Origin of the sequence: Microbacterium terrisoli (genome assembly GCF_030866805.1) — a bacterium.
GTDB lineage: Bacteria > Actinomycetota > Actinomycetes > Actinomycetales > Microbacteriaceae > Microbacterium > Microbacterium terrisoli.
This window is the reverse complement of sequence record NZ_CP133019.1, coordinates 1,548,594-1,660,851: the sequence shown is the minus strand read 5'-3', so window position 1 is coordinate 1,660,851 and position 112,258 is coordinate 1,548,594. Positions and strand designations below refer to the sequence as shown.

Genomic DNA, 112,258 nt, shown 5'->3' with positions numbered 1-112,258 from the left:
CAGGTCGGCAAGATCCGCACGGTAGGCCCTGATCGTCGCGGGGGCCAGTCGGCGCACATCCGACAGATACCGCGCGTACGCCTCGACTGCAGCGCTGATCCTCATCCCTCCAGCATGGCCGTCACCGCGTCCGGCGGCTCGCGGCGCGCCGCCATCGGAACCCGTCACCCTCCACCGCACCGGTCAACGCCAGCAACCCGAGTCGACTGCGGATCTCGTCGGGCGCCATGCCGCTGCGGCGGGCCAGGTCGTCCACATCACGCCATGCGCGACCGCTGAGCGCGTCTGCGAGTCGGGTGTCATCGCCGGTCCACGGGCCCGCGAGCATCCCGTCCTGGGCGTTGCCCATCCCCAGCAGCTCGGCCACTTCGTCCGCCGTCGTCACACACCGTGCGTCGAACTCCCGCAGCAGCCGGTGGCAGCCCGCCGACGACCCGCTGGTGACCGGCCCCGGCACCGCTGCGAGCGCACGCCCGAGGTCGGCGGCGTGCCCGGCGGTGTTCAGCGAGCCGCTCCGGGCACCGGCTTCGACGACGACAGTGGCCGACCCCAGAGCGGCGATCAGCCGATTGCGCTGCAGGAATCGCCACTTGGTGGGCGCGTTGCCGCACGGCAGTTCGCCGATCACGGCACCCGTGCGGGCGATCCGATCGATCAGGTCACTGTGGCCGGCGGGGTACGGACGGTCCACGCCTCCGGCAAGCAGCGCGACCGTCATGCCGCCGGCTGACAACGCGCCGCGGTGGGCGGCACCATCGATCCCGTATGCCGCACCGGAGACGACGGTGATCCCCCGCCCGGTCAGCGCCGCGGCGAACTCCGACGCGATCTGTTCGCCGTAGCCGCTGGCCGCGCGTGCGCCGACGATCGCCACCGCCGGATCCAGCTGCCGCAGCCGTGCGGGGTCCCCACGCACCCAGAGACACACGGGTGCGTGCGGTCCCAAGTCGTCCAGCGCCGACGGCCACACGTCGTCTTCAGGGCAGATGAGGTGGATGCCGGTGCCGGCCGCCGTCTCGAGGGCGAACGCGATCGCCTCGGCGACCAGTCGCGGTCGCCATCGTTCACGTCCCTGCTGCAGCTGCTCACGCGACACTCCGGCACCCGCAGCGCCGCCGGCGACCGACATGGCCACCTGCAGCGCATGCACCGGACCGAGGGTGGCGATCAGCGCACCGGCGACGCCGTCTCCGGGCTCGACCAGGCAGCTCCACACCGCACGGGCATATGCGCGCACCCGATGCACCTCGTCGCCTCGATCCGCGACCAGCAGCGGCCCCACCGACGCAGCCGCGTCATCCCTCCATCGAAAGGCGCTCATGACCGTACTCCCTTCTTCAGAAACAGCGCTCGACCGATCTCGTCCACGCCCAGTCGGTCGCGACCGGCCAGGTCGGCGATGCTCCACGCCACCCGCAAAATGCGCTCGTAGCTGCGCAGCGTGAGCGAGCCGCGGTGCAGCGCGGCATCCAACGACCGTCGCACGATCGGCTCCGGCGCGAGCGGGCCCAGCCGCAGCCATGAACCGGAGACCGCCGAGTTGAGCGTCCACGGTGTGTCGCGCAGCCGATATGCGGCGCGATCGCGTGCCGCGACGACCCGATCGCGTGCCTGAGCGGTCGTCACGCCGGCCGCCGCGCCCTCGTGATGGGCGACGAGCACCCGAGCCATCATGACCTCGATGTCGACCCGGTCCAGCAAGGGACCTGACAGCCGGCTGCGGTAGCGCCGGATCGCGATGGGCGGGCAGGTGCACACCGCCCCGCGCACGCCGTAGTTTCCGCACGGACACGGGTTGGTGGCCAGCACCAACTGGAATCGCGCCGGGAACGACGCGGTGAAGCCCGCCCGGTGGATCACGATCGATCCCGTCTCCAACGGCTGGCGCAGAGCATCCAGCGTGCCGGCGTGATACTCGCCTGCCTCATCCAAGAACAGGACGCCCTCGGTGGCGCGGGCGATGGCCCCGGGGCGGACGACCCGCGAGCCGCCGCCGACCAGGGCCGCAAGGCTCGCGCTGTGGTGCGGCGCCTCGAAGGGGGCGGTGCGGTCCAGCCGCAGCACGGGCTGCCCCGACAGGGAGCGTATGGATGCCGCCACCAATGCCGATTCGTCGTCCAGCGCGGGCAGGATGCCGGGCAGCCGCTGGGCGAGCATCGTCTTGCCGGCTCCCGGCGGTCCCGTCATCAGCAGATGATGGCCGCCGGCAGCGGCGATGATCAGCGCCTCCACCGCCTCGGGCTGCCCGATCACGTCAGCCAGTTCGTACGTGCGCGACTCTTCAGCTGCCGCCTCGGGTGCCGCCACCGGTTCGCAGTCGGGGCCGTCGGGCAGCTCGGCTCCGTGCAGCCGCGCCACATCGGTCAGGCTCACCGCCCCGGTCACTCTGACGCCTGCGACCAGTTCCGCTTCGGCGCGGTTGGCCCACGGCACCACGACATGCTCCACGCCGGCACGAGCGGCGGCGCGCACCGCGGGCAGCACGCCCGGCACCGGTCGCAATCGTCCGTCCAGTCCGAGCTCACCGATGTGCGCGGTCGTCGCTATCGACCCAGGATCCATCAGCCCATCGGTCGCCAGCGCGGCCATGGCGATGGCCAGGTCGAACCCCGAGCCCTGCTTGGGCAGGCTGGCCGGTGACAGGTTGACCGTGAGGCGCCGTTTGGGCAGCGTCAGGCCGCTGTTCTCGCTCGCGTTGCGCACGCGCTGCACGGCTTCGCCGAGCGCCTTGTCGGGCAGCCCGATGATCTGGAAGTCGGGGATCTGCCGGCTCTGATCGGCTTCGACCTCGACCAGCGTGCCGTCGAGCCCCGACAGCGCCACCGCCCACGTCCGCGTCACGACCATGACACGTCCTCGATGTGCTCCAGGCGCCCACGGGAGGGGTCTGCCCCGGTGATGCCGATCACGTCCAATCGACGCCCGCACCCGCGCGCCTGGTCGCGATGCTCGAGCTCCCACGCGTGCGCCAGGCGCCACAGGCGCGCGCGCTTTCGCGCATCCACCGCCTCGAGCGGGTCGCCGAAACCGTCACTGCGCCGGGTCTTCACCTCCACGAACACGAGCGAGTCCCCCGTGCGCGCCACGATGTCGATCTCGCCGTCGCTCGAGCGCCAATTGCGCTCGAGCACGCCGAAACCGCGGGCGATCAGGTGCGCAACCGCACGGTTCTCCCCCGCTCTGCCCAGGTCGTCTTTCGCTGCCATGAAGGCATCGTTTCGCGCACGGGCCGTCGGCCGAGCACACGATCGAGCGACGGGGGATGGATCACGCGGATCGGCCGATCAGGCCGTTCTGGGGAGGAGGCGCCGCAGCGTCAGGAGTCCAGCGACAGCTCTTCGGGCAGGTGCAGATCGCGCCGCTGCAGCTCTTCGACGTTGACGTCCTTGAACGTGAGCACCCGCACCGATTTCACGAATCGGTCGGCCCGATAGATGTCCCACACCCAGACATCCTTCATCGACAGTTCGAAGTAGAAATCGTGCTCGGTGTCGCGGCGGACGACATTGACCTCATTGGCCAGGTAGAACCGGCGCTCGGTCTCGATCACATATTGAAACTGCGAGACGACGTCACGGTACTCCTTGTACAGCGCCAGCTCGAGCTCGCGGTCATAGTCGTCGAAGTCGTCATCCATGGTGAGTCCATCCTAGGTCGCAGGCACGCCGATCCCGCCACCGCGACATCCACTCAGAACAGCGTCGGTGCGTCCGAGATGGCCCACGACGCGCGGTGGTACGGACTCAGCCCGACAGCACGGATCGCGGCCCGGTGCGCGGGGCTCGCGTAGCCCTTGTTGTGCGACCACTCGTAGGCGGGGTGCTCGGTGTGCAGCCCCACCATCAGTGCGTCGCGTGCGACCTTGGCCACGACCGAGGCGGCCGCCGCACTCGCACAGTCCCGGTCGGCTTTGATCTGGGTGCGCACCGGCAGCGTTCCCCCGCAGGCGGAGATGTAGTCGTAGTTGCCGTCCAGCAGCACCAGCGCTCCGTCGAAGGCGACAACCCCCCGCAGCTGCTCGATCGCCCGCAGTGCGGCCCGGCCCAGGGCGCGCATGATGCCGACCTCGTCGATCTCGGCAGCCGTGGACCAGCCCACCGCCGTGGCATCCACCCAGTCCGCCGCGCGCGCGGCGACCTCAGCGCGCCGCATCTCGGAAACGAGCTTCGAGTCGCGCAGTCCCTGCGGCACCCGCCTGCGCGACGTGCGCGGCCCGACCACCGCGGCCCCCACTGCCACCGGACCCGCCAGCGCCCCCCGCCCGACCTCGTCGCAGGCGATGATGACCGTATGCTCGCGCAGCAGACGCCGCTCGAGGGTCAGCCGGGGCTCGACGACGGTCATGGCGACGAGCTCGACGCCTTGGCAGCGGGCACTCCCGCGAACACCTCATGATGGAAGTCGATGAGGCCGAAGCGTGAGAACGGCCATGTGATCAAGAAGGCACGGCCGACCACATTGGCCTCCGGCACGAAGCCCTTGCCCGGCTGATCCTGGTTGTAGCGGGAATCGCGCGAATGGTCACGATTGTCACCGAGCACCCACAGCGAGCCCGCCGGCACGGTCACGTCGAACGGAACGACCTCGGGGACCGTCTCACCCGCCTGCAGGTCGAGGTAGGCGGACTCGTCGATGGGCACGCCGTTGACCGTGATGTGGCCGATCGCATCACAGCATGTGATGTGATCGCCGGGCAGCCCGATCACGCGCTTGATGAGATGGTCGTCGCTGTCGGGGGCCGACAGACCGACCAACGACAGCGTCCAGTCGACGGCTTCGACAATCCAGGAGCGGGACGGGTGCTCTGTCGCCGGCGGCAGCCAACCGCCCGGATCGCGGAAGACGATCACGTCGCCGCGCTGGTAGCCCGCGAACCGCGGGGTGATCTCGTCCACGAGGATGCGGTCGTTGATCTGCAGCGTGTTCTCCATCGACCCGGAGGGGATGTAGAACGAGCGGACCAGGAAGGTCTTGACCAGGAAGGAGACCAGAAGCGCGATGACGACGATCACGATGATGTCGCGCACGAACGCCCACGTGCCGCGACGCTTCGAGGCGCCCCTCGTCGGAAGCGCCGTCGCGGCTTTCTCGATCATCCGTGCCCCTCGTCGTTGCCCATACAGCGTCGCACATTCTCACCCCGGCAAACGACAACGCCCCGGGCCAAAGCCTCGGGGCGTGGTCGAACCGGATCAGCGGTCGCGCTTCTCCTTGATCTTGGCCTTCTTGCCGCGCAGGTTGCGCAGGTAGTACAGCTTCGCGCGGCGGACGTCGCCGCGGGTGACGACCTCGATGCGGTCGATCACCGGGCTGTGCACCGGGAAGGTGCGCTCCACGCCCACCTGGAAGCTGATCTTGCGCACCGTGAACGTCTCACGCACACCATCGCCGGAGCGACCCAGCACCACGCCCTGGAAGACCTGGATACGGGAGCGGCTGCCCTCGGTGATGTTCACGTGCACCTTGACGGTGTCACCGGGGAAGAAGTCGGGGATGTCGGAGCGGAGGGATGCCGCGTCGACGGCGTCGAGGATCTGCATGATCATGTCTCTCTGCGGCCGCCACAGGTCGACCGCGAAGTGAATGGGATAAGAGATTCGGTGCTCGCTGCGCGATCAGGACGATGCGCGGGCTCCCCTGAGGCAGAACCGGTGCGCGGGCACAAACAATCATTCTGCCATGGACAGCACCCCGCACCAAAACGTCACGGCGGTCTCCGCGCGCACGGCGCCCGATGTCAGTGCGCGGAGCGCCCGTCGCCGGGTCGGCCGACCTCGTTGACGACGATGACGTCGGCGTGCGCGCTGCCGCGCTGCCGGAGCGTCTCCTCATGCGGCACATCCGCAGGCCCGCTGCCCGGTGACAGCCGAGAGAACGACCCGCGTGCCTCGTTCCACAGCTGGGCGAGCGACGACCAGAACAGCGCGAGGAAGGCGATGATCGCGCCGACCAGAATCGGAGCGAACGCCGCCTGCAGGAACAGCCCGTACGCGATCACCAGCAGGTGCCAGACCGTGATCCAGAGCGCATCCCACCACGACACCGCACGGAAGGATCGCACCGTCGGCCGTGCGCGAATGAGCAGCGCGATGATCACCTCGCCCACCAGCACCGCCGGGGCTGCGAAGAAGATCACCCCCAGAAACGCCCATCCACCCGCGTTGAAGATCGCCCAGCCCACCACCAACCACACCGGCAGGACGATCGCCGCCGGCAGCAGCCAGGCGAACAAGCCGCGTCGCATCCACATGCTCAGATCGTACCTTCGCGGGATGTACGGCAGGCCGGCCGGTGGGCGAGCCGCGGGCGATTCACAGCGGGCGCCCCCGGCATCCGCGAGAATGGACACGACGAGAGGAACACGATGATCGAGTTGCGCACCCCTGCCGAGATCGAGCAGATGCGACCGGCAGGCCGATTCGTGGCAGAAGCCCTGGCCACGCTTCGCGACGACACGAAGGTCGGCACGAACCTGCTGACGATCGACAAGCGCGCTCACGAGTTGATCCGCAAAGCCGGCGCCGAATCGTGCTACATCGACTACGCTCCCTCGTTCGGCTCCGGCCCGTTCGGCAAGGTCATCTGCACGTCGGTCAACGACGCCGTGCTGCACGGGCTGCCCCACGACTACGCGCTGCGCGACGGCGACCTGGTCTCGCTGGACTTCGCGGTCTCGATCGACGGTTGGGTCGCCGACTCAGCGGTGTCGTTCGTGGTCGGCACCCCGCGCGACGAGGATCTCGCGCTGATCGAGACCACCGAGAAGGCACTGGATGCTGCGATCGCGGCGGCGACCGTCGGCAACCGCATCGGCGACCTGTCGGCGGCGATCGCCGCGGTCGCCCACGGCGACGGCTATGAGATCAACACCGACTTCGGCGGACACGGCGTCGGCCACATCATGCACGGCGACCCGCACGTGCCCAACGACGGCCGCGCCGGGCGCGGTTACCCACTGCGCGAGGGACTGGTCATCGCGATCGAGCCCTGGTTCCTGGCGACCACCGACGAGCTGATCACCGACGCCGACGGCTGGACCCTGCGCAGCGCCGACGGTTCTCGCGGCGCCCACTCCGAGCACACGATCGCGATCACCGCAGACGGCCCGATCGTCCTGACCGACCGCTCGCACATCGGCGCTTGATCCGGCTCGGACCGGCCTGCCGGCGCGAGGGCAATCCGCCGAGATGAGGACTCTCGGCGCCCGAAAGCCCTCGTCTCGGCTGAAAGTCCTTCCGTCGACCGCGCGCGGGTCAGGCGTCGTCGCCCGCAAGCAGGTCCGGGCGCCGCTCGCGCGTCCGGACGATCTGCTGCTCGCGGCGCCACTGCGCGATCGCACCGTGATTGCCGCTGAGCAGGATCGGCGGCACCTCACGGCCTCGCCACAGCGCCGGCTTCGTGTAGCTCGGGTATTCGAGCAGGCCGTCCTCGTGCGACTCCTCGATCAGGCTCTCGGGGTTGCCGACGACGCCGGGGATCAGCCGTCCGACCGCCTCGATCATCGCCATGACGGCGACTTCTCCCCCGTTGAGCACATAGTCGCCGAGGCTCACCAGCCGCACCTCGCCGCGGGTGTGGGCGTCGTCGAACACGCGCTCGTCGATGCCCTCGTAGCGGCCGCATCCGAACACGAGATGGTCGCGGGTGCTGAAGTCGCGCGCCATCGCCTGCGTGAACAGCTCGCCTGCCGGTGAAGGGAAGACGATGGTGGGGCGCTGCGTCTCGCCTTCGGCTCGCTCAGCGGCCGGATCGGCCGGGATCACGGCATCCAGCGCCTCGCCCCAGGGTTCGGGCTTCATGACCATGCCGGCGCCGCCGCCGTAGGGCGTGTCGTCGACCGTGCGATGCCGGTCGTGCGTCCAGTCGCGCAGATCGTGCACGCGTACGTCGAGCAGACCGCTGGCCCGGGCCCTGCCGAGCAGCGAGACCTCCAGCACGTCGAAGAACGCCGGAAAGATCGTGACGACGTCGATGCGCATCAGTCGTCCTGCGCGCCGGCCCCGCGCGGCGGGTCCTTCTCAGCCCGCGACGGCGCACCGGCCGCGGCATCCTCATCGTCGTCCGCAGGCACCTCCTCGAACAGTCCCGTCGGAGGGGTGACGATCACGCGTCGGGCCGCGACATCCACCACCGGCACGATGGCCTTCACGAACGGAACCAGCACTTCGCGATCGCCGTGCGTGACGATCAGCAGGTCCTGGGCGGGCAGGTGGTCGACGCGGGCGACACGTCCGACGACCTCTCCGTCGCGCACGACCTCCAGACCCACGAGCTGGTGGTCGTACCAGGCGTCGTCTTCTGCGGGCTGCGACGGGTCGGATTCGATCCACAGGATCGCCTTGACCAGCTCCTCGGCTGCGGTGCGGTCGTTCACGCCCTCGAGGAAGACCACGGGGTGCGAGTTCATCCACCGGAACTCGCGCACGGTCACCGACCTGCCGTGCCAGGGCGAGGACTCCGGCACCTGCAGAGTGAACGTCGCACCGGCGACGAAGCGCCCGTCCGGGTCGTCGGTGTACAGCTCGAGCTTCAATGCCCCCTTCAGCCCGTGCGCCTTCAGAAGGCGTCCCACCCGCAGCTGGGTGCCGACGGGTTTGGGCGTGCGCTTCTTCGCCGGCGCGACGGCTGCGCCCTCGTCCGGCTGATCCTGCGTCGTCATCTCAGTCGTCCGCGACATCGACGCGAACGCGTCGTCCGTCTGCGAGAGCGGAGATGACAGTACGCAGGGCTTTGGCGGTGCGACCGCCGCGCCCGATCACACGACCCCGGTCCTCCGGGTGCACGTGCACTTCGAGCACGTCGCCGCGAGGCGACGTCGACTCATCGATGCGCACTTCGTCGGGGTGATCCACGATCGCCTTGACGACGTGCTCGAGCGCGGCGGCCAGCACGAGGGTTACTCGGCGTCGGCCGCGGCAGCGGCCTCGGCGTCAGCTGCGGCGGGGGCTTCTGCCTTCTTGTCCGCCTTGGGCTTGATGACCGACTTCTTCGACGAGTCGACCTCGAACGCGGCCTTGGGCTCCTTGACCTTCACGGTCGACACGGCGTTCGCGTCGCCCTTGAACCTGCCCCAGTCACCCGTGAGCTTGAGGATGGCACGCACCTGCTCGGTCGGCTGCGCACCGACACCCAGCCAGTACTGCGCGCGCTCGGAGTCGACCTCGATGAACGAGGGCTCCTCGGTGGGGTGGTACTTTCCGATCTCTTCGATCACGCGGCCGTCGCGCTTGGTGCGCGAGTCGGCGACGACGATGCGGTAGTACGGGGCACGGATCTTGCCGAGCCGCTTGAGACGGATCTTGACAGCCACGATTCTCCTGAATGTGTATGGAAGCGATGAACCGGTCGCCTGGAGCGTGGGGTGCACACCCGGCGGGAAGCTCTGAGGTGGAAGCGCACGCCGGATAGAGGGTCGAGCGGCGTTCCAAACCTCAATTCTGCCAGATCCGAAGGGATGCCGCGAACCGAGCGGTCCGGAGGCGACATCCGCGGTCGACTTCGCGGTGTCATGGCCTCGGCGGCCTGCCGCGGTGCTACGTGATGCATTACCTCGTAGGATGTGGACATGCCCGGACTCGTCTCCTCCCTTCGGCTGATCGACGGCGATCAACTGCTGCGCCTCGTGTCCCTGCGCGAGGCCATCGATGCCATCGCATCGGTCGTGCGCGGCGGCTTCGACCCCTCCGACGACCCCGCGCGCTCCATCGTCGACGTGCCCACGGGCCAGCTCCTGCTGATGCCATCGGCGCTGCGAGGCGTCGTGGGTCAGAAGCTGGCAACGGTCTCCCCCGACGTGCCGGGTCGCACGGTGCCACGCATCCAGGCGCTCTACGTGGTCATCGACGCGGCGACGCTCACCCCTGTCGCGGTGCTGGACGGCACGACACTGACGACCCTGCGCACGCCGGCGGTCAGCGCCGCCGCAGCCGACGTGCTGGCGGACCCGGATGCCGCGACCGCGGTCATCTTCGGAACCGGGCCGCAGGGGGTGGCCCACGTGGGCGCCCTCGCCGCCATCCGCCCAATCCAGCACGTGCGCATGATCGGCCGCGACCCCGTACGCACCCGGCGCGCCTGTGCTGCCGCGCGCGAACTGGCACCCGATGCCGAAATCGTCCCCGGCACCATCGACGACCTCGCCGGCAGCGACCTGATCGTGTGCGCCACGACCGCCGGTGAGCCGCTGTTCGAAGCGGCCTCCGTCGGCGACCAGGCCACGGTGATCGCGGTCGGCTCGCACGACCCGGCACGCCGCGAACTGCCCGCGGCACTGCTGGGGCGGGCCCAGGTGGTCGTGGAGACCGCGCACGTCGCCCGCACCGAGGCCGGCGACGTCATCCTCGCCGTCGCCGACGGAGCGCTCGCGACCGATGAGGTGGTCGAGTTCCGCGAGGTGTTCGCCGAGGGCTTCGTCGCGGCCAGAGATCGGCCGCGCGTGATCAAGACCTGCGGCATGGGCTGGCAGGACCTCGCCGTCGCCCGGCTGGTCATGGACCGGCTCTGAGTTCGCACGACCGCACGACCGCACGACCAACACGATCATCACGTCTGAAGGAGGCCGCGATGCGGTGGAGCACCGAGGACTGGCACACCGCCGGCGAGCCGTTCCGCATCGTGGAGGGCGTTCCCACAGAGGGTGTCGATGTGGCCTCGCGGCGCGTGAACGCCCTGACGGGTCCCGCCGACGACGTGCGAAGATTCCTGTGCCTCGAGCCACGGGGCCACGACGACATGTACGGCGGATTCATCACTCCGCCCGATGACGACGGCGCCGACTTCGGAGTGCTGTTCTGGCACAAGGACGGCTTCTCGACCGCGTGCGGGCACGGCACCATCGCGCTGGGCGCGTGGGCCGTGCGCACGGGTCGAGTCTCACGGGTCGATGACGGCGAGGCGATCGTGACGATCGACGTGCCCAGCGGCCGTGTGCAGGCCCGGGTGCAACGATCGGGTGGACGCACGAGGTCGGTCGTGTTCCGCAATGTCGAATCGCGCGTGCTGGCCCGCGGCATCCTGCTGCCCACCAGCCGCGGCACCGTGTCGGTGGATCTCATCTTCGGCGGCGCGGTGTACGCGACGCTGCCGGCAGCGTCGGTCGGCCTGACCGTGCGCCCCGACGACACGGCGGAGCTGATCCGCATCGGGCGGGAGATCAAGTGGGCGCTGGACGAGCACCCGGCTGCCCGACTGGACGATGACCGACTGTCGGGCGTGTACGGCACGATCCTCGTGGACGATCTCGGACGCACCGAGACCGGACCCTGGCAGCGCAACGTCACGGTGTTCGCCGACGGCGAGGTCGATCGCAGTCCGTGCGGGTCGGGCACGGCCGCGCGGGTCGCGCTGCTGTCGGCGTCGGGACAGCTCGCCGACCACGAGCAGCTCACCCACGACTCCCTCATCGGCACGCGCTTCACGGCGCGCGTGGCCGCCCACACCGCGCACGGAGTGATTCCCGAGGTCACCGGGATGGCGCATCGGGTGGGTGCCAGCACTTTCGAACTGGACGAGGGCGATCCTCTGCCGCAGGGATTCAGCCTGCGCTGAGCGACGTTCCCGTTGCGATCAGATGGCGCCGGTCAGGCTCCCCCAACGCTGGGATGCACCCGCCGCACGTCGATGCTGAGGCACATCCCAGGGATTGTCGTCGCGCAGCGCCGGCGGCAGCAGCGACTGCGGGGCGTTCTGGTACGACACCCCGCGCAGAAAGCGCGTGATGGCCGCGGTGCCCACACTGGTCGCATCGGTTGTGGTGGCCGGGAACGGCCCGCCGTGCTGCATCGCCGAAGTCACCGACACACCGGTCGGCCATCCGCCGAACAGCACCCGTCCGCTCGTGGCCGCCAGCGCGTCCACCAGATCGCGGACGTCGCCGGCGTCGGCGTCGGTGGCGTGCAGGGTCGCGGTGAGGTTTCCCGGGAACAGGTCGCGGTGCACGTCCGGCAGAGCCGCAGCATCCGGGTACCGCACGATGATCGACAGCGGACCGAACGTCTCGTCCAGCAGCTCGTCGCGGTGCGCACGCAGCGTCTCGAGATCGACTTCGACGACGGTGGGCGTCGCGAAGCGCTGCCCGTTCTCCTCGCGCACCGTTCCTTCTGCGAGTACGCGCACTCCGGGGGCTCCCAGCACCGCATCGCGTCGCTGCGCATAGCCCCGGCCGATTCCGGGGTTCAGCAGCCGGTGGGCCTCGATGTCGGCGACCGCCGCCCTCACATCTCCGAGGTCTGCCCCCTGCGGCACGAACAGGAATCCGGGCTTGGTGCACAGCTGTCCGGCAGAGCCGGAGACCGAGGCGACGAACCCGCTGACCAGGTCGGCTTCGGATGCCGCGGCAGCTGCCGTCACATACACCGGGTTGACGCTGCCCAGCTCGCCGAAGAACGGGATCGGGCGCGGGCGGGCGGCGGCGATGTCGGCCAGCATCCGTCCCACGTGTGTCGATCCGGTGAACGCCCCGGCGCGGATGCGGTCGTCCTCGAGCAGATCCACGCCTGCCTGCTGGCCCTCCACGAGCTGGAACACTCCGTCGGGCATGCCGGCGTCGGCGAGGGCGGCAGCCACCACCGCTGCGGTGCGGCGCGAAAGCTCGGGGTGCCCCGAGTGAGCCTTGACGATCAACGGACACCCGGCCGCCAGCGCCGCAGCCGAGTCGCCGCCTGCAACCGAGAATGCGAACGGAAAGTTCGAGGCCGCGAAGTTCAGGACCGGCCCGACCGGTTCGAGCACGCGGCGAACGTCGGGCCGGGCCCCGATCGCGTAGTCGGGGTCGGCCTCGTCGATGCGCGCGTCGAGGTAGCCGCCGTCGACGACGACCTCGGCGAACAGCCGCAGCTGCCCCGAGGTGCGCCGCACTTCGCCGGTCAATCGCGCTTCAGACAGCCCGGTCTCGCCCATCGCGACGCAGATCAGGTCCGAGGCTGCGGCATCCAGCGCGTCGGCGACCGAGACCAGCGCAGCCGCTCGGCGGGCGGGCGCGACCGCCGCGTACGGTGCTGCAGCCTCGGCGGCTCGCTGTGCTATCGGGTCGATGTCGGTCATGCTGCTCCTTGCATCGGTGCGGGTCAGAACACGAAGCCTTCGGGGAAGGGATCCGTGTCGTCCAGGAAGTATTGTCCGAGCCCGGTCACCCACGCACGCCCGGTGAGGGTGGGGATGACGGCCGGAATGCCCGCCACGGCGGTCTCGCCCACCAGCCGCCCGGTGAACTCCGTGCCGATGAATGATTCGTTCACGAAGTCGGTGTGCAGGGCGAGCTGCCCGCGTGCGTGCAGCTCCGCCATGCGGGCGCTGGTTCCCGTGCCGCAGGGCGAGCGGTCGAACCACCCGGGGTGGATCGCCATCGCGTGCCGCGAACGCACAGCGTTGGACCCCGGCGCGATGAACTCGACGTGGTGCACGTGGTCGGTGCCGCCCACCACCGGGTGGTGCGGAGGTCGCTGCGTGTTGATGGCGTCCATGATCGCCAGGCCGCAGCGCAGGATGTCGTCTTGCCGGGCGCGATCGAACGGCAGCCCGACGTCGTCCAGGTCGACGAGCGCGTAGAAGTTGCCTCCGAACGCGATCGAGTACGGCACGGTGCCGTGACCGGGGACTTCGATCGTGGCATCCAGCCGCTCGACGAAACTGGGCACGTTCTCGATCGTCACGCGCCGTGCCCGGCCGTCCTCGACCTCGACGCGCGCGATGACCAGCCCCGCCGGGACGTCCAGTCGGATCTCGGTCACCGGCTCGGTGACGGCCACCATGCCTGTCTCCACGAGCACCGTCGCGACCCCGATCGTGCCGTGACCGCACATGGGCAGAAAGCCGCTGGCCTCGATGAAGACCACGCCCCAGTCGGCGTCCTCGCGCGCGGGCGGCTGCAGCAGGGCGCCCGACATCGACGCGTGTCCGCGAGGCTCGTTCATGAGCAGACCGCGCAACCCGTCGAGGTGCTCCATCGCGTACAGCCGGCGGTCGTTCATGGTCGCGCCGGGGATCGGGCCGACCCCGCCGGTGACCACGCGCGTCGGCATGCCCTCGGTGTGCGAGTCGACGGCCGAGATCACCCGGCGCGCACGCATCAGGCGACCGCCGCGGATCGTGCCGCGAGGGCCGCCAGAGCCCGCTCGGTGTCGGCGGTGACCTGTGCGCGCTGTTCGGCGGTCAGCGGGCCGCGCGGCGGACGGGTCGGCCCGCCGTACGAGTTGCCGCAGATGTCCATCGACAGCTTGATCGCCTGGACGAACTCGGTGCGCGAATCCCACCGGAAGACGGTGACCAGCTGCTCGTAGAGCGACTTCGCCTCCTGCCAGCGGCCGTCGGCGAGCAGGGTGTACAGCTCGACCGCCTCGCGCGGGAAAGCGTTCGGGTAGCCGGCGAACCAGCCGACCGCACCGTTGATCATCAGCTCGAGCAGCACGTCGTCGGCACCGGCGATGATGTCGATGTCGCACAGCTCTTTGATCTCATACACGCGGCGCACGTCGCCCGAGAACTCCTTGATCGCCACGACCTCGGGAATCTGCGCGATCTGGGCGACCAGCGCAGGCGTCAGGTCGACCTTCGTGTCGAACGGGTTGTTGTAGGCCATGATCGGCATGCCGACTTTCGCGACCTCTTCATAGTGTGCGAGCACTTCGCGCTCGTTCGCACGGTAGACGATCGGGGGCAGCAGCAGCACCCCGTCGGCGCCGTCCTCGGCCGCGTACTCGGCCCACTGCCGAGCCTGATGGCTGCCGATCCCGTGTGCGCCGGCGATCACGATGCCCCGTCCGTCCACCGCGTCGACGGCGACCTGGATGACCCTGCGGCGCTCGTCGTCGGTCAGTGACGAGTACTCGCCCAGAGAGCCGTTGGGGCCGACTCCGCGGCATCCGTTCGACATCAGGAAGTCGACGTGCTCTCCGAACTTGTCATAGTCCACGGCGAGGCCCGCCGGCGCGGCGGCGTCTTCTTTGAATGCGAGGGCGGTGGCGACGACGACGCCGCCCAGATCCATCGTGCGAGTGGTCATGGTGCTTCCATTCTGGTTGTCTTCGCCGGCAGCGAGCGGCCGTGGTCCTCAGTGCGGTCTCGGGTCAGCAGTGACGCCGGCCCGGCCCAAGTAATATGTAACATATTACCCCTCGGTGCGCGTGCTCACAAGTGGTCGATCGTCGGGGTCAGCCTGCGTCGACGCGTTCGGCGTGGACGGCTGCGAGTTCACCGACGCGCACCGATCCGAGCACCGGCCGCGCGTCGTAGCCGATCCGCACTCCCGTGAGCTCCTCGACGGTGCGTCCGCACGTCCGCCCTTGGCACGCCCCGAGGCCCGCGCGCGTGGCCAACCGCAGTCCGCGGCTCGATGCGCCTGCGTACTCGGCGATCTGAGCGCGGGTCACGGTCTCGCAGCGGCAGATGACGGTGTCGTCGTCGAGCCATGCCTTCCAGCCGGGTCGGATGTCGTGGGTCTTCAGTCGCTCGGCGAAGGCGTGCATACGGCGCCGCACGAGCCGCGCGGGTCGGATGCGGGCATCTGTCGGGTCGCCGCCCGCCGCCGCGAAGCCGGCGACCGCCCCCTCGGCCAGCGCCGCGTCGGCCCCGGCGATACCGGTGACCTCCCCCGCGGCATACACACCTGCAACGCTGGTGGCCTGCTGCTGGTCGACGGCCACGAATCGGTCGGGACGGATGTCACAGCCCGCCTGGATAGCCGCTTCCAACCGCGGGGTGAACCCGTGCCCGAGGGCGACGGCGTCGCACTCCACGAGGCGCTCGGTGCCCACAATGGGGCGCCAGTCACCGTCGATGCGTTGGATCGTGGCGGCCTCGACCCGACCGCGGCCGTGGATGCGGGTGACCGCACTGCCGGTGCGGTACGGCGTGCGACGGCGCACGAGGCCGGACACGTAGTCCCACAGCTCCGGTGCCTTCGCCGGCGCGCTGCCGGCCAGCCGCCACGGTGCGCGCGCCCAGCCGGCCACCAGAGCCGCCGCACGTGTCGCCTCGACGACCTCGACGACGCTGCCACCTGCCAGAGCGAGACTCGAGGCCACCGGGAGCAGGAACGGCCCGGCTCCTGCCACGACGGTGCGCCGCCCGATCGCCACGCCGTCGCGCTTGGCGATCGCCTGCGCAGCCCCCGCGGTGACGACACCGGGCAGCGTCCACCCGGGCACCGGCAGCGCACGGTCATGCGCGCCGGTGGCGATCACGAGCGCGTCGGCCTGGATCGTCAGCCCCTGCCGCGCAGCTGCGTCGGCGGGTCCCACCAGTGCGTGCACGCGGATGCCGGCGCCGGTTTCGATGCGCCACACGCTGGCCGACGAATGCACGACGACCCGCCCCGCCGATGCGGCCGTCCCTGCCGGGTCCAGCAGTGCGCGCAGCCGTTCGAACCGCGCCCACTGGTGCTGCATGCGCCGGTCGGTGAGCGTGTCGTGGTGGCGCCAGAACTGCCCGCCGATCCGCTCTGCTTCGTCCACGACGACCACGTCTGCGCCGGCGGCCAGCGCAGACTGCGCCGCGGCCAGTCCGGCCGGGCCCGCGCCCAGGATCGCCACAGTCGTCATCGCGACTCCTTCTCGACGACGTCGCCGTCGACGGCGGTGCGCTGGCAGGCGCGCACGCCCGCGACGCCGTTGACGGTGACCAGGCAGTCCTGACACACCCCGATGCCGCAGAACACTCCCCGCGGCGCGCCGGCAGCCGTACGCCAGCTGCGCTGCCCCGACGCCAGCAGCACGCCGGCGATCGTCTGCCCGTCCCGTCCGTGCAGTTCTTCGCCGTCGACCCGGATCATGACACTCATGCCGCCACCGCGAGCGTCGACCTGCTCGGCAGGAACGGCGTGGGATCGACGGGGGCGACGGTGCCCAGCACCGCGTGCGCGATGAGCAGGCCGGTGGCCGGCGCCAACCCGATGCCGGCTCCTTCGTGACCGGCCGCATGGAACAGTCCCGGGACCGCGGCATCCTCCCCGATCACCGGCAGATGATCGGGCGCATACGGACGGAAGCCGGCATAGGTGCGCAGCACCATCGTCTGGCTCAAGAACGGGAAGAGCCGCACGGCCTTGGCTGCGATCTCGGCCAGCGCCGGCAGCGTGTTGTCGGTCGAGAAGCCCACGCGCTCGCGGCTCGAGCCGATCAGCACCGTGCCGGCGGGCGTCGACTCGACCACGGTCGAGGTCTGCAGATCGGCGTCACCGGAGGCGACCGCTCCGACATAATCGGCGTCGTAGACCTTGTGGAAGATGCGCTGGGGCATGGGCGTGGTCACGATGATCGTCCCCCGTCGCGGCAGGATCGGCAGGTGCGCGCCGAGTCGCTGCGCCGCCTCGCCCGCCCAGGGACCCGCGCAGTTGACCACGGCGTCCGCCTCGATCTCGCCGCGGTCGGTGCGCACCGCCCGGATGCGACCGCGCGCGATGCGCACGCCGACCACCTCTTCGCGACGCAGGCCCGCGCCCAGCGCCACCGCGCGCGACATCATCGCCTGCGTGGCCAGACTCGGCTGCACCTGCGCATCATCGGGGTACCACACGCCGCAGGCCACCTCCGGCGAGAGCGACGGCTCGAACTCGCGCAGGCGCTGCGCGTCGACGACCTCTGCGTGCACGCCGATGCCGCGCTGCCCGGCGGCGAACGACAGCAGTCCGTCTTCCCCACCGGGGAAGGTCGCGACGACACCGCCTTTGGCATCGAACTCCGTCGTCGGCTGCCCGGGGCGCCGCTCGGCGTCCAGCCGCTGTGCCCACTCGCGCCAGACGCGGTTGGCCACGATCGCCAGCTGCGCTTCGGGGCCCGGCCCCTTGTCGGAGACGAGGATGTTGCCCTCGCAGCGACTCGAGGTCTCGCCTGCCACACCTGTCCGGTCCACGACCACGACGTCGGCACCGGCTTCGGTCAGGGCCAGTGCGCTGGCGGCGCCCACGGCACCGGCTCCGACCACGACGATCCGCATCTGCGCTCCTCTCTCCCCCGTTATCCCGCCGATCAGCCGCCGAGATACGCCTCGATGATGCGCGGGTCGCGCGCGAGCTCCACCGCCGGGCCCTCCGCCGTGGTCCGTCCCGTGTCCACCACATACGCTCGGTCGGCGATCTTCAACGCCGCACGCGCATTCTGCTCGACCAGGAGCACGGTGGTCCCCCGCTCGTTGACGGTCGAGATGATCTGCATCACCTGTTTGACCACGAGCGGGGCAAGGCCCATCGACGGCTCGTCCAGCAGCAGCAGCCTGGGCCCGGTGACCAGCGCACGTCCGATCGCGAGCATCTGCTGCTCGCCGCCGGACAGCGTGCCACCCTGCTGCTTGCGGCGCTCGGCCAGCCGCGGCATCAGCTGATAGACGTCGTCGATACGACCGGCGATCGCCTTCTGGTCCTTCACCGTGTGGCTGCCCAGAAGCAGGTTCTCGTGCACGGTCATCGTCGAGAAGATGCGACGCCCCTCCGGCACCTGCACAAGACCGGCCGACACGATCGTCCAGGGCTTGGCCGTGGCAAGGTCCAGTCCGTCCCAGCTCACCGTCCCGGCTTTGGGCCGCACCAGGCCCGAGAGCATGTTCATCGTCGTCGACTTGCCGGCACCGTTGTTGCCGAGCAGGCAGACGATCTCGCCCTCGTCGACGACGAAGCTCAGTTCGCGCAGCGCGTGCACACGTCCGTAATAGACGTCGACGCCCGCCACCTCCAGCCGGCTCATCGCGCCTCCTCCTCGTCGTCGTCGACGCCCAGATAGGCCTCGATCACCACCGGATCGTTCTTGATCTGGTCGGGCGTGCCGTCGGCGATCTCCTTGCCGTAGTTGAGCACGACGATGCGCTCGGCCAACTCCATGATCAGGCCCATGTCGTGCTCGATGAGCACGACCGCCACCCCCATCTGCTGGATGCGGCGGATCAGAGCCATGAGAGCCTGCTTCTCGCTGTAGTTCAGCCCCGCCGCCGGTTCGTCCAGCAGCAGCAGTCGAGGGCTGGTCGCCAGAGCTCGGGCGATCTCGACCCGACGCTGCTCGCCGTACGGCAGCTGCGTGACATACAGGTTCTCGTCGTTCTCGTATCCGACGAAATCGAGCCAGCCCTGCGCCTCGCGTGTGCACGCGGCCTCTGCCCGACGGTATCGGGGCAGATGCAGCAGGGTCGACCAGAAGCCCTCACGCAGATTCGCGTGCATCGCGGTCTTCACGTTCTCCAGCACGCTGAGTTCGCGGAACAGGCGCAGGTTCTGGAACGTGCGGGCCATTCCCCACTTGGTGACCCGCGAGGGCAGCACGCGATAGAAGCCGAAGCTCTGCAGCAGCGGCGCCAGCCTCATCGCACGCAGCGCATCGGGAACCGGTCGAACGATGCGCTTCCCGTCGAACACGACAGATCCCGACGTCGGCAGATAGAAGCCCGAGATGCAGTTGAAGGCGCTGGTCTTTCCCGCGCCGTTCGGTCCGATCACAGCGAGGATCTCGCCTTCGCGCACCTCGAAGCTCAGCCCGTCGACGGCCTTCACACCACCGAACTGCAGTCGCAGATCGGACACTTCCAGCAGGCTGCTCACGAGCGGTCTCCGTCCTGGTCGGGGCGGTCGGGGGCGTCATCCTCGATCAGCTCGGGATCATCGTGCGCGAACCGATCGGCGGCGGCATCCGTCTCGACCACCCGGATGGTGTCTGTCGGCGGCGGGGGCGCGGGCTTGCCGCGCTTGAGCCACGGCAGCACGGCGGTGGCGGGCCACAGCCCCGCGGGCCGGAACAGCATCGTGACCACCAGCAGCAGACCGAAGATGAGGTAGCGCCACTCCGAGAAGTCACGCAGCACCTCGGGCGCGAGCGAGACGAACAGTGCACCGATGATCACGCCCGGGGTGGATCCCATGCCGCCGAGGACCACGGCCATCAGGATCAGCACCGAATACAGGAACTGGAAGCTGTTCGGACTGATCGCCGACAGCTGCGTCGCCATGAGCTGACCGGCCAGTCCCGCCCATACCGCGCCGATGATGTAGGCGGAGATCTTGGCGATGTAGGTGTTGATCCCCATCGCCTCGGCCGCGTCCTCGTCGTCGCGAACCGCCTTCCATGCCCGACCGAGCTTGCCTTTGCCGAGTCGACCGGCACCGACGACGCCCACGACGATGACCACCAGCGCCACGAAGTAGTAGAAGACGACGTACGGAGGGAAGAAGATGCTCCCCACCGTGAATCCGTCGGCGAAACTCCAGCCGCCGAAGGTCCACGTCGGGATGCCGTGGATGCCGCTGGGCCCGCCGGTGACCTCCAGATTGTTCGCGGTGATGCGGATGATCTCACCGAAGCCGAGCGTCACGATCGCGAGATAGTCGCTGCGCAGGCGCAGGGTCGGAGCCCCGATGATGATGCCGGCCACGATGCAGGCCAGGACCGTCGCCGGCAGCGCCGCCCACATCGGCCATCCGAACGTGGTCGTGAAGATGCCTGAGACATACGCGCCGACGGCGAAGAACGCGATGTAGCCGAGATCGAGAAGGCCGGCGAAGCCGACCACGACGTTCAGCCCCATCGCGAGCATGATGTAGATCAGCGCGCTCGTGGCGATCGAGATCAGGTACCGCGACGAGTCCAGGAACGGCAGCACCGCAACCAGGATGATGGACAGCGTTCCCAGTGCGCGCAGGAATCCGGTCTGCGACGACAGGATGCCGCGCGGCGGCCGAGGACGTTCGAATTCGGGTGCCGGTGCCCGAAGGGTGACGTGCTTGAGCGCGGCGTCCAGCGTTGCCGACATGGTCACATCCTCTCAACGACCCGCGCACCGAGCAGGCCGGTGGGCTTGAAGGTCAGGAACAGGATGAGGAAGGCGAACGAGAACACGTCGCGCCATTCACCGCCGAACCATGCCGAGCCGAACGATTCGAGCATGCCGAGCACGAGTCCGCCCAGCATTGCTCCGTACAGGTTGCCGATTCCGCCGATCACGGCGGCGGTGAAGGCCTTCAGACCGATGATGAACCCCATCAGGAAGTCGATCGAGCCGTAGTACGCGCCGGCCATCACGCCGGCAGCACCTGCCAGGGCCGAGCCGATGAAGAAGACGACCGCGATCGTCCGGTTGACGTTGATCCCCATCAGCTGAGACCCCTGCGTGTCGAGGGCGATCGCGCGCATGGCGCGGCCGGCGCGGGTGCGCTCGACGACGTGCGCGAGCACGAGCATGAGAACCGCCGCGATGATCACCAGCGTGACCTGCGCCCCCGTGATGCGCATGCCGGCCAGCTCGAAGCCGTGCGAGGCGAAGCGGATCGGGAAGGCCTCCGGGTTCGCCCCGAACAGAGAGCGCACTCCGTACTCGAGCGTGAATGACACGCCGATGGCCGTGATCAGCACCGCCAGGCGCGGGCTCTTGCGCAGCGGGCGATACGCCACCCGCTCGATGCCGACCCCGATCAGGCCCGTGGTGACCATGGCCAGCAGCAGCATTACCAGCAGCAGCGGAATGGAGCTGGATCCTTCGATCCCGAACGAGTTCAGGGTGAAGAACGCGACGAACGCGCCCAGCATGTAGATGTCGCCGTGTGCGAAGTTCAGCAGCTTGATGATGCCGTACACCATGCTGTAGCCGAGCGCGACGAGGGCATAGAACGAGCCGACGATCAGGCCGTTCCACAGAAGTTGCATCATGGGCGGTGGCTCCGTTCCACGGCGCTCCGTCTCGACAGGGCGACCGGGCGCACACGCGCCGGTCGCCTCGTCGGGTCGGATCAGCCCTGCAGGTCGTCCGCCAGGACGAAGTTGCCCGTTGCCGGGTCGATCTTCACGATCACGAACCCGCCACTGGTGCGCGTGCCCTGATCGGTGAACGTCAGCGGCCCCGCGAACGTCTTGAAGTCCTTCAGCCCCTTCAGCCCCGCCACGACCTTGTCGAAGTCGGTGCCGCCGGCGTCCTTGATCGCCTGCGCGGCGACACGCACAGCGTCATAGGACTGCGTCGAATACGGGCCCGGCTCTGCACCGGCGAGCTTCTTGTAGTCGGCGATCCAGGTGTCGGCACCGGTGAGCATGTCAGGCGTCTGCGTGAACGTGCCCAGCACCTTGTCGGTGTACCCCTTGCCGGCGATCTGTGCGAACTTCGCGTCGACCGATCCGTCGCCGACGAGGAACTCGCCCTTGAACCCGGCGTCGGTGGCCTGACGCACGATCAGCCCGCCCTCTTGGTAGTAGCCGGTCCAATAGACCATCTCGGGCTGCTGCTTGGCCAACTGCGTGGCCACCGCCGAGTAGTCGCTCTCACCGGGGGTCACCGTCGAGGTGAACGGCACAGTCAGCCCTGCGGCCTTGGCCTGCTCTGCGAACGACTTGGCGAGGTCCACCGAGTAGGCGGTCGAGTCATCGACCGTGGCCACGCTCTTGATGCCCGTCTTCTGCGCGTACTTGACGGCTGCCTGCGCCTGCTGGGTGCCTGTTCCGTTGATGAGGAACACACCCGGCAGGCCCGCGTCGACGAGCTTGTTCGAGTTGGCGGCAGGGATGACCATCGGGATCTTCGCGGAATCGAAGATCGGCAGCGTCGGCAGCGTCGACCCCGAGCAGTATCCGCCGACCGAAACCGAGATCCCCTCGGTGACGAGCTTGTTCGCGGCAGCGACTGCGGTGGTCGCGTCACACGCGCCGTCTTCAACGACCAGTTCGAGCTTGCGCCCGTCGATCCCCCCGTCGGCGTTGAGCTCGTCGACGGCGAGCTGCGCACCGTTCTTCATGTAGTCGCCGAATGCGGATTCACTCCCCGAGAACGGCGCGATCATACCGAGTTTGATCGGGCCGGCGTCAGACGAGGCCTTGTCTCCCCCGCCTGCCAGACCTCCCGAGCAGCCCGCCGTGGCGAGCACAAGCGCTGCCGCGGCAGCGATCTGCAGAAGACGCATCCTGCGTCCGGAACCGTGTGGCATGAGAACACTCCTTGTCAGCGACATTGCATGACTGCGCAGTAGTACGTGACATATCACGCACCAACCGGAGCAATGTTACCCGACTGAGCGACCGCCACAAGTCGCCGGCATCACGATCGGGACACGATCACGCTTCTGGGCGTCCGCTCCACAGGCCCGTGATGTGGCCGATGTGCCGATGCATGAGCTGCTCGGCGTCTTCGCCGCGACCGGCGACCAGCAGCGCGATCAGCTCCGCATGCTCCAGCGACGTGGACACCAGCGCGTCGGACTCGGCGAGACTGACCAGCCCCACCAGTCGCGTCTGCTGTCGCAGCTCCCGCACCAGCCGCACCAGGTGCGTGTTGCCGGTCTGCTCCAGCAGCGTCAGGTGGAAGTCGGTGTCGGCGGCCAGATAGTCCTCGAAGCGCGCCTGTTCGGCGGCATCGACGATGCGATCCGCGAACACCATCAGCTGCTCGACAACCGGTTCGGACAAGTGCCCCGCCAACCATCGCATGGGCGGCGCCTCCAGCAGCACGCGCACCTCGCCGAGTGCTGCCAGTTCGTCTGGTGAGACCTCGGTGACGCGGAATCCGCGATTGCGGATCGGGGTGAGGAAGCCGCGACGGGCGAGATTGAGCATCGCCTCGCGCACGGGGGTCGCGCTCACGCCGAACTCGCCTGCCAGCGTCGGCACCGTCAGCACGGTGCCGGCTGCGAATTCGCCGGTCACGATCCGCGACGACAGCGTGCGCTCGACCTGCTCGCGCAGGCTCACCACCTCGAAGACACTGCTCGAGTTCACGACCATCGCCTCCTCGGATACCACGTGGTATGTGACATCTTATGGTGCGGGCCGCACACGGTCAGGTTCAGTGACGACCGAGCAGCTTCTGGATGTCGGCCATGTCGGTCTCGCTCGGCGGCTTCGCGCCCCCCAGACCGAATCCGGACCCGTTCGGCGCGGTCTCGGATGACGCTGCCAGACCGGAGTTCTCCGCCGCACGCTTGGCCGGGTTGCCCGAGCGCGAACCCTTCCTCTTCGGCTGCTTGCCGCGCTTGCTGGATGCACCGGGCTTCCCCATCGCCCCCATGCCGGGAATGTTGGGCACTCCCCCGCGTGCGACCGTCTTCATCATCTTCGCGGCCTGCTCGAAGCGCTGCACGAGCTGGTTGACGTCGGTGACGGTCATGCCCGCACCGCGCGCGATGCGCAGTCGGCGGGAGCCGTTCAGAATCTTGGTGTTGCGCCGCTCACCCGGAGTCATCGAACGGATGATGGCCTCGGTGCGGTCGATCTCGTGCTCGTCGAAGTCATCGAGCTGCTGCTTCATCTGGCCCATGCCCGGCAGCATGCCGAGCATCTTCTTCATCGAGCCCATCTTGCGCATCTGCTGCATCTGCTCGAGGAAGTCCTCGAGCGTGAACTGCTCGGTCGCCAGCTTCTCGGCGACCTTGCGCGCCTCGTCTTCGTCGAATGCCTGCTGCGCCTGCTCGATGAGAGTCAGGATGTCGCCGAGGTCGAGGATGCGGCTGGCCATGCGGTCGGGGTGGAAGGGCTCGACGTCTTCCAGTCCCTCGCCCGTGGAGGCGAAGATGATCGGCCGGCCAGTGACCTGCGCGACAGACAGTGCCGCGCCGCCGCGCGCATCGCCGTCGAGCTTGGAGAGCACCACTCCGGTGAAGTCGACACCCTCTTGGAACGCCTTGGCCGTGTTCACGGCATCCTGCCCGATCATCGCGTCGATGACGAACAGCACCTCATCGGGATCGGTGGCCTTGCGGATGTCGGCGGCCTGCTTCATGAGCTCGGCGTCCACGCCGAGCCGACCGGCGGTGTCGATGATGACCACGTCGTGCTGCGCGTGCCGAGCGTGCTCGACGCCGTCTCGCGAGACCTTCACGGGGTCGCCCACGCCGTTGCCCGGCTGCGGAGCATAGATCGCGGCCCCGGCGCGCTCGGCGACCACCTGCAGCTGATTCACCGCATTGGGGCGCTGCAGGTCGGCGGCCACCAGCAGGGGCGTGTGACCGTCCTTCTCGAGCATCTTGGCGAGCTTGCCCGCGAAGGTCGTCTTGCCCGAGCCCTGCAGGCCCGCGAGCATGATGACCGTCGGCGGGTTCTTCGCGAACTGCAGCCGGCGCTGCTGGCCCCCGAGGATCGCGACGAGCTCTTCGTTGACGATCTGCACGACCTGCTGGGCGGGGTTCAGCGCACGGCTGACCTCGTCCGAGAGGGCGCGCTCGCGCACCTTCGCCGTGAAGTCCTTGACGACGACCAGCGCCACGTCGGCGTCCAGCAGCGCGCGCCGGATCTCGCGGACGGTGCCGTCGACGTCGGCGGGCGAGAGCTTGCCCTTGGTGCGCAGATTGCGAAAGGTCTCGGTGAGCCGGTCCGAGAGCGTGCCGAAAGTAGCCATGATTCCCCGATTCTACGTGAGTGGATGCCGCGACCCGGGCCGCGTCCGCCGCCGGAGAATCGCCCCCGGCCGTCAGCCGTCGCGATTGACGTCATTTCGCGGCTGCAGCGGCAAGACGCGCCCACCGGATCTCAGGCCGGTCACGCCGGGGCGTCGGGTACGACGCTGTGCACGAGCGCGAGCGCCCGTTGCATGACCGGTGCCAACGGTGCACGCCCGGCGCCGTCGTGCGCCCAGGACCGCACCGCCGACAGCACCGCAGCCGCGTACGCCGCCGCGGCAATCTCGGCGCGCATCGCCTGCATGCCGTCCCGCTCGAGACGCCGGGCCACCGCCTGCGCGATCCGCGCGCGGCGCACAGACCCCTCTCGTGCGAGCTCATCCTCGATGCCCATGGCCTCGGCGTTGACGATCGCCAGCGCCAGACTGTCGGGGGCGAATCCGGCCAGGGCCTCGGCCAGGGCCTCGGGAACCGCACGCGCGCCGTCCAATCGCGCCACGGCATCCTCGAGTCGCCCGTCCAGACCGCTCCAGAGGATGTCGGCCTTGGATGAGAAGTAGTTGAAGAAGCTGGACCGGCTCACACCCGCACGCACGGCGATGTCGTTCACCGATGTGGCGGCGTAGCCGCGCTCGAGGAACAGCTCGCAGGCTGCTTCGGCAAGGGTGCTGCGCGACGACGCCCTCGGTCGGCCGGCCCGCATCTCACCCATGACCCCACCCTATGGGCTTGCCGCCATACGCGCGCCGATCACTGTCTGCGGTGCGCAGCGCGTATTGTTGGACGCTGTACATCAATACCTTCGGTGCAAAGGAACAGCATGCTCGAGATCTTGGACGCCGGGCTCGCACCCGCGTACGTGCCTTATGTCGACGGATGGGCGCTGCAGCGGCGCATCCACGCCGACGTCGTGGCCGGCACCCGCGGCGACACGATGATCGTGCTCGAGCATGAGCCGGTCTACACAGCCGGCAAGCGCACGCAGCCGCACGAGCGGCCGCAGGACGGCACACCGGTCATCGACGTCGACCGCGGCGGAAAGATCACGTGGCACGGCCCCGGCCAACTGGTCGGCTACCCGATCGTGCGACTGCCCGAGCCGATGGATGTCGTCGAGCACGTGCGTCGCATCGAGCGACTGCTCATCGCCGCGCTCGCCGAGCACGGGGTGGACGGCTACCAGGTCGCCGGGCGCAGCGGTGTCTGGGTGCGCCGGCCACTGTCCGAAGACAAGGTGGCAGCCATCGGCGTACGTGTCGAGAAGGGAGTGACGATGCACGGGTTCGCGATCAACTGCGACAACAGTCTCACCGGATTCGGAGGCATCATCCCGTGCGGGATCACCGATGCCGGGGTCACGACGGTCAGCGAGGTCGTGGGGCGGGACGTCTCCCCCGCCGACATCCTCGACAGCGTCGTGCGCACGTTCCAGGCCGAGTACGCGGGGGTCACGGCATGAGTGCGACACCCGAGGGGCGCAAGCTGCTGCGGCTGGAAGCACGCAACGCGCAGGTCCCCATCGAGCGCAAGCCGGAGTGGATCAAGACCAAGGCGAAGATGGGCCCGCAGTACACCGAGCTGCAGCAGCTCGTGAAGGCTGAGGACCTGCACACCGTCTGTCAGGAGGCCGGCTGCCCCAACATCTACGAGTGCTGGGAGGACCGCGAGGCGACCTTCCTCATCGGCGGCTCGCAGTGCACGCGTCGGTGCGCGTTCTGCCAGATCGGCACCGGCAAGCCCGCCTCCTACGACGTCGACGAGCCGCGGCGGGTGGCCGAGAGCGTGCAGCGCATGGGGTTGCGCTACGCGACTGTCACCAGCGTCGCCCGTGACGACCTGCCCGACACCGGCGCGTGGCTGAACGCAGAGACGGTGCGCCAGATCCACAAGAAGAACCCCCGCACCGGCGTGGAGATCCTGGCCAACGAGCACAACGGCGACCCGCGCTTTCTCGGGCAGATCTTCGACGCGCGCCCCGAGGTGTTCGCCCACAATCTCGAGACGGTGCCCCGGCTGTTCAAGACCATCCGTCCCGCCTTCCGCTATGAGCGCTCACTGGGCGTGCTGACCCAGGCGCGTGGGGCGGGCCTGATCACCAAGTCGAACCTGATCCTCGGCATGGGCGAAGAGCCCGACGAGGTGGTCCAGGCATTGCACGACCTGCACGATGCGGGATGCGACATCATCACGATCACGCAGTACCTGCGCCCCACGCCCCTGCACCACCCCATCGACCGATGGGTCAAGCCCGACGAGTTCATCGCGTTCAAGCAGGAGGCCGAGCGCATCGGATTCCTCGGCGTTCTGGCCGGGCCCCTGGTGCGCTCCTCGTACCGCGCCGGGCGGCTGTGGGCTCAGTCGATGATCTCGAAGGGACGCGACATCCCCGCTCATCTCGCGCACATCGCCGCCGACATGCACGTCGAGCGCGGCTTCAGGCAAGCCGTGTGACGGCGCCGAGCGACCGGGTCAGTCGGCGCTGGTGACCGACTGCACGTCGCCGTCGGTGTTGAGGTTGACCAGCAGCACGTCGTCGGTCTCGTCGGGGTCCAGCCCGTATTCGAGCACGGCGAACGGCTCGGTTCCGCCGTGCTCGTCGGCAAGGATCGTGAGGCTGATCAGTCTCAGCGACCGGATGATGTCGATGTGCGTGTCACCGGAGATGTCGACGAGGTAGTCCTCGAGGTCGTCGCCGAGCGACTCCTGCTGCTGCAGGATGAACTCGATCACTTCGCTCGTGCGGTCGTCGAGCTCGGAGACCATGGCGTTGCGCGAGGTGCGATCGATCGCCTCGAGGGAGGCGATCATGCCGGCCGCGACATCCAGCGCCGCCTGCGACACGTCGTCCTCGTCCGGGGCGGTCAGATCGACGGTCACCGCCTGGTCGCCCAGCTCCACCGTCTCCGACCAGAAGATCGAACCGTCTGGGCCGGATTCCAATAGTCCGAAATAGTCGTGTTCGATCGCCATGGTCTTATGCAAGCAGACTCGTCGCGGTTCCGGTAGAGCGCATACTCACTCGACCAGCGACGCCGCGAAGACGTGCGGTGTGAAGCCGGTCAGGTCGGCGATGTCTTCGCCCTGGCCGAGCAGCTTCACCGGGATGCCGGTGCGCTCCTGCACGGCGAGCACGAACCCGCCCTTGGCCGAGCCGTCGAGCTTGGTCAGAACCAGTCCGGTCACACCCGCATGCTCGAGGAACGCCTCGGCCTGCATGACGCCGTTCTGCCCGGTGGTGGCATCCAGCACCAGCAGCACCTCGCTGATCGGCGCCTGCTTCTCGATCACCCGCCGGATCTTGGTCAGCTCGTCCATCAGCCCGCCCTTGGTGTGCAGGCGACCGGCGGTGTCGACGATGACGATCTCAGTGCCGGTGCGCTTGGCGAACTCGATGGTCTGAAAGGCGACGGATGCCGGGTCCTGGCCCTCTTGCTGCGGTCGCACGATCGCGGCGCCCGCGCGGTCGGCCCACGTCGCGAGCTGGTCGACGGCGGCGGCGCGGAACGTGTCGGCCGCTCCCACGACGACAGAGCGCCCGTAGCGCTGCAGGAACTTCGCGAACTTGCCGATGGTCGTGGTCTTGCCGACGCCGTTCACGCCCACCACGAGCACGACCGCGGGCCGTTCGGTGAGCGTGAGGGTCGTGTCGAACTTGGCGAAGTGCTCTTCGAGGGTCTCTTTGAGCATGCGCTGCAGATCCCTCGGGTCGGTCGTGTGGAACCGCTCGACCTTGCCCTGCAAGTCCTCGACGATGCGCTCGGTGATGTCGGGGCCGAAGTCGGCCGTCAGCAGCGCGGTCTCGAGGTCATCCCACGTCGTCTCATCGATCGTCGGTCTGACGAACATGCCGCGCAATGCGCGTCCCAGTGACCACTTCTCCGCCATGTCTCCAGCCTACGGGGCGCACAGCGCCCGGACGGTGGCCGCCGCTCAGGCCGTGGCCGGCTCGGACTCGCGCGCCTTGCGGTCGCCGACCCGCTGGCCCACGACCGCCGAGACGCCGTCCTGGCGCATCGACACGCCGTACAGCGCGTCGGCGATCTCCATCGTGCGCTTCTGGTGGGTGATCACGATCAGCTGGCTCGATGCGCGCAGCTGCTCGAAGACGCCGAGCAGCCGCCCGAGGTTGGCATCGTCCAGAGCGGCCTCGACCTCGTCGAGGATGTAGAAGGGGCTCGGCCGCGCCTTGAAGATCGCCGTCAGCAGGGCGACGGCCGCCAGTGACCGCTCTCCGCCCGACAGCAGCGAGAGCCGCTCGATCTTCTTGCCGACCGGCCGCACCGCCACCTCGATGCCGGTCGTGAGCGGGTTCTCGGGGTCGTTCAGCGTGATGCTGCCGGTGCCTCCCGGGAACAGGATCGGGAACACCTCGGTGAAGGCGGCGCGGGTGTCTTCGAACGCGGCGAGGAAGATCGTCTGCATCCGCTCGTCGAGCTCGGCGATGATGGTGAGCAGGTCCTTGCGGGTCTGGGTGAGGTCTGCCAGCTGCTCGGTCAAGAACTTGTGCCGCTGCTCGAGAGCCTCGAACTCCTCCAGTGCGAGCGGATTGACCCGTCCGAGCTGTGCGAGCTTGCGCTCGGCATCGGCAAGTCGCTTGCGCTGCGCGGCACGGTCGAAGGTCGACGGCTCGACGTCGGAACCGGCGACAGACTCGGCCTCGTGGTCATCCTCTCTGGGAAGCGGCTGGTCCGGACCATATTCCGAAATGAGAATATCTTCGTCGAGGCCGAGTTCGGACTGCACCCGTTCCAACAGGCTGGTCACGTGCAGCCGCTTCTCATGGATCTGCAACTCCAACGAGTGCACGTTCTCGGTGAGCCCGGCCAGGCGCTCGCGCACGGCGGCTTCCTGTTCGCGCAGTCCGGCCAACTCGGCCGTCAACGCCGTCCGCGCCGTCTCTGCCGCGGCAAGTTCGACCCGTGCTTGGCTGACCGATCGGTCGACCGAGTCCAGCAGCGGCGGCAGCCGGTCGGCGACGCCTGCTGCGAGATCCCGCTGCGCACGGCGAATCACCGCACGCCGCGCGGCCTCCTCGGCTGCGGACCGCTCGCGCTCGCGCTGCCGCTCGAGGCTCGTCGCGCGCGCCTCCTCGGCGCGGATCCGCTCTTTGAGCGTCTCCACCTCCAGGCGTGCGCGCATCTCGGCATCCCGGGCCCCGTCGAGCTCCTGCAACAGGCCGTCGCGCGCCGACGCGTCCAGAATCGGTCGGGGCGCCTCCAGCGCGGTGTCCAGTTGATCTTGTGCCACACGCGCCGAGTCCTCGGCGTCATCGACCGCGGCCTGGGCCTGCCGCAGCGTCGCCTCGAGTCTCTCGCACTCCGCGACGGCCGCTTCATACCGTACCGTCACACGGTTGGCCGCTTCGGCCTGCGACGCCAGCGCGGCGTCGTGGGCGCGCAGCGCCTCGAGCGCCGCCTTGGCCTGCGCACGTGCCGCATCGTGGGCCGTCACCCGCTCGGCGAGGGCTTCGCGCAGCGAGTCCACGACGACGTCGAGCTCTGCCCGCTTCTCGGCCGCGGCATCCCGCTCTGCCGACAGCTCCAGTCGTGAGCGGCTCTGCCCTGAGCCGGCGCGCACCGAGAACGGCGTCACCAGCTCGCCGGTGCGCGTGGCCACCGTGATCGTGCGGCCCGCAGCAGCCACGGCGTCCAGCGCGGCGGCGAGGTCTTCGGCGATGTACACGTCGTGCAGCAGGCCGAGCACGCCATCCGGGGCGGTGACGACATCGCGCGCGGCCCGCAGTCCCGGCAGCGGCGAGGTCGATCCGGATGCCGGTGCCTGCGCGATCGCCATGTCAACGACGCCGTAGTCGCCCGACCGAGCCGCGGCAGCCGCCGCCAGGGCGTCGCCCGGCACACCCACGAGCACGCCTTCGGCCAACGGCCCGAGCACGCCCGCGATCGCCGCTTCGAACCCGGGTTCGACCTGCACGGCGTCGGCGACCAGACCGCGCAGGCCGTGGGCGCCGTCGGCGAGCAGCTGTGCAGCGCCGTTGCGCACATCCAGCGCACGCGACAGCGCCGCAGTCTGCGCCGTGAGGGCGTCCTTCTCGCGTTCGGCCGCGTGCAGCTTCTCGCGCAGCTCGCCGAGAGCCGCCTCGGCGTCGGACACGTCTCGCTGACTGCGTTCGTAGCGCGCCGAGTGCTCGGCCGATGCGGCATCGGATGACTCCTGCGGCTCGAGTGCCGCATAAGCGGTGGCAGCTTCGGCCCGGCGGGCGAGCGCGGCATCCAGCGCCGCCTGCTGCCGCGCCACCGCGGTCTCCACCGCTGCGAGGGCGGATGCGGCCGCTTCCGCCGTCCCTCGCAGCGTCGTGATCCGCATGTCGTGCTCCGAGACAAGCGCGCTCTGCGCCGCGATGTCGGCGTCCAGGGCGTCCAGCTCGGCCCGTGCACGGCTGACGCTTCTGGTGGCGGCGGCTGCGGCATCCTGCGCCGTCCCCAAGCCCGATGCGATCTCGTCGATGCCGTGGCGCACGTCGTCGATCGACGCCTGCGTCACTGTCTGCTGAGGGGCGAGCGCGCCGTCGTCGTCGCCGAGCAGCGCGAGACGCTGGCCCGCCAGGGTGTACAGGCCGCGCAGCCGCTCCTGCACCTGCTCCAGTCCGAACGCGATGCCGCGAGCACGGTCGACCGCTTCGGAGCGCTGATCGGATTCGAGTTCTTCGATGCGTGCGTGCAGGCTCTCGATGCGATCTTGCAGCACGAGCCGCTCCGCGTGGCGCTCCTGCTCGCTGTGTGCGGCGGCGGCGAGCTCTCGCCGCAGGCCCACCAGCTCATCGGCGAACAGCCGTGCTTTCGCATCGCGGACCACGGCGGCGATCGTCGCCGCCTCACGGGCGATCTCTGCCTGCCGACCCAGCGGCTTCAGCTGCCTGCGCAGCTCGCCGGCAAGGTCACTCAGCCGGGTGAGGTTGGCCTCCATGGCCTGCAGCTTGCGGACGGTCTTCTCTTTGCGCCGCCGATGCTTGAGGATTCCCGCGGCCTCTTCGATGAAACCCCGGCGTTCTTCGGGGGTCGCCTGCAGCACGGCATCCAGGCGCCCCTGTCCGACGATGACATGCATCTCGCGGCCGAGGCCGGAGTCGCTGAGCAGCTCCTGCACATCCAGCAATCGACACTGCTCGCCGTTGATCGCATATTCGCTCGCGCCGTTGCGGAACAGGATGCGGCTGATCGTGACCTCGGCGTACTCGATGGGCAGTGCGCCGTCGCTGTTGTCGATCGTCAGCTGCACTTCGGCGCGCCCCAGCGGGCCGCGCGTGGAGGTGCCGGCGAAGATGACGTCCTCCATCTTGCCGCCGCGCAGTGTCTTGGCCCCCTGCTCCCCCATCACCCACGCGAGCGCGTCGACGACGTTGGACTTGCCCGAGCCGTTCGGACCGACGATGGCGGTGACGCCGGGTTCCAGCGCAAACGTGGTCGGCTGAGCGAAGGACTTGAAGCCCTTGAGCGTCACGCTCCTCAGGTGCATACCCGCGCCCCTCCGCACCGATCGATCACCGGAACACGCTATCGGATGCCGGAGCCAACCCCTCGACGGCAGGCCGCGCATCGCCCATCTCGCCGCGCGACACGCCCGAAGATCAGCGATTTCTGAAGAATCGCTTGACGCCGCTTCGCCGAGCGCGCTAGTGTCGGTTCTCGCACTTGAGACGGAAGGAGGCCGCCATGATGATGATCACCGAACCAATCGCGTTCGCCGGCGTCGCGCGCTGTGTCGCGCTGTCTGCGGCCACCCGTTCCGCGGCGTCCACGCCGGTCGCCGGCTAGCGCTGCCGGCCACCCCTGTGCGCTCTGCGCGTTCGGCCATCGCCGACGCCGCCCCGTCGTTCTGACGGCTTCCGCACGACGCTCCGTTCGTGCCTCTTCGGTCGCATCACGCGGCCCCGGTGCCCCGCGCCCCGTTCCTCTCGATTTCGAAAGCACCATCATGCATACGCTGCTGTCCGATGTGCGCTCCGACGAGCACCAACAGCTCCAGGACTACGCACGACTCACCCAAGACACCCGCATCAGCTACACCGATCGCATCACCCTGCGGCTCGGGCTGTGGCTGCTGCTGTCCAGCGCTCGCCGCGCTGACCACCGCATCAGTCGCGACGCCCGCGAGCAGCTCGCCCTCGCCCGCGACACGTACGCGCGTCGCGAGCGAGAGGCCGCTCTCACGCGGGCCGCGCGGATCTCTCACTATCGCTGACCTGCGTTCCGACAGGAGACACACATGAAGAACATCACCACGCCTGCCGACGAGGTGGGGATGCCGAACCTTCCCACCGGAGTCGGGCTGCGCCGCCTGGTCGTCCCGACCTCGGTGGTCGGCCCCGACGCCGCGGATTTCGTCGCCATGACCGATGTCCGCAACGCGATCTACCGTGAGATCAACGGCCACGACGACGAGCGCATCAGCCCCGCCGAGCTTCTTCCCCACTACGTGAGCGAGAAGTACGAGCGGACGCTGATGTGGCTCGTCGTCGCGGACGACGAGATCGTCGGCCGCGCGCAGGTGAACCTCCCCCTCGAACAGGGCTCGCACGTCGCGTTCCTGAACATCGAATTGCTGCGTCGCGCGTGGGGGCGGGGAATCGGGTCGGCTGCGCACGACCTGCTCGTCGCCACGGCTCGCGCCCACGGCCGCACGGTGCTGCAGGGCTGGGCGTCGCACCCCGACGCCCCCGGCGACCGTCTGTCCGCACCGACGGGTTTCGGCTCCGTGCCGAACGACCACGCCGCACGCTTTCTGCAGTCGCACGAGTACGCGCTCGAGCAGATCGAGCGCAACAGCGCCCTCGACCTGAACGACGACACATTCGCGCATCTGGAGCGGCTCCTCGCCGATGCTCAGGCCGCATCCGCGGGCTACCGCATCCTGCAGTGGATGATGCCCACGCCCACTGAGTTCGTCGCCGGGTACGGCTGGATGAAATCCCGCATGATCACGGACGCGCCCGCTGCGGGCATCGAGTTCGACGAGGAGGTGTGGGATGCTGCACGGGTCGCCGAGCATGATGCGAAGTACATGGATGCCGGAATGACCGTGCAGGTCACTGCGGCACAGCATGTCGAGACCGGCGAGCTGGTGGCTTTCAATGAACTCGTCGTCGGCAACGACCGCACCGAGGCCACCCATCAGGAAGACACTCTGGTGCTCGCCTCGCACCGCGGCCACCGCCTGGGCATGCTCGTCAAGTGCGCGGCACTGCTGTCGTGGCGATCGGTCGCCCCCGACTCGCCACGGGTGCTCACCTACAACGCCGAGGAGAACCGCCCCATGCTCGACATCAACGAGACGATCGGATTCGTCCCGATCATGTACAACGGGGCGTGGAAGCGGACCCTGGCTCAGTGAGGCGCGGCGGGCGAGGTCAGCGTCGTCGCTGGCACCTCGGGCACAAGTGCGAGGACCGATTCATGAAGGCTGCCCGCATGATCGGGCCACCGCACCGGTGGCACGGCCGGCCCTCCCGACCGTAGACGTGCAGTTCGCGGGCGAAGTAACCTGCCTGGCCGTTCACGTTCACGTACTGCGCGTCGAAGCTCGTACCGCCTTCGGCCAGCGCCTTCTCCAGCACGGCACGGATCTCGCTGAGCAGACGGTTCACCGCGCGCGTCGACAGGGTGTCGGCCGGCGTCTCGGGGTGGATGCGGGCGGCCCACAGGGACTCGTCCGCATAGATGTTGCCCACCCCGCTGATGACGGTCTGGTCCAGCAGCACACGTTTGACGCCCGATCGCTTGCGTCCGAGCGCACGGCGGAACCCGGAGTCGTCGAAGGCCGGGTCCAGCGGGTCGCGCGCGATGTGGGCGACCTGCGTCGGGACGAGGGCCGCTTCGGTTCCCCGGCCGCCGGCCGCACCGTCGCCGGTTGCCACCAGAGTGTCGACGGCGAGCGAGCCGAACGTGCGCTGATCGGCGAAGACGACAGCCACCTCCCCATGCACGGGGTGCTCGAGGTCGATGCGCACCCGTTCGAATCGCTCGACGGGCGCCCCCGCCGGGCGCAGCAGCAGCTGCCCGCTCATGCCGAGGTGCCCCACCAGTGCGCGGTCGCTGCCGAACGGGATCCAGAGGAACTTGCCGCGTCGTGCGGCAGTTGCCAACCGCATTCCCGTGAGGGATGCCTCGAAGTCGGCCGCACCGCCGGCATGACGGGTCAGGGCGCGCTCGTCGCGCACGGTGACCGCAGCCACGACGGCACCGGTCACCGCGGGCGCGAGGCCCAGGCGCACGACCTCGACTTCGGGAAGCTCCGGCACGTCAGCCGGCGTTCGAGAGGGCACGCCACAGGCGCAGCGCCGCCGCCATCTCGGCGTGCTTCTTGCTCGTGCCGATGCCGGTCTCCGAGTTCTCGCCGACGATGACGGTCGCCGTGAACGTGCGATCGTGATCGGGACCATCGGCTTCGACCATGTACACCGGCGGCGTGTGGCCGAGGTGGGCTGCAAGCTCCTGCAGGCTCGTCTTCGGATCGACGGCGGCTCCGTAACGGTCCGGGTCGGCCAGCAGAGGCTCGACGAGCCTGCGCACGAGGCCGGTGGCGGCATCCTGCCCCGCCGACAGGTACGTCGCACCGATCACTGCCTCCATGGTGTCGGCCAGGATCGAGTCCTTGTCGCGTCCACCGGTCTGGTCTTCGCCGCGACCGAGGTGCAGATAGATCCCCAGGCCGATGCCTCGGGCCACTTCGGCCAGGGCGACCGTGGACACGACGCTGGCGCGGCGCTTGGCCAGCGCCCCCTCATCGAGGTCGGGATGACGCGTGTACAGCAGCACTGTCACCGCCTGCCCGAGCACCGAATCGCCGAGGAATTCGAGCCGCTCGTTGTGCGGCAGGTGTCCGTGCTCGTAGGCGTAGGACCGATGCGTCAGGGCGAGCGAAAGAAGCTCGGGGTCGATGTCGACCCCGAGCTTTTCGTTCAGCTGGGAGGCTTCTCCCGCTGCAGACGTCATCGGATGCGGATCAGACGTCGGCGACCTTGCGGCCCTTGTACTCCAGGAACAGCTCGGTGCCCTGCGAGTCGGTGACGACCTTCGCCTGGTGCGGCCGGCTGTAGACGACCTTGCCGTTCTCCACCGTCTTGACCAGCGTGGGCGCCTCCGCCTTCCACTGCGCGCGACGCGAGCGGGTGTTCGAACGGGAGACCTTCCGCTTCGGGGGGTTACCTGCCATGGCTGTTCTTCCTTCGTGTGTGAGGTCTAGGTTGTGGGCGCAGAACCATCTGAGCCCTCTGCCGGGTCAGATGCCAGGTCCGTCAGGGCGGCCCAACGCGGGTCGATGGCCTGACGGGTTCCGGCCTCCGCGGACTCAACCAGACGTGTGCCCGTGGTCGGGTCCAACCCCGGGCAGTCCGGCCGGCACACCGGCTGAAACGGAAGCGAGAGGACGATGGCGTCCCTGACCAGAGTTTCAAGATCCACGTGGTCGTCTTGAACCTCGAAGTCATTCGCTTCTTGACCAGGATACGCGAAAAGCTCCTGGAACTCGACTTCGACGGGCCCGTCGATGTCGGTGAGACACCGTCCGCACTCCCCCGTGTACCGGGTGCGCGCCGTTCCCGAGGCGAGGACGCCCTCGTGCACGGACTCGAGCCGCCCGTCGATCTGCACCGTCTCGCTCCGCGCGATCGAGACCAGCCCTTCGCCCCAGTGCTCGGGCAGGGTCACGTCGAACGAGACCTCGCGCATCTCTCCGGGGCGCCGGATCAGGTCGCGCACGAGCACACTGAATGCTCCTGGTCGGGGGTGTCTCACCCCGAGAGTCTATCGTGCCGTCCCTGTGCGGCCGCCGGGCTCAGATGCCCCGCGCGCCGGTGTCCAGAAAGCGCGCAACCGGCCCCGGGACGTAGGGCGCCACGTCCCCGCCGAGGCCGGCGACCTGGCGCACCAGCGAGCTGGAGACGAGCGCGTGCGCGGGATCGGTCAGCAGGAACACGGTCTCGATGTCGGCAAGGTGGCGGTTCACGATCGCCATCGGCGTCTCATAGGCCACGTCGACCTGAGAGCGGATGCCCTTGACCAGCACACTGGCATTGACATCGGTCGCGTAGTCGACCAGGAGCCCCATGCTCCACGACGCGACGACGATGTCCCCTTCGACCCCGAGCTCGGCGATCGACTGCTCGAGCAGCGAGAGCCGCTGCGCGATGGGCAGCATGGCCTGCTTGTCGGGGTTGTGCACCACCAGCACATGCACCGTGTCGTACAGTGCGGCGGCTCGGCTGATCACATCGAGGTGGCCGAGGGTGGGCGGGTCGAACGACCCCGGGACGACGGCGATCCGGTTGCTCACGTCCCCCAGCCTACCGGTCCGGCCTCGCGCTTCCTGAACGTCGTCATCAGCTCTTGGCCAGCGCCGCACGCTCCGCACTGTCCAGCCGCCGTTCGATCGCCTGGGCAAGACCGGCATGCTGCGACAGTGCCGGGTCGAGATCGAGGATCGCTTCGGCCTCTTCGCGGGCGAGCGCGATGAGGTCGGCGTCCTTGACCACGCGCAGCATCCGCAGAGACGTGCGGACCCCCGACTGCGCATCGCCGAGCACGTCCCCCTCGCCGCGCAGCTCGAGGTCCTTCTCGGCCAGTTCGAAACCGTCGGTGGTCTGCGCGACGGCGTCGATGCGCTCGCGAGTGGGGGTGTCGGCCGGCGCGCCGGTGACCAGCAGGCACAGACCGGGGATCGTGCCCCGCCCGACGCGGCCGCGCAGCTGGTGCAGCTGCGAAACGCCGAAGCGGTCCGCGTCGAGGATGACCATGGTCGACGCGTTGGCGACGTCGACGCCGACCTCGACGACGGTCGTTGCCACCAGCACGTCGATCTCACCGTCCGCGAACGCCCGCATGACGGCATCCTTCGTCTCCCCCGGCATGCGACCGTGCAGGGTCTGCACGCGCAGGTCCGCGAAGGCAGGATGTCCGGCGAGCAGACGCTCGGCCTGCACCACGCCCCACGTGATCGGCGTGGCCGCTGCCTCATCGGGCACGAGTGCCCCGGAGTCTTCGAGACCCTTGGCCGTGGTCGCCTCGGCGTCGATCGCCGGGCACACGACGAATGCCTGCCGCCCCTGTGCGACCTCTTCGGCGACCCGCTCCCAGACCCGCCCGAACCACCCGGGCTTCTCGGCGAGCGGCGTCACGAAGGTCTGGATGCCGGCCCGCCCCGGCGGCATCGTGCGGATCGTGGACACGTCGAGGTCCCCGAACACCGTCATGGCGACGGTGCGCGGGATCGGGGTGGCGGTGAGCACGAGCGCGTGCGGACTCGACCCCTTCGCCCGCAGCGACTCACGCTGCTCGACACCGAACCGGTGCTGCTCATCGACGACCACGAGCCCCAGATCGGCGAACGTCGTGCTCTCACTCAGCAGCGCATGCGTGCCCACCACGACCAGCGCCTGCCCGGCGGCGACACGCAAGGCCGCACGACGGCGCTCGGCCGCGGGCATCTGGCCCGTCAACAGCGTCGGCATGACCCGAGGGGCAAGCCGTGGGCCCAGCATGCGCGCGATCGAGCGCAGATGCTGGCCTGCCAGCACCTCGGTCGGGGCGATCAGCGCCGACTGTCCACCGGACTGGGCGACCTGCAGCATCGCGCGCAGCGCCACGAGCGTCTTGCCCGACCCGACCTCACCCTGCACGAGCCGGTTCATCGGCCAGTCGGCGACGAGGTCACCGGCGATCCGCTCCCCCACGGCGATCTGGTCCGGGGTGCGCGCGAACGGCAGGGCGGCATCGAACTCGGCCAGCAGATCGCCTGCGGGGCGACCCGTCGCCGACATCGCCCGAACGGACTGCCGCTGCTGCAGCAGTGCGGTCTGCAGCACCAGCGCTTCGTGCCAGCGCAACGTCTTCTTCGCCGGCCCGATCTGATCTTCGACGTCGGGGCGGTGGATGCGCTCGAGCGCCGTGCGCGCGGTGAGCAGGTCGTGCCGTGCGCGTATGTCGTCGGGCACCGGGTCTTCGACCTCGCCCAGTCCGTCGAGGATCATGCCGATCATCTTCGCGATGCGCCAGCTCGCCAGCGCCGCCGTGGCCGGGTAGATCGGAATCGGCTCGTTCGCCTTGGCCTCGGCGGTCATGCGCGCGGTGTCGACGTCGTCGAAAAGCTCGTAGTCGGGATGGGCGAACTGCAGCCCCCGCTGGTAGCGGCCCACTTTGCCCGAGAAGATGCCCTGCCGACCGACCTTCAACTCGTTCTGTCGCCAGCTCTGATTGAAGAACGTGAGCTTGAGGTCGCCGTAGCCGTCGGTGATGACGACTTCGAGGATGCTGCCCTTGCGCTGCCGCATCCGCCGGTCGGTGGCGCTCTTGACCTGCGCGACGATGGTGACCTGTTCGCCCTCCTGCAGCGACTCGATCGGGGTGAGCTGCCCGCGGTACGCATAGCGCCGCGGGTAGTGCGCAAGCAGATCGGCCACGGTATGCATGCCGAACGCGCGGGCGAGCGGACCCGCGGTCTTGCCGCCCAGGGCTCCGTCCAGCCGCATGGACAGCGAGTAGACCGTCATGCCTTCGAGTCTAGGCATGCCGTGCGACACGGTTTGTAGGCTGAGAACATGACGCGCATCATCGCCGGGACGGCCCGCGGCACGGTCATCGCCGTTCCCTCGGCAGGCACACGGCCCACCAGCGACCGCGTGCGCGAGTCGCTGTTCGGTGCCCTCGACGCCGCAGACGCGATCGCCGGCAGCCGCGTTCTGGACCTGTACACCGGGTCGGGCGCACTGGGGCTCGAGGCGCTCAGCCGCGGGGCGGCGGCGGTCGACCTCGTCGAGCGCTCGCCGCAGGCAGTCCAGGTGGCACGCGCGAACACCGCCAAGGTCGTCGCGGCCACCGGCGAGCCCACGACCGCCGCCATGCCGGCGCGCGTGCACAAGGCGGCGGTGACGGCGTTCCTGTCCACCGCAGCCGGGCCCTACGATCTGGTCTTCGCCGATCCGCCGTACGACGTCGCCGACGACGAGATCGAGGCGATGCTGGCCGCTCTGGCGGGCCTCATGGCCCCGGGCGGGCTCGTGGTGCTCGAGCGCAGCGCCCGGTCCGCCGGGCCCGTGCTGCCGCCCGAGCTCGCGCTGGATCGGCACAAGCGCTACGGCGACACGGCGCTGTGGTGGCTGCGCCGCCGCACAGACCGACCGGGCGGCTGATCAGCCCCGTACGGCGTCCCAGTCCCGGTACGGGTCCCATCCTCCGCGCCCCGTGTACGGCTCACCGTCGACGGTGACCGCATGAGCACCCCGCGCACGCACCCGCCCTATCGCGCGGAACCCGTCGGGCAGAACGGATCGCGCCGGAAAGGTCGCCAGCAGCGCGTGGTCCTCGCCGCCCGACAGCGCGCCGTGCACATCCGGTCCCAACTGCGACGAGTCCAGTTCCAGCGCCACGTCCGAGGCAGCAGCCATCCGCGAGGCGTCGAGGGCGAGGCCGTCTGAGACGTCCATCATCGCCGAGGCCCCGGCATCCGCCGCTGCCGTGCCGCCGGCCACCGGCGGCCGCGGGCGGAGCTGCGCTTCGACGAGGGATGCCTCAGGCGGGGTGAGCTCGTCGGGCCGCACAGCGAGCGGGTGTCCGTCGTCGTCGCGAAAGCGGTCGAACAGCAGCCGAAGTCCTGCCGCCGCGCGGCCGACGTCACCGGCAATCGCTACGATGTCGCCGACGCGCGCCCCGGAGCGGGTCACGGGCGCGCGCCCGCCGAGCACGCCCAGCGCCGTCACCGCCACCGTGAGCGTGTCGGAGACGGTCAGGTCGCCGCCTTCGATCGCGCAGCCGGGTGCGAGCGCGTCACACGCATCGCGCAGCCCGTCGGCCATCGCCGTCACGAACGACAGGCGTGTGGCATCCGGCATCGCGAGGGCGACCAGCAGCGCCGTGGGGCGTGCGCCCATCGCCGCCACATCGGCGAGGTTCACCGCCGCGGCCTTCCAGCCGAGGTCGTATCCGCCGGTCCATGCCAGGCGGAAGTCCGGACCGTGCACGAGGGTGTCGACCGTCGCGACGACGCGTCCGTCGGGAGCGTCCAGCACGGCCGCGTCATCCCCGGGGCCGAGCGGCGACGTCGACGGGGGGAATCGGTCCAGGATCGCCCGCAGCACGGTGCCTTCGCTGAGCTCGCCCACGGTCGGATCGGTCATCGCTCCACGCTATCGGGTCTCACAGCCGGGTTAGCCTGGAGGGGTGACCCGTACCCTCCGCGTCGGCGCATCCCGCCGCACAGCGCACGCGCGCCGCCGCACAGCACACTCGCGACGCGGCACAGCACACTCGCGGCGCGGCACGGTGCTCGCCGCTGCGGCCGCCCTCACCCTCGCGGCCACTGTCGCGCTGGCAGGATGCTCCGCCACCGTCTCGGTAGACCCTGCGCCGGACGCGAACAACCCGAAGTGCGCCGAGATCATGGTGCGGCTGCCGGGCACCATCAGCGATCAGGCCCGCGTGTGGACGGACGCACAGGCCACGGCCGCCTGGGGCACGCCCACACGCATCATCATGGCGTGCGGCGTGACCCCGCCGGGTCCCACGACCCTCAAATGCGTGTCGCTGGGCGGCGTGGACTGGATCGTCGACGAATCCACGCAGCCGAACTTCCGCATCACGTCGTACGGGCGCACTCCCGCCGTCCAGGTGTTTCTGGACGGCGGTGACAGCGGCGTCGATCCGAATGCCGTGCTGACCCAGCTCGGGCGCCTGGTGGCCGCCCACACGCACAAGACCGCCGGCTGCACGGATCCCGGCACCGTCGCCCAGTGACGGCCGCCGCGCAACGCTGTCAGGCCGTGACTCGGGCCCGATTCAGCGCCGTGTCGATGAGGTCGGAGATCAGCTCGGTGTAGGTCATGCCGCTGGCGATCCAGCACGTGGGGAACATCGAGATCGGTGTGAACCCCGGCATCGTGTTGACCTCGTTGACGAAGAACTCGGTGCCCGTGAAGAAGAAGTCGACACGCGACAGGCCCTGACCGCCCAGCGCGTCGAACGCCCGCGCCGCGATGCGCTGCATCTCCCGCAGCTCGCCCTCCTGCAGCGGGGCCGGACAGATCAGATCGATGCCGGGGGCGTTGAGGTACTTCGCTGCGAAATCGTAGAAGTCCCGGCCGCTGATGACGACCTCCCCGGCCACGCTCACCCGCGGCAGACCGTCGCCGCGCGCTTCGAGCACTCCGCACTCCAGCTCGCGGCCGACGACGGCCTGCTCGACGAGCACCGTGCCGTCTTCGGCGAACGCGACATCCAGTGCCTCGTCCAGCGCGCCCCACTCGTCGACCTTCGACACGCCGACGCTCGAGCCGGCGCGGGCGGGCTTGACGAACACGGGCAGCCCGAGCCTCCGCATCCGCTGCTCCCACATCCGACGGTCGCGCGCGAGATCTGCGCGCGTGACCGACACCCAGGGCACGACCGGCACGCCGGCGGCCGTGAGCACATTCTTGGTGGCGTTCTTGTCCATGCCGAGCGCCGACATCAGCAGACCTGCGCCGGCATAGGGGATGTCGAGCAGCTCGAGAAACCCCTGGATCGTGCCGTCCTCGCCCCACCGGCCATGCAGGATCGGCAGCACCAGGTCGATGTCGCCCAGTGAGCGCGTGCCGGTGGCATCGATCACGCGCAGCTCGCGGCTGCGCGCAGAGTCGGGCCACACGATCCTGGTGCCGTTGTCGACGACTTCGGGCAGGTGCGCCGGGTCCAGCGCGAATTTGTCGGGGTCGTCGTCTTCGAGCACGAACGCGCCGTCGCGGGTGATCCCGACCGGGATCACGTGAAAACGGTCGCGGTCAATGGCGTGGAGCACTCCCCCCGCCGTTGCGGAGCTGATCGAATGCTCGCTGGATCGACCGCCAAAGAGCACCGCCACCACCGGCTTGTCCATGCTGCGTCCTCTCACCCTTCGGTGTGTCGTCATCGGTCGTCAGGTGCGGCGCGATGTGCCGCGGGTCCATCGCGCCGTCCAGCACGCGCTTGACCTGCTCCACGATCGGCATCTCGACGTGGGCGGCGCGCGCGAGATGCAGCACCGGTGCGACGGAGGCCAGTCCCTCGGCGGTCTGCTGCATCTGCTTGACGACATCCTGGAACTTGTATCCCTGGCCCAGCAGGCGCCCGGCGGTGTTGTTGCGACTGAGCGGCGACTGGCACGTCGCGATCAGATCTCCCAGGCCCGCCAGCCCCTGCAGCGTCTCGGGCTGCGCACCGTGCGCGACGGCGAAATCGGTCATCTCCACGAGACCCCGGGTGATGATCGACGCCTTCGTGTTCTCGCCGTAGCCGACGCCGTCCACAATGCCGATCGCGACGGCGATCAGGTTCTTGAGCACGCCGCCGAACTCGGTGCCGACCACATCGGTGTTCACGAACGTGCGGAAGTACTTGTTGCGAGCACGCCGGGCCACCGCATCCGCCGTCTCACGGCTGCTGGAGGCCACCACCGCGGCGGTCGGCTGCTCCCGGGCGATCTCCAGCGCGAGGTTCGGCCCGGATGCGACCGCGATGCGGTCGGGGTCGCAGGTCAGCACCTGCTCGAGCACCTGGCTCATCCGCAGTCCGGTGCGCCGCTCCATGCCCTTCATGAGCGACACGATCGGAGCCGTCGAATCGGCAACCAGCGGCCGTACCTCGGTGAGGATGTCACGGGCCGACTGGCTCGGCACGCACACGTAGATCTGCTCCGCGCCGTTCAGAGCCGCGCGCAGATCCACAGTCGCCGACACCGAACGCGGCAGGTTGATGCCGGGCAGGTAGCGGCTGTTGCGCTTGGCTTCGTCGATCTCGTGGGCCAGTTCGGGCCGTCGGGCCCACATCGTGACGTGCGCACCGCCGTCGGCGAGAATCTTTCCGAACGTGGTCCCCCAGCTGCCGGCGCCGAGGACCGCGATCCTGCCCGGTGCGTCATGTCTCGGAGTCAAGGCGCCCCGTCTCTCTCTGCCCGTGCGCGACCGGATCCCAGCGCTCGGGTGGAGCGGGGATGCCGCGCAGCTGCGCCAGAAGCTCGGCAATGGCATTCATCGTCTTCGTGGTCGCTTGGGCGATGGTCGCAGGCTGGCTGCGCGTGCGCACGAACTCCGACACGTCCACCGGGTCGCCCAGCAGAACCGTCATCCGCTTGCGCAGAGGCCACAGCCGCAGCTTGCCGTAGCGGGGCAGGAGCTCCTGCGCCCCCCACTGCGCCATCGGGATGAGCGGGATCTTCCCCGACATCGCCAGGCGCACGGCACCGGACTTGCCGCGCATGGGCCACAGGTCGGGGTCACGCGTCAGCGTGCCTTCGGGGTAGACGATCACTCCCCGGCCGTGCTCGACGAGCAGGCGCGACTGCGTGATGGTCTCGCGTGCCGCCGCGACGGTCGTGGCGCGTGCGACCGGGATCATGCCGGTGGCTCGCAGCGCCCAGCCCAGGACGGGAACACGGAACAGACTCTCTTTTGCCATGAAACGGGGCGCCCGCCCTATGCGCCAGACCGCGAGCGCGACCACGAGCGGGTCGATCTCACTGTGGTGATTCACGGCGAGCACGAACGGTCCCGTCCGCGGCAGCTTCTCGGCGCCACGGATCTCGACGCGCGCGAACAGTCCGAAGATCGGGAGCACGATGGCGGCCAGCACCCAGAAGACGCTGGGCTTGCGTTTCTCGTCAGACGTGCCCGCAGAAGTCGGCTGCGTCTGGTCACCGCCCATCACCGTCACCCGAGGACGTCGAAATCTGCGCCGAGGGCCGCGAGCTTGCTGAAGAACTTCTCGTACCCGCGGCTGATGATGCCCACGTTGTGCACGGTCGACTCCCCCGTCGCCGTCAGCGCGGCGATCACGTGGCTGTAGCCGCCGCGCAGATCGGGCACCGTGATGTCGGCGCCGGTCAGGGCGGTGGGACCGGTGATCACTGCCGCCTGCTCGAGGTTGCGACGAGGCACTCGACGCGGGCCCCGCTGTAGGCCGTGCGGGTGAACGACGATGCGCGCGCCCATCTTGACCAGCGCGTCGGTGAAGCCGAACCGGTTCTCGTAGACGGTCTCGTGCACCACCGATTCGCCGTGCGCCTGTGTGAGCGCGACGATCAGGGGCTGCTGCCAATCGGTCATGAACCCGGGATGCACGTCCGTCTCCACAGTGACCGGGCGCAACTCGCCGCCACGACGGAACAGGATGCCGTCCTCGCGGATGTCGAAGTCGCCGCCGACCTTGCGCACGACGTTGAGGAATGTGAGCATCTCGGGCTGACGTGCCCCACCCACGAAGATCTCGCCGTCGGTCGCCAGCGCTGCGCTGGCCCAGCTCGCCGCCTCGTTCCGATCGAAGATCGCGCGGTGCTCGTAGCCCGAGAGCCGATCGACGCCCTCGATGAGGATCGTGCGGTTGGGCTCGTAGGAGATGAGCGCGCCCATCTTCTGCAGGACCGCGATCAGGTCCATGATCTCGGGCTCGATCGCCGCGTTGCGCAGCTCGGTGACGCCCTCGGCGCGGACGGCGGTCAACAGCACCTGCTCGGTGGCACCCACGCTCGGATACGGCAGATGGATGCTGGCCCCGTGCAGCCCCGCCGGCGCCGAGAGCCGGATGCCGCTGGGCAGCTTCTCGACGACGGCGCCGAACTTGCGCAGCGCATCCAGGTGGAAGTCGATCGGACGGTCGCCGATGCGGCAGCCGCCCAGGTCGGGGATGAATGCCTGACCCAGCTGATGCAGCAGCGGACCGCAGAACAGGATCGGAATCCGCGACGCGCCGGCGTGGGCGTCGATCTCCTCCATGTGGGCCGATGCGACATCCGACGGGTCGAGGTGGAACGTGCCCTCCTCATCGCCGTCGGTGACCCGAACACCGTGCACTTCCAGCAACGAGCGCACCACGGCGACGTCGCTGATGTCGGGCACGTCGTGCAGCACGCTGGGCGTGTCGCCGAGCAGGGCTGCCACCATCGCCTTGGTGACGAGGTTCTTCGCGCCCTTCACATCGACCCGGCCGCGCAGCGGGTGCCCGCCGCGGATGGTCAGCGTTTCACCGGACCCCCCTATGCGACCGTCCGTGGATGCCAAGCCGTTCAGGAGTGTCATTCAGTGTGCCTCACATTGTCAGTGATTCAATCGGCGGTACGGGGCTGCACCGGCAGAGTGCGTGGTCGCCAGTTTGCGCGACGTGCCTCGAATTCGGCAATCCGGTCCTTGTTGCGAAGGGTCAGCCCGATGTCGTCGAGACCTTCCAGAAGCCGCCACCTAGTGTAATCGTCGATCTCGAAATCGACCTGGATGTCGCCCAGGACCGCGGTACGCGCCGCGAGGTCCACTGTCATCTCCACGCCCGGGTCAGCCTCGATCGCCGCCCACAGGCGCTCCACATCGGCCTCCGAGATCACCCCTGTGACCAGGCCCTGCTTACCCGCGTTGCCGCGGAAGATGTCGGCGAACCGCGGGCTCAGCACCACCTTGAAGCCGTAGTCGCGCAGCGCCCAGACGGCATGCTCTCGGCTGGAGCCTGTGCCGAAGTCGGGGCCGGCGACGAGAATGGATGCCGACTGGTAGGGCTTCTGGTTCAGCACGAACTCGGGGTCCTGCCTCCAGCTGGCGAACAGCGCGTCGTCGAAGCCCGTCTTGGTGACGCGCTTGAGGTACACGGCGGGGATGATCTGGTCGGTGTCGACGGCGGAGCGGGTCAGCGGCGCGGCGATCCCCGTGTGGGTCGAGAACTTGTCCATGTCAGGCGCCCTTCCTCTCGTTCGCCGCCGCCGTGCGCTCAGGCAGCTCCGCCAGGTCGCTCGGACTCGACAGTGTTCCCCGCACCGCGGTGGCCGCGGCGACCAGCGGAGAGACCAGATGCGTGCGTCCGCCCTTGCCCTGCCGCCCCTCGAAGTTGCGGTTGCTCGTGGAGGCGCACCGCTCGCCCGGTGCGAGCTGGTCGGGATTCATGCCCAGACACATCGAGCAGCCGGCGAAGCGCCATTCGGCCCCGAACTCCTCGAAGACCTTGTTCAGGCCCTCCGCCTCCGCCTCCAGGCGCACGCGGGCAGAACCGGGCACGACCATGACACGCACGCCCTCGGCCTTCGTACGTCCCTTGATGATCGACGCGAATTGGCGCAGATCCTCGATGCGACTGTTCGTGCAGGACCCCATGAACACGGCATCCACGGGGATCTCCTTCATCGGCGTGCCCGGCTGCAGATCCATGTAGGTCAGCGCGCGCTCGGCGGCGGCCTTCAGGTTGGGGTCGGCGAAGTCGTCGGGCGAGGGGATGCTGCCCGACAGCGACACGCCCTGCCCGGGGTTCGTCCCCCACGTCACGAACGGTTCGAGCTTCGTGGCATCGACGAAGACCTCGGCGTCATAGACCGCGCCCTCGTCGGTGGGCAGCGTGCGCCAGTAGGCGACCGCGTCGTCCCAGTCCTGCCCCTGGGGTGCGTGCGGACGCCCCTTCAGGTAGGCGAAGGTCGTCTCGTCAGGGGCGACCATGCCCGCGCGGGCGCCGGCTTCGATCGACATGTTGCAGATCGTCATCCGGCCCTCCATCGACAGGGACCGGATCGCGCTGCCGCGATACTCGAGCACATAGCCCTGCCCGCCGTTCGTGCCGATCTCGGCGATCACCGCCAGGATGATGTCCTTCGCGGTCACGCCGTGACGCAGCTCGCCCTCCACGGTGATGGCCATCGTCTTGAACGGTTTCAACGGCAGCGTCTGCGTGGCCAGCACGTGCTCGACCTCGCTCGTGCCGATGCCGAAGGCCATCGCTCCGAACGCCCCGTGCGTCGAGGTGTGGCTGTCGCCGCAGACCACCGTGATGCCGGGCATCGTCAGGCCCAGCTGGGGGCCCACGACGTGGACGATGCCCTGCTCTTTGTCGCCGAGCGAGTGCAGCCGCACACCGAATTCCGCGCAGTTGCGGCGCAGCGTCTCGATCTGCGTGCGGCTGGTGAGATCGGCGATGGGCTTGTCGATGTTCAGCGTCGGGGTGTTGTGGTCTTCGGTGGCGATCGTCAGATCCAGCCGTCGCACACCACGGCCCTCGGTGCGCAGGCCATCGAACGCCTGGGGGCTGGTGACCTCGTGCAGCAGGTGCAGGTCGATGTAGATGAGGTCGGGCTGACCGTCTTCGCCTTTGACTACCAGGTGGTCGTCCCACACCTTCTCGGCGAGGGTGCGCGGGTGCTCCGGGATGACCGATGCGGATGCGGATGCGGATGTGCTCATTGCTGTTCGTGCTCCTTGGGAGAGAGGGTCACGCCCACGACGAACTCCGCGACGAGCCTGGGCGGTAGGTCAGAACTCGCCGCGGCACATAAGAAGGAGCCGCGCGCTTTGCACCCGCTCAGAATAACACCGCCGGCAACGCCCCCGGCCGTGCATGACAGCGCTCACTCCGGGTCGCGCGGCCCGCTCATCGCGGACCGTGCCCGCTCGCGGCGCGCGGCGATGAGGCTTGCTCCGGTGGCCACCGCCATGGCGACGATGATGACGATCAGCGACGCGACTGTCGAGATCTCGGGCGCCCACTCGACGGATTTGCCGCCGTTGATGAACGGGATCTCGTTCACGTGCAGGGCGTGGGCGAACAGTTTGACGCCGATGAAAGCGAGGATGAACGCGATGCCGTAGTGCAGGTACTTCAAGCGGTCCAGCAGCCCGCCCAGCAGGAAATAGAGCTGGCGCAGACCCATCAGGGCGAACACGTTCGTGGTGAACACGATGAAAGCGCTGTGCGTGATGCCGAAGATCGCCGGGATCGAGTCGATCGCGAAGATGAGGTCTGTGACGCCGAGCGAGAGGAAGACGAGAAGCATCGGCGTGAACACGCGCTTGCCCTCGACGGTCGTGCGCAGCTTGGCGCCGTCGTAATGATCGCTGATGTTGACGAAGCGGCGCAGGAAGCGCACAATGCCCGTCTCGGTCTGGGCATCGTCGTCGCCGCCGCCGAAGGCCTGCCGCCACGCGGTGTAGACGAGGAACAGGCCGAAGACGTAGAAGATCCAGCTGAAGTTCTCGATGAGTGCGGCCCCGAGCAGGATGAACACGCCGCGCAGCACGAGCGCGATGATGATGCCCACCATGAGCGCTTCCTGCTGGTAGCGCCGTGGCACCGAGAACTGCGTCATCAGCAGCACGAACACGAAGAGGTTGTCGATCGACAGGCTGTACTCGGTCAGCCATCCGGCGACGAACTGGCCCATGGCATCCGTGCTGCCGGTTGCCCACAGCAGCAGCGCGGCGAAGATCAGCGCCAGGACGACGTAGAACACGACCCACGCGGATGCTTCCTTCATCGATGGGATGTGCGGGCGCTTGAGGATGATCAGCAGATCGGCGGCGAGGATCAGGACCACCACGCTCATGGCGGTGACCTCGAACCACACCGGAATGACGAAGTCCATGCGGGCCTTTCGAGGGTCGGCGTTGCGTCGAAAGTCTCTCCCCCGCCGTAACGGTGCGCGCCCGGAGGCCCTCCGACGGGCCTCGTGATGACGGACGCGCGATATCGGGATACTCCCTCTCGCCCCGACAGTCTAACGGGCCGCCGGCGGGTGATCCGACCTGCGACGCGCAGTGGACACGTCCGCGGTCACATGACCTTCACAGCCGCCTCATCATCTCGTCCCCTCCCCGCCGGGCTGCGCTGGGTAGTCTCTCGACGCGGATATCGGTTGGCTCGGGCAGAGAGGCAGCAGGCGTGGCCCTCGCGGCGCTGGAAGCGGATGCCGCGCCCGCGGCGATTCCCCGGGTGCGGTATCGGCAGCTGGGCGGGGCTTCGGCCGGTCTGGGCACGCTCGCAGCCGTTCTGGCGGCAACAGGATCGTGGATCCCGTCGCTGTGGGGCGATGAGGCCACCAGTGTCATGTCCGCCACGCGCCCGCTGGTCTCGCTGCTGGGGATGCTGACCCGGGTCGACGCCGTGCACGGCCTGTACTACACCGTGCTGCACGGCTGGATCGAGGTGTTCGGCTCGTCGCCCTTCTCCGTGCGCCTTCCATCGGCGATCGGCGTCGGCATCTGCGCGGCCGCTGTCGTGTGGCCGTGCGGACGCGTCGTAGGCCTTCGCACCGCGGTGCTGGCCGGCGTGTTCGCCGCGGTGCTGCCCCGGCTCACCTACGCAGGCGAAGAAGCCCGCTCGTATGCCTTCGATGCAGCCCTCGCGGCGATCCTGTGTGCCATCGTCGTCGAGATCATGCTGCGCCGACCAACCGGGAAGGGCTGGTGGATCGCGTACGGCGCGGTCCTGGCGGTGGGCACGTATTCGTACCTGTACCTCGGACTGATGGCTCTGCCCGCCGGCGTCGCGATGTGGACCGACCCCGCGATGCGCGTCATGCGGCGACGGTGGCTGCGGGCCACACTTGCCGGGTTGGCCTGCGCGACACCGCTTTATGTGCTGGCCGTGCTGCAGCGCCATCAGATCGCCTATCTTGAGAAGGCGGATGCTGTGACCCCGGCATCCGTGTTCGTGCAGACGTGGTTCAGCGATGGCATGTTCGCCGCGGTCGCCTGGACGCTGATCGCCGTCGCGGGTCTCGCATTCGCGGCCGATGCGCTTCGGGCTGGCGGCCGTGGACGATTTCGCGATGCGAGCGTCGTGCACCTGGAGCCGCTGCTGCTGGCGTGGCTGATTCTCCCGATGGGCGTGCTGATCGCCGTCAACGTACTGATCGCCGATTTCACCTCACGCTACGGGACCTTCGCGGCGCCCGCTGCGGCGCTGCTGATGGCGCTGGGTGTGCGTCGCATCGCCCGGGCGACAAGATCGCACACGGGTGGCCTGCTCGCCGCCGTGGTGCTCACCGCTGTCGTGGTGATCGCCGCCGCACCTGTGTGGGCATCGCAGCGCACGCCGTACGCCAAGAACGGGTCCGACTGGAACGAGATCGCAGACGTCATCTCCGGTGATGCCCGGCCGGGTGACGGGATCGTGTTCGACGCCGCGGCACGTCCGTCCCGTCAGCCGCGCCTCGCGATGGACACGGAGCCGGCCGCGTTCCGCAGCACGCGCGACCTCCTGCTGAGAAAGCCGTACGTCCGCGCGGCGTACTGGTGGGACGAGACGTATTCGATTCCCCAGGCCGCCGCGCACGGCCGATTCATCGGCGTCGCGCGCATCTGGCTCGTCGAGTACACCGACTCCCGCACCCCCGACTCCTGGGGGTTGACCTCGTTGACCCGCCTCGGATATCACCCCCAGCGGCGCATCGACGAGCACCGCAGCCGCATCTGGCTGCTGACCCGTTCACGCCTGCCGTCTGCCGGATGACCTGACGCCGTTGCGCGCGGTGATCAGGCCGTGACGCGAGCAGGGGTATCCACCCGGAGCGGTCCCATCCGGGTCAGCACGGCGTCCAACGGCAGGGCGATGGCCAGCACCAGGACGATCGACGCCACGACATCCGTCGGATAGTGCACACCGAGGTAGACGCGTGACCAGGCCACGGCGAGCACGACCACACCGCCGACGGCGGCCGCGGCGGTTCGTGCGCGGGCGGTGGCCAGGGACAGCACGAATGCGCACACCAGCGCAGCGGCGAACGCGGTGTGGCCGCTGGGATAGCTGGATGTCAACGGAGCGGGAACGATCGTCCGGATCAGCGCACCGTGCTCCGGTCGGGGACGGCGCACGACGAACTTCATGCCCTGGGCGACCATCCAGGGCACCACCAGCAGCAGTCCGGCGCGAAGCGCGCCCCGCCAGGTGCCGGTCAGCAGCAGCGCCCACGCCAGCAGCAGTATGCCGAGGATCGGCGCACCGGCGGGCCCGAATACCGCGTCGATCATCTGGCACAGCGCGTCCAGCAGCGGGTTGTGGGCCGCGCCCACCGCGGCCACGACCCGCGTCTCGGCGGCCGACCACGCGGGTGCCGCGGTGATCGCCAGCCCCGCGACGAGCACCGCCAGTACGAGAGCCAAGCCGATGAAGCTCGACGTGAGGGCGGTGGGGCTCGCACGACGTGAAGGAGAGGTCACGTCAGGAGCATTGCGCACCGACCTTGTGATTCGCCCGAGCACAGTGCGTGAGCACGCTGATCCCCGCCGAAAACCCCCACGGACGGCCGCACGAGAACACGAAAAGCCGGCCCATTCCGGACCGGCTCTTGGTGTGTTGGTGACCCCAGCGGGATTCGAACCCGCGTTACCGCCGTGAGAGGGCGGCGTACTAGGCCGCTATACGATGGGGCCGTCAGGCAACCGTTCAAGTATGCCATGCCGTCCAGAACACGACCAAATCGCTCCGGATGTTCGGGGATGCAGGTGCGCGGACACCTGCACCCCCGAGACGATGTCAGAACACGCGAATAGCCACCGATGCGGGCGCGTCCAACAGCTTGTTGATCTCGTCGTCGAGCTTGACGAGGGTGATGGATGCCCCCGCCATGTCCAGCGACGTGCAGTACTCGCCGACGTAGCTGCGAGTGATCTTGATCCCCTGGTCAGCAAGGCGCTGATGCGCGATGCCGTAGAGCAGATACAGCTCGCTGATCGGAGTGCCGCCCAGCCCGTTGACCATCAGCGCCACCTCGTCTCCGCCCGCATACGGCAGGTCGGGCACGATCGCCTCGAGCATCGCATCGACGATCTGGTCGGCCGACATCAGCTTGTCGCGTCGGCGGCCCGGCTCTCCGTGGATGCCGACCCCGAACTCCATCTCGTCGTCGCCCAGTTCGAAAAGTGGGCTGCCCTTCGCGGGCGGCGTGCACGCGGTCAATGCCACGCCCATCGTGCGGGTGACGGAATTGACCTTCTCTCCCACCCGCACGAGCTGGTCGAGGTCGGCGCCGTCCTCCGCGGCAGCGCCGACGGCTTTCATCACGAAGAAGTTGCCGGCCACTCCGCGCCGCCCGATCGTGTACGTCGAGTCTTCGACGGCGACGTCGTCATCGATGAACAGCGTGCGTACCGATATGCCTTCGGCCTCGGCGAGTTCGGACGCCATCTCGAACGCCATCTTGTCGCCGGTGTAGTTGTTCACCAGCAGCAGCACTCCCTTGTCCGAGCGCAGCCGACGCGCAGTCTCGAGCACGTAGTCCATCGGCGGTGCCGAGAACACGTCGCCGGGGCACGCGGCATCCAGCATTCCGGGGCCCACCACCATCACGTGCGCAGGCTCGTGGCCCGAGCCGGAGCCCTGGATGATCGAGACCTTGTCGTTTCGGGGCGCGTCGGCACGCATGATCAGGTTGTATTCGGGCACGTAGCTCAGCGTGTCCGGATTCGCCAGCGCGATTCCGCGCAGCATGTCGGGGACGAACGTCTTCGGGTCATTGAGGAATTTCTTCATCGAACGCTTCTCTCTCAGTCATGCGGATTCGGGATCGATCACCAGGTGTCGGCGATGCGTTCGGTGAGCACGACGACGGCCACGGCGCCGGGATCGATGGACCCGATGCTGCGCTCGCCGGTGTACGACGCCCGGCCGCGGCGGGCCTGCATGGGCTTGGTGGCTTCGGCGCCGGCACGCGCGGCTTCGAGCGCGGCCGCCAATGCGACGGGGGCGTCGGCGCCTGCGGCGATCTGCTGCTCGAGGGCGTCAGCGAGCGGCACCAGCGCATCGAGCAGCGTCTTCTCCCCCACCTCCGCGCCGCCTCGAGCCTTGATCCCCTCGATCGCGGCGCGCAGCATCGCGACCACGTCGGCGCCGGCCAGCTCAGACTTGCCACGCACTGCCGTGGATGCCCTGATGAAGGCGGTGCCCCAGATGGGACCGGAGGTGCCGCCGATGCGGCTGCTCATCGTCAAGGCGATCTTCTGCAGGAATGTCGAGGGGTCGCTGCGGTCGTACCCGTCCCAGTCGGTCAGGACGATCTCGAACCCGCGCGCCAGCGAGTACCCGAAGTCGCCGTCGCCGACCACGGAATCCAGGTCGCTGAAGTACTTCTCGTTGTCGACGCACGTCTGCGCGATGGTGTGCACCGCCCGCTCGAGCCTCGTCATACTGTCATTGCCGTCCGACACGAGCTCTGCCCTTTCTTTCCTGACTATGCGCGAGGCTGTTCGCTCAGGCGCGCGAGATCTGCGATCGTGATCTCGCCGGTGATGCCGAGGCCGGAGGCATCGGCGATCACCGTCGTGACCGTGTCGGGCAGGTCGCCGAGGCTGTCGACGACAGCGGCGGCGCCATGGAAGTCCTCACTCGCGGTGTAGCCGCTGACCGTGACGATCGTTCGCAACCCTGCGGCGAGCGCGGCGCGCAGTCCGATGGCACTGTCTTCGACGGCGATCGCGGTGCCGGCATCGACGCCCAGTCGCTCGAGCGTCAGCAGGTAGATGTCGGGTGCGGGCTTCTTGTGCGCGACGACATCCCCCGCGCATACCGTGAACTGCGTCGCCAGTTCCGCCCCGACGGCATGCTCCAGAACGGCGCGCACGGAGGCTTCGGCAGACGTGGATGCCACGGCCAGATGCCAGCCCGCATCGTGCGCCTGCGCGGCGAGGCGCCGGACGCCCGGCCGGGCCGGCAGTGCGCCGGACTGCACGAGTTGTGTGTAGCGGTCTGTCTTGTACGCGTGCCAGCGGGCCACGAGCTCCTGCTGGGCCGCGGGATCGTCGGGCAGTCCGAGCGCCTCGAGGCGGTCGGGGGCGAACAGCGTCGTCATCCGCTCCTTGCCGCCGCCGATGCGCAGCAGCTCGCCGTACTCGTCATCGGACCATCGCACCGGCACTCCGAAGTGCGCGAAGGTCTCATTGAACGCGATTCGATGACCGTCACGCTCGGTATCGGCGAGCACGCCGTCGCAGTCGAAGATCAGGGCACGGGTCATGCCGTCTCCAATGCGGCGCGCGTGGCATCGGCACGCCCGGATGCTCCGAACTCGGCGATGTGCTCGGCGATCGCCGCCTGCACAGCGCTCCCCATGTCGCGGAACATCGCCAGCGGATCCCATTTGCCGCCATCTCGGGCGCGATCGAGGTGCTCCGCCGCCGCCTGCATGTACGAGAGCTTGACCCGCGTGGAGATGTTGATCTTCGAGACACCGGCGTCGATGAACGAGGTGAACTCCTCGGCGCTCAGCCCGGTGCCGCCGTGCAGCACGATCGGCAACGGCGTGCGTGCCGCCAGGTCGCGCGCGCGCTCGGGCAGGAGGTGGGGTTGGCTACGGTATTCGCCGTGCGCGGTGCCCAATTGCGGAGCGATCAGGTCGACTCCCGTGCGCCGGGCGATGTCGGCGAGTTCTTCGACGGTGTAGGAGTGCAGCGAGACATCCGAGCCGACGCCGTCTTCCACACCGATGATGTTCTCGATCTCGGACTCCACATCCACGCCTGCCGCGTGGGCTGCTGCGACCACCTCGGCCGTCTCGCGCTCGGCGTCGGCGAGCTCACGGTTCGATGCGTCGAAGAGCACCGACGACCACCCCTGCCGGATGATCTCGTCGATCACGCCACGATCGGGGCAGTGATCCAGATGCAGTGCGATCGGCACGCTCGCCTCTTTGACCGCGTTGCGGAACATCGCCGTCGTGAAGTCCGCTCCGATCAGACGCACGGTCTTCACGGAGATCTGGACGATCAGAGGCGCCGATTCGGCCTCGGCAGCCGCCACGACCGCGCGCATGCTCAGATCATCGAAGACGTTGACCGCGGGCACCGCATACCCCGCGTCGCGCGCTAACCGGGTCATCCCGGCGGTGGAGACCAGCATCGTCGCTCCCTCGAGCACCGGCGTCATCCACGGTGCCGGGCGAGATTGACTATACCTGTATAGACTGCCGGTGCCAAGGGTCGCCTCTCGCGTAGCATGGCCGAGGTCGACGGGAAGGAGGCGCTGTCGTGTCCGATCTGTTGGCACGTGATTCATCCATGCCGCTGTACCAGCAGCTGGAGAACATCCTCTACGCGCGCATCGAGCGCGGTGAATGGGCCCCCAATCAGCGCATCCCCTCCGAGAATGAATTGAATCGGATGTTCGGCCTGAGCCGGATGACCGTACGCGGTGTGCTCAACAAGCTGGCCGCCGACGGCCTGCTGATCCGCGTGCCGGGCAAAGGCACATACGTCGCTCCGTCGAAGATCAGCACCGTCTCCCCCGCCTACAAGGGCGTGCGCGAGCAGCTCGAGTCGATGGGATATGCGACAGCCACAAGCCTGATCAGCCTCGAGCTGACCTCGCCCTCACCCGCCGTCCGCGAGCATCTCGGGCTCGACGAGTCGGCCGAGGTGTTCGCGATCGTCCGTCTCCGCTCCGTCGGAGACGAGCCGATCAGCCTGCATCGCTCGTACGTGCCCGCAGCACTCGCGCCCGGGCTGGACGATCGCGATGTCGTCGACGAGCAGCTGTGCGTCATCCTGGAAGACGCCTACGGCCTGCCGATGCGCCGGGTCGACGAGCAGCTGGAGGCGATCGCCGCCGAGCCGAGAGACGCGCAGGTGCTCGGAGTGAAGCGCGGCGTACCGTTGCTGAAGCTGACCGACGTCATCAGCGATGCCGACGGCCGCCGATTCGAATACTCGACGATCGTCTTCCGCGGCGACAAGATGAGGCTGCAGTTCGACTACCGGCTCTGAGGCTCCTGAGTTGCCGTGCCGGGCACGGCGGAGTTGACTTGTTCCATGCGCGTCACCAAGCACGAACATGCCGCTCTGGTCATCGAGATCGACGGCGAGAAGCTCATCGTCGACCCGGGCGGATTCACCCGGCCGATCGAGGACCTGGAGCACGTGGTGGGGGTGGTGGTCACCCACGAGCACGCCGATCACTGGACGCCCGAGAGCCTCGCACGCATCGCGCAGGGCACCGGCGGCGCGCCGGTCTACGCACCCGCCGGGGCTGCGGCATCCATCCGCGAAGCGGGTCTGGAGGTCACCGTCGTCGCCCCGGGTGACACGGTCGAGCTCGCGCCGTTCACGCTGGAGTTCTTCGGCGGACGCCACGCGGTGATCCACGAGTCACTGCCGGTGGTCGACAACGTCGGCGTGCTCGTCAACGACCGCTTCTACTACCCCGGCGATTCGTACGCCGTGCCGGAGGGGCGCGATGTCGAGCTGCTTGCCGCGCCCGTGGGCGCACCGTGGCTGAAGATCGGCGAGGCGATGGACTTCGTGCTGGCCGTCGCGCCGCACGGGGCCTTCGGCACGCACGACATGACCCTTTCCAGCACAGGTCTGGCCATGCATCGTGACCGCCTGGAATGGGCGACGGCGCAGGGCGGTGGCCGGTTCTTCAGGCTCGACCCCGGTGACTCCACCGAGCTGTGATCTGACCCTCGCCCGCACAGGTTGCTCATAGACCCCGCTGGGTGAGCGCCTACGCCTGCCGCATACGCTCGCGGTCATGACGATCGCAACGCGCAGCGCCGACCGGGTCGCGGTCGAGAGGCCGGCCCCTGCCGCGGTGCGCGCCCCGCGACGCCGATTCAGCCTGTGGGCCGGGTGCTTGATCGCGCTCGGTCTGCTCAGCGCGGTCCTGACCGTCTGGGGCTCGTGGGCGGGCTCCCGCTCGGAGTACTACGCCTCGATCGCGGTGTCGATGAGCAAGAGCTGGCCGAACTTCTTCTTCGGCGCGCTCGATCCGGCCGGCACCGTCACCCTCGACAAGATCCCGGGGTCGTACTGGGTGCCCGCGCTTTTCGTGAAGGCGTTCGGGTTCTCGACGTTCGCGGTGGTCCTGCCCAACGCGCTGGCCGCCGTGGCTGCCACGGTCATCGTCGCGATCACTGCCCGGCGCCTCGCCGGAGCCTGCGCGGGATGGATCGCGGGCGCGATCGTGGCCACCACCCCGATCCTGGTGGCCGTGTCGCGTTCGAACCAGCCCGAATCGTTCTTCGTGCTCGGCCTGGCACTGACCTCGTGGGCGGCTCTGAACGCGCTGCGCCTGGAGCGCGGGCGATGGCTGATGCTGGCAGGCGTGTTCATCGCCGTGTCGTTCCAGGCGTACATGCTCGAGGCATGGGCACTCTGGCCGGCGCTGGCGGTCGCGTATCTGTGCACCCGGCAGCCGCTGCGCCGACGGATCGCGCATGTGATCGTGGCCGGCCTGGTCAGCGCCGCGCTGTCGGTGGTGTGGATCGTGATCGTCTGGCTCATCCCCGCCGGCAGTCGCCCCTACATCGGCAGCACTCTGCACGACGACCCCTGGGAGATGGTCTTCGGCTACAACGGGCTCGGTCGCTTCGGCGCTGCCACCTCCGACAGCTCTGCCTACAACTCGTTCACTCCCCCGTTCTCGGGCGGCGCGGGAGTGCTGCGCCTGTTCAATGAGCAGTTGGCCGGCCAGATCGGATGGCTGATCCCGGCGGCCGTGCTGGCGGTGGTGATCCTCGCGGTCCTGCGGGTGCGGGCGGCCGTATGGGTCTTTGTGGGCATGTGGCTCGCGACATTCCTGGCGATGTTCTCGACGGTGGCCGGAATGCACCAGTTCTACACCGCGGCGCTGGCCGTGCCGATGGGGATCGCGGTGGGCGTCGCCTTCGGCGAGGCGCTCAGACGCAGGATGCTGTGGCCGTGCATCGCACTGCTGACGGTCGCCGCGGCCACCGCTGTGGTCATCGCGGCTGTATACGGCGGGTACTCGCTGCCGGTGGCCGCGGCCCAGGTCGTCGCCGCCGCCGTCGCGGTCTTCGGGATGGCCTGGAGCGGGCGCCGGTCACGCCGGGTGTGGCGGGTCGTGGTCGGTGTCACGACGACGATCGGGATGCTGCTGACCCCGGCGGTGTGGTCGGCGGTGACCATCGCGCACCCGAGCAGCACGAATCCTGTCGCCGGCGGCGTCAGCGACCTGGGTGGCGGGTTCACCGGAGCCACCCGCGGGTTCGCAGCAGGTCGGCCGGGTACCGATGGTTTCGGCCAGGGCACGCCGCCGCAGGGGCCGGCGCCACAGGGCGCGGGGCGACGGGGCCTGCGGCACCGGGGCCCTGCCTCGACAGGCTTCGCCCCCAACGGCGGGCGCTTCGGCGGCGCGCTGCTGGCCGGCGGCAACGGCACCGCGGCGCTCACGTATGCGACCGCACACGCGACCGGCGGCCGCTACATCCTCGCGGTGTTCGGCGCGCAGGCGGCGGCACCGTTGATCACCTCCTCAGGCGGCGCCTCGATCCTGCCGATCGGCGGATTCAGTGGCAACGACCCCGTCCCCACGCTCGCAGCGTTCACCGCAATGGTGGGCGCCGGCGACGTGCGGTACGTACAGACCTCCGGTCGAGGCGGAGGGTTCGGCGGTGACACGGCCACGGCATCCACTCAGATCCTCACGTGGGTGCGCAGCAACTGCACGAGCGTGATGGATCCCGCCGTCACCGACCTCTACGACTGTGCGGGCGGCTGAGGTCGCGCCTCCAGGTCAGGCCTCGCGTACGCTCAGCAGCTGCCAGCCTTCGGGCACCAGCGCCTGCAGAGCATCCAGGTCGGCCGCCTCGATGTCGCGCACGCCGTCGCGTCGCGCGAGCTTCGCGTGCAGCGAGATCATGATCGACGCCTTCGCCATGGTGGCTGCGGCATCGGTCACCACCCAGCCCTCGGGCACCTGGGCGTCCACTTCGGCGCGGGCCTCATCGATGCTCGCCGCCTCCACCGTGATCTCTCGGGTCTCGACGGAACGAATGCGGCCACTGAGCATGGTTCCAGCTTAGTTGCGGCCGGCAGGCCTCCCCGCCCCCGCCGCACCTGCGTCGGCACCGGTGCGCACCCAGAGCGCAGCGCCCTCTCTCACGGCACGATGACGAGCTTGCCGCGGGTGTGGCCGCTCCGGCTGGCCCGGAACCCGTCGCCCACCCGCTCCAGCGGGAACGTCTGCGCCACGTCGACGTGCAGCCGGCCGTTTTCGACCAGACCGACCAGGCGAGCGGTCTCTGCTCCGTCGGGACGCACCCAGATGTAGCGCCCGCCGTGCTGTGCCACGGTGGAGTCGGCGACCGACGCGTGTCGGCCGCTCTCGCTCAGCACAGCGCGTGTCGTGTCGAGTTGGCCGCCGACGAAGTCGGCCACCGCGTCGACCGGGCCGCCGGCCTGAGCGCGCACGCGATCGGCAAGACCTTCGTCATAGGCGACCGGCTCGACGCCCAGCCCACGCAAGAAGTCATGATTGCCCGCAGATGCCGTCCCGATCACGCGGGCACCACGGGCGCGGGCGATCTGCACCGCCAGGCCGCCGACGCCGCCGGCGGCGCCGTACACGAGCACGGTGCGACCCTCGAGATCGCCCAGAGCGTCGATCGTGCGCAGCGCCGTGCCGCCCGCCAGCGGCAGAGCGCCGGCCTGCTCCCACGACAGCGACGGCGGCTTGCGCGTGACGGCACGCGCCGATACCGCGACGCGCTCGGCGAACGTCCCTGCGCCCAGGACGTCTTTGCGCGCGTAGCCGAGCACCTCGTCGCCGACGGCGAACTCCGGAGTGTCGGCGCCCAGGGCGGTGACCACACCTGCGACATCCCACCCCGGAACGACGGGGAACTGCGCATCGATGAGCGGGTCGAGCCCGCCCGCCATCGCCTTCCAGTCGACGGGATTCACCCCCGCCGCCCGCACCTCGATCAGCACGGAACCGGGGAAGACCTTCGGCTCGGCGACATCGCGGACCACGATGTCGTCGTCATCGCGGGTGTAGTGATCGTAGACGGCAGCGCGCATCAGGAGCTCCTCGAGGCAATGGGACATCTCCATCATCGCGCGCCGATGCAGATGACGACACAGGATGTCGGTGGCTCATGCTAGGCAGGAGCCCATGTCACAGACTCAGGAGTGGTTGGACGGCTATGTCCGCGCATGGCGGTCGAAGGATGCCGCGGACGTGCGCGCGATCTTCACCGACGACGCCGAATACCTGTTCCAGCCCGATGATCCGGAGCCCGCGCTCGGGATCGACGCGATCGTGGAGATGTGGGCGGAGCAAGAGCGATCGGAGCCGCGGTTCGCCTTCCACGTGCTCATCGAAGACGAACGGCTGGGAATCGTGAAAGGGACCGTCGACTATCCCGGTTTCGATTCGTATTCGAATCTCTGGGAGGTGTGGTTCGCCGCCGACGGTCGCGCGAAGCGCTTCGTGGAGTGGTACATGAAACGCAGCGCGCCTCCTGCCGCGTGACAGCCTGTCCACGCTCACCGCGGCGAGCGCACAGCATCGGCCGCGCTTCCCGCCACGAGGCACTCCTCGATGCCCGCCAGCGCCTGCGCGCGGTACTCCTCTTTGCTGAGGAAGTGCGCGTAGTGCGGCACCCGGGCGATTCGGAACCGGTCGCCGAGGCGCTCCTGCAGGATTCTGTGCACGTCACGACCGAACGCGACCAGCAGAGGATCTTCCGATCCGAGCGTGCCCAACTCCTCGAGCAGACGCGCCAGCTGTGCCTCGACGACGTCGGGGTTCGCTCGCAGGTATTCGAATGTGCGCCTTGCCCCGTACGACGGGATGCCCTTGAACGTGTCGGTGAGGTAGGCGCCCCAGAACGGTGTGCCGCGGTAGGCATGTCGCAGCTTGAAATGATTCGCCCGAGGCGACGGATCGTGGAAGCTGCTGAACGGTTCGGCCGTCGGTGCGCCCGACCCGTTGATACCGAGCATCACGACGTCAGGGTTCACAGTGGCCAGCAGCCCGGGGTTCTCGTCGGGGTCGAGCATCGAGAGGTCTCCGACGCGCGCCTTCACGCCCTCGCCCGGCGGCGCATCGGCCCACACCGCCCAGCTGCCGACCTCGCCCCACTCCCGCCTGATTGCGTCGAACCGTTCCCGCGTGATGCTCATGCATGGCCCTCCTGCTGCAACCGTCACGGCCATCCTCGCGCAGAGGCGCAGCCGCCGGCACACCGACCGCTACGCGCGCACCAGAACGCGGCCGTCCTCGATCTTCACGTCCCACCTCGGCGCAGGCTCGGATGCCGGCCCGCGCTGCACGCTGCCATCGTCGATGCGGAAGCGGCTGCCGTGCCAGGGGCACGTCACGCAGCCGCTCGTGTCCAGCGTGCCTCCGTCCAACGGACCGCCGGCGTGCGTGCACACGGCAGACAGGGCATGGACTTCGCCGTGCCTCTTGATCAGGACCACGGGAACCCCGCCGACCTCGACCCGCGTCAGCGATCCGGGCCCCAGCTCGGCTTCGGCTGCCACATCGGTCCACTCCTCAGACGGCTCTTCGAACGCGGTGTGGTTCACGCCGACCCCGCGACTGAGCGTCAGGTGGCCCCCGAGGTAGGCAGAGCCGAGCGTGAGACCGAGTCCGACGAGAGAGAGCACGGCGCCGCGCCCGCGGTGGCCTCTGCGACGCGCCAGCCAGGAGGCGGCCTGCAGCGTGGTGGCGCTGATGTTGACGACCGCGTGCACGAGTCCGATGCGCTTGTCGGGCCCATAGGTCGTCGACCAGTCGCTGCTGCCCGAGATTCCGGTGGGCACGGCCGCGAGCACGCCGAGTCCGACCAGTGTCTGGGCGGCCGCGGCATCCCGCTCCCCCGCCACGACATCGACAGTGGTGGCCGCCAGCCACGCCCCGATCGGCACATCGGTGAGGGCCGGATGAAGCGGGTGCCCCATGAACGTGCCCGACAGCAGGTTCTTGACCGGGGTCGAGCCGGTCAGCTTCGCGACCAGATCGGAGACGGCATCCGAGATCCCGTCTATCGCCTGCCACCGACCGATCAGCCGCACCGTGCCGCGCAATACACCCGTGACATATCGCATTCCGACCACTCCTGTCTGCGCGTACTCCACCCGTCGGCGCACCGGCATCCGGTGCCGGGCCCCCTCTTGTGTCTAGCCCGCCGCACGCGGCAGGTCAACAGGCTCCCAGACTCTTCTTCAGCCGCTCATCGGTGGATGGCACCGGTCTGGGAGCAGCCCGACCACCAGCGTGTCGGGCTTCACGTCGTGCAGCGAGTGGACGCGCAGAGTACTCCGTCGCGAACGAGAAAACCCCCGCCTGAGCGGGGGTTCTTCTCTTGCTGGGGTACCTGGACTCGAACCAAGAATGGCGGTACCAGAAACCGCTGTGTTGCCAATTACACCATACCCCAAGGCGTTCCGGCCGAAGCCGCAACAGTCATCAAGTCTAGACGACGTGCGGGCCTTCGACCAAACCGACCCGCTACCGGGCGAGTCGCTCCACGAGCGCTCCCAGACGGCGTATCGTCTCGGCCTTGCCGAGCAGTTCCAGCGACTCGAACAGCGGCGGTGAGACCCTCCGGCCACTCACCGCCGTGCGCAGCGGACCGAACGCGATGCGGGGCTTCAGACCGAGTCCGTCGATGAGCGCAGTCGAGAGCGCGTCATGCACGGCATCCGTCGTGAACTCCGTCTCGGGCACGTCCTCCAGTGCAGCCACGGCGGCCACGAGCACCTCCGACGCGTTGGCGGGCAGGCCCTTCATCGCGTCGTCCGCATACTCGATGTCGTTCGTGAACAGGAAGCCGACAAGACCCGGCACGTCGCCGAGCAGCTGCACACGCTCCTGCACGAGCGGCGCCACAGCGGTGATCAGCGACTGCTGTGCGGGAGTGACCTCTTTTCCCACCACCCCGGCGTGCTGCAGGTAGGGGACGATGCGCGCGGCGAAGTCCTCGGGTTGCAGCATCCGGATGTGGTCTCCGTTGATGGATTCGGCCTTCTTCTGATCGAAGCGGGCCGGATTCGGATTGACATCGGCGATGTCGAAGGCGGCGGTGAACTCCTCCAGCGAGAAGACATCGCGGTCGGCGGCGATCGACCAGCCCAGCAGCGCGAGGTAGTTCAGCAGACCCTCGTGGATGAAGCCCTTCTCGCGCTGCAGGAACAGGTCGGCTTTGGGGTCGCGCTTGGACAGCTTCTTGTTGCCGGTCTCGCCCAGCACGAGCGGCATGTGACCGAAGCGCGGAACGAACGTCGTAACGCCCGCCCTGATCAGCGCGTCGTACAGTGCGAGCTGACGGGCGGTGGAAGGCATGATGTCTTCGCCGCGGATGACGTGGGTCACGCCCATGAGCGCATCATCGACGGGGTTGGTGAACGGGTACAGCGCCTTGCCGCCGGCGCGCACGAGCACGAAGTCCGGGAACGATCCGGCCGGGAAGGTCACCTCACCACGGATGAGATCGACATAGGTGAGGTCTTCATTCGGCACCTTCAAGCGCCATGCGGGCTCGCGCCCCTCGGCGCGGAACGCGGCCTTCTGCTCGTCGGTGAGGTCGCGGTCGAAGTTGTCGTAGCCCAGCTGCTTGGCGCGGCCTGCGGCTTCGTTGCGCGCGTCGATCTCTTCGGCCGTCGAGTAGCTCTCGTAGACCAGCCCCGTCTCGACGAGCTTGGCGAGCACGTCGGCGTAGATGCCGGTGCGCTGCGACTGGCGATACGGCCCGTTCGGACCGCCCTTCTCGACACCCTCATCCCAATCGATCTTCAGCCACGTGAGCGCGTCGACCAGCTGCTGGTAGCTCTGCTCGCTGTCGCGGGCGGCGTCGGTGTCTTCGATGCGGAAGACCAGCGTGCCGCCGGTGTGCCGCGCGTACGCCCAGTTGTACAGGGCGGTGCGCACCATGCCGACATGCGGCAGGCCGGTGGGCGACGGGCAGAAGCGGACGCGGACCTCGGCGCCTGATGCGGTCGTGGTCTGGGGATGAACGGTAGCCATATCCCTTTGATTCTAGGCGTCGCGCGAGCTCGCCCCCGTGCGCGCCGGTGCGCCCTCGCCCGTGCGCATCCGGCCGAGCGGTGCGCACACGATGACCGCCGCCACGACCACGAGGGCGACCAGCGCCAGGCCGCCGTAGTCGATCGACGCGAGCACGAGCCCGGCGAGGATCGCACCGATCCCGCCCACCAGACTCATGATCAGGTCGTTGTGCCCCTGTCGGCGCGTGCGCCACTGTTCCGCCGATGCCTCGGTCAGAAGCGCCGCACCCGACACGGTGGTGGCGCTCCAGCCCAGACCCAGCAGGATCAGCGCGACGGTGACGGCGGCAGTCGAGTGCTGACCGAGCGCCGCTGTCAGCAACGCGGCGACGAGGAGCACCTGTCCGATCATGATGACGGCCAGCCGGCCCAGCCTGTCGGCGAGCATGCCGAAGACAGGCGAGAGCGCGTACATGCCCGCGATGTGCAGGCTGATGGTGAGCCCGATGATCTGGATCGTCGCGCCCGCGTGCTCGAGGTGCACGGGGGTCATCGCCATCACCGACACCATGACGACGTGGGCGCCCGCGACGGCGAGTATCGCATAGCGGGCGGCCATGGGCTGGTCGGCATGGGCGATGCGGTTGCCGGATGCCGCGTGGTGGGCGGTCACGCGCTGTGCTGTCGTGAGCGGGTCAGGGCGCAGGAACACCAGGTACAGCACGACGCCCAGCCCTTGGGTGATCACCGTGAACACATAGGCGCCGGTCAGCTGCGGCATCCCGAGCATGTGGCCGATGGCCTCCCCCGGTCCGACGAGGTTGGGGCCGAGAACCGCCCCGATCGTGGTGGCCCAGATGACGATCGACAGATCGCGTGCGCGCGAGGTGTCGGTCGCGAGGTCTGCAGCGGCGAAGCGCGACTGCAGGTTGGCCGCCTGCCCCGCACCGATCAGCAGGAAGCCGGCGATCAGCAGAGGAAAGCTCCACACTCCGACCGCCGTGACGACCATTCCGACACCGACCAGGGCGATCAGCATCCCCACCGCCAGTGCGGGGCGCCGGCCGCGCCGGCGGGCGAGGGCTGCCAGCGGGACGGCGGTGGCCGCGGTGCCCAGTGTCACCGATGCCGTCGCCCAGCCCGAGAGGGCCTCGTCGCCCGAGACCTGTGCGGCCAGGATCGCCCCGACCGACACCGTCGCGCCGAACGCCAATCCGCCCAGCACCTGCCCAAGGGAGAGCACCCAGATGGTGCGCTGCTGCAGCGCGGCCAGTGCCGCGGCGTCAGGCGGGGGCGACAGTGTCTCGCTCACGCGGCGCGCGCAGGATTTCGCAGGATGCCCAGGCCCGAGATCTCGACCTCGACCGTCTGACCGGCGGTGAACGGGCCGACGCCTGCGGGCGTGCCGGTGAGGATCACGTCGCCGGGCAGCAGGGTGAAAGCGGTCGACGCGTAGGCGATGATGTCGGCGACCGAGTGGATCATGTCTGAGATCGGGCCGTGCTGACGCACCTCGCCGTCCACACGGGTGGTGATCACGGCTGAGCCGTGCGGGTCGAAGTCGGTCTCGATCGCCGGCCCCAGCGGGCAGAACGTGTCGAACCCTTTCGCGCGCGACCACTGGCCGTCGATGGGCTGCAGGTCGCGCGCGGTGACGTCGTTGGCGATCGTGTAGCCGAACACGTGGTCGAGCGCCTGCTCGGCCGACACGTTCTTGGCGATCTTTCCGATGACGGCTGCAAGCTCCCCCTCGTAGTCGACGCGCGCGGACTGCGGGGGCAGCACGATCGCGTCTCCGGGGCCGATGACCGACGTGTTGGGCTTGAGGAACAGCATCGGCGCGGCCGGCACCTCGTTGCCGAGCTCGGCGGCGTGGTCGCGGTAGTTGCGCGCGATCGCGACGACCTTCGAGCGCGGTATCACCGGTGCCAGCAGCGCGACGTCGGCCAGGGGGATGCGCGCTCCGGTCGTTTCGAAACCCGCGAACATCGGGTCGCCGGCGAGCACGACCAGATCGGTCTCGTCGACGATGCCGTACGTGATGGCGCCATGGTGGCTGAAGCGTGCGATTCTCACCCGCACAAGCCTAGGACCTGGCGGGCATTCAGTCAGCCGTCCAGTCGCACCAGCCAGCTGTGGCGGTCATCACGACGGCCGTACTGGATGTCGGTGAGCTCTTCACGCAACGACAGTGCGAGCTCCCCGAGCGGCTGCTCGTCGGAGAACGCGTGGCCCTTGAGCTGCCCGATCGGTGCCACCACGGCGGCAGTGCCGCACGCGAACACCTCGACGATGTCGCCGGATGCCACGCCCTGACGCCACTCGTCGATCGAGATCGCGCGCTCCTGCACGTCGTGGCCCCGGTCGCGGGCGAGCTCCAGCAGCGACAGGCGCGTGATGCCGGCCAGGATCGATGCGGATGCGGGGGTCACGATCGTGCCGTCCTTGTACACGAACACCACGTTCATGCCGCCGAGTTCTTCGACATTGCCGTCGGCGTCGAGGAAGACGACCTGGTCGCAGCCCTGCTCATATGCCTCGGCCTGCGGCAGGAGGCTCGCGGCATAGTTGCCGCCTGTCTTCGCCGCCCCCGTGCCGCCCTTGCCGGCACGCGCATAGTCTTCGCTGAGCCAGATCGAGACCGGCTTGGCGCCGCCCTTGAAGTACGCGCCCACCGGACTGGCGATGATGTAGAACGAGACCTCGCGGGCCGGCCGCACGCCCAGGAACGGCTCGGAGGCGAACACGAACGGCCGCAGGTACAGGCTCTGGTCGGCACCCGAGGGCACCCACGCGCCATCGACGGCGATCAGCTCGCGCAGAGCCTGCGTGAACAGGTCGGCGGGCAGCTCCGGCAGCGCGAGTCGGTGCGCACTGCGCTGCAGACGCGCCGCGTTCTGATCGGGGCGGAACGTGTAGACCGATCCGTCTGCGTGCCGGTACGCCTTGATGCCCTCGAAGATCTCCTGGCCGTAGTGCAGCACGGCCGCAGCCGGGTCCAGCGCGAGCGGGCCGTACGGCTGTACGCGGGCGTCGTGCCAGCCCTCACCATCGGTCCAGGTGATGCCCACCATGTGGTCGGTGAAGACCGTGCCGAACACCGGGTCGCGAAGGGCCGCTTCGCGCTCGGCAGCGCTGCGCGGGGCAGGGTTGCGGGTGACCGCGAACTCGAGCGAGGCGAGAGCGGTGTCTGCGGGAGAAGTCATGTCACATCCAGTCGTTGATGCGCGGGCGACGCTCGCGTGCTTCCAGGCTACGCCTGGAGTCGCGCGGCGATGGCGTCGCCGATCTGCGCGGTGGTGCGGGGTGCGCCGCCTCGGGTCGCGATGTCCTCCTCGGCCGCGCGAGTGACACGGCCTGCTTCGCCGGTCAGCCCGAGATGGTCGAGCAGGAGGGCGATGGACAGGATCGCGGCCGTGGGATCGGCCTTCTGCTGTCCTGCGATGTCGGGCGCCGATCCGTGCACGGGCTCGAACATCGAGGGGAAGGCGCCATCGGGGTTGATGTTGCCCGAGGCTGCCAAACCGATGCCACCGGTCACGGCGCCGGCCAGGTCTGTCAGGATGTCGCCGAAGAGGTTGTCGGTGACGATCACGTCGAACCGGCTGGGGTTCGTGACCAGGAAGATGGTGGCCGCGTCGACGTGCAGGTAGTCTACGGCAACCTGCGGATGCTCTTCGGCCACCTCGTCCACGACCCGCTTCCACAGCGAACCGGCGTTGATGAGCACATTGGTCTTGTGCACGAGCGTGAGCCGACGGCTGCGCCGCTCCGCGGCTGCGAAGGCGTACCGGACGACGCGCTCGACACCGTACGCGGTGTTCACCGAGGTCTCGTTGGCCACCTCATGCGCGGTGCCCCGGCGGATCGAGCCGCCGTTGCCGACATAGGGGCCTTCGGTGCCCTCACGCACCACGACGAAGTCGACCTCGCCCGGGTCGGCGAGCGGCCCCGGCGCTCCGGGGAACAGCTTCGCCGGCCGCAGGTTCACGTAGTGGTCGAGCTCGAACCGGAGCTTCAGCAGCAGACCGCGCTCGATGTTGGCGTCCTTCAACGCCGGGTCACCCGGCGTGCCGCCCACGGCGCCGAGCAGGATCGCATCGTGCGTCTTGATCGAGGCGAGGTCATCGTCGGTGAGAGTGTCGCCGGTGGCGAGGTAGCGGGCGGCACCCAGCGAGAAGCGGGTCTTCTCGAAACGGACCTCACTTGCCGCCGTCGCGGCATCCAACACCTTCTCGGCCTCGGCGATGACCTCGGGCCCGATGCCGTCACCTGGGATGACGGCCAGCTTCACAACACGCGACATGGCTCTCCTCGACACGACCCCGGCCCCTACCGGGTGCTCCTGCCCTTCAGCGTAGTGGCCGCGATCACAGCGGCCACCGCAACCAGCACCGCCCCGGTCAGCGCCGCCGCACCCACGCCCGCGTCGAAAGCCTGCGCCGCCGCTGCGCGCAGCGCCGCACCCAGCATGCCGCCGAGTTCACCCGCCGCATTCATCGCGCCGGCCAGCGTCTCGCGCGCCTCGGCCGCGATATGTGCGGGGACCCCTTCGGGGATGGCGATCGTCGTGCGGTACACCGCGGTGAGGAACCCGCCGATGACCGACGTGCCCAGCACCGTGCCCAGTTCGTATGCGGTCTCGGACACCGCGCTGGCGGCACCGGCCTTGGCCGCCGGAGCGCTGGAGAGGATCAGCTCATTCGAGACCGTCTCGGCCATGCCGATGCCGATGCCCAGGCTCACCGAAGCGACGATCGTCGGCCACAGGGTGTCGGGGCCGGTCGTCAGCCCGATGCCGACATAGCCTGCGACCGAGAACACGAGAGCGGCGGGGATGAGCACGCGAGGTGGAATGCGCACCGACAGCGGCACCACGATCAGTCCCGCCACGATCATGGCCACCAGCGACGGCAGCAGAGCCAGGCCCGATTCCATCGGCGACAATCCGATGATCAGCTGCAGATGCTGGGCGATGAAGAACAAGAAGCCGACCAGCGCGATCACACTGAGCAGGTTCACCAGCAGCGCTCCGGTGAAGGCCGGTGTGCGGAACAGGCCCATGTCGAGCATCGGGATCTCGGCGCGCAGCTGACGGCGCACGAACAGCAACCCGAACAGCACGCCTGCGACCAGCAGCACGACCACGGTCGCGCTGAAGCCTTCGACAGCGAGCTGCTTGATCGCGTAGACGATCGGCAGCATGGCGCCGATCGACAGCACGATGCTGACGGGGTCGATGCGGCCCGGGTCGGGGTCGCGGCTCTCGGGCACGAACATGGGGGCGAACACCAGCAGCGGCACCAGCACAGGCACCGCCATCAGGAACACCGATCCCCACGCGAAGTGCTCCAGCAGAAAGCCGCCGACGATCGGTCCGAGCGCGGCGCCGGCCGAGAACATCGCCGCCCAGACGGCGATCGCCAGTCGTCGCTGCGCACGTTCGGAGAAGATGCTGCGGATCAGCGACAGGGTCGAGGGCATGAGCATGGCACCGAACACGGCCATCCCGGCGCGCCCCGAGATCAGCCACCCCGCCGTGGGGGCGAACGCCGAAGCCGCCGAGACGAGAGCGAACCCGGTCGCGCCGATGAGCAGCATCCGTCGCCTGCCGAATCGGTCGCCGAGCGTGCCCATCGTCACCAGCAGGGCCGCGAGCACGAGCGGGTAGGCGTCGATGATCCACAGCTGCTGGATGCTGGTGGGTTCGAGCGCCGACGAGATCATCGGCAGTGCGAAGCTGAGCACGGTGTTATCGACCGAGACGAGCAGCACGGGAAGCATCAGCACAGCCAGGGCGACCCATCCGCGCGCGCCGGCACGGCCGCCGGTGCCGTCGGTGACGGGGATCGCGTGGGTGACAGTCATGATGTGCTCGACAATCGACGGCATACTTTACCGTCCAGCCGGTATAGTAACATGGGGTTCATGGCCGATCTGCCGATAGCATCGTTGTCATGAGTCGTCCTCCGCGGGCACGGGGAAGCGTCTTGGACGCCTTCGAACAGATCCTCATCGACGGCAACGAGCGCGCCGCGACGATGGATGCCACAGCCCGGGCCGCCGGCGTCTCCAAGGGCGGTCTGCTCTATCACTTCGCGACGAAGGATGCCCTCGAAGCGGGCATGATCGACCGACTGGACGGACTCGTCGACGAGGACGTCGCCGCGATCGCCGCGGCATCCGAGGGCGCCGTCGCGTACTACCTGCGATCGTCCGTGCTGACGGCCGACCCGCTCGACCGCGCGATGCTCGCCGTCTCGCGCCTGGCGCAGGGCGGCAGCGTCGCGGCGGGCACCGCGCTGCAGCGCACACGAGACCGATGGGCAGACGCCCTCAGGCCCCACGTACGCGACGAAGCGGCGCTGAATCTCGTGCTGCTGGTCTCAGACGGTTTGTACTTCAACAACCTGCTCGAAGCAGAGACCGCGATGCACCTGCCCGTCGGGGCCGATCTCGACGCGCTCATCGCCCTCGTGCTCCACGCCGTGGCCGAATAGCCGCTATCACACGGCAGACACGCGCGCAATGGCCCCTGCCGGCCGGCAGAAGCCAGGTACGGTCGCTGGAAAGAGCGCCTACGACTGCGCGCCGAGAGGAGAAATCATGAGCATCGGACTGGGTATCGTGCTTTTCGTCATCGGAGCGATTCTCGCCTTCGCGCTCCACATCGACGTGTCGTGGATCGACCTGCAGCTTGTCGGTTACATCCTGATGGGTGCCGGTGTCATCGTGGTGCTGATCGGCATCGCCTTCTTGCTGCGCCGACGACGGACGGTGGCGACGTCGCACACCACAGTCGACCCGCGCACGGGCGACACGGTGCGCCGTGACGAGGCCTCGGCACCCGACGACCTGATCTGAGCCGGGCGCGCTGGTGTCGCTCAGCTCTCGATGATCTCGATCTGACGGAACAGGTCGGCATCGATGTCCGTGCGCACGAGTTCGAGCAGTTCGTCCGAGACGGGCGAGTCGACCGTGAGCACGGACAGCGCCTGGCCACCGGCCGACTGGCGCGCGATCTGCATGCCGGCGATGTTGATGCCGGCATCCCCGAACCGCTGGCCGAACACCGCCACGATGCCCGGGCGGTCGGTGTAGAGCATGACGATGTGATGCTGCTCGATGGGCAGCTCGACGGCGTACTCGTTGATGCCGACCAGCTTCTCGACCTGCCTCGGGCCGGTGAGCGTGCCCGAGACCGACAGCTGCGAGCCGTCCGAGAGCGCACCGCGCAACGTGATGACGTTGCGGTATTCGGGGCTGTTGTCGTCGACGATCAGCCGCACCTCGACACCGCGCTGCTGTGCCAGCAACGGTGCGTTCACGTACGACACCGACTCGCTGACGATGGGCGTGAACACGCCCTTCAACGCCGCCAGCTTGAGAACGCTGACGTCGTAACCCTGCAGCTCGCCGTGCACTTCGATGTCCAGGCTCGTCAACGGCGAACGCGCCAGACCGGAGAAGATCTGGCCGAGCTTCTCCACCAGCGGGATGCCGGGGCGCACGTAGGGGTCGATCACACCGCCGGCGACGTTCACAGCGTCGGGCACGAGCTCGCCGTCCAGCGCCAGGCGCACGGACTTAGCCACAGACACGCCCGCCTTCTCCTGCGCCTCGGCGGTCGAGGCGCCCAGGTGTGGCGTGACGGAGACGTTCGGCAGCGACAGCAGACGCTTGTCGGTGGGTGGCTCGGACGAGAAGACGTCCAGACCGGCCCCGGCGATCTCGCCGGAGCCCAGCGCCGTGAACAGAGCGTCCTCATCGATGAGGCCGCCGCGGGCGACATTGATCACGAACGCTGTCGACTTCATGCGCTGCAGTTGCGGTGTGCTGATCATGCCGGTGGTCTCGGGAGTCTTCGGCATGTGCACCGTGACGAAGTCGCTGCGCTCGAGCAGCTCGTCCAGGCTGACCAGCTCCACCCCGAGCTGCTGTGCGCGTGCGCTCGTGACGTAAGGGTCGTAGGCGATGACCTTCATGTCGAAGCTCTGCAGGCGTGCCGTGATCAGGGCGCCGATGCGGCCGAGGCCGACGATTCCGACGGTCTTGTCGAACAGCTCCACACCGGTGAACGAACTGCGCTTCCACTCCCCCGCCGACAGCGAGGCGTGGGCGGCGGGAATGTGCCGCGCGAGCGACAGGATGTGACCGACCGTGAGCTCGGCGGCCGAGATGATGTTCGAGGTGGGGGCGTTGACGACCATGACCCCGGCGGCGGTGGCCGCGGGGGTGTCGACGTTGTCGAGGCCGACACCGGCGCGGGCGATGACCTTCAGACGGCGGGCCGCGGCGATGGCCTCGGCATCCATCTTCGTCGCCGACCGGATCAGCACCGCGTCTGCCTCTGCGAGGGCTGCCAGCAGCGCGGGCCGGTCGGTTCCATCGACCTGGCGGACATCGAAATCCGGACCGAGCGCGTCGATTGTGGCGGGCGAAAGCTGTTCGGCGATGAGGACGACGGGTTTGGTCACAGCGAGAAGCCCTTCGGCAAGCGCGCAGCGCGCGACGGCGGTGATGACGGGAATGCCGCGCCGCACGCCTTCGGGGCGAGACGGTCACAGCCTACCGCGCGGACCCGGCCGCTCCCGACCATGTGACGGCCACAGCGCTGCGCCGCCTGCTCACGAGATGAGCGCGTGCGTGTTCAGCGTCGCGTATGCGACGACGTCGAGCCAGAACACGGCCACCAGCGCAAGCCCGGCGAGCATCACCAGCGCCACGTGCCCGGCGTGGCGGTGCGCCGCGATGCGCACTGCGACGGCATAGACCACGATCGGGAAGACGGCGGCGAAGATCCACAGCAGCCACCCCAGCGCATTCAGCGGAACACCCAGCGCGTCATACTGCTGCACGGTCTGGATGAGGTTCGACAGCGCATTCCACACCGCGTAGGCGTAGAAGAGTCCGAAGAGTCCGATGATCGTCCCGAACAGCCACATCGGCATGTGAGTGCGGGATGCCGCGACCGCGACGTTCTCGTCGTGCTCGCCGTTGCTCTGCTCGGCCATGCTCACAGTCCCACCAACCCGGTCATCACGAACGGCCAGGGCACGAGCAGCACGACCCCGGCGACGAGCCAGACGATACGCACCCACATGCGTCTGCCGCGGGTGAGCAGCAGGACGGTCACGAACCAGATCAGCGGTGCCAGGATCGTCAGCCAGAAGCTGCCCTGGAACATCGCATCGGTGACCATCCACTGTGCGCGCCCCTGCAGCCGATACCCGCCGATGATCCATCCGATCGTGTACAGCAGGTAGGCGCCGCCGAGCACACCGAAGCCCACCAGGGCGACGTTGCTCAGCTGCGCGGGCGCCTCCGCGGCGCCATCGGCGGCACGTCCACCCGGCGCGGCTGCCACCGCGGCGCCGGGTGGCGGCGACACGGCATCATCGGCGGTGTCGCCCGCCGAATCGTCCGCCTGCTGCGTCACACGCTCAGCGCCCGGGCCGAGCGCCTCCCACCCCTTCGGCAGGGTGACGCGCGGCTCTTCGTCGCCGTCCCAGTGCAGAGCGTCATCATCCTCGGGGATGCGCGGATCGGGAGCCATGCGCGCCAGTCTAGGGCACCGGTCACAGGGCATCCGCGACGCGGAATCACACGCCCGAGGCGGGATCAGGCGCGTGCCGCTGCCACCGCCGCGCGCACGATCGCCGGGTCGGTCACGTCGTGCCCGTCCGCGCCGCCGCCGGGACCGCTCGGCGAACGGTCCCCGGAGCGCGCCCGCGCCGACAGGTGCACGGCGTCGACTCCGGCGGCGCGCAATGCGGCGATGTCCACGACCCGGACTCCCCCGCCCGCCATGATCTGCAGGCGACCGCCGGCACGCACGACCAGCTCGGCGAGCACCGACGTGCCGTCGATGCTGCGCCCCGCCCCGCCCGACGTCAGCACGCGAGCGACCCCGCACTCGATGAGCACGTCGATCGCAGCAGCAGGGTCAGCCACCGTGTCGATCGCACGGTGGAAGACGACGTCGGCGCCGGCTGCGGCATCCGTCCACTCGGCCAGCCGCGTCCGGTCGATGGTGCCTGCTGCGGTCAGGCACCCGACGACCACTGCTCCGACCCCGAGCGAGACCAGGTGGCGGATGTCGGCGGCGACCACCGCCGACTCGTCGTCGTCATACACGAAACCGCCCCCGCGGGGACGCACAAGAGGCGCGACTGCGTGCCCGTCGCCGAGTTCTGCCAGCACGCACTCGACGGTTCCGGCCGAAGGCGTGAGGCCCCCGACATCCAGCGCCTGGCACAGTTCAATGCGGTCGGCACCCTCGGCGAACGCGATACGGGCTCCCGCGGGGCCCTGCACGGCGATCTCGACAGGGAGGGCGGGTGAGGGTGCGGGCGTCATGGTCTCAGCGTAAGGACTGCCACGGCCGCACCGCGAAGCGCACGGGGGATGGCGGCCTCGGTGAGACCGCCGGGCAATGTCGTGATGGTAGCCGGTGACCCGTCTGCCCAGCGTGCGTCGGCCGCGCGCGCAAGCTCTGCGGGAAGCCCGATCGCACCCGCGGCGGGGTCGAGTGCGTGAACATGCACACCCGACGTCGATGTGGTGTAGGCGCGTGGCGCGCCGGTGCGCTCCCCCGCACGGATCCACGGCCGCGTGCCGTAGACGGCCTCGCCATTCGTCCGCAGCCACGCCCCCAGTTCGCGCATCGCCGCACGCTGGAGATCGGGGATCGATCCGTCGGCACGCGGTCCGACGTTCAACAGCAGATTGCCGTTCTTGGCCACGATGTCCACGAACAGCCGAATCAGCGCTGCACCGGAAAGCGAGTGGCGTCCGTCTTCGTCCTGGTTGTAGCCGAAAGAGAACCCGAGTCCGCGCGTCGACTCCCACACAGGCTCGAGGATGTCGGCGACATCGGCATACTCCCGAGTGAGGTAGCCGTGGTACGGCACCCCCCAGCGATCGTTGACCACGCCGTCCGGGACCGCCGCGAAGTATCGGCGCAGCAAAGCCGCCACCGCGTAGTCGTCATCCCCCTTGCCGCCGTCGGGCCAGTCGATGTCGTTCCACAGTACATCGGGGTGGAAGCGCGTGATCAGCTCATCAAGCTGCGCGGCCGCATACCGTGAATACAGTTCGTCGTTCCGCCGGTACCGAAACAGATCCGTATCGCTCTGGATGGGTGGGAAGTCGCCGACGTGCCAATCCAGCGCCCCCGAGTAATACACTCCGAACCGTGCTCCGCGTCGCCGAGCGGCATCGTGCAGTTCGGCCACAAGATCTCGGCGCGGGCCGCGCGCGACCGCGTTGAACGGCGTCGTCGCCGTCTCCCAGAGGCAGAAGCCCTCGTGGTGCTTGGCAGTCGGCACGACATACCGGGCACCTGCGTCGACGAGTTCGCCGATGAACGCGTCGGCGTCGAACGCCGACGCGTCCCAGAGATCGGCGAGATCCTCGTAAGAGGTTCCCGTGCCGTAGACACGCTGGTGCCGCTCCCATGTCGGGCTGCCCGCGATGCGCACCGTGTTCCCATACCACTCCGCGTACTGGTGGTGCATGTAGGCATCCTCAACGGGTATATGCCGCATCCCTGGCGGAGTCCCCCACGCCGGCACCGAATACAGGCCCCAGTGGACGAAGAAGCCAAGCTTCGCGTCTCGGAACCAGTCCGGCACGCCGAACCGCGGATACGTCGGTGCGGACGCGCCCATGTCGGGGCCGATGCGGGATTCGAAGTTCATCATGCGTGATCTTCCTCACCGCGTCGAGAGACCGCAGGCGTCAGGTCGGGGTCCGGGACCGAGGTATCAAACGGCACGACGCCGGGAGCGAGGTGACGGTGACCGAGCCGGAGGAGGTCTTGGTCTACGCCGCCGGGGGTCAGCGCAAGTGTCCAGTCTGCGGCGAGCGCGTACAGCTCCGGCTCAAGATAGCCGATCTTCACGATCACCACATCCGCGCTCTCGGGTTCCAGGCCGAGCATGCGGAAGTCATCCAGATGGTGAAACGGCTTGCGCCGCTCCGTCACGATCGCGTAGACCGAGCCGGCCCGAACGACGACCTGGGTCCCGGCATCGTCATCCCCCTCCGTGATGGACACGATCTCGCCGCCCAGCGCGACCGGTCCACGCGGGCCGGCGTCCACGCGACCACCCACTGACAACTCGACTGCGGCGCCTGTGCCCGCCGCCACGGCTTCGGCCACTGCTCCAGGGTCGAACACGGACGCGTAGATCACCGTGCGCGCGCCGTCGGTCAGGTCGGGACGCGCGAGCAGTTCGCCGAGAGTCCAGGATACGTCGCCGGCGCCACCGGCGGTCGGGTTGTCGCCGGAGTCGGAGATGACGTACGGCCGTGCGGCGCCATCAGCGAGGGCACGATCCAGTGCGTCTCCGAGCGAGGCTGCCGGTCCGACGAACGCGAAGTCTTCGCGCGCATTCCAATAGAGACGAGCGAGTTTCTCCGCCTCGCGCGCGATGGTTCCGCGTTCATCTCCGGTCACGACGACAGCGGCCTGACAGCGTGGTTCGTCCGCCCACGCGTAACCCACCCAGATGGCCGCGTCGACGACCCCGGGAAGGGCTTCGACGTCCGGCACCTGCGCGTAGATGCGCTTGGCGGGGTCGAGCCGTGTGCTCGTCTTCTCGCCGGGGAGGAGTACAGGCACCGGCACCCACGCCTTGTAGGGTCGCCTGCGCAGAGGGTCCGTGCCGCCTGCCCCACGCAGTCGGTCAAGCAGATGATGCGCGGCGCGTTCCTTCGTGTTCAGCCAATCCTCGTGCGGGGCCATCCGGTAGCAGGTGATCAAGTCCACCTCGTCCAGAAGCTCCCGAGACACGTTGCCGTGCAGATCCATTGATGCGCTGATGAGCGTGTCCGGCCCCAGTGCGTCCCGTACCGCACTGGCCAGGTCGGCCTCGGCATCCTGCATCCCCACGACGCTCATCGCTCCATGGATGTCGAAGAAGAAGCCGTCGAAGGGACCGTGCGCACTGATCCCTTCGATGATCGCCTCTTTCATACGAAGGTAGGTCGTGGGGGCCACCGCACCGCCGGGAAGCGAACGGCCGTGTGTCAGTGGTATCCACTCGGCCGCGTCGCGCAGGGGCCGACCCCGCTCGAGGAAGGGGTAGTACGCCAGCAGCTCGGCGCCGGTGCGGACGGTGAACGCCTCGTCGCCCGAGATGTGTGGCGAGAAGGTGCTGGATTCGATCGAGATACCGGCGATGCCGATACGCGGACGCGACATACCGTCGTGTGCGACGGCCACCAGCGGCCCCATCCAGATCTGTGAGGCGTCAGGGCGATCGGTCATGGACGATTCTCCTTCGAGAGGTCAGGGTGACGGCGGGGTCAGCGACCCGACATTGCTTGCCGTGCAGAATGTGCGGCTCCCAGCGCTACAGCACTGCCGCCGAGAGTCCCGCGCACGATGCGCAGATCCGCGCCGGACACCGGCGAGTCGGTAGCCAGGGTGCGCTCGATCGCCGGAGCCAGCAAATCCCACGAGCGGGTCACGCCTCCGCCGATCACGGCGACCGAGACGTCGACGATTCCTGCCGCCGTTGCGCACGCCAGCGCCAATGCGCGGCCGGCTGAATCGAAGACCGCACGCGCATCGCCGTCGCCCGACCGAGCACGCTCAGCAACTTCGTGTGCGCCGATGTTCACATGGCCCGTTCGCTCGCCGTACCGCAGGCCGATCGACGTACCGGAGGCGACGGTCTCAAGGTGGCCCGTCTGTCCGCACGTACAGCGGATATCGCCGTACCCTGGCGTGTGCCCGATCTCTCCGGCTCCTCCATGTGGCCCGTGACGCAGCACGCCGTCGAGAAGCAGCGCACCGCCCACGCCCGTTCCGAGCATCACGCCCAGCACGTCTCGAGCAGGTGAGGCACCCCAGGCAGATTCGCCGACGAGAAACGCGTTCACGTCGTTTTCGACATGAACAGGCACCCCGAGACGTGTGCTGAGGACGTCTCCGAGCCGGTACCCGGCCCAGCCGCTGAACGTCTGGGACGCCGCGACGACGACGCCGTCAGAGTGGTCGACGACGCCGGCGGTGCCCACGCCCGCCGCAGCGACTCGGACGTCGTGCACTCGGCTGAGTTCAGCGACCAGCCGGGCTGCGGCATCCACAATCGCATCGCCGCCCGCTCGAGCGGGCGTCGATGCGACGCCCCGCGCGGTGACGCTGCCGTCACCTGTCGTGAGAATCGCAGCGATCTTGGTGCCACCGATGTCTATGCCGGCAATCTGTGCTCGATCAGCCATCATCGACGACCTCGTGCCGGTAGCCCGTCTGCGCGCTGAACCGAGCGAGCATCTCAGCGACGCGCGCTCGGCGCTCATGCCACAGGTTCTCGCGTTCGCCCGGATCATCGCCCAGATCGTAGAACTGCGCGACCTCAGCGGTCACCGCGACCGGATGGCCGACGGGGTCGCTGAACCCTCCCGAACCCGTGGACAGGATCACCTTCTCGTCTCCCGCGCGCAGAGTGAGAGCTCCGTCAAAAGCCTGCTGGCCGATGATTCGAGCGCGCGACGGCGTGAATCCGGCCAGCACCACGCCATCACCTGCGGAATTCGATGCCGAAATGCCGGTGAGCATCGCCAGAGTCGGCAGCACGTCAAGCAGGCTGACCGGCTCATCGACCGTCCCAGACACGATGCCGGGGCCTGCCACGATCAGCGGGACCCGATGACCACCCTCCCATGCATCGGCCTTCTGGCCACGCCATGCGCCGTTCGGATGGTGCTCGGTGACATCGCCATCCTCGGGAAAGATCATCGGTGCACCGTTGTCGCTGGTGAACACGATGAGGGTGTCCTGCGCGATGCCGGCCTCACGCAGGACGTCCTGGATGCGACCCACCATCCAGTCGACGAGGCACACGGCATCACCGCGGGCTCCCGCCTCTGACAGTCCCTGCACGAACTCTGGCGGCACGCACGGCCGGTGCGGCGCTGCCGAGGCGACGTACGCGAAGAACGGTTGGTCCAACGCGGCCTGTTCCCGAATCCAATCGCACGCAGTGTCAATGATGTCGACGTCCACGCGGTCGTCCTGCCAGCCCTCGACCTGCAGTCCCGGGCGCTGACTGGTCACCAGGGGGTCCTTCTCTCGATCGGGGATGCCGACGGTTCGGTCCTGATCCAGGTAGCAGTACGGCGGCATGTCCAGCGATCCGGCGATGCCGAAGAAGCGATCGAACCCGTGCGAGATCGGTCCATCAGCGAAGGGCGCCGAGTAGTCGACGTCACGCCCGGAGGCCTGCATGTCAGGATGGAACGCCCCGTCGAACGCAGCACGGGTCGTTCCGTCGAGACGGGTCCACCCCAGTCCCAGGTGCCATTTGCCGAACGCGCCAGTCCGATACCCGGCATCCCGGAACATCGATGCCACGGTGATCTGGCCATCGCGAAGAATCGAAGGATCGGTGCCGCCGAGCACGCCTTCGCGCAGTGGCGAGCGCCAGGGGTACTCACCCGTCAGCAGGCCGTAGCGGCTCGGCGTGCACACAGCTGAGACCGCGTGGCAGTCGGTGAACCGCATCCCTCCCTCAGCGAGCGCGTCCAGCACCGGGGTACGGATCGCAGTGCTTCCGAAGCATCCCAGGTCTCCCCACCCGAGATCGTCGGCGAGAAAAACGACGACGCTCCGACGGCGCGTGACCGCAGTCATCTTCCTGCCAGTCCGACAGTCGCGATGCCCTTCACGAGGTGCTTCTGCAACAACAGCAGCAACAGCAACGTCGGCGCGATTGAGATCACCGACGCCGCGATGATGAGGTTCCATGACGCACCGTGCTCACCGAAGAACGTCTGTAGACCCAGCGGCACGTTGCCCAATGCGTGTATGTCGTTCACGGCAATCAGCGGCCACAGAAAGCTGTTCCAGTAGGTGATGAAAGTCCACACTGCCAGAACGGCCAATGATGGACGCGCCAGAGGCAGGATGATCTTCATGAACGTGCGCCAGTTACTGCAGCCGTCCATGCGTGAGGCCTCGACCAGCTCGTAGGGAAGTGTCGAGAAGAACTGTCGCAGAAGGAATGTTCCGAAGGCGCCGAAGGCCCAGGGCAGGATCAGTGCCTGCCATGTGTTGATCCAGCCGAACTTCTGCATCAGCAGGAACATCGGGATGACCAGCACCTCCTGAGGGATCATCATGGTGGCCAAATACGCCAGCATGCTCTGGTCGCGGCCACGCCAGCGCAGGATGCCGAATGCATACGCGGCAAGTGCCGAGACGGCCAGCACGATGAGAGTGCCGCCGACCGATTGGATGATGCCGTTGATGATGTACTGCAGGAACGGGGCGTTCTGAAAGACCTCGACATAGTTCTGCCAACGGAATTCGCTGCCCCACAGCGAGGGCGGCGACTGGAAGATCTCATTGTTCGGCTTGAACGATGACGTGATCGTAAAGATCACCGGAAACAGGAACAGCAGCGCAACGAGCGCCAGCGCGACCTCGTTCGCCGAACGCGCGGTTCTTCGGCCGATCCGCACTCCGATGGTTGATCTGTCACTCATACTGCACCCACTTCTTCTGCCCGGTCCACTGGACCAGGGTGACGACGAGGATCAGGACGAACAGGACGATCGCCGGGGCTGCCGCCTCTCCGAGCTGACCGGACTGGAATGCCGTCTGATAGACGTTCATGACGACTGTGATCGTCGAGGTGCCGGGGCCTCCGGCTGTCATGACGTACGGCTCGTTGAAGATCTGGAACGACTGGATCAGTGTCACCGTGGTCGCGAAGAAGATCGCAGGCGTCATCAGAGGCAGCTTCATCTGGAACATCGTGCGCCAGCGGCCGGCACCGTCGAGCGACGCGGCGGCCAGTACGTCCTCCGGCAGCTGGTCGATCGCGGCGGAGAAGATCAGCATGTTGTAGCCGAAGCCGTTCCACAGGATGACGACTACCACCGAGAGCAGAGCGCTCGAGGGCGACGCCAGGAAGTTGGGCGGCGTTGCGCCGAACATCCCCGCCACCCAGCTGAGCACGCCATCGGGCTGGTACAGGAGCTTCCAGATGATGGCCGTGGCCACTGACGGAGTGACGACGGGGATGAAGAAGAGCACGCGATAGAGCTGCCGGAACCTGCTGGACGCCACCCAGAACGCGACCCCGACAGTCAACACCAAGTTGATCGGAACGATCAGCAACGTGAACACCACGGTGTTCAGCAGCGCGGGCCCGAAGTCACTACGTGCGCTGAACAGCTCCGCGTAGTTGTCGAGTCCCGCGAAGGTGATGTCACCGTATGTCGGCCAGTGGAAGAGGCTTGTGGCGATCGCGAGCACAGAAGGGAACAGGATGAAGACGGTCAGGCCGGCGGCGCTCGGTGTGAGAAACGCCAGAGCAGCACGGGTGTCGTTACGTCGCCGTCGCCTGTCGCGTGTGCGAACGGGCGCGCGCTCAGCCAGAGCGGTCATGTGGAGCCTTCCTGCAGGTGGGGCGGACATCGCGCGTCCGCCCCACCGTGAATCGATGGACCTACTTGGACGACTGCTGCACGTTCTGCAACGCGGTGTCGGCGCTCTCACTGCCGGAATACGCCAGGATGAATTCGCGCGCGATCAACTTTGTCGTCTGATCCCACGAAGACGTGCTGATGAACGGAACCGACTTCGCGCTTGCTGCCTCCATCGCCGCCTTTGCCTGAGCGGCATAGCCTGGGCTCTTCTTGTCGGTTGCCGTGGCGAGCGCCTGGAAGAAGGCGTCGTCGGCAGCCAAACGAGCAGGATGCGTGCCCGCCTTCGCCTGCTCGACCTGCGCTGACTCACTCGTGATGATCGCGATGGCCTTCGCCGCGGCCTCCTTGTTCTGGCAGCTCTTAGCGATGCCGAAGCCGGAGTTCGCAGAGTAGGTTCCGCCACCGTTCGGGCCCTGGGGGAGAGCCACCACTCCGACCGGGAATGCCGCCTGAGTGGCGTCCGACGAGATGTTCCAGTCGCCGTCGACCGCCATTGCGACGTTGCCCGCCACGAATTGTTGCTCGCCCCAGGGCACGTCAGATGAGCTCGCCGGAATCGACGACACCTTCTCCTTCGTCGCAAGACCCGAGTACCACGTGAACGCCTGCTCCATCGGACTGTTCGTGAGATCGAGCTTCGCCGCATCGGTGACTGGCCGCGCCCCGTTGTAGGCGAACAGCATCGAGAACATGTGCAGGTCCGAGAACGACTGTCCGAATGCGGGCTTGCCGTCGACTGCGGTGATCTTGGCTGCGGCACTTTCGAAGTCGGACGTGGTCCAGTCATTGGTCGGAGCAGGCACGCCGGCCTTCGCAAACGCGTCCTTGTTGTAGTACAGCAACATCGTCGACAGGCCGTATGGGATCGCGTACTGCTGGCCGTCGACCTGCAGCGCCTTGAGCGCACCAGGGTTCCACTGCGATTCGTCGAATCCGGCCTTCTTCATCAGCGGACCCAGCGGCTCGAGCGCGTCCTTGAACGCGGGCAGCCGCAAACTCTGCATGCTCACGATGCACGCGGTGGTACCGGCCGCCAACTGCGACTGCAACTTGGTGAAGTAATCGGCAAAGGGCGTCTGCGTGAGCTTCACCGTGATGTCGGCGTCCTGTTTGTGCACGTCGGCGGCCAGTGCCTGCCAGGAACTGTTCGATGACCCTTGGTCCCAGAAGCTCCACGTCAGCGAGCCTGAGCCCCCACCTGAACCGCCGGCGGACGACGAACAGGCAGTCAGACCTGCGGCCAGTCCAGCGACGGCGAGAATCGCCGCCGCGCTCTTCTTGTATTTCGACACGCGAATCTCCTCCATTGCAGATGCCCAGCGGCCCGTCCTGGCGCTGACGCTATTGATTGTGGGGTAAATTTATCTCGCAATTTACTTCAGCGCAACCCTTTCATCCGATGTTTGCGCCTGCAAGAATCAGATGGCGGTCATGCGACGGCCGGCCGGGAGGGGAAACGATGGACGGTACGCCGTATCCTTCTGCAGGAACGTCCAGCCGCGGGCTGATCTTCAGCGAGATCGCCCGCTCTCCCGGTTCCAGCAGACAAAGACTCGCGGCGCGCCTCGGCCTGGTCCCCGCCACGGTCGGCACCCACGTGCGGACGCTCGTCAAGCACGGCTTCGTTCAGGAGGGGGCACCGCTCACCACCACCAGTGGCCGCCCCAGCATCCCTCTTGAGCCGCGGGAGGACGGCGGAGTGCTCGTCGGCGTCTCCATCGAGCGCACGGGCATCCTCGCGGCTGCCGTGACTATTGCCGGAGAAATTGCCGACACCCAGCACGTCCCGATCGAACCCGGTGGCGAAATCGCCGGGATAGTCAGAGCCGTGGATGCTCTACGCCACGCACTCCACCCCCGGCCGGTCATCGCGGTCGGAGTGACCGTCTCGGGTGTCGTAGACACCACCGACGGTACGGTCTTGATCTCCACAGTCTTGGGCTGGCATGACTATCCACTCGGCGCCGAACTGCGAAAGATCATACCTCTACCCGTATTCGTCGAGAATGACGTCATCGCCCTCGCGCAGCGCGAGTTGGCGTTCGCGCCGACCGTTCCTGACAGCTTTCTCCTGTTGCATATTGGCGACGGTGTCGGCATGGCCATCGTCACCGCCCGCTCGATCGTGCGTGGAGTGCGTCACGGGAGCATCGAATTCGGGCATATCAGCACTGATCCCAACGGCGCCCTGTGTCGGTGCGGGAATCGTGGATGTGTGCAGACGGTCTTCGGCTATGCCGAGCTCAATGCGGGGGCGCCCGCCGGTGCGCTCGGCGCGTCCGACATGTCACAGGACGCCGCCACCGCAGCTTTCCTCGAAGACCGCTCCCGCGAACTGGGAAGAGCCGTCGGATCGGTGAGCACTCTCCTGGGCATCGATCACATCCGCGTCAGCGGGCGGACGACTCAGTACTGGGCCGCTATCGCCGAGCCCCTCACTGCATCGATCGCGAGCAGTACGCCAACTTTGGGTGCCTCTCCCACCGTCGATGTCGTGGCGTGGACATCGGCGGGCGTTGCCCGAGGTGCGGCAGGGGTGGCACTGGGCTCGTACCTCGAATCACTTCGCTGAGGCACGAAACGCCCGATAGCGAAGGGGCCGGAGGATCGCTCCCCCGGCCCACCTCGTCGCTCGGTCGATCAGCGGGCGACGGACCCGTCGGTGTAGTCGCTGTCCTGCTGCTTCCAGGCGAACAGTGCGCGCAGCTCGCGGCCGGTGGCCTCGATCGGGTGCTGCTCTTCCTTCTCGCGCAGGGCGAGGAACTCCGTGCCGCCCTTGTCCTGGTCGTCGATGAAGCGCTTCGCGAAGGCACCGGACTGGATGTCGGCGAGCACGCCCTTCATGTTCTCCTTGACGTGCGGGTCGATCACACGCGGGCCCGACACATAGTCGCCGTACTCCGCCGTGTCCGACACGCTCCAGCGCTGCTTGGAGATGCCGCCCTCCCAGATGAGGTCGACGATCAGCTTCATCTCGTGCAGCACCTCGAAGTAGGCGATCTGCGGCTGGTAGCCGGCCTCGACCAGCGTCTCGAAGCCCGCCTCGATGAGGTGCGACACACCGCCGCACAGCACTGCCTGCTCGCCGAACAGATCGGTCTCGGTCTCTTCGGTGAACGTGGTCTTGATGCCGCCGGCGCGCAGGCCCCCGATCGCCTTCGCATACGACCAGGCGGTCTCCCACGCGGTGCCCGAGGCGTCCACCTCGACGGCGGCGATGATGGGCACACCACGGCCGGCCTCATACTCACGGCGCACCGTGTGTCCGGGACCCTTGGGGGCGACCATGATCACGTCGACGCCTTCAGGCGCCTGGATGTATCCGAAGCGGATGTTGAATCCATGGGCGAACAGCAGCGTCTTGCCCGGGCGCAGGTGCTCCTTGATCGACTCGGCGTAGATGCCGCGCTGGTGCTGGTCAGGCGCAAGGATGACGATGACGTCGGCCCAGTCGGTGGCCTCGGCGACGGTCTTCACTTCGAAGCCTGCCTCGGTCGCCTTCTGGATGGACTTCGAGCCCTCCTTGAGCGCGATGACGACCTCGACACCGGAGTCGCGCAGGTTCAGCGCGTGGGCGTGGCCCTGGGAACCGTAGCCGACGACGGCGACCTTCTTGCCCTGGATGATGGACAGGTCGGCGTCGGCGTCGTGGAAGATCTCAGTGGTCATGTGTGGTTTCTCCTTGGATTGAGTGTGTGGGATGCCTCAGCCGCGCAGCACGCGCTCGGTGATGCTCTTGCTGCCGCGGCCGATGGCGACGAGGCCCGACTGGGCGAGTTCCTTGATGCCGAAGGGCTCCAGTGCGCGCAGGAAGGCTTCGACCTTGCTATGGTCACCGGTGACCTCGACCACGACCGCGTCGGGCGCGTAGTCGACCACCGACGCACGGAAGAGGTTGACGACTTCGAGGACGTTGGATCGGTTCGCGTTGTCGGCACGCACCTTGATCAGCATGTGCTCGCGTTGGACGGATGCCGCCGGTTCGAGCTCGACGATCTTGATGACGTTCACGAGCTTGTTCAGCTGCTTGGTCACCTGCTCGAGAGGCTGCTCCTCGACGTCGACGGCGACCGTGATCCGGGACAGTCCGGGAATCTCGGTCACGCCCACGGCAAGGGACGCGATGTTGAAGCCGCGCCGGGCGAACAGACCCGCGACGCGAGTCAGCAGGCCGGGCTTGTCCTCCACCAGGAGGCTCAGCACGTGGTTGGGCATGTCGATCCTCCTCAGTCTTCCTGGTCGAACGCCGGAGCGTGGTCGCGCGCGTACTGCACGTAGCTGTTGCTCACGCCCTGTGGCACCATCGGCCAGACCATCGCGTCGGCACTCACGACGAAGTCGATGACGACCGGTCGGTCATTGGTCTCCAGTGCCGTCTGGATCGCGGCATCCACGTCTTCTTCCTTCTCGACCCGCAGCGCGAGGCACCCGTAGGCTTCGGCGAGCTTGACGAAGTCGGGGATGTGGATCGTGCCGTGACCCGTGTTCAGGTCGGTGTTGGAGTGGCGGCCGTTGTAGAACAGCGTCTGCCACTGGCGCACCATGCCCAGCGACGAGTTGTTGATGATCGCGACCTTGATCGGGATGTTGTTGATCGTGCAGGTGGCCAGCTCCTGATTGGTCATCTGGAAGCAGCCGTCGCCGTCGATCGCCCACACGACGCGGTCGGGCTGACCGACCTTGGCCCCCATCGCCGCTGGAACCGCGTAGCCCATCGTGCCGGCCCCGCCGGAGTTCAGCCACGCGTTCGGCCGCTCGTACTTGATGAACTGTGCGGCCCACATCTGGTGCTGGCCGACACCGGCCGCGTAGACGGCCTCTGGCCCAGTGAGCTCCCCGATCCGCTGGATCACGTACTCCGGAGAGAGCAGACCGTCGCTGGTGGCCGCATAGCCGAGGGGGAACTCGTCACGCAGACCGTCCAGGTACGACCACCACTCGTCCGTATTGTCGGACTCGTCGTCCGCGACACTCCGATAGGCGACCTCGAGGTCGACCAGGACGTCTTTCAGATCCCCGACGATCGGCACATCCGCCAGACGGATCTTGGAGATCTCTGCCGGGTCGATGTCCACGTGCACGACCTTCGCGTGTGGTGCGAACAGCGCCGACTTGCCGGTGACACGGTCATCGAACCGAGCGCCGAGCGAGACGATCAGATCGGCCTCCTGCAGCGCGAGCACGGCGGGGACCGTGCCGTGCATGCCGGGCATGCCCAGGTGCTGCCGATGCGAATCAGGGAACGCGCCGCGGGCCATCAGGGTCGTGACCACCGGCGCTCCGGTGGTTTCGGCCAGCGTCAGCAGCTCGGCCGCAGCGCGAGCGCGGATCACCCCGCCCCCGACATACAGGACGGGCTTGTGCGCTTCGGCGATCATGCGCGCCGCAGCCTGGATCTGCTTGCCGTGCGCCTTGGTGACCGGCCGATAACCGGGCAGGTCGACCTTCGGCGGCCAGACGAACGAGAATTCGGCCTGCTGTGCGTCCTTCGTGATGTCCACGAGAACCGGACCCGGCCGTCCGGTCGACGCGATCTCGTACGCCGCGACGAGCGCACCGGGGATGTCTTCGGCACGCCTGACCAGGAACGAGTGCTTCGTGATCGGCATCGTGATGCCCACGATGTCGGCTTCTTGGAACGCGTCCGTGCCCATCAGCGTGCTGAACACCTGACCGGTGATGGCCAGCATCGGCACCGAGTCCATGTAGGCGTCGGCGATCGCGGTGACGAGGTTGGTCGCACCCGGGCCGGACGTGGCGATGGCGACACCGACCTTGCCCGACGCCGACGCGTAGCCTTCGGCTGCGTGACCGGCGCCCTGCTCATGGCGGACGAGGATGTGACGGATATCGGAGGTGTCCATCAGCGGGTCGTAGACGGGCAGGATGGCGCCGCCGGGCAGTCCGAACACGTCGGTGACGCCGAGAAGCTCGAGCGTGCGGACGACGGCTTGGGCACCGGTGAGCACCGGGGCGGACGCTGATCGGGCAGGCGGCCGTGGAACGGCCGCAGTGGAATCTGCGGGCATGGTGATCTTTCTTCGATTCAGCAGACTGATGGGTGCGAAACGGCCTTACCCCGTGACAGCCCCTTGCGCTGCCGAGCGCACGAGCTTGGAGTACTTGGCCAAGACGCCACGGGTGTAGCGCGGTTCCAGTGGCTCCCACCCTTCCCTTCGGGAGCCCAGCTCATCCTCATCGACGAGTAGATCGAGAGAGCGAGCCGCGATATCGACCCGTATCAGATCACCATCGCGCACGAAGCCGATCGGACCTGCGTCCACGGCTTCGGGTGCTATATGGCCGATGCACAGGCCGGTTGTGCCGCCTGAGAATCGTCCGTCTGTCAAGAGTAGTACATCTTTTCCGAGCCCCGCGCCCTTGATGGCCGCGGTGATCGCGAGCATCTCGCGCATGCCCGGACCGCCCTTCGGACCCTCATAGCGGATGACGAGCACGTCGCCCGCCGCGATCTCCCCGGCTGCGAGTGCGTCCATCGCGGCGCGCTCGCGCTCGAACACGCGAGCCGGTCCCTCGAACACCGCGGCATCGAAGCCGGCCGTCTTCACCACGGCACCTTCGGGCGCCAGCGACCCGTGCAGGATCGTGAGACCCCCGGTCGCGTGGATCGGGTTGTCGAACGTGTGGATGACGGTGCCGTCGACCGGCTGCGGGTTCAGGGCTTCGAGGTTCTCGGCGAGCGTCTTGCCGGTGACCGTCAGCGCATCGCCGTGCAGCAGGCCCTCGTCGAGCATCGCCTTCATGATGACCGGGATGCCGCCGTGCCTGTCGACGTCGTTCATGACGAACTGTCCGTAGGGCTTCATGTCGGCCACGTGCGGCACCTTGTTGCCGATGCGGTTGAAGTCGTGCAGGCTCAGCTCGACCTCGGCCTCATTGGCGATCGCCAGAAGGTGCAGGACGACGTTCGTCGAGCCTCCCAACGCCATCGCGAGGGCGATCGCGTTCTCGAACGCCTCGACCGAGAGGATGTCGCGGGTCGTGATGCCCTGGCGCAGCAGCTCGACCACTGCCTCGCCCGAGCGACGGGCGAAGAAGTCACGGCGACGGTCGGCCGACGGCGGGGCCGCCGAGCCGGGCAGGCTGAGCCCGAGGGCCTCGGCCACAGAGGCCATCGTGTTCGCGGTGTACATGCCTCCGCACGCACCCTCGCCCGGGGCGAACGCGCACTCGATGCGGTGCAGGTCTTCTTCGCTCATCCGGCCGGCCAGACACGCTCCGACGCCTTCGAACGAGTCGATGATCGTGATCTCCTTCTCGGTGCCGTCCGAGAGCTTGACCCAACCGGGCGCGATGGAACCGGCGTACAGGAACACGCTGGCGAGGTCGAGTCGGGCAGAGGCCATGAGCATGCCGGGGATCGACTTGTCACAGCCAGCCAGCAGCACCGTGCCGTCGAGGCGCTCGGCCATGACGACCGTCTCGACCGAGTCGGCGATGACCTCACGCGAGACCAGCGAGAAGTGCATGCCCTCATGACCCATCGAGATGCCGTCCGAGACCGAGATCGTGCCGAACTGCAGCGGGTAGCCGCCACCGGCGTGCACTCCCTGTTTCGCCCCCTGCGCGAGCCGATCAAGGCTCAGGTTGCACGGCGTGATCTCGTTCCAGCTCGAGGCGATGCCGATCTGGGGCTTGTCCCAGTCGCCGTCTCCCATTCCCACTCCACGGAGCATTCCGCGTGATGTGGTGGCTTCGATACCGTCGGTGACGACTCGGCTGCGAGGTTTGATGTCTATCGGTGCATTCTCAGGCGCAGGCATGCTCGCAGTCTATTCCGCCCCGTTCGGCCCTGCGCCCGGCGAGCCCGGAGAGCAGCTCTGCGAGGGCTTTTATGTCAGAGCACACGATCGCAGCAGCGGTGGCATGGCCTTCTCCTACGCGTACTCCCACGTCGCCGGAGCCGAGGCTGCGCAGCGCATCCTCGTCTGTGACATCGTCGCCGGCGAACAGCACCGCGTCGGCGCGCACCAGTTCGCGCAGATGCGCGACCGCGGTGTCTTTGCCCTCGTCGCGGAAGGCGAACTCCAGGATGTTGTGCCCGGTGCGCCGCCGCCAGTGCGGTGCATGCGCGGCGACCAGCGCGTCGATGGCGTCACCGGCGGCGACGGCGTCGGTCGGCGTGGCAAGCCGGGTGTGCACGCCGAATCCGAACGCTTTGGGCTCGATCCACACGCCGCGCAGTCCCCTCGTGGACTGCTCCGCGTCGGCGCGCAGGCGGTCTCGCAGCACGAGGTCGTACGGCTGTTCGGCAGGTTCGACGGTGCCGCCGGAAGGCGTCCAGTATTCGGCACCGTGCGAGCCCGCCAGCAGGAGGGGCGAGTCGTCGCGATGCTCGGCGATGATGCGAAGATCCGACAGGCTGCGGCCCGACACCAGCGCCACCCAGGTGCACGGCACTGCCGCCAGGGCTTCGACGGCGGTGCGGGCAGCCGGCAGCATCCGCGCCTTCATGGGCTCGTCGCACAGTGGTGAGAGCGTGCCGTCGAAATCGAGCGCGACCAGAAGTCGGGGAGCAGTCACGAGCGCGTCGAGCTGGGCCGCCGCGGCCGTCACGAGGCGTTCGCCTCCCGCGCCGTGGCAAGAGCCGTCAAGAAGCTGCGCGACCACGCCTGCACGTCATGCTCCTGCACGCGCTTTCGCAGTTTGCGCATGCGACGGCCCTGCTCGGCAGGCGCCATCTCGACGGCTTGCATGATGGCGTCCTTGACACCCTCGATGTCGTGCGGGTTGATCCGGACGGCACTGCCGAGCTCGTCGGCCGCGCCGGTGAACTCGCTGAGCACGAGCACTCCCCGGTTGTCGATGCGGCTCGCGATGTACTCCTTGGCGACGAGGTTCATGCCGTCGCGCAGAGCGGTGACGAGCATGACGTCAGCGGCCAGGTACAGCGCCACCATCTCTTCCCGCGGGAACGCCTGATGCAGATAGCGGATGGCGGTGTGTCCCATGGTGTCGTATGTGCCGTTGACGCGACCCACCATGAGCTCGATCTCGTCACGCAGCTGCACATACGCGGCCACGCGCTCGCGGCTGGGGCTGGCCACCTGGACGAGGGTGGCGTTCTGGACCGAAAGCCATCCTTCGGCCAGGAGCTCGCCGAACGCCTTCATCCGATGACGGATGCCCTTGGTGTAATCAAGCCGGTCCACTCCCAGCAGGATCTTGGCGGGATTGCCGAGCTCTTCGCGGATCTGGATCGCACGCTGCTGGATGTCGGGCCGCGCGGCCATCTCGATGTAGCTGGCGGTGTCGATCGAGATGGGGAACGCCTTCGCGAGCGCCACGCGGATCGTGCCGTCTTCTCGAGGGATCCGGATGCCGCTGGCCCGCGTCTCATGGCGCAGCTGACGATGCACGGCACGGGCGAAGTTGCTGGCGTCGGCGGTGCGCTGGAACCCGATCACGTCGGCTCCGAGCAGCCCTTCCAGCACCTGCCGTCGCCACGGCAGCTGAGAGAACAGGCCGTATGCCGGGAAGGGAATGTGATGGAAGTAGCCGATCGTGACATCGGGCCTGCGCTCGCGGATCAACTGCGGCACCAGCTGCAGCTGATAGTCCTGCACCCAGACCGTCGCCCCCGACGCGGCCACGGCGGCCGCGGCATCCGCGAACCGCTCGTTGACCTTGCGATAGGCGTTCCACCACTCGCGTCGGTACCTCGGAACGGAGATCACGTCGTGGTAGAGCGGCCAGATCGTGTCGTTGGAGAACCCCTCGTAGTAGTCCTCCACCTCTTCCGCCGACAGCGTCACGGGTACGAGCCGGGTGCCTTCGAACTCGAACTCGTCGACGTGGAGCCCCGCCTGACCGGGCCAGCCCACCCACGCACCGTCGACGGTGCGCATGACCGGCTCGAGCGCGCTCACCAATCCCCCGGGTGACCTGCGCCAACCGCCGTTCTCGTCTCGATCGACGGGCAGACGGTTCGCGACGACGACGAGTTCTGCCTGGCGCATGTCCGTGCCTGCCTTCGTTCCGCGAGTGCACTCTCAGGCTAACAGCGCCCGAACGCGGAGATGTCCGCGGCGCGGCGAGCGGACAGCACGCTAGCGTGGAGGCATGCGCAAGTATGTCTTCGGGACGGGGATCATCACTGCCACGACCAGCGGCATGCAGCTGCTGCGCGCTCTTCGCGAGAAGGAGCCGTTCACCTGGCGCACGGCACTGGCCTGGGTGGGCTGGGCGGTCTCACTGGCTCTGGCCATCGGAGCTATCGTCGATGTCCGCCGCGCCGGCACGGGCCATCTCGCTCCGCTGGACTCGCCGATCGCCGGTCACGAGAAGAAGTACCTCAAGCAGCACATCGAGGACTGAGCGAGCATCCCGCCCGCGCCGCTGTGCACGTGGTGCGCCACGTGCACAGCGTGAGCGAGGTCAGCGGGTGATGATCAGCGCGTCGCCCTGACCGCCGCCACCGCACAGGGCCACGGCCGCCGTGCCCCCGCCGCGGCGCACCAGTTCGTGCACCATGTGCACCACGAGCCGGTTGCCGCTGGCCCCGATCGGGTGGCCGATCGCGATTCCGCCGCCGTGGATGTTGACACGGTCGTCCGACAGGCCCAGCTCGCGCTGCGAGCGGGCGACCACGGCACCGAACGCCTCGTTGATCTCGACGACGTCGAGGTCGGCGACGGTGATGCCCTGCTTGTCCAGTGCCCCGCCGATCGCACGCGCAGGCTGCTCGTGCAGCGAGTTGTCGGGGCCGGCGACCTGGCCGGACGCACCGACGACGGCCAGCACCTTCCATCCGTTCGCGTCGGCATGCGACCGGGTGGTGAGCACGACCGCCGAGGCCCCGTCGGAGATCTGTGACGAGTTGCCGGCGGTGATCGAGCCGCCCTCCGCGAAGGCCGGGCGCAGACCTGCCAGCGTCTCGACGGTCGTGTCGGGGCGGATGCCCTCGTCACGTGTGACCACGACCGGCTCGCCCCGCCGCTGCGGGATCGTGACGGGCACGATCTCGGCGTCGAAGACTCCTTCATCCCAGGCGGCGGCTGCGCGCTGATGAGAGCGGGCGGCCACGGCATCCTGCTCCTCGCGCGTGACCTCATAGCGGCCGTTGAGGCGCTCGGTCGAGGCGCCCATGCTCTCGCGGTCGTATGCGTCGGTCAGGCCGTCGTAGGCCATGTGGTCGAGCACTTCGATGGTGCCGTACGACCACCCATCGCGTGAGCCCATGAGCAGGTGCGGCGACCTGGTCATCGACTCCATACCGGCGGCCACCACGACCGTCGCGTCGCCGAGCCGCAGCATGCGTGCGGCATCGATGACGGCGGTCAGACCCGACAGACAGACCTTGTTCACGCCGCTGGCGTGGACGGTCCACGGGATGCCGGCGCCGATCGCCGCCTGGCGCGCAGGGTTCTGCCCTGCCCCGGCCGACAGCACCTGGCCGACCAGCACGGCGTCGACCGCGTCGGCGGGGATGCCGCTCTTCTCCAGCGCGCCGGCGATGGCGGCGCTGCCCAGTTGCACTGCCGTCAGCGGCGCGAGCTGGCCCTTGAGCCGCCCTTGTGGGGTGCGCGCAGCCGCCACGATCACAACATCATCGGTGTTCATGCCTTCACCTTAAGCTCTGCGGGAATGGTCAGCTCGGGTTCGGTGGCTGCCACCACGTCATCGACGCTCACGCCCGGCGCGAGTTCCACCAGCACCAGTCCGTCGTCGGTGACGTCGATCACGGCGAGGTCGGTGATGATGCGATCGACCACCCGCTTGCCGGTCAACGGCAGCGAGCACGCGTTCACGATCTTCGCCGAGCCGTCTTTGGCGACGTGCTCCATCAGCACGATGACCTTGCCCGCTCCGTGGACGAGGTCCATCGCGCCGCCGGGGCCCTTGACCATCTTGCCGGGGATCATCCAGTTCGCCAGGTCTCCGTCTTTCGACACCTGCATGGCACCGAGGATCGCCGCGTCGATCTTGCCGCCGCGGATCATGCCGAAGCTCGTGGCCGAGTCGAAGAACGCGGCGCCCGGCAGCAGCGTCACCGTCTCTTTGCCGGCGTTGATGAGGTCGGGATCGACGTTCTCTTCGGTCGGATACGGGCCGACGCCGAGAATGCCGTTCTCGGACTGCAGCACGACGGTGACGTCGTCGGGCACGTAGTTGGGGACGAGGGTCGGCAGGCCGATCCCGAGGTTCACGTAAGCGCCGTCGGGCAGCTCACGTGCTGCGCGGGCGGCCATCTCCTGGCGGGTCAGTGCCATGTCATGCTCCTTCCACGGGCGAGGCGACGGTGCGCCGTTCGATGCGCTTTTCGATGCCGGTGCCCACCTCGACCACGCGCTGGACATAGATGCCGGGCAGGTGCACCGCATCGGGGTCGATCTCGCCCGGTTCGACGAGCTCCTCGACCTGTGCGATGCACACCCGGCCGCTCATCGCCGCCAGGGGGTTGAAGTTGCGGGCGGCCTTGTTGAAGACCAGGTTGCCGTGCCGGTCGCCACGCAGAGCGTGCACGAGCGCGAAGTCGGCGACGATGCCTTCTTCGAGGACGTACTCGCGTTCACGCCCGCCCACGGTGAAGATGCGGGTCTCTTTGACCGGGGACGCCACGGCGATGCCGCCGTGGCCGTCGTAGCGTCGCGGCAGGCCGCCCTCGGCGACCTGCGTGCCGACGCCGGTCGGAGTGAAGAAAGCAGCGACCCCGGCTCCCCCGGCCCGCAGCTTCTCGGCGAGGGTGCCCTGCGGCGTCAGCTCCAGTTCGAGGTCGCCTTCGAGGAACTGCCGTTCGAACTCCTTGTTCTCGCCCACATAAGACGAGGTCATCTTGCGGATGCGTCGAGCGCCCAGAAGCACTCCCAGACCCCAGTCATCGACGCCGCAGTTGTTCGAGATCACCGACAGATCCGTCGTGCCCTGTGCCAGCAGCGCCTCGATCAGCGCCATCGGGTTGCCGCTCAGCCCGAAGCCGCCGACGGCGATGGTCGCTCCGTCCGGGATGTCGGCCACCGCCTGTGCGGGGTCGGCCACCTGCTTGTCGATCACACGGACCTCCTTCGTCCTGCGGCGCCGCCGTCGGCACCGCTCGCTCTTCCATCGTCGCGCGTCGCAGGCCCGCCGCGCAGGCGTCCGTTTGCCATATGGATGAACCTCGCTCTAGTGTTCACAATATGGACACGCACGCAGTGGTGCCGGGAGCGCAGGCGATCGCACGGGCGGCGTCACTGCTGCGGCTGGTCACGGCATCCGGCACGGGTGGTGCCAGCGTGAGCGAACTGGCCCGACGCGCCGAGCTGACCCGTCCGACCACGCACCGGCTGCTGACCGCGCTGCGCCGCGAGGGGCTCGTCGACCAGGACGAGCACACGGGCACATGGATGCCGGGGCCCGAGCTGTTCCTGATGGGGAACGTGGCGGCAGCACGGTACGACATCACCGAGATCGCGCGCGACATCGTGCGGTCGCTGTCGGTGCGCACCGAGGAGAGTGCGTTCCTCTCGGTGCGCCGCGGGGATGAGACCGTGTGCCTGGTCGATGAGGAGGGGAGCTTTCCGATCCGATCGTTCGTGCTGCACGAAGGAGTGCGCTTTCCGCTCGGCGTCGCCTCGGCCGGGCTGGCGATCCTGGCATTCCAACAGCCCCACGATGTGGACGCATACTTCGAGCGGCATCCCGAATTGGCGCAGCGCTACGGCGACGCGCACAGCGAGGCGCGCCTGCGCCGGCGCCTGGCCGAGACCAAGGAACGCGGGTATTCGCTCAATCCCGGGCTGATCGTCAAGGGAAGCTACGGCATCGGCGCTGCCGTGTTCACCCGCGACGGGCACCCGCAGTGGGCGCTGAGCCTGAACGGTGTCGAGTTCCGCTTCGGGCCCGACCGACTGCCCGAGCTGGGGCGCACGCTGCTCGCGCACGCGCACCAGCTCACCTCACGGATCGCGTCGGCTCGTCGGTGAGCGCCTGCGCCACCGTGTCGGCCACGATCTGGGCCCCGGTCGGGCTCATCGCGATCGTGTAGTGGTTGAAGCCCTCGATGCGCGTGTGCTGCACGGTCGGGTACGCCGCCAGCAGATCGGCGAGGTAGTCGGCGGGGTACAGTCCCGGCGGTTCGTCCTGCAGCCCGCGGGGCACGGTCAGAAGGCGGGTGGGATGCCGCAGCCCGGCGAGCGCTTCGGGCAGCGCCGTGCCCGTGTTCATGTCGACGGTGTCGTCCACGACGGTCCGATAGCTCGTCGCCGGACGCAGCGCACCGGCGCCGTCGTCGACGAGATCGTAGGCGAGGTAATCTTCGAGCTCGTCGCTCCAGGCGTGTGCGAATGCGGGATGCGCGCGCCAGAAGCCGAGATAGTCATCGACATTCGCGAACCGCATGTCGAGCCGTTCGGCGGTCGGTCCCAGAATGTGGGCGACCAGCTGATCGGGCGAAAGGCCGGCCGGCACCTGCAGCGGCAGGCCGCCGTCGACCAGGACCAGGTTCGAGACCCGGTCGGGGTGCAGGTGTGCGAGCACGACCGCGACGAACGCGCCCATCGAATGGCCGACGACGGTGGCGCGCTCGATGTCGAGCGCGTCGAGCACGGCGACCATGTCCTCGGCGTGTGCGGCCATCCCGGCGGCCCCGGCCACCTCGTTGCTCGCGCCGCGCCCGCGCAGGTCGGGGGCGATCAGCCGCAGTGCGGGCAAGCGCTCGGCGACGAACGGCCACGCGAGGTGCGACGCCGTCACTCCGTGGATCAGCAGCGCGGCCGCGGCATCCTGCTCCCCCGCCCTCACGCCGACGCGCAGAGCCCCGCCGGAGACAGGGACCTGGACGGTGTCGCGGATGCGCGCAGCGGGACTCACCGCGCCGTCCATCCGCCGTCGATCGTGTAGGACGCTCCGGTGGTCATGCCCGATGTCGGGCCCACGAGCCAGCCGGCCAGCGAGGCGACTTCGTCGGGCTCGACCAGACGCTTGACGGCCATCTCGGTGAGCATGACCTTTTCGACGACTTCCGATTCGGGGATGCCGTGCATGGCGGCCTGGTCGGCGATCTGCTTCTCGACCAGCGGCGTGCGCACATAGCCCGGGTTGATGCAGTTGCTCGTGACGCCGTGTTCGGCGCCCTCGAGGGCCGTGACCTTCGAGAGTCCCTCCAAGGCGTGCTTGGCGGTGACGTACGCGGACTTGAAGGCGCTCGCGCGCAGGCCGTGGGCGCTGGAGATGTTGACGATGCGTCCCCACCCGCGCTCGTACATGCCCGGGAGCACGGCGCGCACCAGCAGGAACGGGGCCTCCACCATCAGCCGCTGAATCAGCCGGAACGCCTCGGGGTCGAAGTCGACGATGGGCGCGACGCGCTGGATTCCCGCGTTGTTGACGAGGATGTCGGCCTGCAGCGACAGGTCGTCCAAGGCTCGGGTGTCGGAGAGGTCGACGGTCCATGCCTCGCCGCCGAGGTCGGATGCCGCGGCCTGGGCGGCATCGGCATTCAGGTCGGCGATGACCACGTGGGCACCGCGGCGGGCCAGCTCTCGTGTGCACGCGAGGCCGATGCCGCTGGCACCCCCGGTGATCACCGCACGCTTGCCGTTCAGATCCTGCTCGCTCATCGCACTTCTCCTTCTGTCGTGTCCTCGCGCCCTGTCGCCGCGCGCGGGGCGAGCGCGTTCTCGACGAACCGCATCATCGCCTCGAACACGTCGGGCGCGATGCGGTCGGGCGCACCGCCGTCGGGTCCGTGCTCCCAGAGCAGAAAGCGCATGCCGATCAGCTCGCCTATGCCCATCAGGGCCCAGGCTGCGACCTGCGGGTCGAGGGCGCGGTCGATCTCGTCGGCTTGCTGCGCTTGGCGCAGCCCCTGTTCGTATCCCTCGACGATGCGGCCGTAGTGCACGCGCAGCATGTCGGGTGAGACGAACTCGGCCTCGCGGACGACGCGGTACAGCGCGGGGTGGGCGGCAGTGAAGCGGAAGAAGCCGGCGAATCCTGCCCGTTCGGCCTCCAGCCTCGACGCCGCTCCTTCCATCGCCTCGCCCATGGAGTGTCGCACGCGCTGGTTCAGATCGACCACGAGCGCTTCAAAGATGGTCTTCTTGCTGTCGAAGTACAGATAGAACGTGCCCAGCCCCACACTCGCGCGCTCGGTGATCTTCACGATCGACGCCTCGTGGTAGCCCTGGTCGGCGAAAACGTGCTCGGCCGCTTCGAGCAGGCGACGCCGCGTGGCCTCACCGCGTTTGGTCAGCGGCCGGCCGGTGGCCGGTGACACGTTCTCCTCGACCTGCCCGGCCGTGGTCTGTTCAGCGTGCATCTTCATCCGCCCCCTCGTGATGTGCGGCGATCGCCGCTGCCTGCTCCCGCAGTCGGGTGCGGGCGACCTTGTCGATTCCCGACCTCGGCAGGTCGGCGACCTGCTCGATGTGCACCGGCACTTTGAACGACGACAACTGGGCGCGCGCGTGCGCCATCAGCTCGTCCGCGCCGCACACGGCTCCCGCCCGCAGCTGGACGAATGCCACACCGCGCTCACCCCAGACCCGATCGGGCACACCCACGACGGCGGCCGCCTGCACGAGCGGGTGCGCGCACAGGGCGCGCTCGACCTCCGCCGGGGCGACGTTCTCACCGCCGGAGATGTAGATGTCCTTGATGCGGTCTACCAGCACGAACCGGCCGGCCTCATCGCGTCGTGCGAGATCGCCCGTGCGCAGCCATTGTCCGTCACGCACGTGCGCGGTCGCATCGGGGTCGTCGAGGTAGCCGGCGAAGACACTGGGCCCGCGCACCCACAGCTCGCCCACGGCACCGTCGCCCTGGGCGAGGCCCGTCGCTGGGTCGACCACCGCGACATCGACCGTGGGATACGGCATCCCGACGGTGCCCGCACTGGCCTCGGCCTGTCCCGGTGCGACCGAGAGCGCGTTGGGGCCGGCCTCGGTCAGTCCGTAGCCGGCGAGCAGCTCGACGCCGCGGTCGGACCAGATCTCGCGCAGATCCGGCGGCAACGGCGCTCCGCCGACCTGCACCAGACGCAGCGTCGACAGGTCGGATGCTGCGAACCGTGGGTCGTCGGCGAGCAGGCGATACTGCGTGGGAACGCCCATCATCGCCGTCACGCCGCGCGCGGCGATCAGCTGCAGCACCCGGTCGGGTTGGAACGAGCGCTCCAGCACGACGGTGGCCCCGGTCCACCAGGCCAGCAGCGGCTGCACGTTCCACGCCGCGACGTGGAACTGCGGAAGCGTGGCCAGAACGACGTCCTGCGCGGTCAGCTGGGCGACCCCGGCCAGGGCAAGGTTGTTCCAGAAGCAGTTCGCGTGGGTGAGCATGACGCCCTTGGGCATGCCTTCGCTGCCGGACGTGAAGATCACGAGCGCGACATCGTCGTCGCGCACCGGCCGATGCCGGGGCGCCGGGCCGAACCGCCCATGCCGGGCCGGTGGATGCGCCTCGACGCCGGCGACTCCCAACCGCGCAGTGGGGGTCGCCGCTGCGGCATTGCGACGGGCATCCTCGACCAGTCCGGCGTACTCCTCGTCGATCAGCAGCAGCTGCGCGTTGCAGTGGCCGATGGCGGAGGCGAGTTCGATCGTCGTCTGCCGCCACGACAGCGGAATGAAGGCGATCCCCGACATCGCACACGCGAAGAACGCCACGACGTGGTCGATCGAGTTGCCCGAGACGGTGGCCACGCGGTCCCCGGGGCCGTAGCCGGCGGCGCGCAAGCGCTCGGTGAGCAGTCTCGCCCGTTCGAACAGCAGTCGGTACCCGACGCGCACACCGCGATCGTCGATCGCGATCCGGTCACCGCAGCTGCCGGCGCGGTCTTCGAGCCATCGGCCGATGGTGTGCGGCTCGTCGGCGGGCTGCGACATCCCCTCTGCGTCGATCATGCGTCCGCCTCCGCATCGTCCCATCGGGCGTCGTCCCATCGGGCGGCTTCGGCCCCGCGCGCACGACCGGCGCGCCACCGCCGGGCGAGGCTGCGCGCGGTGCCGGCGATGCCGCCGGGCAGGAACATCACCACAACGATGAACAGTACGCCCAGCAGGAACAGCGGCTCGGACAGGGGGATGCGCAGCGCGTCAGGCAGCCCCGCGATCGCATCGGAGCGAGCGAGCACCGCGAGCCGCTGGTCGAGCAGCGTGTAGATCACGCCGCCGAGCACCGCGCCCCAGCGGAATCCGACGCCGCCCAGCACGACCATGACCAGGATCGTGATCGTGAGGTCGGCCGAGACCGCGTGCGGCTGCGTGCCGCTCTGCAGCAGCAGGTAGACGATTCCGGCGAGGCCGGCGGCGACCGCCGCGGCGACGAACACGATGAGTTTCGCCGCATACGGGCTCAGTCCCAGCACACGCACCCGCAGTTCGTTCTCTCGGGCGGCCTGCGCGATGTGGCCGAGCCGCGACCGGTCGATCCACAGGGCGATCAGGTAGGCGATGAGCACCGCCACCAGCGCGAACCAGTACAGGTTGCGGGTGTTGACGACCCCGACCAGCCAGTCGGGCACGTGCATGGTCGACAGTGTCAGACCCTCTTCGCCGCCGGTGAGCTGCGCGTTGCGTCGCACGAGCACGGAAGCGGCCTGCGCGAAGGCCAGGGTGACCATCGCGAAGGGGATGCCGTTCACCCGCAGGCTGATCGCGCCGGTGACCATCGCGATCACCAGACCCCCGAGCACCGAGATGAGGATGCCGGCCCACAGTGGCACCGGCAGCTGCTGCAGCACGATGCCCAGGCCGTAGGCGCCCGCGCCGAACGAGAGCGCGTGCCCGAACGAGAGCAGCCCTGCGGTGCCCAGCAGCATGTTGTACGACAGCGCGAGGGCGGCGTACACCATGCACAGCGACATCAGCGCCAGACTGCCGGGGGTGTAGGTCGGCCCGGGGAGGATGCCGGGGATCGAGAGGTTCAGCAGCGGCAGGATCGCGAGGACCACGACCACCGCGACGCCGAAGACGGGGACGCCGAGTCGCTGCCAGGTTCGGGACGAGACGTCGTCGGTGTTCATGCTCTCCTCCCCAGCAGTCCGGACGGTCTGACCAGCAGTACCACCGCGAGCAGCACGACCACGATGAAGTCTCCGGTGCCTGCGAGGAAGAAGTTCGCGAATTGCTGCAGCACCGCCACGAGCACCGAGGCGATGGCCGCCCCGGCGAGCGAGCCGAGTCCGCCGATGATCGTCACGATGAACGCGAAGATCAGCAGCGTCTGGCCAAGTCCCGACGAGACGTAGCCCGCCCACTGGGCGGCGAGCACTCCCCCGATGCCGGCGGCGGCGCCACCGATCGCGAAGACGAGAGTGAACGAGCGCCGTACGTCCACGCCCAGCGCGGTGACCATCGCTCGGTTCTCGACGCCCGCCCGGATGACGACGCCGTAGCGGGTGCGCTGCAGGAACAGCACGAGGCCGGCGAGCACGACCGCGGCGGCGGCGATCAGCAGCCAGTAGACGTTGGGGATCTTCGCTCCGAGCACCGCGGTGGTCTGCTTCAGCCAGTCGGGGCCGGCGATGTAGATGGGATCGGTGCCCCAGATGCCGTTGAACAGGGCGATCGCGGCGAGCGAGAGGCCGACGGTGACCAGCACCTGTTCGATGTGACGCTCATACAGCGGCCGGATCAGCGCCAATTCGGTCAGTGCGGCGAACACCGCGCCCACGAGTGCGCCGACCAGGACCGAGAGAAGGAATCCGCCCCAGGTCGAGGCATCCATTCGCCGCGCGACCTCCCACCCGACGAACGCACTCAGCGACAGGAACACTCCGTGGGCGAAGTTCAGCACGTGCATGAGGCCGTAGATCAGGCTCAGACCCGACGAGACGAGGAAGTACAGGGCCCCCAGACCGATGCCGGTGACCAGTGCCAGAATCACGGTGCTCATGCGTCGCTCCCCGCGGTCGTGTCGGTGTGGACGCCGAGCAGTCGCCGGGTCAGATCCGCGTCGTCGAGGATCTCGCGCGCATTGCCGGTGTGCACGACGCGGCCGCCGGCAATCACCACCGCACCCTCGGCAAGGCGTCGGACCACGTCGAGGTTCTGCTCGACCAGCACGATCGGAACGGATGCCGCGGCCCGCGCGAGAGCATCGGCGACTTCGTCGACCACCTTGGGCGCCAAGCCCTTGGTCGGCTCGTCCACGAGAAGGACCCGGTTCTCGTTCAGCAGCGCACGGGCCACCGAGACCATCTGCTGCTGGCCGCCCGACAGGGTGCCGGCACGCTGCTGGGACCGGGCGACCAGGTCGGGGAACAGCTGGGCGACGAGATCTCGGCGGGGGTTGCGATCGCGCTCGGCGAGCGCGAGATTCTCGGCGACGGTCAGCCCGGCGAACACTTCGCGGTCTTCGGGCACGTAGCCCACACCCCGGCGTGCGATGCGGTGCGTGAGCAGCCCGTCGATGCGCTCGCCCGCCAGCCGCACTTCGCCGCGACGCTGGATCAGCCCCATGATCGCGCGCAGTGTGGAGGTCTTGCCGACGCCGTTGCGCCCGAGCACCGCGGTGATGCCATGGGCCGGCACATCGAACGTGATCTCTTCGATCACCTGCTGACCGGCGATCGAGGCGCGCAGGCCCCTCACCTCGAGGATCGCGTCGCTCATGCCGCACTCCCCAGGTACGCGCTCTGCACGACCGGGTCGGCCATGACCCGTGCGGGCGTGTCGAACGCGATGATGGAACCGAAGTACATGACGGCGACCTTCTCGACCAGCCCCATGAGCACGTCGATGTGGTGCTCGACCATGAGCATCGTGCAGTCGGTCGCCGCGTGCAGTTCGCGGATGCTGTCGACCAGTCCTGTCACATCTCCGGAAGCGACGCCGGCCATCGGCTCGTCCAGCAGCACCGTCTGCGCGCGCGTGGCCAGCAGAACGGCGATCTCGAGCTTGCGCTTGTCGCCGTGCGAGATGTCGCCGGCGAGCGCGTCGATCTTGTGCGAGAGGCACACTTCGTCGAGCTTCTCGCGTGCGATCGTCGACGCCTCGTCACGACGGCGCGGAAAGCGCAGCAGCGTGTAGCTGCCGCCGAGCGCCGCCTGCGCCGCCAGCCGCACGTTCTCGAGCACCGTCAGGCCCGGGAACAGGCTCGAGGTCTGGAACGTGCGCCCCAGCCCCGCCCGCGCGCGCTGCGCCACCGACATCCCGGTGATGTCCTGGCCGGCCATCTCGATCCGCCCCGCGGTGGGGCGCACCACGCCCGAGATCGCGTTGAACAGGGTCGTCTTGCCGGCTCCGTTCGGTCCGATCACGCCGATCAGGGCGCCGCGGGTGACGTCGAGGTCGACGTCCTTCAGGATCGTGGCCGCGCCGATCTGCAGGCCGAGGCCTGTGATCCGCAGCGCGGGCGGGGTGGGGTCGCTCATGCTACTTCGTCGCCTCGGCCGGGCTGACCTCGTCGGCGGGGACCGTCTTGACCAATTCGGGCACGAAGGACCCGTCCTTGGCGACGAGCTTGGCCTGGTACATGTCCTGCAGCAGCGCGTGGTCGGACGCGCGGACGGTCAGCTTGCCCTTCGGGCCGTCGAAGGTGAAGCCCTCGAGTGCCTTGACCATCGCGTTCACGTCGTCCTTGCCGTCCTTGACGGCGTGCACGAGCATGATCGCCGCGTTGAACCCGTCCGGGCTGAACAGGTCGGGGGTGCCGCCGGCGGCGGTGACCTTCTCGATCATGGCCGTGTTGACGGCGTTGTCGGCCGCGGTCGGGAAGTAGTAGCTGAGGAAGTTGATCTTCTCGCTGGCCTCGCCGTACGCACCGAACGTCGGCGAGTCGCCGAGACCGGTGACCACCGGGATCGACTCCAGCACTCCCTGCTGCGACAGCGCCTGCCACATGGCACCGCTGGTCGCGCCCGCCCATGCCACGAACACGAGGTCGGGCTTGGACTGGATGACCTTCTGCGCGAAGGGCGTGAACTCGGTGGCATCCTCGGGCACCAGAACGCTGTCGACGGTCGCCCCCTTGGCTCCCAGGATCGCCTTGACCGCTGCCTCATTGCCCTGCCCGAAGGCGCTGTTCTGGGCGAACACGGTGATCTTCTTGCCCGAGACGTTCTCGAGGAACGATCCGGCGGTTGCGACATCCTGTGCACTTTGCCTGCCGGACCGGAAGGTGTACTCGTTGACGCCGGTGATGGCATCGGCCGCTGCAGGGCCCGAGATGAACAGCACCTTGTTCTGCGCCGCCTGCTCCGCAACGGCCAGGGCGACACCGGAGGATGCACTGCCGAGCAGGATCTTGGTGCCGCTGCCGATCAGATCCTTGGCCGCCGTCACGGCGGTGTCGGGGTCGCCGGCGTCGTCGCGGTAGTCGATCTTCAGCGTGGTGTCGCCGACCTTGCCGGTGCCATCTGTCGCATAGTCCAGGCCCGCCTTGAAGCCGTCGAGGTACTGCTTGCCATAACCGGCCAGCGGACCGGTCTCACTCGTGATGACGCCGACGGCGACCTCACTGGGCGCGGCACTGTCCGATGTCGGATCGGATCCTGTCGCGATCGGTGCGCACGCGGCGAGCGTGAGCGCGCCGATCGCAGTCAGCGCTGCCAGAAGCAGCTTGGTGTGGGTGACGCGCATGGCCTTGCCTTTCGCCGTTGATAAGCAGCTCATGAAACCTGATTCAGGTATTAGGAATCGTAGAGTCACCCGCTCGACATGTCAACGTGACGCTCATGTGCATTCGCTTTGTATATACCTGCGATATATACTTCTGGGATGAGTCGCGCTCAGGACATCGCCGAGATCGTGACCGCCGCGCACACCCTCACCCGTGTCGCCGCCCTCGAGACCCGCAACGAGGCGCCCGCTGCACAATGGCGGGCGCTGAGCGTGCTCGCAACCGGGGGCCCGCTTCGCCTCGGCGAGCTCGCGACAGCCAGCCGCACCACCCAGCCCGGCATGACGCGCATGGTGGGCCAGCTCGTCGAGGCCGGTCACGTGCGCCGCGATCACGACCCGGCCGACTCGCGCGCGAGCGTGATCAGCATCACCGAACGCGGCCGCGCAGCCCTGGCCGCGTGGCGCATCGAATTGCGTGATGCCCTCGAACCGCTGTTCGCCGACCTCGGCGACGACGACTGGGCCGTGCTGTCGCGCGCCGCCCACATCCTCTCTTCCCGCACCAACCCCCAAGGAGTCACCCGATGACATCGGCTTCCCCATCCGGATCGATCTGGCATCAGCCCGCGCAAGTGTGGGCAGTCGCCTTCGCCTGCGTCGTCGCGTTCATGGGCATCGGCCTGGTGGACCCGATCCTGCCGGCGATCGCCGAGTCGCTGAGGGCCGATCCGGTCCAGACCGAGATGCTGTTCACGAGCTACCTGCTCGTGACCGGGGCCGCGATGCTCATCACGAGCTGGGTGTCCAGCCGCATCGGCGCGAAGGCGACCCTGCTGTCGGGGCTCGCGCTCATCGTCGTCTTCTCGCTGCTGTGCGCGCTCAGCGGCAGCGTCGATGCGATCATCGGCTTCCGCGCCGGCTGGGGCCTGGGCAACGCCTTGTTCATCTCGACCGCACTGGCAACCATCGTCGGAGCTGCTTCGGGCGGCAGCGAGGCCGCGATCATCCTGTACGAGGCAGCGCTGGGCATCGGCATCGCCATCGGACCTCTCCTGGGCGGCCTGCTCGGCGAAGTGGCCTGGCAGGGTCCGTTCTTCGGCGTGGTCGTCCTCATGTCCATCGCCTTCATCGCCGTACTCGTGCTGGTGCGCGACAAAGGTGAGAAGCGCGCGCCGATGCCACTGTCGGCGCCCTTCACAGCGCTGCGCATCCCCGCGCTGGCGATCCTCGCCGTAGCGGCCCTGTTCTACAACATCGGGTTTTTCGTGCTGCTGGCATTCTCACCGTTCGTGCTCGGTTTCTCGGCGATGGGCATCGGCTTCACGTTCTTCGGATGGGGAGTCGCTCTGGCGATCACCAGCGTCTGGGTGGCCCCGATTCTGCTGCACCGGATGTCGCGCACGACGATCATGTTCATCGTGCTGCCGCTGCTGGCGATCGACCTGATCGTCGCCGGCATCCTGGTGTCCTCCGTCGTCACTCTGGTCATCTGCATCATCGTCGGCGGCCTGCTGCTGGGCATCATGAACACGGTGCTCACCGAAGCGGTCATGGAGGCCACCGACCTCCCGCGCGCTGTCGCATCATCGGCGTACTCCGCAGTCCGCTTCATCGGCGGTGCGGTCGCACCCCCGCTCGCCGCCGCGCTCTGGCACGTGTTCAACGCATCGATCCCGTACTACTTCGCGGGCGCCTCGGTGCTCATCGCGACCCTCGCGATCCTGTTGGGCCGAAAGGTGCTCGCGCGCATCGACACGCACGAAGCGGATGCCGCGGAAGAAGGCGCCGCCATCCTCGTCGGCGACGCCGCCTAGGCAGCCGCACCGGCGCGGGGTCCGCGGGCGCATGCGCCCCGGTGACCGCGCCGCCTTCGCCGCCTTCGCCCCCATGGCGCTTCCCGCCGCGATGTCGCGACCGTAGGATGCCGACAGGATGACCACTTCGGCACAGCTGATCCTGCCACTCGCGTCGCTCGGCGTCGGTGATGTCGCCGTGGCGGGCGGCAAGGGTGCGAACCTCGGTGAACTCATGCGCGCGGGGCTGCCGGTACCCGACGGATTCGTCATCTCGACCGAGGCGTACGCCCGGTCGGCGGCATCCCTCGATCTGCCCACGCGCACGGCACGGCTGGCGGACCCGGTCACGCACGCCGAGGCGGCCGCGTTGCGGAACGCGCTCGCAGCAGCGCCGCTCCCGGACGACCTGGGCCGAAGCCTGCGACGCGCGTGCGACGCGCTGGGTGCCGGACCCGTCGCGGTGCGTTCGAGCGCAACGGCCGAAGACCTGCCCGGTGCGACGTTCGCCGGTCAGCAGGACACGTTCCTCGACGTGACGGGGACGGATGCCATAGCCGACGCCGTGCGGCGCTGCTGGGCCTCGTTGTGGACGGACCGCGCCGTCGCCTATCGCGCACGCCTGGGCATCCATCCGGTGGACGTCACGATCGCCGTCGTGGTGCAGCGTATGGTGCGCGCAGAGGTCGCAGGCGTGATGTTCACCGCCAACCCGGTGACGGGCCGCCGCGACGAGACCGTGATCGAGGCCAGCGCGGGCCTGGGCGAAGCCGTCGTGTCGGGCGCGGTGACACCCGACCACGTCATCACAGGTCCCGGTGGGCGCATTCGCGAGCAAACTCCGGCCGCTGAGTCCCCTGTGCTCACACCGCGCGAGTGTGCGCAGTTGGCCGACCTCGGCGGTCGGATCGCACGGCACTACGGCCGGCCGATGGACATCGAGTGGGCGATCGAAGGTGGCCGAACGGTGATCGTGCAAGCCCGCCCGATGACCGCCCTGCCGCTGCCGCCACAGCGTCTGAACCGCGTGCAGCGCACGTTGTCGACAGTGCTGGGCGATTATCTGACGGCCCGCCCGTACCCGATCGACATGACCACCTGGGTGCCGCGCGGGCCGGTCGGCATGATGGCCCGCATCGTGGGAGACGTGGGCATCGGCGGCGTGTTCGACGCGCTGTACCACGAGACGGAAGGCATCGTCGACGGTGCCCGCATCCCGATGCCGCGGCCGCGTCTGCGCCTGCTGACAGCCCCCTGGCGTCTACCACGCCGCGCGCGACGCTTTCCGCTCGAAGGCTGGTCGGCAGACCCTCGCCTGGCCGCATTCGACCGCGTGGTGGCCGATCTGTCCGACCTCGATGTCGCTTCGCTCGACTGGCCGGACCTGCGCGCGCAGCCCCGCCGCGTGCTCGACGCTCTCGAGCCGGTCACCGGCCTGCGCTTCGACTACCTGCCCGCGGCTGGTCTGGCGCTGCTGCGCCTGGCATTGTCGCTGCGCATCCGAGGCAAGGGGCGCGCACTGCCCGAGTTGCTGCAAGGCGTGCGCACCCTCACGTCCGAGGGCAATGACCGTCTGGCCGAGGTGGCACGTCTGGCCGGCCTCAACCCCGCCACCGCCCGTGCCGTCGCGGAGGGTGATCTCGAGGCCGCCCGTCGCGATCCGGGCTTCGCCGATGCTTTCGACCGGTGGCTGGCGGACTACGGCTACCGCGAGACCACGACGCCGATCCTCATCACGACCCCCTCACTCGGTGAGCGCCCGACATCGGTGCTTGCCCTCGTCGCGCTGCTGCAGTCAGACGGCTCGCCCCCGGCCGCGAACGCGCAGAATGCCGCCACCGCCCTCCTTCGGAGCATCCGGTCGCAACGATCGAAGGCGCGCATGCACGGCCGGATCGACCGCGCGGCACACGCGGTGGCGTTCCGTGAGGACACGCACGTCCTGTTCACACGGCTGACGCCGGCGTTGCGCACCGCACTGCACGAGATCGGGACACGCCTTCAATCGGCGGGCGTGCTCACCGCGGCCGAGGACGTGTACCACTGCCGACTCGACGAACTCGAGGCGCTGGAGGCCCCTGACGGTGCCGGCGCGCACGCGCTGACCGATGTCGTGGACGCCCGGTCCCGGCTCCGGGACGCTCTGCGCTCTCGCCCGCTGCTGAACATCGAGCGCGGGGCGGCTGACGCACGCGGCGATGCGCTCGTATCGGGCCTTGCCGGCGGAGGCGGGGTGACGACTGGGCGCGTGCGGGTCATTCATGACGTCGACGAATTCGCGCTGCTGCGAGCGGGCGACGTGCTCGTGTGCCCGGTCACCAACCCGACGTGGACTCCCCTGTTCCAACGCGCCGCAGCAGTGGTCGTCGACGCGGGCGGCCCTGCGTCGCACGCCGCGATCGTGGCCCGCGAGTACGGCTTGCCGGCCGTCATGGGCACCGGCGACGCCACGCGCGTGCTGCACGACGGCATGCTCGTGCGCGTGGACGGAACGGCTGGAACCGTGACCGCCCTGGCAGACACATGAGCCGGTACGGATATGGTGCGCCCCCTGGGATTCGAACCCAGAACCCATTGATTAAGAGTCAATTGCTCTGCCGTTGAGCTAGAGGCGCGCTGCTCACCGTTACCGGCGAACGAAGGTCAACATTAGCATCCGAATCGGGCGAGTACGAAATCGAGCAGGGCCCGCCGGTTATCCTTGGCAGGTGACCTCTCCCTCCCCCGGTGCGGACGTGTTCGACGACGATCTCGCCCTCGCCCTGCGCCTCGCCGACGCCGCCGACGCGGTGTCGATGAGCCGATTCGACGCCGCCGATCTGGACGTCCGACTCAAGGCCGACGCAACCCACGTGACCGAAGCCGATCTCGCCACCGAACGTGCCATCCGTGACCTGATCGCCGCCGAGCGCCCCGGCGACGGCGTGCTCGGCGAAGAATTCGGGACGGATGCCGGCACCCCGGGCCCCGGCTCCCGCCAGTGGATCATCGACCCGATCGACGGCACCGCCAACTATCTCAAGGGCATCCCGATGTGGGCGACGCTGATCGCCCTGGCCGTCGACGGCGTTCCGCAGGTCGGCGTCGTGAGCCAGCCGGCGATCGGCCGGCGCTGGTGGGCAGCCACCGGCAGCGGGTCGTGGACGAACGGACCGGATGCCTCGTCTCGCCGCATCCACGTCTCCGCTGTCGATGATCTCGCCGCCTCATCGGTCAGCTTTCAGAGCATCGGCCAGTGGGACGACGCGGGACGCCTGGACGATCTGATCCGACTCACCCGCGCGGTGTGGCGCGACCGCGGCTACGGCGACGCATGGCCGTACATGCTGCTGGCCGAGGGGCGGCTCGAGTTCGTCGCGGAGTTCGACGTCAAGGAGTACGACATCGCCGCGCACGTGCCGATCGTGCGCGAGGCGGGCGGACGGTTCACCGACATCGACGGCGTCGACACGATCGGCACGCGCTCGTCGCTGGCGACCAACGGAGTGCTGCACGAGGCCTATCTGCACCTGCTGACCACGACCGAGCCGACGACATGATCCGCACCGATGGCCGGGCCGTTCTGCTCGCGCTGGTCATCACGGGCGGGTTGGCCCTGGCCGGGTGCGCCGCGTCGACGCCGTCGCCGGCCGGCAGCGGCAGGGCACAGCATCCCGCTCCGACTCAGACCGTCAGCGGGTCCGGCGACAATCCGACGCCGGCGGGCGATCCGACGTGTGACACGATCATCCCGAAATCGACGGTGGATGCCTTCACCGCGGTCGGCTGGAGCTCTCGCCAGGACCCGTTCTATGTCGGCAACATCGAACTACCCGGCGGCATCCAATGCATCTGGGGCAATGAGAAGGTCCCCAGCGACGACGTGCAGGTCTACGGCTGGGCACCGATCACGCCCGAGCAGGAGACCGAGGTGACCCAAGAGCTCTCGAACTCCGGCTTTCAGAAACTCAGCGAAGACGGCCAGACCTACATGACCGCAACCGACAGCATGCCCGGAGGTGCCCGAGACAGTGGCATGACGTACCGGCTCGACGACGGTCAGATCCTGTTCTCCGACACGAAACAGGGTCTGCTGCTGATCGAATGGCCGCCGGCGCCATGACGGACACAGTGGTGATCGGTGCCGGCGTCGCCGGACTGACTGCGGCCCGCCTGCTGCAGGCCGCCGGCCGCAGCGTCGTCGTTCTCGAAGCGCGCGAGCGCATCGGCGGCCGACTGCACACCGACCGCTCCGACGGGCACGTGACCGACCTCGGCGCCTCGTGGATCCATGGCGTCGCCGACAATCCGTTGGCCGAAGCGACATCGGCGTTCGGCATGCCCACCGTCGAGTTCACGGTCGGCAGCTTTCAGCCCGACAGCCGCCCGATCGCGTACTTCGGTCCGGACGGCACACGCCTCTCCGACGCCGAGGCACACGCGTTCGCCGACGACATCCGCGCGGTCGACCGGGTGCTCGCCGACGTGATCGAGGCAGCCGGCCCGGATGCCTCGTACCGCGACGTGACCGAGTCGGCACTCGCCCAGCAGACGTGGGATGCCGCTCGCACCGAGCGCGTGCGCGAGTTCTTACAGCACCGCACCGAAGAGCAGTACGGCGCGTGGATCGCCGATCTGGCATCGCACGGTCTCGACGATGACACGGTCGACGGCGATGAGGTCGTCTTCCCCGAGGGCTACGATCGGCTCGCCGCCCACCTCGCCGCGGGGCTCGACGTGCGCCTCACGCACCCAGTGAGCCGGGTGGGGTGGTCAGAAGACGCAGTCACCGTGACGACGCCGCACGGCAGGATGACGGCATCCACCGCGGTGATCACCTTGCCGGTCGGCGTGCTGCAGTCCGACGAATTCACGATCGAGCCACCATTGCCCGCGGCGGTGGCGGGTGCCCTTTCGCGGCTGAAGATGAACGCGTTCGAAAAGGTCGTGCTGCGGTTCGAGAACAGGTTCTGGGATGCCGGGGTCTATGCGATCCGTCAGCAGGGCGCAGAGGGCGCCTGGTGGCACTCCTGGTACGACCTGACGGCGATCGACGGAACCCCCTCGCTGCTGACCTTCGCGGCCGGTCCTGCCGCGCACGGCATCCGAGACTGGCCGAAGGAGCGGGTGGCGGCGTCGGTCATGGCGCAGCTGCGCCGGCTCTACGGAGCGGAGGTGCCCGAGCCTGTGCGCGTCGACGTCACCGCATGGCAGGACGACCCGTTCGCGCGCGGCGCGTATGCGTTCATGACGGTCGGGTCTGCGACATCCGACCACGATGCGCTGGCCACGCCCGTCGGCGGCGTGCTGCACCTGGCGGGTGAGGCGACGTGGACCGACGACCCGGCGACCGTGACAGGAGCGATGATGTCAGGACACCGCGCCGCCTCGCGCATCGCCGGGCAGCCGATTCCGATCGCACGGTTGTGGGCCGACCGGTAGCCGTACATCGCACGCGGGCGCTCCGCGCGACGCGCAGCCTCGACGGCCCGGCCGACGCCTGATCGGAACGCCCGGCTCCCGGAATCTCACCGCACGAGTCAGATCCGGTGCCGGGCGCTCCGCTTCTTGTTCACCGAAGCGGACGTGCGATGGACGACGACGTGCGCTCTCGTGCTTGCGTCGCCGTTCGCGGGGTCCCCGCGGGTGAGTGCGCGGCTCGGTGAGCGACTCCATCGGCGTGCTCCTCGCTGCGCAGAGGAAGCCGACCGGGCGGCACGAGGATGCTGACGATCAAGGCGGTGGCCAGGAAGATCGCCGACGCCGCGAGGAAGCCGACGGAGTACCCGTGCAGCGCTGCCGACTGGGTGGT

115 protein-coding genes and 3 tRNA genes (2 of these 118 only partly in view) are annotated in these 112,258 nt (G+C 68.5%); 26 read left to right on the top strand and 92 right to left on the bottom strand.

What is annotated here, in order from left to right; genetic code table 11:
- The 9 genes from QU603_RS07195 to QU603_RS07155 all read right to left on the bottom strand — a co-directional run.
- Positions 1-105 carry the beginning of a tyrosine-type recombinase/integrase gene (locus QU603_RS07195; RefSeq protein WP_308493802.1) on the bottom strand. 825 nt of this gene lie to the left of the window's left edge, so 105 of the gene's 930 nt are visible here — the first part of the coding sequence; the start codon lies at positions 103-105; the stop codon falls past the left edge of the window.
- A 16-nt stretch (positions 106-121) separates the two neighbouring features.
- A complete protein-coding gene (dprA, locus tag QU603_RS07190; protein ID WP_308493801.1) occupies positions 122-1,321 on the bottom strand; it encodes a DNA-processing protein DprA in 1,200 nt (399 codons plus the stop codon).
- Positions 1,318-2,847, bottom strand: a complete 1,530-nt coding sequence (locus QU603_RS07185) for a YifB family Mg chelatase-like AAA ATPase (protein ID WP_308493800.1) — start codon at positions 2,845-2,847, stop codon at positions 1,318-1,320. Before QU603_RS07185 ends, dprA begins: the two co-directional genes overlap by 4 nt.
- The gene (locus tag QU603_RS07180; protein WP_308493799.1) at positions 2,838-3,206 is read right to left on the bottom strand and encodes a YraN family protein; all 369 of its coding nucleotides are present in this window, start codon (positions 3,204-3,206) and stop codon (positions 2,838-2,840) included. Before QU603_RS07180 ends, QU603_RS07185 begins: the two co-directional genes overlap by 10 nt.
- A gap of 110 nt (positions 3,207-3,316) precedes the next feature.
- Positions 3,317-3,637, bottom strand: coding sequence for a DUF2469 family protein (locus QU603_RS07175; RefSeq protein ID WP_308493798.1), 321 nt, complete (start codon positions 3,635-3,637; stop codon positions 3,317-3,319).
- Positions 3,638-3,690: 53 nt separating this feature from the next.
- Positions 3,691-4,344, bottom strand: coding sequence for a ribonuclease HII (gene rnhB / locus QU603_RS07170; RefSeq protein ID WP_308493797.1), 654 nt, complete (start codon positions 4,342-4,344; stop codon positions 3,691-3,693).
- Positions 4,341-5,096, bottom strand: coding sequence for a signal peptidase I (gene lepB / locus QU603_RS07165; protein WP_308493796.1), 756 nt, complete (start codon positions 5,094-5,096; stop codon positions 4,341-4,343). Before lepB ends, rnhB begins: the two co-directional genes overlap by 4 nt.
- Positions 5,097-5,192: 96 nt before the next feature.
- Positions 5,193-5,540, bottom strand: a complete 348-nt coding sequence (gene rplS / locus QU603_RS07160) for a 50S ribosomal protein L19 (protein ID WP_308493970.1) — start codon at positions 5,538-5,540, stop codon at positions 5,193-5,195.
- Positions 5,541-5,737: 197 nt separating this feature from the next.
- Entirely contained in the window at positions 5,738-6,250 is a 513-nt protein-coding gene (locus QU603_RS07155; protein ID WP_308493795.1) for an MFS transporter permease, read from the bottom strand.
- A 114-nt stretch (positions 6,251-6,364) separates the two neighbouring features.
- Here QU603_RS07155 and map point away from each other — a divergent pair, with 114 nt between their 5' ends.
- A complete protein-coding gene (map, locus tag QU603_RS07150) occupies positions 6,365-7,144 on the top strand; it encodes a type I methionyl aminopeptidase (RefSeq protein WP_308493794.1) in 780 nt (259 codons plus the stop codon).
- A 109-nt stretch (positions 7,145-7,253) separates the two neighbouring features.
- On the opposite strand, the gene trmD is transcribed toward map, so the two are convergent.
- From trmD to rpsP, 4 genes are read right to left on the bottom strand one after another with little or no spacing between them, the layout of a single operon-like run.
- Complete coding sequence (gene trmD / locus QU603_RS07145) at positions 7,254-7,979, bottom strand: tRNA (guanosine(37)-N1)-methyltransferase TrmD (protein ID WP_308493793.1); 726 nt, start codon at positions 7,977-7,979, stop codon at positions 7,254-7,256.
- Positions 7,979-8,659 (bottom strand): ribosome maturation factor RimM, encoded by a 681-nt coding sequence (rimM, locus tag QU603_RS07140; RefSeq protein ID WP_308493792.1) that lies wholly within the window; start codon positions 8,657-8,659, stop codon positions 7,979-7,981. Before rimM ends, trmD begins: the two co-directional genes overlap by 1 nt.
- A 1-nt stretch (position 8,660) precedes the next feature.
- On the bottom strand, positions 8,661-8,891 hold the full coding sequence (locus tag QU603_RS07135) for an RNA-binding protein (protein WP_308493791.1): 231 nt from the start codon (positions 8,889-8,891) through the stop codon (positions 8,661-8,663).
- A 5-nt stretch (positions 8,892-8,896) separates the two neighbouring features.
- Positions 8,897-9,310 carry a 30S ribosomal protein S16 gene (gene rpsP, locus QU603_RS07130; RefSeq protein WP_308493790.1) on the bottom strand — a complete coding sequence of 138 codons (414 nt, stop codon included), beginning with the start codon at positions 9,308-9,310 and terminating at the stop codon, positions 8,897-8,899.
- Between the two features lie 255 nt (positions 9,311-9,565).
- Between rpsP and QU603_RS07125 the strand changes: the two genes are divergently transcribed.
- Together QU603_RS07125 and QU603_RS07120 are read left to right on the top strand one after the other, a co-directional pair.
- On the top strand, positions 9,566-10,504 hold the full coding sequence (locus QU603_RS07125; protein WP_308493789.1) for an ornithine cyclodeaminase family protein: 939 nt from the start codon (positions 9,566-9,568) through the stop codon (positions 10,502-10,504).
- A 59-nt stretch (positions 10,505-10,563) separates the two neighbouring features.
- Complete coding sequence (locus tag QU603_RS07120) at positions 10,564-11,547, top strand: proline racemase family protein (protein ID WP_308493788.1); 984 nt, start codon at positions 10,564-10,566, stop codon at positions 11,545-11,547.
- A gap of 18 nt (positions 11,548-11,565) precedes the next feature.
- Here the strand turns inward: QU603_RS07120 and QU603_RS07115 are convergent, their stop codons facing one another.
- The 14 genes from QU603_RS07115 to QU603_RS07050 form a co-directional block, all read right to left on the bottom strand.
- Entirely contained in the window at positions 11,566-13,041 is a 1,476-nt protein-coding gene (locus tag QU603_RS07115) for an aldehyde dehydrogenase (NADP(+)) (RefSeq protein ID WP_308493787.1), read from the bottom strand.
- A 23-nt stretch (positions 13,042-13,064) separates the two neighbouring features.
- Positions 13,065-14,066, bottom strand: a complete 1,002-nt coding sequence (locus QU603_RS07110) for a proline racemase family protein (RefSeq protein WP_308493786.1) — start codon at positions 14,064-14,066, stop codon at positions 13,065-13,067.
- Positions 14,066-14,998: a dihydrodipicolinate synthase family protein gene (locus QU603_RS07105; RefSeq protein ID WP_308493785.1), complete on the bottom strand. Its 933-nt coding sequence runs from the start codon at positions 14,996-14,998 to the stop codon at positions 14,066-14,068. The genes QU603_RS07110 and QU603_RS07105 overlap by 1 nt, the downstream gene beginning before the upstream one ends.
- 148 nt (positions 14,999-15,146) lie before the next feature.
- Positions 15,147-16,535 (bottom strand): FAD-dependent oxidoreductase, encoded by a 1,389-nt coding sequence (locus QU603_RS07100; RefSeq protein WP_308493784.1) that lies wholly within the window; start codon positions 16,533-16,535, stop codon positions 15,147-15,149.
- Positions 16,532-16,774: a (2Fe-2S)-binding protein gene (locus QU603_RS07095; RefSeq protein WP_308493783.1), complete on the bottom strand. Its 243-nt coding sequence runs from the start codon at positions 16,772-16,774 to the stop codon at positions 16,532-16,534. The genes QU603_RS07100 and QU603_RS07095 overlap by 4 nt, the downstream gene beginning before the upstream one ends.
- Positions 16,771-17,928: an NAD(P)/FAD-dependent oxidoreductase gene (locus QU603_RS07090; protein WP_308493782.1), complete on the bottom strand. Its 1,158-nt coding sequence runs from the start codon at positions 17,926-17,928 to the stop codon at positions 16,771-16,773. The genes QU603_RS07095 and QU603_RS07090 overlap by 4 nt, the downstream gene beginning before the upstream one ends.
- Positions 17,929-17,960: 32 nt before the next feature.
- Positions 17,961-18,671, bottom strand: coding sequence for an ABC transporter ATP-binding protein (locus QU603_RS07085; protein WP_308493781.1), 711 nt, complete (start codon positions 18,669-18,671; stop codon positions 17,961-17,963).
- The gene (locus tag QU603_RS07080; RefSeq protein ID WP_308493780.1) at positions 18,668-19,516 is read right to left on the bottom strand and encodes an ABC transporter ATP-binding protein; all 849 of its coding nucleotides are present in this window, start codon (positions 19,514-19,516) and stop codon (positions 18,668-18,670) included. Before QU603_RS07080 ends, QU603_RS07085 begins: the two co-directional genes overlap by 4 nt.
- On the bottom strand, positions 19,513-20,721 hold the full coding sequence (locus tag QU603_RS07075; RefSeq protein ID WP_308493779.1) for a branched-chain amino acid ABC transporter permease: 1,209 nt from the start codon (positions 20,719-20,721) through the stop codon (positions 19,513-19,515). The genes QU603_RS07080 and QU603_RS07075 overlap by 4 nt, the downstream gene beginning before the upstream one ends.
- Before the next feature lie 2 nt (positions 20,722-20,723).
- Complete coding sequence (locus QU603_RS07070) at positions 20,724-21,614, bottom strand: branched-chain amino acid ABC transporter permease (protein ID WP_308493778.1); 891 nt, start codon at positions 21,612-21,614, stop codon at positions 20,724-20,726.
- An 80-nt stretch (positions 21,615-21,694) separates the two neighbouring features.
- The gene (locus tag QU603_RS07065; protein ID WP_308493777.1) at positions 21,695-22,879 is read right to left on the bottom strand and encodes a branched-chain amino acid ABC transporter substrate-binding protein; all 1,185 of its coding nucleotides are present in this window, start codon (positions 22,877-22,879) and stop codon (positions 21,695-21,697) included.
- 127 nt (positions 22,880-23,006) lie between these two features.
- A complete protein-coding gene (locus QU603_RS07060) occupies positions 23,007-23,666 on the bottom strand; it encodes a GntR family transcriptional regulator (RefSeq protein ID WP_308493776.1) in 660 nt (219 codons plus the stop codon).
- A gap of 67 nt (positions 23,667-23,733) precedes the next feature.
- Positions 23,734-25,281, bottom strand: coding sequence for a signal recognition particle protein (gene ffh, locus QU603_RS07055; protein WP_308493775.1), 1,548 nt, complete (start codon positions 25,279-25,281; stop codon positions 23,734-23,736).
- A 140-nt stretch (positions 25,282-25,421) separates the two neighbouring features.
- Positions 25,422-25,994, bottom strand: coding sequence for a TetR/AcrR family transcriptional regulator (locus QU603_RS07050; protein ID WP_308493774.1), 573 nt, complete (start codon positions 25,992-25,994; stop codon positions 25,422-25,424).
- A gap of 108 nt (positions 25,995-26,102) precedes the next feature.
- On the opposite strand from QU603_RS07050, the gene lipB reads away from it, so the two are divergent.
- Together lipB and lipA are read left to right on the top strand one after the other, a co-directional pair.
- Positions 26,103-26,741, top strand: a complete 639-nt coding sequence (lipB, locus tag QU603_RS07045) for a lipoyl(octanoyl) transferase LipB (protein WP_308493773.1) — start codon at positions 26,103-26,105, stop codon at positions 26,739-26,741.
- A complete protein-coding gene (gene lipA / locus QU603_RS07040; RefSeq protein ID WP_308493772.1) occupies positions 26,738-27,733 on the top strand; it encodes a lipoyl synthase in 996 nt (331 codons plus the stop codon). The genes lipB and lipA overlap by 4 nt, the downstream gene beginning before the upstream one ends.
- Before the next feature lie 18 nt (positions 27,734-27,751).
- Here lipA and QU603_RS07035 read toward each other — a convergent pair whose 3' ends face one another.
- The 3 genes from QU603_RS07035 to smc are packed head-to-tail and all read right to left on the bottom strand — an operon-like array spanning position 27,752 to position 32,755.
- Positions 27,752-28,252, bottom strand: a complete 501-nt coding sequence (locus QU603_RS07035) for a DUF2004 domain-containing protein (RefSeq protein WP_308493771.1) — start codon at positions 28,250-28,252, stop codon at positions 27,752-27,754.
- Between the two features lie 45 nt (positions 28,253-28,297).
- Complete coding sequence (gene ftsY / locus QU603_RS07030; protein WP_308493770.1) at positions 28,298-29,167, bottom strand: signal recognition particle-docking protein FtsY; 870 nt, start codon at positions 29,165-29,167, stop codon at positions 28,298-28,300.
- 45 nt (positions 29,168-29,212) lie between these two features.
- On the bottom strand, positions 29,213-32,755 hold the full coding sequence (smc, locus tag QU603_RS07025; protein ID WP_308493769.1) for a chromosome segregation protein SMC: 3,543 nt from the start codon (positions 32,753-32,755) through the stop codon (positions 29,213-29,215).
- Between the two features lie 459 nt (positions 32,756-33,214).
- Here smc and QU603_RS07020 point away from each other — a divergent pair, with 459 nt between their 5' ends.
- Together QU603_RS07020 and QU603_RS07015 are read left to right on the top strand one after the other, a co-directional pair.
- Complete coding sequence (locus QU603_RS07020) at positions 33,215-33,481, top strand: hypothetical protein (RefSeq protein WP_308493768.1); 267 nt, start codon at positions 33,215-33,217, stop codon at positions 33,479-33,481.
- Positions 33,482-33,505: 24 nt separating this feature from the next.
- Positions 33,506-34,630: a GNAT family N-acetyltransferase gene (locus QU603_RS07015; protein WP_308493767.1), complete on the top strand. Its 1,125-nt coding sequence runs from the start codon at positions 33,506-33,508 to the stop codon at positions 34,628-34,630.
- A gap of 16 nt (positions 34,631-34,646) precedes the next feature.
- Here QU603_RS07015 and mutM read toward each other — a convergent pair whose 3' ends face one another.
- The 6 genes from mutM to QU603_RS06985 form a co-directional block, all read right to left on the bottom strand.
- Entirely contained in the window at positions 34,647-35,537 is an 891-nt protein-coding gene (gene mutM, locus QU603_RS07010) for a bifunctional DNA-formamidopyrimidine glycosylase/DNA-(apurinic or apyrimidinic site) lyase (RefSeq protein ID WP_308493766.1), read from the bottom strand.
- Position 35,538: 1 nt separating this feature from the next.
- Positions 35,539-36,231 carry a ribonuclease III gene (gene rnc / locus QU603_RS07005; RefSeq protein WP_308493765.1) on the bottom strand — a complete coding sequence of 231 codons (693 nt, stop codon included), beginning with the start codon at positions 36,229-36,231 and terminating at the stop codon, positions 35,539-35,541.
- Positions 36,232-36,241: 10 nt separating this feature from the next.
- Positions 36,242-36,451: a 50S ribosomal protein L32 gene (rpmF, locus tag QU603_RS07000; RefSeq protein WP_127818873.1), complete on the bottom strand. Its 210-nt coding sequence runs from the start codon at positions 36,449-36,451 to the stop codon at positions 36,242-36,244.
- A 26-nt stretch (positions 36,452-36,477) separates the two neighbouring features.
- Positions 36,478-36,966, bottom strand: a complete 489-nt coding sequence (locus QU603_RS06995) for a YceD family protein (RefSeq protein ID WP_308493969.1) — start codon at positions 36,964-36,966, stop codon at positions 36,478-36,480.
- Positions 36,967-37,072: 106 nt separating this feature from the next.
- On the bottom strand, positions 37,073-37,570 hold the full coding sequence (coaD, locus tag QU603_RS06990; RefSeq protein ID WP_308493764.1) for a pantetheine-phosphate adenylyltransferase: 498 nt from the start codon (positions 37,568-37,570) through the stop codon (positions 37,073-37,075).
- 46 nt (positions 37,571-37,616) lie between these two features.
- A complete protein-coding gene (locus QU603_RS06985) occupies positions 37,617-39,782 on the bottom strand; it encodes an ATP-dependent DNA helicase RecG (protein WP_308493763.1) in 2,166 nt (721 codons plus the stop codon).
- Between the two features lie 48 nt (positions 39,783-39,830).
- Here QU603_RS06985 and rsmD point away from each other — a divergent pair, with 48 nt between their 5' ends.
- Positions 39,831-40,421, top strand: a complete 591-nt coding sequence (gene rsmD, locus QU603_RS06980) for a 16S rRNA (guanine(966)-N(2))-methyltransferase RsmD (RefSeq protein ID WP_308493762.1) — start codon at positions 39,831-39,833, stop codon at positions 40,419-40,421.
- On the opposite strand, the gene thiL is transcribed toward rsmD, so the two are convergent.
- Positions 40,422-41,405 (bottom strand): thiamine-phosphate kinase, encoded by a 984-nt coding sequence (gene thiL / locus QU603_RS06975; RefSeq protein ID WP_308493761.1) that lies wholly within the window; start codon positions 41,403-41,405, stop codon positions 40,422-40,424.
- A 43-nt stretch (positions 41,406-41,448) separates the two neighbouring features.
- Here thiL and QU603_RS06970 point away from each other — a divergent pair, with 43 nt between their 5' ends.
- Positions 41,449-42,021, top strand: a complete 573-nt coding sequence (locus QU603_RS06970; protein ID WP_308493760.1) for a DUF3515 family protein — start codon at positions 41,449-41,451, stop codon at positions 42,019-42,021.
- Positions 42,022-42,040: 19 nt separating this feature from the next.
- Here QU603_RS06970 and QU603_RS06965 read toward each other — a convergent pair whose 3' ends face one another.
- The 7 genes from QU603_RS06965 to QU603_RS06935 all read right to left on the bottom strand — a co-directional run bounded on the left by QU603_RS06965 (position 42,041) and on the right by QU603_RS06935 (position 49,618).
- Positions 42,041-43,138 (bottom strand): D-alanine--D-alanine ligase family protein, encoded by a 1,098-nt coding sequence (locus tag QU603_RS06965; RefSeq protein ID WP_308493759.1) that lies wholly within the window; start codon positions 43,136-43,138, stop codon positions 42,041-42,043.
- The gene (locus QU603_RS06960; protein ID WP_308493758.1) at positions 43,044-44,171 is read right to left on the bottom strand and encodes an NAD(P)H-dependent glycerol-3-phosphate dehydrogenase; all 1,128 of its coding nucleotides are present in this window, start codon (positions 44,169-44,171) and stop codon (positions 43,044-43,046) included. Before QU603_RS06960 ends, QU603_RS06965 begins: the two co-directional genes overlap by 95 nt.
- Positions 44,155-44,940, bottom strand: a complete 786-nt coding sequence (locus tag QU603_RS06955) for a lysophospholipid acyltransferase family protein (protein WP_308493757.1) — start codon at positions 44,938-44,940, stop codon at positions 44,155-44,157. Before QU603_RS06955 ends, QU603_RS06960 begins: the two co-directional genes overlap by 17 nt.
- Before the next feature lie 5 nt (positions 44,941-44,945).
- Positions 44,946-46,310, bottom strand: coding sequence for a UDP-N-acetylglucosamine 1-carboxyvinyltransferase (gene murA / locus QU603_RS06950; protein ID WP_308493756.1), 1,365 nt, complete (start codon positions 46,308-46,310; stop codon positions 44,946-44,948).
- Positions 46,311-46,336: 26 nt separating this feature from the next.
- On the bottom strand, positions 46,337-46,948 hold the full coding sequence (gene leuD / locus QU603_RS06945; RefSeq protein ID WP_308493755.1) for a 3-isopropylmalate dehydratase small subunit: 612 nt from the start codon (positions 46,946-46,948) through the stop codon (positions 46,337-46,339).
- A 1-nt stretch (position 46,949) separates the two neighbouring features.
- Positions 46,950-48,440: a 3-isopropylmalate dehydratase large subunit gene (gene leuC / locus QU603_RS06940; protein WP_308493754.1), complete on the bottom strand. Its 1,491-nt coding sequence runs from the start codon at positions 48,438-48,440 to the stop codon at positions 46,950-46,952.
- 164 nt (positions 48,441-48,604) lie between these two features.
- Positions 48,605-49,618, bottom strand: coding sequence for a TerC/Alx family metal homeostasis membrane protein (locus QU603_RS06935; protein WP_308493753.1), 1,014 nt, complete (start codon positions 49,616-49,618; stop codon positions 48,605-48,607).
- A 296-nt stretch (positions 49,619-49,914) separates the two neighbouring features.
- Here QU603_RS06935 and QU603_RS06930 point away from each other — a divergent pair, with 296 nt between their 5' ends.
- Positions 49,915-51,486 (top strand): glycosyltransferase family 39 protein, encoded by a 1,572-nt coding sequence (locus QU603_RS06930; protein WP_308493752.1) that lies wholly within the window; start codon positions 49,915-49,917, stop codon positions 51,484-51,486.
- Positions 51,487-51,509: 23 nt separating this feature from the next.
- Here QU603_RS06930 and QU603_RS06925 read toward each other — a convergent pair whose 3' ends face one another.
- The 6 genes from QU603_RS06925 to QU603_RS06900 all read right to left on the bottom strand — a co-directional run bounded on the left by QU603_RS06925 (position 51,510) and on the right by QU603_RS06900 (position 55,866).
- Entirely contained in the window at positions 51,510-52,193 is a 684-nt protein-coding gene (locus QU603_RS06925) for a phosphatase PAP2 family protein (RefSeq protein ID WP_308493751.1), read from the bottom strand.
- Positions 52,194-52,330: 137 nt separating this feature from the next.
- Positions 52,331-52,406, bottom strand: a tRNA-Glu gene (locus QU603_RS06920).
- Positions 52,407-52,509: 103 nt separating this feature from the next.
- Positions 52,510-53,505 (bottom strand): dihydroxyacetone kinase subunit DhaK, encoded by a 996-nt coding sequence (gene dhaK, locus QU603_RS06915; protein WP_308493750.1) that lies wholly within the window; start codon positions 53,503-53,505, stop codon positions 52,510-52,512.
- A 38-nt stretch (positions 53,506-53,543) separates the two neighbouring features.
- Entirely contained in the window at positions 53,544-54,158 is a 615-nt protein-coding gene (gene dhaL / locus QU603_RS06910) for a dihydroxyacetone kinase subunit DhaL (RefSeq protein ID WP_308493749.1), read from the bottom strand.
- Between the two features lie 44 nt (positions 54,159-54,202).
- Positions 54,203-54,985 (bottom strand): HAD-IA family hydrolase, encoded by a 783-nt coding sequence (locus QU603_RS06905; protein WP_308493748.1) that lies wholly within the window; start codon positions 54,983-54,985, stop codon positions 54,203-54,205.
- The gene (locus QU603_RS06900; protein ID WP_308493747.1) at positions 54,982-55,866 is read right to left on the bottom strand and encodes a class II fructose-bisphosphate aldolase; all 885 of its coding nucleotides are present in this window, start codon (positions 55,864-55,866) and stop codon (positions 54,982-54,984) included. The genes QU603_RS06905 and QU603_RS06900 overlap by 4 nt, the downstream gene beginning before the upstream one ends.
- A gap of 128 nt (positions 55,867-55,994) precedes the next feature.
- On the opposite strand from QU603_RS06900, the gene QU603_RS06895 reads away from it, so the two are divergent.
- From QU603_RS06895 to QU603_RS06885, 3 genes are all read left to right on the top strand, one after another.
- Positions 55,995-56,729 carry a GntR family transcriptional regulator gene (locus tag QU603_RS06895; protein ID WP_308493746.1) on the top strand — a complete coding sequence of 245 codons (735 nt, stop codon included), beginning with the start codon at positions 55,995-55,997 and terminating at the stop codon, positions 56,727-56,729.
- A gap of 45 nt (positions 56,730-56,774) precedes the next feature.
- Positions 56,775-57,419 carry an MBL fold metallo-hydrolase gene (locus tag QU603_RS06890; protein ID WP_308493745.1) on the top strand — a complete coding sequence of 215 codons (645 nt, stop codon included), beginning with the start codon at positions 56,775-56,777 and terminating at the stop codon, positions 57,417-57,419.
- A gap of 76 nt (positions 57,420-57,495) precedes the next feature.
- The gene (locus QU603_RS06885) at positions 57,496-59,484 is read left to right on the top strand and encodes an ArnT family glycosyltransferase (protein WP_308493744.1); all 1,989 of its coding nucleotides are present in this window, start codon (positions 57,496-57,498) and stop codon (positions 59,482-59,484) included.
- A gap of 15 nt (positions 59,485-59,499) precedes the next feature.
- Here the strand turns inward: QU603_RS06885 and QU603_RS06880 are convergent, their stop codons facing one another.
- A complete protein-coding gene (locus tag QU603_RS06880) occupies positions 59,500-59,775 on the bottom strand; it encodes a hypothetical protein (RefSeq protein ID WP_308493743.1) in 276 nt (91 codons plus the stop codon).
- Positions 59,776-59,864: 89 nt separating this feature from the next.
- Complete coding sequence (locus QU603_RS06875; protein WP_308493742.1) at positions 59,865-60,785, bottom strand: NADP-dependent oxidoreductase; 921 nt, start codon at positions 60,783-60,785, stop codon at positions 59,865-59,867.
- 94 nt (positions 60,786-60,879) lie between these two features.
- Between QU603_RS06875 and QU603_RS06870 the strand changes: the two genes are divergently transcribed.
- Complete coding sequence (locus tag QU603_RS06870; protein WP_308493741.1) at positions 60,880-61,239, top strand: nuclear transport factor 2 family protein; 360 nt, start codon at positions 60,880-60,882, stop codon at positions 61,237-61,239.
- A gap of 14 nt (positions 61,240-61,253) precedes the next feature.
- On the opposite strand, the gene QU603_RS06865 is transcribed toward QU603_RS06870, so the two are convergent.
- The 9 genes from QU603_RS06865 to QU603_RS06825 all read right to left on the bottom strand — a co-directional run bounded on the left by QU603_RS06865 (position 61,254) and on the right by QU603_RS06825 (position 70,589).
- Positions 61,254-61,892: a hypothetical protein gene (locus QU603_RS06865; RefSeq protein ID WP_308493740.1), complete on the bottom strand. Its 639-nt coding sequence runs from the start codon at positions 61,890-61,892 to the stop codon at positions 61,254-61,256.
- Positions 61,893-61,961: 69 nt separating this feature from the next.
- Positions 61,962-62,822, bottom strand: coding sequence for a Rieske (2Fe-2S) protein (locus QU603_RS06860; RefSeq protein ID WP_308493739.1), 861 nt, complete (start codon positions 62,820-62,822; stop codon positions 61,962-61,964).
- A gap of 260 nt (positions 62,823-63,082) precedes the next feature.
- Positions 63,083-63,154, bottom strand: a tRNA-Gln gene (locus QU603_RS06855).
- Between the two features lie 71 nt (positions 63,155-63,225).
- The gene (gltX, locus tag QU603_RS06850; RefSeq protein WP_308493738.1) at positions 63,226-64,740 is read right to left on the bottom strand and encodes a glutamate--tRNA ligase; all 1,515 of its coding nucleotides are present in this window, start codon (positions 64,738-64,740) and stop codon (positions 63,226-63,228) included.
- A 12-nt stretch (positions 64,741-64,752) separates the two neighbouring features.
- Positions 64,753-66,033, bottom strand: coding sequence for an MFS transporter (locus QU603_RS06845; protein ID WP_308493737.1), 1,281 nt, complete (start codon positions 66,031-66,033; stop codon positions 64,753-64,755).
- Positions 66,030-66,797: a fumarylacetoacetate hydrolase family protein gene (locus QU603_RS06840; RefSeq protein ID WP_308493736.1), complete on the bottom strand. Its 768-nt coding sequence runs from the start codon at positions 66,795-66,797 to the stop codon at positions 66,030-66,032. Before QU603_RS06840 ends, QU603_RS06845 begins: the two co-directional genes overlap by 4 nt.
- A 32-nt stretch (positions 66,798-66,829) precedes the next feature.
- On the bottom strand, positions 66,830-67,927 hold the full coding sequence (locus QU603_RS06835) for a branched-chain amino acid aminotransferase (RefSeq protein WP_308493735.1): 1,098 nt from the start codon (positions 67,925-67,927) through the stop codon (positions 66,830-66,832).
- Between the two features lie 47 nt (positions 67,928-67,974).
- A complete protein-coding gene (locus QU603_RS06830) occupies positions 67,975-69,027 on the bottom strand; it encodes a 3-isopropylmalate dehydrogenase (protein WP_308493734.1) in 1,053 nt (350 codons plus the stop codon).
- Between the two features lie 26 nt (positions 69,028-69,053).
- Positions 69,054-70,589, bottom strand: coding sequence for an MFS transporter (locus tag QU603_RS06825; RefSeq protein ID WP_308493733.1), 1,536 nt, complete (start codon positions 70,587-70,589; stop codon positions 69,054-69,056).
- Positions 70,590-70,678: 89 nt separating this feature from the next.
- On the opposite strand from QU603_RS06825, the gene QU603_RS06820 reads away from it, so the two are divergent.
- Together QU603_RS06820 and QU603_RS06815 are read left to right on the top strand one after the other, a co-directional pair.
- Positions 70,679-71,221: a TetR/AcrR family transcriptional regulator gene (locus QU603_RS06820; protein ID WP_308493732.1), complete on the top strand. Its 543-nt coding sequence runs from the start codon at positions 70,679-70,681 to the stop codon at positions 71,219-71,221.
- A 106-nt stretch (positions 71,222-71,327) separates the two neighbouring features.
- A complete protein-coding gene (locus tag QU603_RS06815; RefSeq protein ID WP_308493731.1) occupies positions 71,328-71,585 on the top strand; it encodes a DUF6458 family protein in 258 nt (85 codons plus the stop codon).
- A gap of 20 nt (positions 71,586-71,605) precedes the next feature.
- Here QU603_RS06815 and serA read toward each other — a convergent pair whose 3' ends face one another.
- The 11 genes from serA to QU603_RS06760 all read right to left on the bottom strand — a co-directional run bounded on the left by serA (position 71,606) and on the right by QU603_RS06760 (position 83,287).
- Positions 71,606-73,198, bottom strand: coding sequence for a phosphoglycerate dehydrogenase (serA, locus tag QU603_RS06810; protein WP_308493730.1), 1,593 nt, complete (start codon positions 73,196-73,198; stop codon positions 71,606-71,608).
- Between the two features lie 150 nt (positions 73,199-73,348).
- Positions 73,349-73,735: a bacitracin resistance protein gene (locus QU603_RS06805; protein ID WP_308493729.1), complete on the bottom strand. Its 387-nt coding sequence runs from the start codon at positions 73,733-73,735 to the stop codon at positions 73,349-73,351.
- A 2-nt stretch (positions 73,736-73,737) separates the two neighbouring features.
- Entirely contained in the window at positions 73,738-74,277 is a 540-nt protein-coding gene (locus QU603_RS06800) for a DNA polymerase III subunit gamma/tau (RefSeq protein WP_308493728.1), read from the bottom strand.
- 65 nt (positions 74,278-74,342) lie between these two features.
- Positions 74,343-75,080, bottom strand: a complete 738-nt coding sequence (locus QU603_RS06795) for a copper homeostasis protein CutC (protein WP_308493727.1) — start codon at positions 75,078-75,080, stop codon at positions 74,343-74,345.
- Complete coding sequence (locus tag QU603_RS06790) at positions 75,077-76,426, bottom strand: alpha-L-fucosidase (RefSeq protein WP_308493726.1); 1,350 nt, start codon at positions 76,424-76,426, stop codon at positions 75,077-75,079. The genes QU603_RS06795 and QU603_RS06790 overlap by 4 nt, the downstream gene beginning before the upstream one ends.
- Positions 76,423-77,997, bottom strand: coding sequence for a M81 family metallopeptidase (locus QU603_RS06785; RefSeq protein ID WP_441295473.1), 1,575 nt, complete (start codon positions 77,995-77,997; stop codon positions 76,423-76,425). Before QU603_RS06785 ends, QU603_RS06790 begins: the two co-directional genes overlap by 4 nt.
- Positions 77,998-78,035: 38 nt before the next feature.
- Positions 78,036-78,956: an ROK family protein gene (locus QU603_RS06780; protein WP_308493725.1), complete on the bottom strand. Its 921-nt coding sequence runs from the start codon at positions 78,954-78,956 to the stop codon at positions 78,036-78,038.
- Complete coding sequence (locus QU603_RS06775; RefSeq protein ID WP_308493724.1) at positions 78,949-80,367, bottom strand: sulfatase family protein; 1,419 nt, start codon at positions 80,365-80,367, stop codon at positions 78,949-78,951. The genes QU603_RS06780 and QU603_RS06775 overlap by 8 nt, the downstream gene beginning before the upstream one ends.
- Positions 80,364-81,197, bottom strand: coding sequence for a carbohydrate ABC transporter permease (locus tag QU603_RS06770; RefSeq protein WP_308493723.1), 834 nt, complete (start codon positions 81,195-81,197; stop codon positions 80,364-80,366). The genes QU603_RS06775 and QU603_RS06770 overlap by 4 nt, the downstream gene beginning before the upstream one ends.
- A 16-nt stretch (positions 81,198-81,213) precedes the next feature.
- Positions 81,214-82,128: a carbohydrate ABC transporter permease gene (locus QU603_RS06765; RefSeq protein ID WP_308493722.1), complete on the bottom strand. Its 915-nt coding sequence runs from the start codon at positions 82,126-82,128 to the stop codon at positions 81,214-81,216.
- A 61-nt stretch (positions 82,129-82,189) separates the two neighbouring features.
- Entirely contained in the window at positions 82,190-83,287 is a 1,098-nt protein-coding gene (locus QU603_RS06760) for an ABC transporter substrate-binding protein (RefSeq protein WP_308493967.1), read from the bottom strand.
- On the opposite strand from QU603_RS06760, the gene QU603_RS06755 reads away from it, so the two are divergent.
- Both QU603_RS06755 and QU603_RS06750 read left to right on the top strand, forming a co-directional pair.
- Positions 83,250-83,528 (top strand): hypothetical protein, encoded by a 279-nt coding sequence (locus QU603_RS06755; protein ID WP_308494057.1) that lies wholly within the window; start codon positions 83,250-83,252, stop codon positions 83,526-83,528. The genes QU603_RS06760 and QU603_RS06755 overlap by 38 nt on opposite strands.
- 100 nt (positions 83,529-83,628) lie before the next feature.
- Positions 83,629-84,741, top strand: a complete 1,113-nt coding sequence (locus QU603_RS06750) for an ROK family protein (protein ID WP_308493721.1) — start codon at positions 83,629-83,631, stop codon at positions 84,739-84,741.
- A gap of 68 nt (positions 84,742-84,809) precedes the next feature.
- Here the strand turns inward: QU603_RS06750 and ilvC are convergent, their stop codons facing one another.
- From ilvC to QU603_RS06720, 6 genes are read right to left on the bottom strand one after another with little or no spacing between them, the layout of a single operon-like run.
- A complete protein-coding gene (ilvC, locus tag QU603_RS06745) occupies positions 84,810-85,838 on the bottom strand; it encodes a ketol-acid reductoisomerase (RefSeq protein ID WP_308493720.1) in 1,029 nt (342 codons plus the stop codon).
- A 36-nt stretch (positions 85,839-85,874) separates the two neighbouring features.
- Positions 85,875-86,384, bottom strand: a complete 510-nt coding sequence (ilvN, locus tag QU603_RS06740) for an acetolactate synthase small subunit (RefSeq protein WP_308493719.1) — start codon at positions 86,382-86,384, stop codon at positions 85,875-85,877.
- An 11-nt stretch (positions 86,385-86,395) separates the two neighbouring features.
- Positions 86,396-88,198, bottom strand: a complete 1,803-nt coding sequence (locus QU603_RS06735; protein ID WP_308493718.1) for an acetolactate synthase large subunit — start codon at positions 88,196-88,198, stop codon at positions 86,396-86,398.
- A gap of 45 nt (positions 88,199-88,243) precedes the next feature.
- On the bottom strand, positions 88,244-89,953 hold the full coding sequence (gene ilvD / locus QU603_RS06730) for a dihydroxy-acid dehydratase (RefSeq protein ID WP_308493717.1): 1,710 nt from the start codon (positions 89,951-89,953) through the stop codon (positions 88,244-88,246).
- Complete coding sequence (gene otsB / locus QU603_RS06725; RefSeq protein ID WP_308493716.1) at positions 89,940-90,746, bottom strand: trehalose-phosphatase; 807 nt, start codon at positions 90,744-90,746, stop codon at positions 89,940-89,942. The genes ilvD and otsB overlap by 14 nt, the downstream gene beginning before the upstream one ends.
- Positions 90,743-92,149, bottom strand: a complete 1,407-nt coding sequence (locus QU603_RS06720) for an alpha,alpha-trehalose-phosphate synthase (UDP-forming) (protein WP_308493715.1) — start codon at positions 92,147-92,149, stop codon at positions 90,743-90,745. The genes otsB and QU603_RS06720 overlap by 4 nt, the downstream gene beginning before the upstream one ends.
- Before the next feature lie 103 nt (positions 92,150-92,252).
- Here QU603_RS06720 and QU603_RS06715 point away from each other — a divergent pair, with 103 nt between their 5' ends.
- Positions 92,253-92,507 carry a hypothetical protein gene (locus QU603_RS06715; protein ID WP_308493714.1) on the top strand — a complete coding sequence of 85 codons (255 nt, stop codon included), beginning with the start codon at positions 92,253-92,255 and terminating at the stop codon, positions 92,505-92,507.
- A 60-nt stretch (positions 92,508-92,567) separates the two neighbouring features.
- Here QU603_RS06715 and QU603_RS06710 read toward each other — a convergent pair whose 3' ends face one another.
- The 3 genes from QU603_RS06710 to QU603_RS06700 are packed head-to-tail and all read right to left on the bottom strand — an operon-like array spanning position 92,568 to position 95,183.
- Positions 92,568-93,752, bottom strand: a complete 1,185-nt coding sequence (locus QU603_RS06710) for an acetyl-CoA C-acetyltransferase (RefSeq protein WP_308493713.1) — start codon at positions 93,750-93,752, stop codon at positions 92,568-92,570.
- Entirely contained in the window at positions 93,749-94,402 is a 654-nt protein-coding gene (locus QU603_RS06705) for a CoA transferase subunit B (RefSeq protein WP_308493712.1), read from the bottom strand. The genes QU603_RS06710 and QU603_RS06705 overlap by 4 nt, the downstream gene beginning before the upstream one ends.
- 1 nt (position 94,403) lies before the next feature.
- Positions 94,404-95,183: a CoA transferase subunit A gene (locus QU603_RS06700; protein WP_308493711.1), complete on the bottom strand. Its 780-nt coding sequence runs from the start codon at positions 95,181-95,183 to the stop codon at positions 94,404-94,406.
- A 125-nt stretch (positions 95,184-95,308) separates the two neighbouring features.
- On the opposite strand from QU603_RS06700, the gene QU603_RS06695 reads away from it, so the two are divergent.
- A complete protein-coding gene (locus QU603_RS06695; protein ID WP_308493710.1) occupies positions 95,309-96,094 on the top strand; it encodes an IclR family transcriptional regulator in 786 nt (261 codons plus the stop codon).
- Here QU603_RS06695 and QU603_RS06690 read toward each other — a convergent pair.
- Genes QU603_RS06690 through QU603_RS06650 form a run of 9 tightly spaced genes read right to left on the bottom strand, consistent with a single transcriptional unit; the run spans position 96,063 to position 104,692 of the window.
- Positions 96,063-96,980 (bottom strand): alpha/beta hydrolase, encoded by a 918-nt coding sequence (locus tag QU603_RS06690; protein ID WP_308493709.1) that lies wholly within the window; start codon positions 96,978-96,980, stop codon positions 96,063-96,065. The genes QU603_RS06695 and QU603_RS06690 overlap by 32 nt on opposite strands.
- Positions 96,977-97,729, bottom strand: coding sequence for a 3-hydroxybutyrate dehydrogenase (locus QU603_RS06685; protein WP_308493708.1), 753 nt, complete (start codon positions 97,727-97,729; stop codon positions 96,977-96,979). The genes QU603_RS06690 and QU603_RS06685 overlap by 4 nt, the downstream gene beginning before the upstream one ends.
- Positions 97,726-98,436 carry a TetR/AcrR family transcriptional regulator gene (locus QU603_RS06680; RefSeq protein ID WP_370655337.1) on the bottom strand — a complete coding sequence of 237 codons (711 nt, stop codon included), beginning with the start codon at positions 98,434-98,436 and terminating at the stop codon, positions 97,726-97,728. Before QU603_RS06680 ends, QU603_RS06685 begins: the two co-directional genes overlap by 4 nt.
- On the bottom strand, positions 98,420-100,012 hold the full coding sequence (locus tag QU603_RS06675) for a class I adenylate-forming enzyme family protein (protein WP_308493707.1): 1,593 nt from the start codon (positions 100,010-100,012) through the stop codon (positions 98,420-98,422). Before QU603_RS06675 ends, QU603_RS06680 begins: the two co-directional genes overlap by 17 nt.
- Positions 100,009-101,133: a branched-chain amino acid ABC transporter permease gene (locus tag QU603_RS06670; protein WP_308493706.1), complete on the bottom strand. Its 1,125-nt coding sequence runs from the start codon at positions 101,131-101,133 to the stop codon at positions 100,009-100,011. Before QU603_RS06670 ends, QU603_RS06675 begins: the two co-directional genes overlap by 4 nt.
- Positions 101,130-102,005: a branched-chain amino acid ABC transporter permease gene (locus QU603_RS06665; protein ID WP_308493705.1), complete on the bottom strand. Its 876-nt coding sequence runs from the start codon at positions 102,003-102,005 to the stop codon at positions 101,130-101,132. Before QU603_RS06665 ends, QU603_RS06670 begins: the two co-directional genes overlap by 4 nt.
- Positions 102,002-102,724 carry an ABC transporter ATP-binding protein gene (locus tag QU603_RS06660; RefSeq protein WP_308493704.1) on the bottom strand — a complete coding sequence of 241 codons (723 nt, stop codon included), beginning with the start codon at positions 102,722-102,724 and terminating at the stop codon, positions 102,002-102,004. Before QU603_RS06660 ends, QU603_RS06665 begins: the two co-directional genes overlap by 4 nt.
- Entirely contained in the window at positions 102,721-103,485 is a 765-nt protein-coding gene (locus QU603_RS06655; protein ID WP_308493703.1) for an ABC transporter ATP-binding protein, read from the bottom strand. Before QU603_RS06655 ends, QU603_RS06660 begins: the two co-directional genes overlap by 4 nt.
- Position 103,486: 1 nt before the next feature.
- Complete coding sequence (locus tag QU603_RS06650; protein ID WP_308493702.1) at positions 103,487-104,692, bottom strand: substrate-binding domain-containing protein; 1,206 nt, start codon at positions 104,690-104,692, stop codon at positions 103,487-103,489.
- 138 nt (positions 104,693-104,830) lie between these two features.
- On the opposite strand from QU603_RS06650, the gene QU603_RS06645 reads away from it, so the two are divergent.
- From QU603_RS06645 to QU603_RS06635, 3 genes are all read left to right on the top strand, one after another.
- Positions 104,831-105,262, top strand: coding sequence for a MarR family winged helix-turn-helix transcriptional regulator (locus tag QU603_RS06645; protein ID WP_308493701.1), 432 nt, complete (start codon positions 104,831-104,833; stop codon positions 105,260-105,262).
- On the top strand, positions 105,259-106,488 hold the full coding sequence (locus QU603_RS06640) for an MFS transporter (protein ID WP_308493700.1): 1,230 nt from the start codon (positions 105,259-105,261) through the stop codon (positions 106,486-106,488). The genes QU603_RS06645 and QU603_RS06640 overlap by 4 nt, the downstream gene beginning before the upstream one ends.
- A 118-nt stretch (positions 106,489-106,606) precedes the next feature.
- Positions 106,607-108,994 (top strand): PEP/pyruvate-binding domain-containing protein, encoded by a 2,388-nt coding sequence (locus QU603_RS06635; RefSeq protein WP_308493699.1) that lies wholly within the window; start codon positions 106,607-106,609, stop codon positions 108,992-108,994.
- Positions 108,995-109,007: 13 nt separating this feature from the next.
- Here the strand turns inward: QU603_RS06635 and QU603_RS06630 are convergent.
- Positions 109,008-109,082: transfer RNA gene (locus tag QU603_RS06630), tRNA-Lys, on the bottom strand.
- 93 nt (positions 109,083-109,175) lie between these two features.
- On the opposite strand from QU603_RS06630, the gene QU603_RS06625 reads away from it, so the two are divergent.
- The 3 genes from QU603_RS06625 to QU603_RS06615 are packed head-to-tail and all read left to right on the top strand — an operon-like array spanning position 109,176 to position 111,888.
- Positions 109,176-110,006 carry an inositol monophosphatase family protein gene (locus QU603_RS06625; protein ID WP_308493698.1) on the top strand — a complete coding sequence of 277 codons (831 nt, stop codon included), beginning with the start codon at positions 109,176-109,178 and terminating at the stop codon, positions 110,004-110,006.
- Positions 110,003-110,569 (top strand): hypothetical protein, encoded by a 567-nt coding sequence (locus QU603_RS06620; protein WP_308493697.1) that lies wholly within the window; start codon positions 110,003-110,005, stop codon positions 110,567-110,569. The genes QU603_RS06625 and QU603_RS06620 overlap by 4 nt, the downstream gene beginning before the upstream one ends.
- On the top strand, positions 110,566-111,888 hold the full coding sequence (locus QU603_RS06615; RefSeq protein ID WP_308493696.1) for a flavin monoamine oxidase family protein: 1,323 nt from the start codon (positions 110,566-110,568) through the stop codon (positions 111,886-111,888). The genes QU603_RS06620 and QU603_RS06615 overlap by 4 nt, the downstream gene beginning before the upstream one ends.
- Before the next feature lie 130 nt (positions 111,889-112,018).
- Here the strand turns inward: QU603_RS06615 and QU603_RS06610 are convergent, their stop codons facing one another.
- Positions 112,019-112,258, bottom strand: the 3' portion of a protein-coding gene (locus tag QU603_RS06610) for an MFS transporter (protein ID WP_308493695.1). 1,320 nt of this gene lie beyond the right edge of the window; the window shows 240 of its 1,560 coding nt (coding positions 1,321-1,560); the start codon falls outside the window, past its right edge — the gene reads right to left on this strand; it ends in the stop codon at positions 112,019-112,021.

Bases quoted from the DNA above. Each gene is read 5' to 3' on its own strand.
- QU603_RS06885 (WP_308493744.1), top strand. From the start codon at position 57,496: ATGACGATCGCAACGCGCAGCGCCGACCGGGTCGCGGTCGAGAGGCCG.
- QU603_RS06705 (WP_308493712.1), bottom strand. From the start codon at position 94,402: ATGGCACTGACCCGCCAGGAGATGGCCGCCCGCGCAGCACGTGAGCTG.
- ilvN (WP_308493719.1), bottom strand. From the start codon at position 86,384: ATGCCCAACCACGTGCTGAGCCTCCTGGTGGAGGACAAGCCCGGCCTG.
- QU603_RS06780 (WP_308493725.1), bottom strand. From the start codon at position 78,956: ATGGCTGATCGAGCACAGATTGCCGGCATAGACATCGGTGGCACCAAG.
- ffh (WP_308493775.1), bottom strand. From the start codon at position 25,281: ATGGCTACTTTCGGCACGCTCTCGGACCGGCTCACCGAGACCTTTCGC.
- ftsY (WP_308493770.1), bottom strand. From the start codon at position 29,167: ATGGCGGAGAAGTGGTCACTGGGACGCGCATTGCGCGGCATGTTCGTC.
- rnhB (WP_308493797.1), bottom strand. From the start codon at position 4,344: ATGACCGTCGTCGAGCCCCGGCTGACCCTCGAGCGGCGTCTGCTGCGC.
- QU603_RS06715 (WP_308493714.1), top strand. From the start codon at position 92,253: ATGCGCAAGTATGTCTTCGGGACGGGGATCATCACTGCCACGACCAGC.
- thiL (WP_308493761.1), bottom strand. From the start codon at position 41,405: ATGACCGATCCGACCGTGGGCGAGCTCAGCGAAGGCACCGTGCTGCGG.
- QU603_RS06750 (WP_308493721.1), top strand. From the start codon at position 83,629: ATGGACGGTACGCCGTATCCTTCTGCAGGAACGTCCAGCCGCGGGCTG.
- gltX (WP_308493738.1), bottom strand. From the start codon at position 64,740: ATGGCTACCGTTCATCCCCAGACCACGACCGCATCAGGCGCCGAGGTC.
- QU603_RS06620 (WP_308493697.1), top strand. From the start codon at position 110,003: ATGATCCGCACCGATGGCCGGGCCGTTCTGCTCGCGCTGGTCATCACG.
- QU603_RS06720 (WP_308493715.1), bottom strand. From the start codon at position 92,149: ATGCGCCAGGCAGAACTCGTCGTCGTCGCGAACCGTCTGCCCGTCGAT.
- QU603_RS07035 (WP_308493771.1), bottom strand. From the start codon at position 28,252: ATGGCGATCGAACACGACTATTTCGGACTATTGGAATCCGGCCCAGAC.
- rnc (WP_308493765.1), bottom strand. From the start codon at position 36,231: ATGACGTCTGCAGCGGGAGAAGCCTCCCAGCTGAACGAAAAGCTCGGG.
- dhaK (WP_308493750.1), bottom strand. From the start codon at position 53,505: ATGAAGAAATTCCTCAATGACCCGAAGACGTTCGTCCCCGACATGCTG.
- QU603_RS06880 (WP_308493743.1), bottom strand. From the start codon at position 59,775: ATGCTCAGTGGCCGCATTCGTTCCGTCGAGACCCGAGAGATCACGGTG.
- rsmD (WP_308493762.1), top strand. From the start codon at position 39,831: ATGACGCGCATCATCGCCGGGACGGCCCGCGGCACGGTCATCGCCGTT.
- smc (WP_308493769.1), bottom strand. From the start codon at position 32,755: ATGCACCTGAGGAGCGTGACGCTCAAGGGCTTCAAGTCCTTCGCTCAG.
- QU603_RS06645 (WP_308493701.1), top strand. From the start codon at position 104,831: ATGAGTCGCGCTCAGGACATCGCCGAGATCGTGACCGCCGCGCACACC.
- QU603_RS07050 (WP_308493774.1), bottom strand. From the start codon at position 25,994: ATGGGTGAGATGCGGGCCGGCCGACCGAGGGCGTCGTCGCGCAGCACC.
- QU603_RS06805 (WP_308493729.1), bottom strand. From the start codon at position 73,735: ATGGCCGAGCAGAGCAACGGCGAGCACGACGAGAACGTCGCGGTCGCG.
- murA (WP_308493756.1), bottom strand. From the start codon at position 46,310: ATGACACTCCTGAACGGCTTGGCATCCACGGACGGTCGCATAGGGGGG.
- QU603_RS07185 (WP_308493800.1), bottom strand. From the start codon at position 2,847: ATGGTCGTGACGCGGACGTGGGCGGTGGCGCTGTCGGGGCTCGACGGC.
- QU603_RS06985 (WP_308493763.1), bottom strand. From the start codon at position 39,782: ATGACGGTCTACTCGCTGTCCATGCGGCTGGACGGAGCCCTGGGCGGC.
- QU603_RS07155 (WP_308493795.1), bottom strand. From the start codon at position 6,250: ATGTGGATGCGACGCGGCTTGTTCGCCTGGCTGCTGCCGGCGGCGATC.
- QU603_RS06710 (WP_308493713.1), bottom strand. From the start codon at position 93,752: ATGAACACCGATGATGTTGTGATCGTGGCGGCTGCGCGCACCCCACAA.
- QU603_RS07100 (WP_308493784.1), bottom strand. From the start codon at position 16,535: ATGACGACTGTGGCGATCCTGGGCGCGGGCCCGGCCGGACTGGCCGCG.
- QU603_RS07015 (WP_308493767.1), top strand. From the start codon at position 33,506: ATGAAGAACATCACCACGCCTGCCGACGAGGTGGGGATGCCGAACCTT.
- QU603_RS06675 (WP_308493707.1), bottom strand. From the start codon at position 100,012: ATGATCGACGCAGAGGGGATGTCGCAGCCCGCCGACGAGCCGCACACC.
- QU603_RS06870 (WP_308493741.1), top strand. From the start codon at position 60,880: ATGTCACAGACTCAGGAGTGGTTGGACGGCTATGTCCGCGCATGGCGG.
- QU603_RS06830 (WP_308493734.1), bottom strand. From the start codon at position 69,027: ATGTCGCGTGTTGTGAAGCTGGCCGTCATCCCAGGTGACGGCATCGGG.
- QU603_RS07075 (WP_308493779.1), bottom strand. From the start codon at position 20,721: ATGTCGGCAACGCTGGACGCCGCGCTCAAGCACGTCACCCTTCGGGCA.
- QU603_RS07125 (WP_308493789.1), top strand. From the start codon at position 9,566: ATGCCCGGACTCGTCTCCTCCCTTCGGCTGATCGACGGCGATCAACTG.
- QU603_RS06685 (WP_308493708.1), bottom strand. From the start codon at position 97,729: ATGAGCGAGCAGGATCTGAACGGCAAGCGTGCGGTGATCACCGGGGGT.
- ilvC (WP_308493720.1), bottom strand. From the start codon at position 85,838: ATGACCACTGAGATCTTCCACGACGCCGACGCCGACCTGTCCATCATC.
- QU603_RS06935 (WP_308493753.1), bottom strand. From the start codon at position 49,618: ATGGACTTCGTCATTCCGGTGTGGTTCGAGGTCACCGCCATGAGCGTG.
- QU603_RS06695 (WP_308493710.1), top strand. From the start codon at position 95,309: ATGGACACGCACGCAGTGGTGCCGGGAGCGCAGGCGATCGCACGGGCG.
- QU603_RS06650 (WP_308493702.1), bottom strand. From the start codon at position 104,692: ATGCGCGTCACCCACACCAAGCTGCTTCTGGCAGCGCTGACTGCGATC.
- QU603_RS06790 (WP_308493726.1), bottom strand. From the start codon at position 76,426: ATGATGAACTTCGAATCCCGCATCGGCCCCGACATGGGCGCGTCCGCA.
- QU603_RS06680 (WP_370655337.1), bottom strand. From the start codon at position 98,436: ATGAAGATGCACGCTGAACAGACCACGGCCGGGCAGGTCGAGGAGAAC.
- lepB (WP_308493796.1), bottom strand. From the start codon at position 5,096: ATGATCGAGAAAGCCGCGACGGCGCTTCCGACGAGGGGCGCCTCGAAG.
- QU603_RS06815 (WP_308493731.1), top strand. From the start codon at position 71,328: ATGAGCATCGGACTGGGTATCGTGCTTTTCGTCATCGGAGCGATTCTC.
- QU603_RS07065 (WP_308493777.1), bottom strand. From the start codon at position 22,879: ATGCCACACGGTTCCGGACGCAGGATGCGTCTTCTGCAGATCGCTGCC.
- QU603_RS06955 (WP_308493757.1), bottom strand. From the start codon at position 44,940: ATGGGCGGTGACCAGACGCAGCCGACTTCTGCGGGCACGTCTGACGAG.
- QU603_RS06670 (WP_308493706.1), bottom strand. From the start codon at position 101,133: ATGAACACCGACGACGTCTCGTCCCGAACCTGGCAGCGACTCGGCGTC.
- QU603_RS06640 (WP_308493700.1), top strand. From the start codon at position 105,259: ATGACATCGGCTTCCCCATCCGGATCGATCTGGCATCAGCCCGCGCAA.
- QU603_RS07120 (WP_308493788.1), top strand. From the start codon at position 10,564: ATGCGGTGGAGCACCGAGGACTGGCACACCGCCGGCGAGCCGTTCCGC.
- QU603_RS07095 (WP_308493783.1), bottom strand. From the start codon at position 16,774: ATGAGTGTCATGATCCGGGTCGACGGCGAAGAACTGCACGGACGGGAC.
- QU603_RS06860 (WP_308493739.1), bottom strand. From the start codon at position 62,822: ATGCGATATGTCACGGGTGTATTGCGCGGCACGGTGCGGCTGATCGGT.
- dhaL (WP_308493749.1), bottom strand. From the start codon at position 54,158: ATGACGAGGCTCGAGCGGGCGGTGCACACCATCGCGCAGACGTGCGTC.
- QU603_RS06995 (WP_308493969.1), bottom strand. From the start codon at position 36,966: ATGCGCGAGGTCTCGTTCGACGTGACCCTGCCCGAGCACTGGGGCGAA.
- QU603_RS07175 (WP_308493798.1), bottom strand. From the start codon at position 3,637: ATGGATGACGACTTCGACGACTATGACCGCGAGCTCGAGCTGGCGCTG.
- QU603_RS07090 (WP_308493782.1), bottom strand. From the start codon at position 17,928: ATGCGGATCGTCGTGGTCGGAGCCGGTGCCGTGGGCGCCGCCAGCGCA.
- rimM (WP_308493792.1), bottom strand. From the start codon at position 8,659: ATGACGACGCAGGATCAGCCGGACGAGGGCGCAGCCGTCGCGCCGGCG.
- QU603_RS06890 (WP_308493745.1), top strand. From the start codon at position 56,775: ATGCGCGTCACCAAGCACGAACATGCCGCTCTGGTCATCGAGATCGAC.
- map (WP_308493794.1), top strand. From the start codon at position 6,365: ATGATCGAGTTGCGCACCCCTGCCGAGATCGAGCAGATGCGACCGGCA.
- QU603_RS06820 (WP_308493732.1), top strand. From the start codon at position 70,679: ATGAGTCGTCCTCCGCGGGCACGGGGAAGCGTCTTGGACGCCTTCGAA.
- lipA (WP_308493772.1), top strand. From the start codon at position 26,738: ATGAGTGCGACACCCGAGGGGCGCAAGCTGCTGCGGCTGGAAGCACGC.
- QU603_RS07070 (WP_308493778.1), bottom strand. From the start codon at position 21,614: ATGATGCAACTTCTGTGGAACGGCCTGATCGTCGGCTCGTTCTATGCC.
- QU603_RS06655 (WP_308493703.1), bottom strand. From the start codon at position 103,485: ATGAGCGACCCCACCCCGCCCGCGCTGCGGATCACAGGCCTCGGCCTG.
- QU603_RS06615 (WP_308493696.1), top strand. From the start codon at position 110,566: ATGACGGACACAGTGGTGATCGGTGCCGGCGTCGCCGGACTGACTGCG.
- QU603_RS07085 (WP_308493781.1), bottom strand. From the start codon at position 18,671: ATGAGCCGGCTGGAGGTGGCGGGCGTCGACGTCTATTACGGACGTGTG.
- QU603_RS06785 (WP_441295473.1), bottom strand. From the start codon at position 77,997: ATGACCGATCGCCCTGACGCCTCACAGATCTGGATGGGGCCGCTGGTG.
- QU603_RS07110 (WP_308493786.1), bottom strand. From the start codon at position 14,066: ATGCGTGCGCGCCGGGTGATCTCGGCCGTCGACTCGCACACCGAGGGC.
- QU603_RS07180 (WP_308493799.1), bottom strand. From the start codon at position 3,206: ATGGCAGCGAAAGACGACCTGGGCAGAGCGGGGGAGAACCGTGCGGTT.
- leuD (WP_308493755.1), bottom strand. From the start codon at position 46,948: ATGGACAAGTTCTCGACCCACACGGGGATCGCCGCGCCGCTGACCCGC.
- QU603_RS06875 (WP_308493742.1), bottom strand. From the start codon at position 60,785: ATGCGCGCTGCCGTCTACGATCACTACACCCGCGATGACGACGACATC.
- QU603_RS06965 (WP_308493759.1), bottom strand. From the start codon at position 43,138: ATGGACAAGCCGGTGGTGGCGGTGCTCTTTGGCGGTCGATCCAGCGAG.
- QU603_RS07115 (WP_308493787.1), bottom strand. From the start codon at position 13,041: ATGACCGACATCGACCCGATAGCACAGCGAGCCGCCGAGGCTGCAGCA.
- rplS (WP_308493970.1), bottom strand. From the start codon at position 5,540: ATGCAGATCCTCGACGCCGTCGACGCGGCATCCCTCCGCTCCGACATC.
- trmD (WP_308493793.1), bottom strand. From the start codon at position 7,979: ATGCGCATCGACGTCGTCACGATCTTTCCGGCGTTCTTCGACGTGCTG.
- QU603_RS06775 (WP_308493724.1), bottom strand. From the start codon at position 80,367: ATGACTGCGGTCACGCGCCGTCGGAGCGTCGTCGTTTTTCTCGCCGAC.
- QU603_RS06900 (WP_308493747.1), bottom strand. From the start codon at position 55,866: ATGCTGGTCTCCACCGCCGGGATGACCCGGTTAGCGCGCGACGCGGGG.
- QU603_RS06865 (WP_308493740.1), bottom strand. From the start codon at position 61,892: ATGAGCATCACGCGGGAACGGTTCGACGCAATCAGGCGGGAGTGGGGC.
- QU603_RS06665 (WP_308493705.1), bottom strand. From the start codon at position 102,005: ATGAGCACCGTGATTCTGGCACTGGTCACCGGCATCGGTCTGGGGGCC.
- lipB (WP_308493773.1), top strand. From the start codon at position 26,103: ATGCTCGAGATCTTGGACGCCGGGCTCGCACCCGCGTACGTGCCTTAT.
- QU603_RS06660 (WP_308493704.1), bottom strand. From the start codon at position 102,724: ATGAGCGACGCGATCCTCGAGGTGAGGGGCCTGCGCGCCTCGATCGCC.
- QU603_RS06735 (WP_308493718.1), bottom strand. From the start codon at position 88,198: ATGCCCGCAGATTCCACTGCGGCCGTTCCACGGCCGCCTGCCCGATCA.
- QU603_RS07105 (WP_308493785.1), bottom strand. From the start codon at position 14,998: ATGACCACTCGCACGATGGATCTGGGCGGCGTCGTCGTCGCCACCGCC.
- QU603_RS06825 (WP_308493733.1), bottom strand. From the start codon at position 70,589: ATGACTGTCACCCACGCGATCCCCGTCACCGACGGCACCGGCGGCCGT.
- QU603_RS06765 (WP_308493722.1), bottom strand. From the start codon at position 82,128: ATGACCGCTCTGGCTGAGCGCGCGCCCGTTCGCACACGCGACAGGCGA.
- dprA (WP_308493801.1), bottom strand. From the start codon at position 1,321: ATGAGCGCCTTTCGATGGAGGGATGACGCGGCTGCGTCGGTGGGGCCG.
- QU603_RS06635 (WP_308493699.1), top strand. From the start codon at position 106,607: ATGACCACTTCGGCACAGCTGATCCTGCCACTCGCGTCGCTCGGCGTC.
- ilvD (WP_308493717.1), bottom strand. From the start codon at position 89,953: ATGCCTGCGCCTGAGAATGCACCGATAGACATCAAACCTCGCAGCCGA.
- rpmF (WP_127818873.1), bottom strand. From the start codon at position 36,451: ATGGCAGGTAACCCCCCGAAGCGGAAGGTCTCCCGTTCGAACACCCGC.
- QU603_RS06800 (WP_308493728.1), bottom strand. From the start codon at position 74,277: ATGGCTCCCGATCCGCGCATCCCCGAGGATGATGACGCTCTGCACTGG.
- leuC (WP_308493754.1), bottom strand. From the start codon at position 48,440: ATGAGCACATCCGCATCCGCATCCGCATCGGTCATCCCGGAGCACCCG.
- QU603_RS06835 (WP_308493735.1), bottom strand. From the start codon at position 67,927: ATGACTTCTCCCGCAGACACCGCTCTCGCCTCGCTCGAGTTCGCGGTC.
- QU603_RS07020 (WP_308493768.1), top strand. From the start codon at position 33,215: ATGCATACGCTGCTGTCCGATGTGCGCTCCGACGAGCACCAACAGCTC.
- QU603_RS06905 (WP_308493748.1), bottom strand. From the start codon at position 54,985: ATGACCCGTGCCCTGATCTTCGACTGCGACGGCGTGCTCGCCGATACC.
- QU603_RS06795 (WP_308493727.1), bottom strand. From the start codon at position 75,080: ATGACGCCCGCACCCTCACCCGCCCTCCCTGTCGAGATCGCCGTGCAG.